This window comes from Thermosyntropha tengcongensis, assembly GCF_055381335.1.
In genome coordinates this window covers 462,672-578,014 of sequence record NZ_AP042437.1, presented here as the reverse complement: position 1 = coordinate 578,014, position 115,343 = coordinate 462,672, and the positions used below count along the sequence as shown (strand labels likewise).

The following is a 115,343-nucleotide window of genomic DNA, read 5'->3' as shown; positions in this document are numbered from 1 at the left end:
TGTATGAAAGTATGCCCCCGGGGAGCTTATACTAAAACCGAATGGGGAGCAACCATCCATGATCCGGATAAATGCATAGGCTGTCAATACTGCAGTTATGCCTGCCCCTTCCATATACCTAAATATCGCAAACGTGAAGACATAGTCGCTAAATGCACCTTATGCGCAGATCGGGTAGAAGCAGGTCTTACACCAGCCTGCGCAGCTACCTGCGCCCCCGGAGCTTTAATGTTTGGAGATCGTGACGAACTCCTGCAGTATGCAGAAGAAAGGGTTAAATATTTAAGAGCCAATGGCTATCCCAATGCCACTATCTATGGGAAAACAGAGCTGGGAGGGCTTAACAAAATATATATCTTAACAGATACTCCTGACAAGTTTGGTCTGCCTGTCAATCCGCAGGTGGCTGAAAGTGTTGGCTTCTGGCAGAATATTGTACAGCCTTATTTTGGCTGGCTAATACCATTGGCTCTGGCTGGTTCAGCTGTAAGTTTCGTAACTACCCGCATTTTAGCCAACAAGCATAAGGATGAAGGGGGGCATGAATAATGCAGCTTTTAACCGAATATCGTGAAGATGTGGAGAGAGTGGAAAGGTTTAACTTTGTATCTCGCTTAACCCACTGGGGACATACTGTAACCTTTTTACTCTGCCTTTTCACCGGGCTGGTACTGTTTTTAGACGGGGTAGACTGGCTGGCTGCCATATTCGGCGGCTACCGGGGAGCCGGTCTGGTGCATAGAATATCAGCAGTATTCATGACTTTATTCATAATAATATTTGTAGTATTTAACTTCAAAGTCATGGTTAACTGGATAAAAGACATCCTGCGTTTTGGCAAAAATGACATAATATTTGTCATGAAATTCCCGTTAGAGTTTTTGGGATTTGAGGTAAAAATGCCGCCCCAGACCAAATTCAACGGAGGAGAAAAAGGGAACTCCATTATCACCCCTACCTGTGTAATACTGCTGGTGCTCAGCGGATATATAATGTGGTTTCCATCAGCTTTTTCTCCCGGTCTGGTAAGGATAGCCTATCCTGTTCATGATATAGCTATGATCCTCTCAACCTGTATGGTATGCATGCACGGATATTTAGGTTCTTTCCATCCTGGCTCCGGTGAATCTTTCTGGGGTATGTGGAAAGGTACCGTAAGAGCAGATTGGGCTAAACATCACCATGCTATATGGTATGAAGAAACTTATGGTGAAAAAAAGGCTGAATGAAAACTACATGTTAAATCAAAAATTTTTATACTCCCAGTAAAAATAAACGGGACCACAAGAATCGATACCTGTGGTCCCGTTTTTCACTCAATAACTGCTATTACTAGAGGTTTTACCACACAGGGGCTTGCTTCTATTTTATAAGCCTTTAAAACTTCTTCCGCTGCCTCCCGTCCCTTGTCTTCACTGTTAGCATGTACCACCGCCAGCACCTCGCCTTTTTCCGCTCTATCCCCTGTCTTCTTATTCAGCTCAATACCTACGGCATGGTCTATCCTGTCCCCTATCTTTTCTCTCCCGGCTCCCAGATGCATGGCAGTATGGCCTATCATGTAAGCATCCAGCCCTGTAATATATCCAGCCCTGTCAGATAAAACCTCATATTTAAACCTGGCTTCAGCAAGGCCATAATCCTCACGGCTTAAATCAATTTTTCCTCCCTGGGCTTCTACCATTTCCAGAAACTTGTCAAGTCCCTTCCCTGAAGCCAGCACTTCCTTTACTTTATCCAGAGCCTTGTTTAAATCTCTTTCTTTTTCGCCCAGAATGAGCATATGGCTGGCCAGCAGTACACAGAGCTCTTCCAAATCAGAAGGCCCCTTCCCTTTAAGGGTATCTATCGCTTCCCTGACTTCCAGGGCATTTCCTATCATTCTTCCCAGAGGTTCATCCATGCTGCTTATAACTGCCCGCACCTGGCGGCCAGCACCTTTGCCTATCCTGACCATAAGCTCGGCAAGCTTTACTGCCTCATCGGCTTTTTGCATAAATGCACCTTTGCCGGCTTTTACATCAAGCAAAATCCCTTCTGCTCCAGAAGCCAGCTTTTTGCTCATTACACTGGAGGCTATAAGGGGAATGCTCTCCACCGTAGCCGTAACATCCCTTATCGCATAAAGCTTTTTGTCAGCCGGCACCAGATTGCCAGTCTGGGAAATAACTGCTGCCCCGATTTTATTTACCTGGGAGATAAAATCCCTGTAATCCATTTCTACCCGAAAGCCAGGGATAGATTCAAATTTATCAATAGTCCCCCCGGTATGCCCAAGCCCCCTTCCTGACATTTTGGCTACCGGCACCCCCAGGGCAGACACCAGAGGAAGAACAATCATGGTCGTTTTATCCCCCACCCCTCCGGTGCTGTGTTTATCCACAGTTTTGCCGGCAATGCCTGACAGGTCAACAACTTCTCCTGAATTGGCCATGGCAATCGTCAGGTCAGTTGTTTCTCTCTCATTCATGCCCTGAAAGTAAATAGCCATAGCCAGAGCCGCTATCTGGTAATCAGGCATACTCCCATCACTTATGCCTTTTACCAGAAAATCTATCTCTTCTTTTTTCAGTTCCCTGCCATCCCGCTTGGCGCGAATAATATCTACATAATTCATTTTAACACCTCACCAAAGCATAAAAACTTTCTCCAGCCAGGCTCCTGTCCACCTTTACTTCAAGGTGTTCAGCCACTGTTTGGCCTGCATCAGCAAAGCTTTTCCTTATCCCCAGGTTTACATTTTTCTTAAGCTTTCTGCCATATACCAGAAGCGGCACCTGTTCCCGGGTATGGTCAGTCCCTGGAGTAGTAGGGTCACAGCCGTGGTCAGCAGTTATAACCAGCATGTCATCATCTTTCATATTATCCTGTATTTCCGGCATCCTCCGGTCAAATTCCTCCAAAGCCCTGGCATAACCTTCCGCATCATTGCGATGGCCATAAAGCTGGTCAAAATCTACCAGATTGACAAAAATAAGGCCGCTAAAATCCTCAGTCAAGACTTCAAGCAGCCTGTCCACCCCTTCCCGGTTGCTGCCGGTGGGATAAGACCTGCTGACTCCGCGTCCAGCAAAAATATCTTTAATCTTTCCTATTCCTACCACTTCTCTCCCCTGTTCCAGCATAAAATCCAGGATATTTTTCTTCGGTTCTAACGCATAATCATGGCGGTTGGCAGTACGGTAAAAGCTCCCCGGCTCTCCCCTAAAAGGGCGGGCAATAACCCGTCCCACATTATGTTCGCCGGTAAGTATCTCGCGGGCAATCCTGCACATTTCATAAAGTTCTTCCAGGGGAATAACTTCTTCATGAGCTGCAATCTGAAAAACACTGTCAGCTGAAGTATAGACAATGGGATATCCGGTTTTCATGTGCTCTTCTCCCAGCATCTTTATAATCTCGGTCCCGGAAGCTGCTATATTGCCTAAAACCTTGCGGCCAATCCTTTTTTCAAATTCTTTTATAATTTCATCCGGGAAACCATCCGGATAGGTAGGAAAAGGCTTTTCAGTTACTATCCCCATCATCTCCCAGTGCCCGGTAGTCGTATCTTTTCCCTTTGACATCTCCTGCATTATGCCATAAGCTCCAAAAGCCTTCTCTACCGGCGCAACGCCTTCGATGCTGGCCAGATTTCCCAAACCCATAGCTCTCAAATGAGGAAGATTAAGCCCTCCCACCCGGCGCGAAATATTGACCAGCGTATTTACCCCTTTATCCCCATATATTTCGCTATCCGGCATTTCTCCGATACCTGCGCTGTCCAGTACGATAATAACCGCTCTTTTTCCCATATGTTTTCCTCCTCATTTCTCCGTTTAAGCCCGGGGATGACACCGGTTGTATATCTCACGCAGCCGGCTGGTAGTAAGATGGGTATATATCTGGGTAGTAGATATGTCAGCATGTCCCAGCAATTCCTGTACCACTCTCAAATCAGCCCCATTTTCCAGAAGATGGGTAGCAAAAGAATGCCTCAAGGTATGAGGGGTTACCTCTTTTCTTATCCCTGCCTTTTCGGCATAGCGGGACAAAATCTTGAAGAAACCCTGCCGGCTCATCCTCTTTCCATTAGCATTTACAAACAAACTCTTTTCTAAATGGTTTTTAATCAAAAAATTGCGCGCCTTTACAAGATACCTCTGCACCCAGTCCAATGCCGTTTTATTTACCGGCACTATCCTTTCCTTGCTTCCTTTGCCCAAACACCTCAAAAAGCCTGCTGTCATATTTATATCATCTAATTTAAGTGCAAGCAGCTCGGATACCCTTACGCCTGTTCCATACATAAGTTCAAGCATGGCCCTATCCCTTATGCCCAGCAGTGTTAGAACATCAGGCTGCTGCATAAGCTGGTTAATCTCGTCCACACTTAAAACCGACGGCAGTTTGCGCTTTATCCTGGGAGTTTCCAGATTGGTGGTAGGGTTTTTTTCTATATACCCTTCCATCTGCAAAAACTTGTAAAAAGACTTTAAACAGGAAAGGCTGCGGGCAACTGAAGTATGGGCCAGTCCATTATCCAGCTGCCAGCCCAGAAACTCCAGGATATCATCTCTGCCTACTGCTTCCATTTTATTCAATAGCCCTTTTTTATCCAAAAAAGCATAAAACTTTTCTAAATCCCGCCGGTAAGCAGCTACCGAATTAGAGGACAAGCCTTTCTCATAGGTAAGGTATTCAATAAAAAGGTCCTTATACTTTTCCATAATTCTCTCCTGAAGTTTTCTTTTTAATTTTGACATGAGGAGAGTATTATCCTGCTAATCTTCATAATAAAACTCCTGCAGGTTGAAAACCAGGCTGTCTATTATCTGGTCAAAACGGCTCCCTTTTTCGTTTTCTACCCGCATAGGATTGCCGGTAGGCCTTTCTTCATCAAAAAAGTTATTCCATACTGGAATCACATCCTTTAGACTGCCTGCCAGATAAGGCACTGCCAGGGCAAACGCTATTATAAGGATTATTACGGTAATGAATTTTAACAGTTTCTTTTTAAAATCCCTGATTATAATTATCACCAGTTTCACCCCCTTTAAAAGATCAGATTTACTATCCAGGGAACAAAATATGCTTCTATAAAAGCTCCCACGGCAATAAAAAGCAAAATGCCCAAAAACATCAAGGTATAGACAGTTATCCCTTTAAGCAGAGGTATAGACTTTAACCTATCCCCGGCCAGTATATAAAATGAAAAGTTGAGGGCTATAACCGACCATACAAGAAAAGCCGGTATATATACCAGATTCTGCGGCAAAACAGACAAGATGGCTATTATAATCCCATTTCCCCCTTTTTCATGAATAAGAAACCCGGTCGTAAAGCCTAAAGCAAATCCCCGCAGGAATACAGCAGCCAGAATCAGGGGAAAGCCAATCACGGTAAGCCCTGAAAACCATATGATTAGCGCCATTTCTGTTTGATTGGCAAAAGCTTTTAAAAACAGGTCATGTTGTTTTATATCCCCGCTGTAGTCTATGTATTTATCTACCAGTTCCAGAAGATACCCTCTCACCCCCCCTTCCAGGCTGGCTGATTTATAGCTGCCGGCTATTATGCCCAGCAGCAAAACTGCTAAAATAACCAGATATTTAAGGGTATTATCTTTTACATGGTTTTTAAACATCTCCTTTAAGCGCATATATATCTCCTTAAAAACTGATGATTGAAAATTCTATAACAAAAAAACCTTCTTACCTGTCTTAAAAAATAATATTTTTAAAACTATAACTTTATGCCCGCAAACCTGTTTGGCTTAAAAACCATAAAAAAAGCGGCTCTTTTTTATAAAAACCGAGAGCCGCTTATTTCCAATAAATTTTTCAGGGTTATTTCTTCTTGCTGTACATATTTTCAATCACATCGGCATAATGCTCAAGAATGACCCGTTTTTTGGCTTTTTGCGTAGGAGTAAGCTCTCCATTTTCTTCCGTAAAGCGCCGTTTAATAATGGTGTACTGTTTTATCAGTTCAAACTCTTCCAGCTGGCTGTTCACTTCTTTTACAGCTTCCTCTATCATTTCTTTCAGGAGAGGCTGGTTTATAAAATCTTCCCCGACTTCTACACAAATCTGAGCCCCGTTAATTTCAGAATATACCACTTTGCTCTTATCGTAACTTATGCCTTCCCGCTCGAAAAGCTCCATAAAATAGGCAAAATTGGGGACAATCAGTGCCGATATGTAGTTGCGTTCATCCCCGATTACAAAAACCTGTTCTACCGCTATGCTGGTGGCAAAAAGGCTCTCAATCTTGGCAGGAGCCACATTTTTACCAATAGCCAGGCATATAATCGCTTTCTTGCGGTCAACAATGCGGTAATAGCCGTTTTCATCAATTACCCCGATATCTCCCGTTTTAAACCAGCCATCTTCGGTAAATGCTTCTTTTGTCTCTTCCGGCTTATTCAAATAGCCTACAAATAAGCCAGCCCCACTAACTTCAATCTCTCCATCCGGTGCCAGCCTTACCCGGGAGCCGTTAGCCTCCGGACCTACTGTACCCGGCTTGGCAGCCAGCATAGGATTATAGGTCACTGCTGAAGTAGTTTCCGTAAGGCCATACCCTTCCAAAACCGGTATGCCAACGATGTAGAAAAACTTCAAAAGGTCCGGAGAAATCCCGGCACTGGCCGAAAAGGCAAAACGCATACGGTTGCCGAAAAGACCTCTAACTTTGGCAAAAAGCTTGTCGGCTATACTGTATTTTATCCTTAATCCCAGGGGAAGCTTTGACTTAAGGTCAAACTCCCAGGTCATGTTATACCTTCCATACTTATCCATACGGTACTTTACCGCTTCTTCCCCTACCTTCAAAGCCCAGTCAAAAAGCTTTTTCTTCAAGGGGCTTAATGCCAGCTGCTGCTGGAACTGCATGTATATCCTTTCATAAAGCCGGGGAACACAGCTGAACCAGGTAGGATTATACTTTTTCATATCCTCCAGCAGGGTAGCCGGGCTGTCAGCATAAGCAATAGTCGCCCCTACCCATATGGCTATCCATTGTGAACAGCCGCGGTCAAAAATGTGGGATAAAGGCAGGAAAGAAAGCACCCTGTCGTTTTCATCCAGAGGATGACCGCTTACATTAAAATATTCATAAGTGCCATCCATGCGGGAAGAAAAACTCCAGTGGCTTAATATAGCCCCTTTTCCCTGTCCGGTAGTCCCGGAAGTATAAAGTATGGTAGCCCAGTCTTCCATCTGGTTGCTCTGCCAGCGCCTGTCATATTCTTGCTTATTTTTAATAAAATTCTGCCGTCCCAGCTCTACAAGTTCCCCCAAACTCATAACCATAGGATGGCTGCTCTTATAATACATATTGAGCATGATTATTTTTTGCAGAGAAGGCATGGCAGAAATTCCCGGCAAAATGCGGTTCAGTATATTTTCATCCCCAACAAAAAGGTACCTGCTTTCTGAATCATTTATTATATAGGTTACTTCCTGCAAGGAAAGGGTAGGATAAATAGTTACCAAAACCCCTCCACAGTTTATGACCGCCACATCAGCGTGAGTCCAGTAAGGGCTGTTTCTGGCCATTATGGCAACCCGTTCGCCTTTGTTAAGCCCCAGGCTGAGCAGCCCGCTGGCAATAAGCTCTACCCTATCTGCCATCTCCCTCCAGGTGAAACTGCCCCCATTGTCCCCTCCATATAAATCGGGGTTAAATACCTGTGCCGTACGTTCCGGAAAGCTGTTCACCGTGTTATAAAAAGCCTGGCTCATAGTTAGGTTTTTCTTGTACATCACATTACCCTCCCCAAAAATACTTTTCCATATATCCCCAAATATGCCTAATATTACGATACAAAATATTCTACGACGAATATTTGTATTTATAAATATTTTACTATGCTATGTTTATTATTGCAATAAAAAATATAACAGCTGTTCGGTAGCCAGCTGTTATATATATTACATGGGCTATTAAATTATATTGGCCTTGCGCAATGCTTCATATAAAACAGGAACCACCTGTTTTTTGCGCGACATCACGCCTTTTAAAAATATGCTTCCCTCAAGGTTCCTGTTGCCAAATGCCTGTTCCACAATAAAGCTTTTTTCACCGCTTATTATAAGTTCAGTCGCCTCTTCCATAATATCCGTAACCATCAGGCACATAAACGCATAATTGCGTTTACTGCATATCTCTTCCATGGTTTTTACAAGGTTCTTTTTGCGCCTGGAAAACTTTTCAAAATCCAGGGTTTCCACCTGGGATATGGCAAAAACGGTATTCCCGCTTTTATACTCCTTTAAGTCTTCATTCAAAAGCTCTTCATCACTTAAACGTTCCAGGTGGTCGCTGTTGTTGAACATCCTTTTTCCCCATTCCAGAAGGTCAAGCCCGGAAAATTCACCAAGCTTTTCGGCAACACGCCGATCCTTCTCCGTAGTAGTAGGGGATTTAAAAATCATGGTGTCAGATAAAATTCCTGATAACATAAGGGCAGCCAGCCTATCAGTTATATACATCCTGTTTTCCAGAAACATGCTTCCTATAAGGGTACAGGTGGAGCCTACCGGTTCATTGCGGAAATAAATGGGGGAAATAGTCTCCACATCGCCAATCCGGTGATGGTCAACCACTTCCAGGACTTCCGCTTCCTCAATGCCGTTTACCGCCTGCTTTCGTTCATTATGGTCAACCAGTATAAGCTTTTTCCGTTTCATAGCCAGGAGGTTGTGCCGGGATATCATCCCCAGATAGCGGTTGTTTTCATCAACTACCGGGTAATTGCGGTAGCGGGTAGAAAGCATCATTTTCTTAACTTCACTTACGAGTTCATCTTTCTCAAAAAGTACCAGTTCCCTGGTTTTCATAATATCTGCCACTTTATAATTGAATATCTCCCTCAAAACGCGGGGGCTTTCCTCTATATCCCTTCCCCCTCCCAGGTGATCCATGAAAATCATGGCCAGGTCGCCAATAGTCAAAAGTCCCAGAAACTTGCGGTCTTCATCTAAAACTGGCATGGTTTTTATATCATATCTGCGCATGATGTTAGCCAGTTCCATTATGCTCATATCAGCAGTAGCATATATTATATCCCTGTCTTCCAGAAGGTCTTCCGCGGTAGTGTATACATTTTCCAGCACCAGGGGAGGTTCAAACTGGAGTTCATGCAAAAGGGAAATTATATCATCATTTAATTCTCCTGCTGCCGCTGCCACATATATCCCTTCATCGGTGGCCTGTTTATAAACCTTATAGCTTATAGCCGCAGCTACTGAATCTATATCAGGATTTTTATGCCCTACCACATATATCGGCTTCAATAAATACTACCCCCTTTTGAATTATTTATAAGTTCCGGTCAGCAGAAGGTTGGCAATAAACTGGGCAGCCAATACATCCTCCAGAGAGTTTCTGCTGGCCGCAACTACCGCAATGCCTGTATTGTCAGGACGCAGGTTGTCCAAAGCCCTCCTGACGGCCGCCACGGCAGGTTCCAGGCCTTTTTTGTAAAGGGTTCTGGCAACTGTTCCGGTTATTACCTGCCTGGTTTCCACAAAAGCGGCATCATAGGCAACCCCTCCCGTATCAGTAACGGCCACTACTACCTTATCCTTCATATCTGCCAGCTTGGGAGTTTCCGCTCCTATATTGGGGATTACTGCCTCAATAATACCCTTTTCACTTTCTATTCCTTTTATAACCTTGCTGCAGCGGGCAATACGTTCCTGTTCGGTACCAATGCGCGGTTCAGCCACTATTATTACCCCCCGGTTCCTTTCCCGGGCTAACCTTCCCGCTTCTTTGCCAATTTTTTCAGGCATTACAGGAACCGGTGCCCTGGTAAAATCCGGACTGGCTCCCAAAACAGCATAAGCCCCTGCCTCCATGGCGCTTTCCAGGGTAGTCGACATATCGATTACATCCACTATCATGACCAGCATGCCTTCCCTGGCAGCCTCTTTTGCCCCGCTGGCATCAGTAGTCGTTATTATCCGGGGCGATTTTACCATAATATCCTCCGCCTCCTGGTAAAATATTAAGCTTCCCTTCTCTCATCCTTTTAATCATTTCTGCTGTCTTTTCTCCCGCTATCTTTTTTATCTCTTCAATATCCGCCTTTTCCGTTATTTCTATTTCACTGGCATAAAAGCGCAGCAATTTTTCTACCGTTTTTTGGCCTATAAAAGGCAGTTCTTTCAAGGGTACCCGGTATCGGTAAGGAGGCCTTCCCACTGGATGATGAGGTATATCATAATCTTTTATCTCATGAATGCGGTCCCATACCCCTTTTACCAGATTTTTGTCTCCTCCACATAAAGGGCATCTTAAAACCGGAGGGGGTTCATCGGCAATCTTTTTGCAATCCGGGCAGAAGCTGCGGTGATATTTCCCCATCCTGGGATCCATCCCGTAATTGGCTTTTATCCTGCGCCCCTCCTTTTCTTCCAGGCACATACAGAGTTCATCAAAATTCAAGTCCTGCATGGAAAAAAGGTTGTATTCTCTTCCTATATTGGCTGAAGAATGGGCATCGGAATTAGATAAAAAAACAAAATTATGCGTTTCTTCCAGCATATCTGCCATGTCAGTATCAGCACTAAGCCCAAGTTCAAGGGCTTTTATCTTTTTTATATCCCTTCCCAGTATATTAAAAAGCCGGTCAGTAACTGTCCCGTATATTCCCTTATGAGGGGTAAAGGCATGGGCAGGGCACAGAAAACCGGAAAGCAAAAAGGCAAGGTTAAGCAGTTCAGCCAGGCCTGCGGTACACTTCTGGGTAGAAAGATTTAAGTTTTTAATCTTCTTTTCCATATATTTCTGATAACGGTAAAGGCTTTCCAGATAGGGAAGGTAAATTACTACATGGGCTCCTTCCCGGGTTTCTACCTCACAGCCAGCAACAAGCATAACCCCGTTTTTGGCTATAAACCCGCCCCGGGAATGTTCTCTTAAATCCCCATTTTTGAGCATATCCTCTATTTCCGATAAGACCAGGGGACTTCCCGCATCTACTATCCCTACTATATCAAGCCCCTTAATTTTGGCATCATTAAATATAATCTTTCGCAGGTCAAGTTCCCGGGAAGCAGTAATCTTAACCGGTTTTCCCTGTGCACGGCCTATATGTATGTGCAGATCTCCAAAATACAGCACTGCAAGTCCTCCCTAAAATTTACAGCCTGTTCGGGACTTAACCCACTGTATGCCTATAATGCTTTTGGCATCCATTATCTCACCTTTTGTCACCATTTCATAAGCTCTATCGAAAGGAATAACTTCTACCTCCACAAACTCATCCTCATCAAGCTGCAGAGCACCCTGCCTAAGTCCTGTTGCCAGAAAAAGATGGATCTTTTCATCAGTAAAACCGGGAGCAGTATAAAAAGCAGCAAGTTTTTCCCAGCATTCAGCCGTAAGCCCGGTTTCTTCCTTTAACTCCCTTTTGGCCGCTTTTAAGGGCTCTTCCCCTTCATCACCAAGTATCCCGGCCGGAATTTCTAACAGGGCTTTTTCTACCGGTTTTCTATACTGCCGCACCATATAAATATTATTTTGTTCATCCAAAGCCACTACCGCTACCGCTTCTTTATGCTTTACTATCTCCCGGGTGCTCTCTTTTCCATCAGGCAAAAGTACTGTATCCACATTTAGCTGGACAATCCTTCCCTTAAATATAACTTCCGTCTTTACCGTTTTTTCTTCCAGCATAAAAAACCTCCTGCATATTTTTTCCAATAACGCATAAACTGATTATGAGGTGATGCAGATGAATATGATAGTACAAAAAAAAGGCATAATCTATCTGGGAAAAATCAAGGACTTACCTTATCTCTTTTCCGGCTATCCACCCCATATAACTTTGTCTGAGTTCATAAGGCTCAATCTAAACTAGCCTTACCCTGTTCAAAGGCTGGTGGTTTAGCATCTTTATAGCTGCTGCGGCAGAGGCTCCCAGGGATAGGAAAAATTCTTTTTCCTCTGCAAGTCCTCTTCCCATGGTAGTTATATTTATTTCGGCCTGTTCAAGTATCTCAAATATATCACTGCCGTCTTCCAGGCAAATCTGGTAGCGGTCCCACAGGCCGTTTATTCTCAACTGCTCAAATATATAGGATATTTTTTCTTCATCCATAACCGGGAGAGGTAGAACAGCTTCAACCCTGCATACGCGCGAAAGAACAGTCAAGGTATGATGGCTTAGGCCCCTGTGCCGCTCCCGGGGATCGGCAAAACTTATGCGGGGGACACATACAGGCAGGCCTTTAAGGGTTTCTACGGCATTAAGTATTTCTCCCTGCTCAATTCCTGTAAATCCCCATTTGGTGCCGGTTCCCACTATACCCGGGCCCATGCTTACAATAATAACATCCGGGTTAAATACTTCCCCGGCTGCCAGAAGCCCGGAATATATGTTGACAGCTTCCAGGTCGCCTCCAAAAGCATGGCCCACCGTAACCGTACCTGATAAAAACCCTTTTTCTTTCAGATAGTTTACCGTGTGGCTGAAATATAAAGGAAGTGCTGCCCCATCTGTCATCACATAAGCAGTTTTAAAACCTGCTGAAGCAAGCTTCAGGCAGAGAGGTGCCAGCATGGAATGCAGGGTAGCAACCAGTACCGGGGTATTATCCAGGCTGTCCCGGTTTTTAATCCTTTCATGATAAGGGCTGGCTTCTTCTTCTACACTTAATACCTTGAGCTGCATAGGGGTATACCTCAGTTTCATAATATGCCCCCCCGGAGTTAAATCTTTTTCCGGGCAGCTCAAGTTGGCCATAATGTAGTGATATCCTCCGCTTCCCAGCTGCAAAGAAACTGCAGTGGTATTTAAAAGCACCTCATCACCAGGATTTACTTCTCCCACCAGATCAGGATAAGCTATGCACTTTTCCTCTCTGGCATCTATTATGACTTTAAATCCTTTAATCCCCCTGCGGGCAAACAGTTCTTCCTTTATAACCCCTTTTTTTATCTCTATCATATCAATTCCCTGCTTTCTTCAACTCTGCATAAGTTTCGATAATGGAAAGAATAAGTTTTACATCGGTTACCAAATCACCTATCCTGATATATTCTTCACTGGTATGCACCTTGCACATCCCTATACCCAGATTGGCACAGGGAATGCCAGCCCCATTTATGATACTGGCATCACTCCCCCCGCCAGTTCCTGTAAATTTTGGCTCTATTCCTATCTTTTCACAAGCCCTGGCTGCTATTCTAACTACTTCAGCATCCGGGGCAAGCTTTACCCCCGGATAAAGAGCCTGTATTCTAACTTCTCCCCTGGCCCCTTCTTTTTCTACTTCACTTAAAAATACCTGCTTAAGCTCTTCCGTAAGTCTGGTAAGTTTATCCTGATTGAGGCTCCTGGCTTCTCCTTTAATATGGCAAAAATCAGCCACAATATTTCTGGCTTTTCCTCCCTCAATCAAGCCAAAATTACAGGTAGTCTCCTCATCAAGCCTGCCGCACGGCATCTTTGCTAAAGCCCTGGCTGCTGCTTTTATGGCATTTATGCCGTTCTCCGGGTCCATACCGGCATGAGCAGCTTTTCCATATACCAGGTATTCTATTTCATGGTGCCAGGGAGAACCTGTCACAATTGTTCCCGGTTCCCCACCAGCATCAAGCACATAAGCCATCCTTGCCTGCACCCTGCTGAAGTCAAAATTTTTAGCCCCTTTAAGGCCTTCCTCTTCCGCTACCGTAAATAAAAACTCTAAGGGAGGATAAGGCAGACCTTCTTCTGTCAGGATATCTGCAACTTCCAGAAGTACCGCAACAGCCGCCTTATCATCAGAACCTAAAATAGTATCTCCACTGCTGCGGATAATATCGCCATCAATAACTGCCCTTATTCCTTCACCCGGGCTTACTGTATCCATATGGGCAGAAAAAAGGAGAGGCGGCATATCTAAATTCCCGGGAATCTTCACCAGCAAATTGCCGGCATTGCCTCCAATAATTTCGCCAGCATTATCTTCTTCCACAATAAATCCCCGTTTTGAAAACTCCGCCTGCAGGAATTCTTTAAACTCCTTTTCCCTGCGGGAAACCGAACTTATGCCTACCATTTTCACAAAGTTTGCAACCAGCCTTTTTTGGTCCAGCACCTCATTTTTCCTCCTTGCCTTTATCTTCCCAAATCGTCAAGCCATTTTAAAACCTGATTATTTTCTATAGTTTCGGTAAGCGAATATTTTTCGGTATATACATGTACCGCCAGCAGAAAAGCCAGAACCCCAATACGGTAAGGAAATTCCAAAGATAAAACACACCAGTATCCTAAGGCAAGCCCCAGCACATTAGAGCCAGCATCCCCCATCATAGCTTTAGCCTTGAGGTCAACCGGGAAATATACCACAACAGCTCCCAGAAGAGGCAAAAACAACCATGAATTCGTATTAAACCGGGCTAAAGCAAGGATAACAGCCCCAAATATTAAAAAACCTTTAATCGCCCGCCCCGGCCTCAAGTCTAAAAGATTTAACAGATTGGTGAAAAGGGCAATTATTAAAGTATTTACAATTATATCATACCAGCTTTTTGATAGAGATAAGGCTAAGAATAAGGATATTACGCCTCCTCCCAGGGCTTTTAAGCCACCTGTAGTAAGCCTTCCTTTAAAAAGAGCGCCAAAATGCCCCTTAAATCCCAAAGTGTCGCGCCTTCCCAGACGGTCATCAATAAAACCCAAAAAAGAAATAGCTACCAGGCCAAAAATAAATAAAAGGTACGCATCTTCGTACCATCCTAAAAGCTCATAAAATACAGCCACTATGATAAGTGACATGGGAAAAGATATCCCTGCACTTACCGGTATATCTATTCCCTGAAAGTTTTTGCCGGTAGCACCGGTTTCCTTTAACATATTGAGAAGCAAAAAGAGTACCGCTCCTTCCGCCAAAGCCCCTAAAAACAAAGGAATTACCTGGATAAGGTAAAAATCAAGCAAACTCACTTCCTCCTTATTTCATCTTTTATAACCTTCAGTACATCCAGGAACTGTTTTCCTCTGTGTATAAACCCTTTTAAATCTCTTCCCGTTTCATTGTGTTTCATTTCTGTAGGTACTTCCATCACCCGAAAACCCTTCTGCAAAGCTTTAAGGGTCATTCCCAGCTCCACTCCATACGCTTCTTTAAAGGGAGTGACTTCCCGCAAAACTTCTTTCGTCATAGCCCGCTGGCCGCTTAAAGGGGCAATCGAATCCAGGTTACCTGTCCTTCTTATAATCCAGGCCGCAGTCCCTTTTACCAGGCCAAAACCTCCCTTTCTGCTTGGAGGCCCAAAGGCTGCAATACACAAATCAGCTTTCCCTTCCAGAACCGGTTTGACAATCTTAGAAGCTTCTGCCGCCGTCTCCCCCAGATCCCCATCCAAAAAAACTACTATATCTGCATCTTCCAGATAAGGAAGGGCAGCATTCATAGCTCCCCCCTTTCCCCGGTTAACTTTGAGATCCAGAAGCTCTACCCCGGCAGTTCTTACTTTTTCCGCAGTATCATCGGTAGATCCATCATTTACCACCAAAATACGGTTTATCTCCCTAACCTTTTTTACCCCTTCTATAGTGGAAATAATACGTTCCCCTTCATTATATGCCGGAATAACTGCAGTTATTTTCAACTCCTTTCACCTCCCAGGGTGTCAACCGGGAGGGAAGGCATAAATTTTTCCGCCGTTTCTTTGATACCGTAATGGCCGGCTTCTCCTTCCAGTGCAAAAACCAGCGATATCTGCCCGGGACTCAAATCTATGTTATCGACTGTGCTTATATTATTCTTCTGATAATCAGGCATATAAGAGTACTCTACATTGGAAACTTCAACCCCTAAAACCTTTACCCCCTCTGTCATCAGGCTTTCTATAAGCCTCTGGTCAAAAACCGGGGCAAAATAGTTTTCCACATTGTTGCATCCGCCTACCAGAATCACTCCATTTATCTGTTCCGCATAATCGCCATTAAATTTTACCAGCTCGTTTTCCTGCAAAAATTTTATTTCTTCTCCCCCTGCTTTATTCATTACCGCCCTAGCCACACTTTCTGCTATATACTGCCTTAAAACATCGGGAGAAGTGTCAGCAGGAAGATGGTAAAAATCAATTACCTTTTTTATGATTTTGGTGCTGCTCAGTTTTATGTTGGCCAGCACCACAGTTTTGGAAGTCACTTCTGCACCCGCCTGGTTAAGGGTATTTATCATGCCGGCCGGTATGTCACTGGTACCTGTAACTACCACCGCCAGCTTATAATCTTTTAAATGGTCTTTAACCAGAAAAGGCATAACCGTCCGGCTGTAATTTTCATAATTTTCGATAATGCGGTTTTTCTGTTCATTCTGCATAATCAGCACATTTTCCCTTTCCCGCAGCACATCAAATTCGTTCTCCAGCCGGTCGATAATTTTTTGCTGCTGGTCAACCAAAATACCATCACCTTTGATGGTGCTGCCGATAAGTATCCCCAGGCCAAGTGCCAAAAAAACCGCGATAATAGTGGCAATATGATATCTCAGATCTACCATAATCCATTACTCCTTAAAAATCAGATATTGAAAAACAGTTTGAGCTGCAGCCACAGCAAACGGAAAAAAGGCCTGGTAGCAGGAGAAACCCATAATATTATACTTATGGGAACCATGGCCGCCATCAGAAGCTGCATCAAATACCGGGAAGAAAGGCTCTGCTTGTAAAGCTGGCTTACGCCTCTGGCATCAACCAGAATGGAGCCCACCTTCAACCTTACCAGGAAAGTGCTTCCCATCCCTTTACGACCTTTTTCCAGGAAATCTATCATGTTAGAATGGGTGCCCACTGCCACAATAAGGCTGGCTCCATATTCCCAGGCCAGTATCATGGCTACATCTTCGCTGGTTCCGGGCATAGCCATTATTTTAGCATCAAGCCCCATTCTTTTTACCCTTTCAAGCCCCGGAGCCCTTCCGTCAGCATAGGCATGTACCACTATTTCTGCCCCGCTTTTTAAAGCTTCATCCGAAACACTATCCATATCCCCAACAATTATATCCGGCTTAAGACCAAATTCCAGAAGAGCATCAGCTCCCCCGTCTACGCCGATCAAAACTGGCCTTTCCTCCTGAATGTAAGAACTTATAGTGCGCAGGTCCTCTTTGTAGCTGCTTCCCCTGACCACTATAAGGACATGTTTGCCCAGCATGTTAGTATTAAGAACAGGAACTTCCACATTGCCAAGGAGAATGTCTTTTTCCTTTTTGGCATATTCCAGGGTATTGTCTACAAAATTGTCCAGTTCCTGCTGGATATTTTGATTGGCTTCCCTTATTTTCGCTTCTACATCTTTTAATGTAAGCACTTTTCCCCTGGCAACCATCCTGTCTCCCAAAAAAATCCCGTCACCTTTTATAGTTATAACAGCCCCTTCTTTTATCTCCTCAAAAACCGCTTCCCCAGCTTCATCTATTATAGGTATTCCGGCTTTCAAAATCTTATAAGCTCCCCTGGCCGGATAGCGGCCTGTTATAGAAGGCAGGGCATTGATAACCGCCTGCGGCTTTATGTCAATCAGCGCATTGGCAGCAACCTCATCTATATCATCATGGTTTATAATAGCAATTTCATTTTTTTTAAGCCTTTTCACCAGATTTTTGGTACGCCTGTCCAATCTGGCCCTTCCTTTTATAAGCATAACCCACCTCATAACACAAGCCAAAATGTTATTATAACTTTTTACTTATATTGGCATTATTATCCTTCAAGTCAGTATTATAACATATCTATAAGGGCTAAACCAAAAAGTATTTTTTATAAAGAAGCGCAAAACCGGATTTTTCATATATTTCCCCAATTATTTTCCCCATTTTTGGATATAAAAATTAAAACCGCCCAAAAATGCAGGCGGTTTTGAGAACTTGTTTGAAAATCAGGATTTTAGGTATCTAGCTAACTTTATTTTCCAAACGCAGCCGGTCAGCAATTATGGCTATAAATTCGGAGTTGGTAGGTTTTCCTTTTTCTCCATTTATCGTATAGCCGAAAAACTTGTTTATCTTTTCCAGGTCTCCACGATCCCAGGCCAGTTCAATGGCATGCCTTATTGCTCTTTCTACCCGGCTGGGAGTTGTATCATATTTCTGGGCAATGGCAGGATACAATTCCTTGGTAACCGCTCCCAGATAATTAACCTCTTCCACTACCATCATAATCGCTTCCCGCAGATATTGATAACCTTTAACATGAGCCGGAACGCCGATTTCATGTATAACTTTGGTAACCTCTACTTCCAGATCTTTCTGGGCAGAAACCGGTTGTATATAAGCAGCCATGCTTCCCCTGCTTTCATGTTTGGGCATGGTATTGCGCGCTATTTCCCTCACCCTGTCCCCTAAAAGCTGCAGGTTGAAAGGCTTAAGGATATAATAATCTGCTCCCAGCTGTACCGCCTTCTGGGTTATATTTTCCTGTCCAAAGGCAGTCAGCACTATTATCTTGGGGGGATTCTGGAGTTTCAGGTTCCCTATCTGTTCCAAAACTCCAATACCATCGACATAAGGCATAATAAGATCCAGTATCAATACTTCAACTTCCTCTTTTTTCAGTATTTCCAGAACTTCCATCCCATTGTTGCATATGCCGACTAACTCAAAATCCGCCTCATTCGTAAAATATTCTCTTAAAATGCCGCAAAATTCCCGGTTATCATCTGCCAGCAAGACCTTTATGGGCTTATTTTCACTGAACATAAGACATAATTCCCCCTCATCCCGCTTTATAATTTTCCCTTTTTAGCTATTAAATTTTTTCGACTATACACCAACTATTTCCTGCTTTTTTTTTCTATCAAATTAATCAATAATCCTGCAGACAATAACATAAATATACAAACCTTTCCCCGGATACTATCTCAAAAACCCTTTATCCACCTTGCTTTTCCTTATAATTACATATTTCCTGCCAGAATAAACATTATAATTTGTCGAAACTTTCTAATCCTCTTTTCTGTATTCTTCTAGCTCAGCCAGCATATTATCCATAAAAACCCCATATCCGCGGGTAGGATCATTTAAAAAAACATGGGTTACTGCTCCGATTATTTTCCCATCCTGAACAATAGGGCTTCCGCTCATGCCCTGAATTATCCCCCCGGTTAAAATTAATAGCCTGGGATCGGTAACCCTGATTATCATCCCTTTACCGTTTTGCCTTTCCGGATAAACTTTTTCTATTTCAATAGAAAACTTTTCTATGTTATTGCCGTTCACTACTGTATACATCTCCGCTGGCCCCGTCTTTACCTGATGTGCATACCCCACCTCTACTGTATAGTCATAAAGAGGGTTTTTTATCTCCCCATCAGTTTGTCCATAAATGCCAAAAAAAGTATTTTTAACTATATTACCGGAAATTCCTCCTTCACTGTCAAAAACCCCAATCTTTTCCCCCGGCCTTCCTGGCCTTCCCGGTTTTATAGTCTGTACAGAAGCACTCATGATTTTCCCTTTCAACACATCTATTCCCTGCCTGGTATCAGCATCAACTATTATATGTCCCAAAGCTGCATAAAATTTTGACTCTGGATCCCAGAAGCTTAAAGTCCCTACCCCTATTACCCCATCCCTTACATAAAGCCCTATCCTGTATCTTCCAGTTTCCGAGCAAAAATGAGCCTTTACCGGTATACTTATGATCTTATTTTCCCTTTTTATCCTCAAACTAACGGTTTCATCCTTTTTCTCATCAATAATCCGTGCCAGATCATTTTCCGTTTTCACTTCATATCCATCTACAGCCATAATAAGATCGCCTATTTCAATTCCCTGTTCCCTGGCTGGGGATATTTTTTCTCCCTCAGGTGTAGTTATGGGAGCAAAGCCAACCACCATAATACCATTAGACTGCAGCAAAACCCCTATAGAATGTCCGCCCAAAACTACCCTTTTAACTGGAACCGATTCTACCTCAATAGTCTTTACCGGAATATAGCCCCAAACCTTAAGGGTAACTTCCGCTTTTCCCGGCTTTAAAGCCAAAATTTCATAACTGTTCCCGCTTTTTCTTACCGTTACCGGGAAATCTTCAGGCTGGGCAAATACACTTTCATAATGTTCATTTACCAGCATGTCCAGTTTATCACTGATTTCAGCGGGAAGCTCAAGTTTTATGCTGCTCTTTTCTCCTACCACCAGTTTTGTGTTATCAGGCAAAGTCAAAATACTCCGCATCTGCGGAGTAAAGCACAAAACCAGAAACAAAAAAGCTATTATAAAACCTAAAACAGGACGCATCCGTCTATACATGGACAAAGCTTTCACTCCCCTGAAAAATTGACACTACATATTTTCTCCCTCCCTCAAGCAAAGTATACAAATAAGGGATTTAAAGGAGCAAAAATAAAAAGGGGATCTAAAATCCCCTTCTTATAACTCCAATATCGCCTTATCCAGCATTTCACCGGCATGTTTCAAAGTAATCTCAGAATAGTTTTCTCCTCCCAGCATCCTTGCCAGTTCCTTAATCCTGCCTGCATAATCAAGTTTCTTAACCCGGGTAAAAGTTTTTCCTTCCCTCACTTCTTTCTCTATTAGATAATGCTTATTCGCATAACTTGCAATCTGCGGAGAATGGGTAACCAGAATTACCTGATGGCTTCTGGCAAGTTCCCCCAGCTTTCTGGCCATAGCCGTCAGCGCCGTCCCTCCCACCCCCACATCAATTTCATCAAATATAAGGGTAGGAACTTCATAAGCTTCCGCCAGAGCCTTTTTCAAAGCCAGTATAAAGCGGGATATTTCTCCCCCGGAAGCAACTTTAGACAAAGGCCTCATCTCTTCTCCCGGATTGGGTGAAAACATAAATTCCACTTTATCCAGCCCATTTTCCGAAAAATCATCTTCCCTTAAAAGTACCACTGCAAATTTGAGATAAGGCATGCTGAGCTCCCTTAATTCTTTATCTACTTTTTGTTCCAGCAAATAAGCCCCTTTCTGCCTTAGTTCAGTAAGCTCCCCTGCCAGGGCCAAATATTCTTTTTCAATGGCAGCAAGGCTTTTAAGGAGGTCTTCCTGCCTTTCTTCCGCGTTATTCAGTCTTTCCCATTCCTTTTCCGCTCTATCCAAAAAAGCAAGAATTTCTGGAATACTTCCTCCATATTTCTTTTTAAGTTTGCCAATTTCATAAAGCCTGGCTTCTACCTCATCTATAAGGCCTGGCTCAAAATCCAGATCATCCCGATAACGGGAAAGCTCTTCCGCCAGTTCCTGTATGTTATAGTAAATTTCTTCCAGACGGGCATAAATCCCTTCCAGAAAGCTGTCTTTCTTTGCTCCATTAAGCACCTCGACAGCTGCTGCTATCTGGTCATAAGCGCTTAAGCCATTTTCATCACTGTAGACCAGCTTTAAGACCTGGCTAGCCGCTTTAGCCAGTATATGGGCATTGCGCATCTTTTCCGCCAGCTGGTTTAATTCTTCCTCTTCTTCAGGCTTCAAACCGGCTTTTTTGATTTCATTTATCTGGAAAGCCAGAAAATCAAGTTTCTGGGCTCTATCCTTTTCCTCCCTTTTTATCTCTTCCAGTTCCTGTATCATTCTGCGGTATTCCTTATAGATTTCTTTTATCTTATCCCTTATTTTCCTGGCTTCGGGAACAAAGCTGTCCACATAGCTCAAGTACATCTCCGGACGCAGGACAGTCAGATGATCATGCTGCAGGTGCATGTCTATCAGGAAAGGGGCTATTTTTTTCAAAAAAGCTATATTAACTGTGTGTCCATTTATGCGCGCAATGCTTCTCCCCTGGGGATATATCTCCCGGGTTATTATCAAATGGTCGTCTTCCTCTTCCATAAAACCGCTTTCTTTAAGCAGAGACCTGAGGTCTTCGCTGTCTATACTGAAAACTCCTTCTACGGTCGCTTTACGGCTGTCGTCTTTTAAAAATTCATTTTTTACCCTTTCCCCCATGATGAGGCTCAAGGCATCTATAATAATGGACTTGCCAGCTCCGGTTTCACCGGTTAGCACATTAAGCCCTTTATCAAATTCCAGCCGCAGGTCATCAATAAGAATAAAATTATTAATATATATTTCATGCAGCATAAAAATCCCCTCTTATCCTAAACCGGCATAATAAAGCCCCTGAATTCTTCGGCAATCTTTTCCGCCGCCTTTTCCGGTTTTACCACCACAAATACCGTGTCATCCCCTCCTACCGTCCCCAAAATATTAGGATTATCATAGTTATCGATAATGGAAGCGATAGACTGGGCTGCACCGGGAAGGGTTTTGATAACTACTATATTGCCGCTATAATCTATATTGACTACTGAATCAGCAAACGCCCGCTTCATCCTTTCCTGGGAAGCAATAAGCGGTGTAGAGGCAGGCAGAGCATACCGGTAGCCCTCTTTATCCGGAATCTTTATAAGCTGCAGTTCTTTTATGTCCCGGGAAACGGTAGCCTGGGTAACATCAAAACCGCTTTTTTTAAGAGCTTCACAAAGCTCTTCCTGAGTAGCTATGCGCTGGTTAGATATTATATCTATGATGGCAAAATGCCTGCGCGCTTTCATGTTAAAGGAACCACCACCTATAATTTTTGTACCACCATTATACAGGGAGGGTTATTAACCTGGTTTATAAACCTGGTTTCCCAAACTTCAAACTTTTTTTGGGGAAGAAGAGCCAGATAATCGCGTATAAGCTCTATTTCCTCTTCTCCACCTTCATGTCCCGGATAACCTACAATCGTTATCACCCCACCAGGGCTTATAAGCTCAACAGCCGCCTCAACAGCCTGCACGCTTTTTTCCCCTTCCGTCTTTATAGCGTGATTTCCTCCCGGAAGATAGCCTAAATTAAACATGCAGGCTTTTACAGGTCCAGGCACATATTTTTTCATTTCCGCATGGTCTTCGCTTATAAGTACCACCCTGTTCTCCAGCTGGTGGGACTTTAGCAAAACATAAGCGGACTGTATGGCTTCTTCCTGTATATCAAAAGCAAAAACTTTTCCCGACTCCCCCACCAGCCTGGCCAGTAAAAGCGTATCGTGGCCTCTTCCACAGGTAGCATCAATTGCTCTATCTCCTTCTCTTACTACCTGACTTACTATGTAGTGGGAAATATTGACTGCATTTTTAAATGGCACCTGCAACATAACCTTTCTTTCTCCTAAAACCTTCCTAAACGTTTATCGAAATGCTGAAAAAAAGAAGGTTTCTTTATATTTAAAAGCTTGAGCTTATAATCAGCTTTTTTAAAATAAATCTCATCTTCAGGCAGCAGGTCAATATTGACCTGCCCATCAGCACACAGTATTTCTTCTCCACTTCCTGAATTTTTCAGATACAAAACCCGGTTGCCTTTTATAACCAGCGGCCTGCGGGCCAAAACATAAGAAGAGATCGGAGTTATGACCAAAGCCTCCATATCCGGTTCCAGAACCGGTCCTCCAGCAGAAAGGGAATAGGCTGTAGTTCCGGTAGGAGTAGCTATTATAACCCCATCTCCCTTATAATCAGCTATTTTTTCATTTTCTATGTACAGGGGAAAAGATAAAAGCCTGGGCACCCTGGTCCGCACCACTGCTTCATTCAGCGCTGAAATTTCTGCATGTAAAGTACCGTTTCTATAAACAAATACTTTGAGCATCATGCGTTCATCAATGATATAATCCCCTTTGGAAAATTTTTCTAAACAGGTTTCTATTTCATCCACTTTTATATGGCTTAAAAAGCCAACCGTCCCCATGTTCACTCCCAAAAGGGGCACATTAAAACAGGCATACTGCCTGGCAGCTCTTAAAAGCGTGCCATCGCCGCCCAAAACCATGATGATATCAATATCTTTAAATTCAGAAAGGGCTTCTCCATTGTCAATTTCTACCCTGCATCCTTTAAGCATAAGCTTTTTAGCCACTTCCTGGGCGGTAATCTCCGTATTCTCTTTAAAACGGTTATTGACTAAAAGAATTTTCACCTTAATGCCCTCCAAGCTCGCTGTGCGCTTCGGCCACCACTGATTTTATCCGCTTTTCTATATCAGGCAGCATCTCTTCTTTTATACCCAGTTTTATAAAATACTCAATATTCCCCTGCGGTCCGGTAATAGGGGAATAGGTTATTCCGCTGCAATATAAGCCTTCTTTCTCAGCCCCTTTAATACACTTTAAAAGGACTTCCTCATGTACCAAGGGATCTCTTACTACCCCTTTTTTGCCCACCTTTTCCCTTCCTGCCTCAAACTGAGGCTTAATGAGCGATATTATTAAGCCTTCCGGCTTAACCAGATTTTTTACCACCGGGAAAACCAGGAGGGTAGATATAAATGAGACATCAATAGTTGCTATATCCACCATCTCGCCCAGCGCCTCCCGGGTAAGATATCTCACGTTGGTTTTTTCCATATTTATAACCCGGGGATCATTGCGCAAAGACCAGTCCAGCTGTCCATAACCTACGTCCACAGCATATACCTTAACTGCGCCATGCTTCAAGGCACAATCAGTATATCCCCCAGTAGAAGCTCCTACATCCAGGACTACCTTTCCTTCAAAATCAACGGCAAATACTTTTATCGCTTTTTCCAGCTTTAATCCTCCACGGCTTACATAGGCTATGCCTGTTTTCTGCAAATCAATCCTGGCATCTTCTTCTACAGAAGTACCTGGTTTGTCTATTCTTACGCCATTTACCAGCACTTCTCCTGCCAAAATCAAAGCTTTGGCTTTTTCCCTGCTTTTTACCAGGCCTTTTTCCACCATAAGCACATCAAGTCTAATTTTGGCCAAAATCCAGCAACTCCCATTTATTATAGTCCAGCAAATCAGGCCAGCGGTTTATTATACTTTCCGCAACCGACAAAGCATCCATCCCTATATATTCCCACAAAATTTCTACCTTGCCGTGATCTATGAACTCATCGGGAATCCCTATACGCAAAACATCAGCCTCTATCCCGTTATCAGCCAGCATTTCCAAAACCGCACTTCCAAATCCTCCAGCCAGGCAGTTATCTTCTACAGTAACTAATCTCCTTAAACTGGCGGCCATTTGCATAAACTGCTGCCCATCCAGGGGCTTTATAAAGCGGGCATCTACCAGATAGACTGAAATGCCTTTTTCCTGAAGAATACCGGCTACATCCCTGGCAATGCTCATACCCCGCCCTATCCCAATTATACCCAAATCTCTGCCTTCATGTATTACCCTGCTTTTCCCTGTTTCTAGAATATTCCTCTTTTCTGAAATCTTTGCTCCTTCCCCTATGCCGCGCGGATACCTTACCGCTACCGGCACATCAAGAGCAAAAGCAGTTTCCAGCATATCCAGGAACTCATTTTCATCGGAAGGAGCCATCATGACTAGATTGGGAATACTGCGCAGATAAGAAATATCAAAAACTCCATGGTGGGTAGGGCCATCTTCCCCTACCAATCCAGCACGGTCCACGGCAAATATAACGGGAAGCTTTTGTAAAGCTACATCATGTACAATCTGGTCGTAAGCCCGCTGCAGAAAAGTAGAATAAATGGCTACCACCGGGCGCAAACCACCCCTTGCCATCCCTGCTGCCATAGTTACTGCATGTTGTTCACATATTCCTACATCAAAAAAGCGGTCTGGAAACTTTTTGGCAAAAAATTCAAGGCCGGTTCCTCCTGCCATAGCTGCAGTTATGGCTACAACGCTTTTGTCTTTTTCAGCTTTATTTACAATAAAATCACTGAATATTTCTGTATAGGTCTTCAGCTTTTTTTGCAAAGGGTTTCCTGTATTTACATCAAAAGGACCAATACCATGGAAAATGTCAGGATTACGGCGGGCAGGCTCATATCCGCGGCCTTTTTCAGTTATAGCATGAATAAGCACAGGACCTTTCATCTTTTTGGCATTTGCCAGCACCAGGGTAAGTTCATTAAGATCATGGCCGTTAACAGGGCCTATATAAGTAAAGCCAAGTTCTTCAAAAAACACCCCAGGAACCATTATATATTTTACCATATCTTTGACTCTACCTGCAGCCCGTGCAATATTAGGGCCTATTCCCGGTATTTTATTAAGTACGGTTTCAATCTCTTCTTTGGTCCGGGAATAAGAAGGTTCCGTGCGCAGCCGGTTTAAATAGCTTGATAAAGCCCCTACATTCCTGGAAATAGACATTTCATTATCATTAAGGATTACCAGTATGTCGGTTCCCGCATGTCCGGCATGATTCAAAGCTTCAAAAGCCATACCTCCAGTAAGGGCACCATCACCTATAACGGCAATCACCGAATACTTTTCTCCCCTGAGATCACGAGCCAGAGCAAGCCCCAGCGCAGCAGAAATGGAAGTACTGCTGTGCCCGGTATTAAAAACATCGTGCGGGGATTCTTCATACTTGGGGAAACCGCTTAATCCCCCATACTGTCTCAAAGTAGGCATCCTATCCTTCCGGCCGGTCAATATCTTGTGCACATAGCTTTGATGTCCTACATCCCAGATAATCTTGTCAATTGGGGAATTAAAAACATAATGGAGGGCTAAAGTAAGCTCTACCACCCCCAGGTTGGCAGCCAGATGTCCTCCACATCTGGATACCGTATCAACCAGGAGCTCTCTTATTTCCTCTGCCAGTTTATTCATCATGGAAATATTAAGTTTTTTCAAATCATGAGGTGAATTTATCCCGTCCAGTATTCTCGGCATTACTTATATCACCTTCTATTTTTAAACAGTTCGAGTCCAGTAATCCTTTCCCACCAGTCGATAAGGACAGCAACCCTAAAAATAATATTGTTCGCTTTGCTGAGCGCTATACTTTTGCCTACCGCTTTTCCTCCTACTGTTAAAGCAGCAATCAAACTGGTCATCAAAGCCCCCAGCAAAACAGTATTGGTTAAATCTAATATGTCCGCCATGCTTATAACTATTCCTGCCCCTATCGCACCGCTTAAAGTCCCAGCTACATCACCCACCACATCATTGCAAAAATTAGCTACTATATCGGCATTGCGGATAAGTTTTACCGCCTGTCTGGCACCAGGCACCTTTTTGGCTGCTTTCGCGTTAAATGGAGGCAAATCCGCAGCAGCTGCTGCAGTACCTACTATATCAAAACATATACCGGTAAAAATAACCAAAAATAATAAAATAATAGCCAGTATTACACTATTTACTGCTCTTACCAGAGCTTCCGAGCCCAGGCTGACAATAAGAGCAATAAAAAAGGTAAAAAAGGCTACTATCAAACCTGAAAACAGATTTTCCTTCTGTATGTAATGTTTCAATTCTTTTACTCCCCCAGATAAAAAAAAACGGTTCTGGCAAAAGGTTGTTTATCGAGTAAACGCTGCGACATAGGTCCAGTAGGTTTTCCCAGCAGGTCTCCCACCTGTTGCCAGATGGGCGGTTTCCCTTTATGCCCGCTTCACCGCGTCACCGCAAGTGAGACTGGATTACCACTAAGTACGCACTTTAATCCTCGATAAACCGCGCAAAAATGCGCACAGTCTAGGAGTTTTCCTCAACAACCCTACTTGGTGTCTAGCCTCTTTTGCAGCAGACGGTTTCAAAACAGGCAGCAGCATCCTGGCCAAGATACTGCCGCCTACCAGGTTTATCCGCCGCCACCACTCAAGGCAGGCTACACTGCACCCAGCTTTAACCGAATGCAGGTTTTCTCATCACCTTGCGGTGATGAGCCTCCGCGAACATAGGGGTCATGTCCGCATGCCATTGCGGATTGCCCCTATATTCTTAACTCCCAGCACTGACCCCTGACTGGGCGTCAAAAGCCAGTACCAGAAGCTTCATCGATGTGCCCTTAACGGATTTTTAGGCCCGTCTTCGACACCAAAAGGGTTGACTAGAATACTGCAACCTTTTGCCAGCTACTTTTCAATAATATATTATACCACAATTTATAAATCGCTGTTGAGGCATATATTCTATCATATTGTTTGTGCAAAAGCAAATTAATAATTGCGGTAAAGGACAAAATAGGCCAGCTGCCTTAAAAATTCCGCTTCCTGTCCAAACATCCGCAAACTGTTAATACATTCCTCTATTTTTTCCCTGGCCAGTTCAAAGGCTTTCTCCACCCCAAACAAAGTAACATAGGTAGTGCGCCTGTTCTTTTCATCACTTCCTACCGGTTTGCCGATAATATTCTGGTCCCCTTTTACATCCAGGATATCATCAGTTATCTGGAAAGCAAGGCCAAAGTTATAGGCATAATCCTCTAGGTATCTTAGCCTATCCTCCGGCATCCCATGCAGTATAGCCCCTGCTTTCAAAGAAGCCTTAAAAAGCTCTCCTGTTTTGAGCACATGCATCTTCTGCAGGGTATGATAGTCTATCCTAATTCCTTCCGTTCCTAAATCTATAACCTGCCCTCCAATCATCCCCCGGCTTCCTGCGGCACCTGCTACCTCGGCTATGGCTCTGGCTGCATTCTGCGGCATAATTCCCGGAACCTCCGCATTATGCGCCATAAGCTCAAAGGCAGCGGTAAGCAGAGCATCCCCGGTTAAAATAGCTACCGCATCGCCATAAACTTTATGGCAGGTAGGCTTTCCCCTCCGGAAATCATCATTGTCCATAGCCGGCAGGTCATCATGCACCAGTGAATAACAGTGGATCATTTCTACTGCACAGGCAGTCAAAATTACATCTTCCGGATTTCCTCCCGCAAGCCTTGCACCTTCCAGGACCAGGATAGGCCTTATCCTTTTCCCGCCATTAAAAAGCGCGTAATGCATGGCTTCATGGATAAGCGGGGGATAGCCTTTTATCCTTTCAAAACAATCATTCAGATATTTCTCTATATAGCTCTGCCTTTCTTTAAAGGCCTGCTTAAATAAAACCTCATCAAAAACTGAATGTTCCATCAGCAACCTTCCCCTATATCAAATCCTACAAGTTCAAATTCGCCATCATCCCTTTTTATAAGCTTCTTTATTCTGGCACTTGCCTTTTCCAGTTCCTCCTGGCAATAAAGAGAAAGCCTCATGCCCTCTTCAAAAATGTCTATAGATTCCTTGAGGCTCAAATCACCTGCCTCCAGTTTCCTAACTATCTCTTCCAACCTTTTTAAGGCTTCTTCAAAACTCATATTTTCCATGACTCCTCTTTTTCCCTGCCTTTTACCTCCAGCATAATATTGCCATCTATCAATCTGGCCGTTAACCGGTCCCCGGTTTCTATTTTATCAACACTGTTTACAATTTCCCCATCTTTCATAATAACCGCATAGCCACGCTTAAGAACCCGCAAAGGGCTCAAATTTTCCAGGCTAGATAAAGCCAGAGCAAAATGGTGAGCTTTCCTTTCATATATATTTTCTATGCTGAGTTCCAGCTCCCTTCCCAGCCTGTTCAGAGATTCTTTTTTTTCCCGCCATATATACTCCGGCTCCTGCCAAACTCTTCGCATCATAATCCTATCTAAAAATTCGCTGTAGTAGGAAATTTTCCTTTCCAGCAAACCTGTTATACGCTGCCGGTAAGAAGCCATTTCCTCTCTAAAGCTGCTCAAATCCGGCACTGCCAGCTGGGCTGCCTGGGTAGGTGTGGCCGCCCTTACATCAGCTGCCAAATCAGTAAGACAAAAATCCACTTCATGTCCTACAGCAGAAATAACCGGAATTCTGGAATGGTACACCGCCTCTACCACTTCTTCCGCGTTAAAAGCCATTAAATCCTCTACCGAACCGCCGCCGCGCCCAATTATAATAACATCAACATCTCCATATTCATTTAGTTTTTTTATCCCGGCCGCCAGTTCATAAGGAGCTTCCTCTCCCTGTACCGAACTATGTACCAAAACTACCTCCACTCCTGGATGACGGCTTTTTAAAATGCGCCACATATCCCGAAGAGCTGCCCCGTCCTGGGAAGTAACTATACCTACCCTCCGGGCAAAAGGAGGCAAAGGTTTTTTATGTTCAGGGTCAAAATATCCTTTCTTTGCAAGTTTTTCTTTTAACTGGCTTAAATAGCGAAAAAGCTCTCCCAGGCCATAAAGCCTCATTTCTTCTACATAGAGCTGATATTTACCCTGGGGAGGAAATACCGCAATATTCCCCCTGGCCAGGACTTCCTGCCCATCCTCCGGGGAAAAATTAAGGCTGCGGCAGCGGCTTTTAAACATGACACAGTTTAAAATCCCTTTTTCATCTTTTAAGGTAAAGTACATATGGCCGGAAGGGCTGTGCAGCTTAAAACCTGATATTTCACCTTTTACCCAGATGTCACATAAAACCCCATCTGTTCTTATAAGTTGATCTATATATTCATTTACTTGGCTTACCGTGATAAATTCAGGCATTATTCCCCTTTTTTCCTCCTGGCCGCAGTATGCAAATTGAACAAAAGCTTGCTTATAAGTATGGGACCAAGTCCTCCCGGTACTGGAAGCAAAAACCCCTCTTTATCCTTAAAGGTTTCTCCATCCAGATTGCCGCATATTTTATCATAGGAAAGCCAGTGAAAACCTGCATCTATAACAAGAGCCCCTTCATTTATTACATCAGATTTGATAGATAAAGGGTCCCCTTTTTCAAAAAGAAATATATCGCTTGCCCTTAACTTTCCCCTGTTTTGGTCAGGTATTATATCTACCTCTACCCCTTTTTTTAAAAGAACAATACTTAACGGCAGTACCAGGTCAAATGAATCCCCTACCAGAACAGCCTTTTTGCCTTCCAAAACCGGCATATATCTTTCTATCACTTCCATAGCTGCCAGGGCAGCACAGCTTACAAAATAAGGTTCTCCACTCATAAGCATTCCCCGGTTGTATGGTGTAAAGCCATCTACATCCTTTTCGGGAGCAATAGAGGCCAGTATCTCGTCAGTATAAACTTTTAAAGCTTCGGGCAGCGGAAGTTGAAGCAAAATGCCGTCGATTCCTGGATTTTGGTTTAGCTCTTCTATTTTGGCAATTATGTCTTCTTTTCTAGCAGCAGCCGGAAACAAAAAATATTCTACCCTGCCCCCGCTGTATTCAACTGCCTTTTCTTTCAGACCTACATAAACCAGGCTTTCCTTATCATCCCCCACCACTATTATGGCCAGGCAAGGATTGAGATTTATAGCAGCATTTTGTTCCTTAACCTTTTCCCGCAATTCCCGGGCTATAGCTATTCCATCAATAATCTGCATAATAATTCCTCCTAACCCTCCGCCAGCTGCCATTTTAAGGCCTCCAGGGTATTTTTCATCAGATAAGCAGCGGTTAAAATCCCTACCCCTCCCGGCACGGGAGTTATATAATCCGCTCTTTTGGCTGCCTCCTCAAACTGCACATCTCCCAAAATCTTGTCTTCTACTGCCGTTATACCTGCGTCTATGACAATAGCCCCTTCTCTAACCCATTCCCCTTTAACTAATCCTGGATGACCAGCAGCTACCACCAGTATTTCAGCTTCTCTTATATGTTTTTCCAAAAGGCCGCGTTCATAAGTAGCCAGCTGGCAAACCGTAACCGTAGCTTCTTCCTGCATGAGAAGGTGAGCTGTCGGCTTGCCAACTATGTCGCTGTTGCCTATTATCGTAACTTCTTTACCTTTCAAATCTACTCTGGTAGCCTTTATCAAAGCTACTATCGATTGAGCAGTACAGGGAATCAAGCCCGGCATACCCAAAAAAAGCTGTCCCAGATTTAGAGGCGTAACCCCTTCCACATCTTTTTTCTGCTCTATACTCCACTGCGCTATCTTGGTATTTATATGTTTAGGCAAAGGCAGGTGTAAAATCAAGCCGTTTACATAAGGGTCCCTGTTTATATCCCTTATCATATTTAAAAGCCGCTCCTGGCTCGTACCTGAAGACAGCTGGATTGTTTCATAGCTTATGCCTACTTCCTCGGCGGTTTTTTTCTGTGATGACAGATACACCCTGGAAGCAGGGTGGTCTCCTACTTCCAATGTCATAAGCAAAGGAGATTTTCCATACTCCTCTTTTATTTGTTTAACCTCTTTCGCTACTTCTTCTAAAAGTTTATCCCTGACCAACCTGCCATATAAAATATTCCCTCTTCCCATTCTCCTTCACCCCATATATAAACTAGCCAGCCTTTTTATGCACCGCACGGGCCAGGAGGGCAACTCCTACCGCATTATCGGTGCTCAAATGGGGATAGGCAAAATAAAGCCTCAAGCCCACCCCTTTATGCTCCAGCCTTTTAGTAAGCCTTTCTTTTATAAGCCGGTTTGACATCACCCCTCCTACCAGAAGCACGTCTTTTACTCCCCTCTCCTTACTAACCATCAGCAAAACCTTTTCCAGGGTATTGGCAATAACCCGCAAAACTGCAAAAGCCAATTCTTCTCTGGAGCATCCCTTTTCCCAGAGCCTTAAAGCCATAGTCTCGGCTCCGGAAAAAGAAAACCCTTCTTTGCTGACTGAGGAAGGAATAGCCAGCATGCCTTCTTTTTCCTCTACCTTCAAGGCAAGTTTTTCCATCTCTTTGCCAGCAGGAAAAGGAAGCCCCATAGCTACTCCTATCCTGTCAACCAGCTGTCCAGCATGAATATCTAATCCCCTTACACATTCCTCCATATCAAAGAAAGAAGCAGTTCCCCTTTTTACATGCAAAACCTCCGAAGTCCCTCCTGAAAAATGAACCACCAAAAATTCCTCTCTGGCAAGCAGGGAAGGATTGTTATAAATTCCTGCCATAACATGCCCTTCCTGGTGGCTTACTGTATAAAGCGGAATACCGGAAGACAAGCTTAAAACCCTGGCTGCGCTTTCTCCAGCCTTGAAAACCGGCATATAGCTCTCCTCTGCCGGCCTTGGTTTAGTGCTTGCTGCTACAGCGCTCAAACGAGAACTTATTCCCCTTACCTTTTCAAACAAAAGAGGCAGATTTTTTACATGCTGAAAAACTGCCTCCGACTGCCTGAGCCCCCGCTCCCCATCCGGAACCGAAAGCAAGATGCGTTCATCCTGCAATATATTGCCTTGGTCATCAACTACCGCCAGGGAAGTCGTGTAGGCACTGGTATCTATCCCCAGATAAACACTCATGAAATTTCACCTGCGATTTTATCCAGTATGGCATTCACAAAAGCGGAAGACTTTTCATCACCGTATACCTTGGCCAGCTCTATGGCCTCATCTATGGCAATAACCGGCAAATCCTCTTTAAGATAAAGCATTTCTGCCGCTGCTATCCGCATAATATTACGGTCTACGCTTGACATGCGTTTTATATCCCAGGCATTAGAATATTTAGCTATTTTTTGATCAATATCGCCAATATGCTTAAGGCACGATTCTACCAGCTGCCAGGCAAAGTGCCTGTCTTTCTCCGGCAGACTGTTTTCGCTCAATAAATAGTCAAAAGCTTCCCTGGGGTCTGCCTTGGACTGTTCCACCTGAAAAACTACTTTAAAAGCGGTTTCTCTTGCTCTGCGCCTGCTCAAAACTCTCTCCCTTTCTATTCAAAATGCTCATCTAATCTTTATTTCTAAAAACCTCTTTAAGCCAAACATCCAGATCCTGTTTTTCATCAATCTTTTTACCAATAAAATACCCTAAAGCTATGCAAATCATTATAAAAAGCGCTTTCAAAAATCCGTAGCTTACCACCAGGATAGCAGCTATAAGCCCTATCAAAATCCCCAGTACCTTTCCCCTGTGCTCCTGCAGTATTAAAAGTAAAAACTTTTCCCACATAGCCCGTGCCTCCTCAATATGAAAAATCAACCGCTTTTCAGGCATTAAGCTGTTTGCTTTGAGTACCCAGGTCATCAACCAGAATCCTTACACTATCTACTTTAAGCCCGCCCAAATCTTCCAGATATCTTTTTACCGTCTCCTTAACCTTTTCCGTCATGTCAGGCACGCTGTACTCAGGATTTATCATCATATGTAAATAAACTATTAACCCTTTATCACTGCTGTTTACTACCGGCCTTATCTCTTTTACCCCTTCTACCTGCCTTACCGCCTTCATAATTATAACCTTTATGGCATCAATAGTTATAGAAACCTGTCCATCAAGATTGCTGTCAATAACTACCGTTTTCGGCTTTTTATCAGGAATTAACACCTTTATCATCAGGTAAGCAAAAATAACTATCAGGACCAGAGCACAAATGCCAGCTATTATCCTGTTTTCCGGAGTAGCAAAAATAAGCGCCCAGTAGTGCAGAGGTTCCGGCCTGCCTGCTGCCCCTGCCAGAACGATACCGGCCAATCCCAGAAATATAAGGTTATATAAAAATAGCAGAAAACGCCAGCCCAGTGACATCACTTTCCCCTCTTTCTCAACTTAATAATAGCAAATAACCCCCTGGCCACACAGGGGGTTACATTAATTCCCTTCTTGCTCTTAGTTTTCTACATCAGCAGCCAGTTCACTATTATCTGGATTAGCTGACTTTTTCATAGAAACTCCTGCTACATAAACATTAACCTGGGTTACTGTCAATCCGGTCATAGTTTCTACTGCCAGTTTAACCTCTTTCTGTACATTGCCTGCCACCTGGGGGATAGGATAACCGAACTCCACAACTATAAAGATATCGATCTTGGTCTCCTCACCCATAACTTCCACTTTTATGCCTTTACCATAATTTTTCCGGCCCAGCTTTTCTACCAGTTCGGTTCCCCAGGTCCCGCTCATGGCAGCTACCCCTTCTACTTCCGAAGCTGCCAGACCGGCAATAGTAGAAACTACTTCATCCGCTATACGTATTACTCCAAATTCATTGGCGATTTCCGGCTTCTGGTTTTCCACGCCTTTCCACCTCCCAGCTTTCTATATGGTGTATTATAGCAAAGTTTTCCTTTCGGTTGCAAATATTATTTTTCCTGCATCCGCCTCTGAATAAAGTTGGTATAGACTTCTCCCCGCCGATAGAAAGCATTATCCAGTACCTTCAGGTGGAAAGGTATAGTAGTCTTTACCCCTTCAATGTCAAATTCCTGCAGAGCCCTCTTCATGCGCAAAATAGCTTCACTGCGGTCTTTGCCCCATACTATAAGCTTGGCTACCATAGAATCGTAGTAAGGTGGAATAACATAGCCTGGATACACAGAAGAATCTACTCTTACCCCCAGGCCTCCCGGCACAATGTATCTGGTAACCGCCCCCGGGGAAGGAGCAAATTCATTAAATGGATCTTCCGCATTGATACGGCATTCTATAGCCCAGCCGTTCATCTTTATATCTTCCTGGTTAAATGACAAAGCCTCACCGGCAGCAATCTTTATCTGTTCCTTTACCAGGTCTATACCGGTAACCATCTCGGTAACCGGATGTTCAACCTGAATGCGGGTATTCATTTCAATAAAATAGAAATTTTTATTTTTATCAACCAGAAATTCTATAGTGCCAGCACTAAAATATCCCACTTCCCTGGCTGCTTTAACAGCCGTCATACCCATCTTATGGCGCAGTTCCTCATCTACAAAAACCGAAGGAGCCTCTTCCAGAAGCTTCTGGTTCCTTCGCTGCAAAGAACAATCCCTTTCTCCCAGATGTACAATATTTCCATGTTCATCGCCCAAAACCTGAATTTCAATGTGCCTGGGCTCTTCAATATATTTTTCTATATATACCTCATCATTGCCAAAGGCAGCGCCTGCCTCCATCCTGGCCGTCTTAAGGGCTTCTTTCAGGTCTTCCGGGGAATGAGCAAGCCTCATGCCCCTGCCCCCTCCGCCAGCTGAAGCCTTAATCATCACTGGATAGCCTATCTCATCAGCGATTTTAACTGCTTCTTCATAACTTTTTACTGCCCCACCACTGCCTGGAACCAGGGGAACACCTGCCCTTTTTACCGTTTCCTTGGCTCTTATCTTGTCACCCATAATTTCGATGGCTTCAGCCCGGGGGCCGATAAATTTTATATCATTGGTAGCACAAAGTTCAGCAAAATATGCATTTTCTGCTAAAAACCCGTATCCCGGATGGATAGCTTCCGCTCCGGTAGTTTGGGCAGCGGCAATTATATTAGGTATATTAAGATAACTTTGCTTGGCTGGGGGTGGTCCAATACATACCGCCTCATCTGCCAGCCTGACATGCAGGCTTTCCCGGTCAGCTGTTGAATATACCGCTACTGTCTTTATCCCCAGCTCTTTACATGCCCGTATAACCCTTACTGCAATTTCACCGCGATTGGCAACTAAAACCTTGGAAAACAACATCTCACACCCCTTAATCCTGCTTGATCAGGAACAGCGGCTGTCCATATTCTACCGGTTCTGCATTATTTACCAGTATATCAACTATCACCCCGGCTACTTCAGCCTTTATCTCATTCATGAGCTTCATTGCCTCTACAATACACAAAGTTTGCCCAACTTCTACCCGGTCTCCTATTTTTACATAAGGAGGAGAATCAGGAGAAGGAGCAGCATAGAAAGTTCCCACCATGGGGGAAACAACTTCTACCAGATTTTCTTCTTCTTTAGGAGCCTCTTTTTTGGCCTGTACTTCAGGCCCTTTTGAAACCAGCTTTACCGGTTCAGAAGGTAAGGCCTCCCTTGCCCCCTGGATAAACTTGCGCAAAGTAAGCCGGTAGTCATCCTTCTGCAGTTCCAGTTCCGCAATGCCCGTTTGATCTAAAAGGAGCATTATTTCCCTGATTTCATCAATATTCATTTCATCATCACCCCTGCTAACTGTTGCCTTTCTCATCTTTTTAGGCGCTGGCCTTTCTTTTCTTTCCGCCTTTATTTCTTCCCCTACTTCATCCTGCGGCCTTATCTGAGGCACATCTTCCACAGTTCTGTTCTTGCGGTATTCAAAAAATTTCAAAGCTACCTGCGGGAATAACGCATAAGTAAGTACATCTTCTTCACTTTCTGCCAGATGGCTTACTTCCTGTTTAGCTTTTTCCCATCCCGGCTCCAGCAAATCTGCCGGCCTTACGCTTATTACCGGGTCATCCCCTATTATCTTGCGCCTTACCTCTTCTTTTACCGGTACCGGCGGCTTGCCGTAAAAACCGCGCACATAATCCTTAACTTCACCGGGACAAAGTTTGTACCTTTCACCGGTCAGGACATTAAGCACTGCCTGTATCCCTATTATCTGGCTGGTGGGGGTAACCAGGGGAGGATACCCCATATCTTCTCTTACTCTTGGTATTTCAGCCAGCACCTCATCAATCCGGTCAGCTGCTCTCTGTTCTTCCAGCTGGGAATATAAGTTAGAAATCATGCCTCCCGGAACCTGATGTTCAAATACCTTCATATCAGATATACGGGTTACTCCACGTTCAAACCCTTTATGTTTGCGAATCTTTTCAAAATGCGTAGCCACTTCAAAGAGCTGGTGCAGATCAAGCCCGGTATCCCATTCCGTATCCTGCAGAGCCCGGACAATAGTTTCTACCGGAGGCTGGGAAGAGCCAAAAGCCAGAGGCACACTGGCCGTATCAACAATATCCACCCCGGCTTCTACAGCTTTAAGAATCGCAGCGACTGCCAGCCCTCCTATATAGTGTGTATGCAGCTGTACAGGAAGCCCTACCTTTTCTTTAAGTTCTTTTACCAGTTCATAAGCTGCATAAGGTGCCAGAAGCCCTGCCATATCCTTTATACAGATAGAATCAGCCCCCATATCCTTAAGGGCCAGAGCTGTTTCCACAAAGTGTTCCATAGTATGAACCGGGCTTATGGTATATACTACACAGGCCTGCGCATGTTTTCCGGTCTTTTTTATCGCTTTCATGGCTGTTTCCAGATTGCGCACATCGTTTAAAGCGTCAAATACCCGGAAAATATCAATCCCATTTTCAGCCGCTTTCTCAACAAATTTATAGACTATATCATCAGGATAATGGGTGTATCCTACCAGCGACTGTCCCCTTAACAGCATCTGCAGTTTAGTCTTTTTTACATTTTTGCGGATTATGCGCAGCCTTTCCCAGGGGTCCTCATTCAAATAGCGGATACATACATCAAAGGTTGCCCCTCCCCATACTTCCAGGGAATGATAGCCTATCTCATCCAAATATTCCAAAACCGGAAGCATATCATCAGTAGTCATGCGGGTAGCCCAAAGGCTTTGGTGGCCGTCGCGCAGAGTAGTATCAGTTATCTTTATCCTGCTCATATTGCACCCCCTGAAGATAAAAAAAAATAATATATATTAATTATTTAGGATAATTTTCGTCATATACAAATAGACTCAGGCAATTGCCTGAGACATAAATTTATCTTGATATATTATAAAAATAATAGGGTGTTTTTGCAATCATCCGTATTTATGTATACATCATTTACTTTCCAGCACTTTCTTTTAATATTATTGATATCTTGCTGTCTTCCCCGGTTACACCTTTTACCAGTTTTCTTATCTCATTTTCTTCCTTTTCCGTAAGATGGTCTCCCTCTACTACTACACTAACCCCTCCTGACTGCAAAACCACCACACAGTCTGCAAAACCTTTAGATTTTACCAGATTCTCCAGCTTAACCTCTTTTTCCATTTCTCTGGTTATCTCGACTATCCGCAGGGAAGCAGCATCCCTGGCCTTTTTCTCCGTTTTTTCATTATTTATTACCTTTTCCAGCATCTCTATCTGCCTGCTGCGCAGATTTTCCCTTTCCAGCCTGTACTCGGCAAAAAAATCTTCCTTTTTCTCTATACCTGTTTCTCTTTTTATATCAGAAGCTAAATCCTTTCCGGCTGCATTAACGCTTTTTCCAGCCACCTGTATACTGTCATTATTTTGCTTATTATGTCCTAAAGTATACAGTTTACCTATTCCGAAAACCAGAATTAATATAAGCAAAAAACCTATTCCTAACTTTCTGGCATCTACTACCGTAATCATTTAAGCCCCTCCTCTCCAGGCATTACCTTTACTTTATGCACCGGGATATCAAGCAGAGTAGCAGCAGCATAAGTAAGATTTTCCCTGACCTTAGAATTCCCGGCTCCTTCAGCTACTACCAGAACCCCAACAACCTCCGGATTTTTGTGTTCCACCAGCAGTGCGCCGCCCGAATTAACAGCTATATCCTGAGAAACATTAGTTTCATTGGTAACCTTTTTACTGCCTCCACTTTCCTCTGCATAATCCTTTTTTTCCTCCCGCACATTGGCGGCATAAGTTTTAACCCCGTCTGAACTTAAAGTTAAGCTCACCTCAACTCTCCCTGCCCCCTCAATCTGAGAAAGTATAGAAGCCAGTTCTTCTTCCATCTGAGCCTTTACTCCTTCCACATCTTCTTTCTGATAAGCTGGAAGCGGGGTAGATACAGAACTTTTCTGACTGGTATTGGTTACAGGCCAGATGAGGGCCAAAATACCCAGACATCCCAGGATAACCAGAAGATACTTGCTTTTTTTGACCCATTCATTTTTTTGCCCTGCCCCTCCTTCTTGACTGCTTCTCATCCATTCAGCAAGCATTATTAACCCCCCTCAAATTGAATTTGTATGTAATCCCTATCAAGGCCGTACAGGTTTTGAATAATACTGATTATTTTGTTTTTTACCATTTCCTCATCGGTTTTTTCCCCTCGTCCATCACTGTTTAAAAAAACCCCTACCTTTTCTTCCTCCATCTCTTCCTCCTTTTTGGACCTGACTATTATATGTATTTTTTCCAACCTGCCGTCATCGTCTATATAAGCCTCGGTAGTCACATCTTCCACTTCCGGAAGCATTAAAGCAACTGCACTTATCTGCCCCTGAATCTTTTCCTTTACCAGAGCATCACTCTGTTTTCTTATTTCTCCCTGTAAATAGTTTCCTTTCTTTAGTATTTCCTTATTATCCATATATTTATCTGTATAATCCCACATACTAACCTTTACTTCCTGATCTCTAAAAATAAAAGATAATGCTGGATTTAATACTGATACCAGAATGAAAAGCCCTATGGCAAAACGGACAAAAGGCTTAAGACGCCCTTCCGGCAGCAAAATCTCAAAAAAACTGGCCAAAATTATAATCACCAGAATATTTTTCACTATTTCTGCCAATACCGACATGCTTTTTACCCTCACCCTTCCTAAGACCCTGATTTAAATATGCTCTATCTCAGTATGAACTGGTTAGATACAGAAGCTACGATGATTATCATGACCAAAAACATCAGGGAAACTGCCGCCACGGCTGACATCATCAAAAACAGGTGGGCACTCATAATTTCCAGAACGGTGGCAGTGCGTCCATCTCCCAGAGGCTCAGCCAGAGCAGAAGCAATTTTATATATAAGAGCTATAGCCGCTATTTTCAAAACCGGAAACACAACAATGCCTAATATAATAAGCACTCCATAGACAGTTACTGCCTGTTTCAAAAGAACTACATAGCCAGCTGCCACCTCGATGGTATCCGAAAACATCTTCCCTACCAATGGAATAGAATTGTCAGTTATAAATTTGGTGGTACGCAGGGTTACTTTATCCAGAACTGAAGCATAAACGGTCCTTAAGGTAAAAGCGCCGACAAAAATTGTTAAGAAAAGTCCCAGTGTCAGCTGGGCCATCTGGGTAAAAAACCTGGCCATCCTGGCCACCTTAAGGCTTTCGGTCATATTGTTGATCAGGTTTAAAACCGCGGACATTATAATAAAAGGAAAGACTATGTTCTTTATAGCATTGGCCATAACGCTGGCTGCCCCCATCACCAGCGGGAACGCCGTAATAGAAGTATTTACGCTCCCCAGTCCGGCTACCAGGATAGCCATCTGCGGAAGCAGGCTTGCCATAAAAGAAACCATATTATTTACAGTTTCCAGGCCTATATCCAGAACCAGTTTAAAAGAACCCAGGGCTATGGCACAAAGGGCTAGAAAACAAGCGGTATAAGCTATCTGGCTAATACTGGATGAAAAAGAACTCTGCAGATTTATAATTAAAGCGGACAATACTGCCAGAAGCAAAAGCTTGCCTAAAAGCCCGGTATTAGCTTTTATCTCTTTAAACAAATAGCTGGTTAAACTGTTCATTAATTCCTTATAGTCAAATGTCCATTCACCTTTGATAAAAGCTATAATCCAATCTTTAACCGGTTTATTTTCTAAATATGAATTTATTTCACCGTCAATCTTGTTTTTGTACTCTTCCATTACAGTAAAATCTAGGCTCTCCATAGCCTTGCCCACCGAAAAAGCTTCTACATCCTCTTCCGATGCAGAGGCTCTGGTACAGGGATTAAAAAATACTATAAACAAAAGCAATAAAACTAGACCTGCTTTGGTGATAAGCCCAATATATCTTCCAGACAAACAAATATCCTCCTTGACGCAAGCTTTTATCATGAAGTATAGTAACCAAGCCTTTATTTGGGTATAATTTCCATCAGGGATTCCAGAATAGCAATCATGATGGGAAGGGCCAGAACGGCAATTATAATTTTGGAAGCAAACTCTACTTTTTTGGCTACAGCCTGTTCGCCAGCGTCCTGGCATATGGCCGCTGCAAATTCCCCCAGATAGGCAACTCCCAGGATTTTCAAAATGGTTCCCAGGAAAAAATGGTTTATCTGGGCCTTACGGGTTATTTCCTGCATTACATTTATGACCGCAGACATTTTTCCCATCATTAGAGTAAATACAACTACACTGAAAACAATGCTCAAAACTACTGCCATAACCGGCTTTTCCTGACGCAGGATAAGAAGAAGCAGAGTAGTTATAAGGGCTAATCCTACAATTCTCGCAATTTCCACCTACATCGCCCCTTTTAGCTTTATAACATTAAAGATTAAAAACTGATCTTACTACTGTAAAAAGCTGGTTCATCAGTTGAACCACAATAATAAGCACCACTACTACCCCGGCCAAAGTCAGCATCTCTGCCTGTTCTTCCTTATTAGCCTGTTTTAAGACTATGGACAGAACAGATATAAGAATTCCTATGCCTGCAATACGGAAAATAATTTCAATATTCATATAAAACCTCCTTATGCTGTCTTCCTATATCAAAAGCAAAACCAGCAAAGCTCCCATAATAAAACCGCCGTAAGACCATAATTTTTCTCCACTTTCCGCTTCTTTAATCGCCTTTTGTTCCATTATCTTAAGCTCTTCCTGCAAGAGAGAAAAAACTTTGTGCTGTTCATAAGTATCAGACATACCTATCTGCAGGGCTGCCGTTTTCAAAAGTTCTATGTCTTCTGTTTTCAGGCTCGAGCTTTTTTTAAGCTCTCCGATCCCGCTCATCCAGGCTTCTGCTGCAGTAACCCCCGCTTTTTGGTCAAGTTTTTCCGCACAGGTTAGAAAAAAACAGGACAGGGGAGGTTCACAAAAATAAGCCGTCTTTTTTAGTGCAGAGCTCAAAGGGCTGTGCATATAGGTAATCTCTTTTTCCAGAAAATTAAGCGCCAGGCGCAGATTTTTAAGCTCCTTGACCCTTTTTCTAAGATTTCTCGCGCCCATAAGCCCCCATAAGCCTGAACTGGCTATAATCAGAACTGCCCCGGAAGACTTCAGCCACCACATCACTCATCCCACCTGTAAACTGTTTCTATCGTACCGGGGCCCTTGCGCCTGGAAAGCACTACCCCCCGTCCAAAACTCCCGGAACGCAAAAGTTCCTTAAATAATATCCTTCTTTCCAGTTCTTCCACATTGCGGGCATGGACTGTGGTAATCACTGCCACCCCGGCATTTATACATTCATATATAGAAGCTATATCTTCTTCCCTTCCTATCTCATCCGTAACTACTACCTGAGGCGCCAGGGAACGTACCGCCATCATAATCCCCAGAGCTTTTGGACAGCCATCCAGCACATCTGTTCTGATCCCTACATCCAGCTGGGGAACCCCTTGATAACATCCTGCTATTTCTGACCTTTCATCAACCACAACTACATTGTGGGGAAAAGAAAGGTTAATGCCATCTGATATCATGCGTGCCAGATCGCGTAAAACAGTAGTTTTCCCACAGCGGGGAGGCGAAATAATCAAGGTATTCAACACCCGCCCCGTCCTGTCCACCAGATGAGGCAAAAGCCCTTCTGCACACCCTTTAATCTCACGGGCTACCCTGAAACAAATACTCGAAAAATTCTTGAGCACACATATACTGCCCTCTTTGTAAACTACCTGCCCGGCCAGTCCTACCCTGTGTCCGCCGGGAATAGTAATAAAACCTCGTTTTATATCTTCTTCAAAAGCATACAGGGAATTGTCGCTTATAGAAGCTATGCTCCGGTATATATCTTCACCATCCACCAGGTAAGCATCGTCAAATCTGGCAGTAATCTCTCCCCTGCGGCTTATGGTATAATCTTTATCTCCTATCTTTAAACAGAGCGGACTTTTTATCCTTAGCCTTATCTCTTCCAATCCTTCAAAAAACTTGTCATCCTGTCCCATAAAAAGCCTGGCTATACCAGGAGATAAATAAGGCAGTATCTCTTTTTTAATCACCTGGGCATCTTTTTTCCTCTTCATCTTCTCATCACCCCTGCTTTAAATAGATATTGGAGAAAGACGCAAATTATTCCATAAAACATACCACTGCCCTTTTTAAGAAAAATAAAAAAAGCCCGGCCAAAAAGCCCGGCTTTTAAAAGGCAGCTTTTTATTTTATTTCAAAACTGCAGTTAACTACTGCTGTTATTTCTTTTTCCAGCGAACTGGTATCATTTATGCCGTAATCAGAAATCTCATTGGAATAAAGAGGCGTAATCTGAAAAACCCCCATGTGGGCAGAACGCAAAGCTCCTACCTTGCCACCTGCATTCCTGGCTATCTCTTCTGCTCTCTGCTTGGCATTCTGGGTTGCTAAAGAAAGCATCTGAATTTTTAATTCCGCCAATTTGGTGTAAAAATACTGGGGTGGAAAAGATTGAAACTCAAGCCCCTGATTCATCAAATCAGTAGCGTCCAGTGCCAGCTGTTTTATCTTTTGCACATTCCTGGCTTCCACCTTTACTTCCTCAGTTAAAACATAGCTCTCCACTTCGTTTGTATACATCCCATTCGGTCCAACCACATAGTTGGTGGTAGTATTTATGGAAGAAAACTCAATATCTTTTTCCGGTATGCCTTTTTCCAGCAAATATTTCTTTACTATCGCTTCATTAGCCTTTAGCTGCTGATATCCGCTTTTGAGATCCTTGCTGCGTACACTGAAAGATCCTGTCCATACCGCCAGGTCAGAAACAATTTTCTTCTTGGCTGAACCGGTAACGGTGATGGTATTGCCCGCATTCTTTATCTTTACCAAACCCAGAGTTACTATCGATGAGGAAATTATAAGGCCTAAAGCCAGGATAACCGCTGTCCATACATAAACCTTGCCTTTTTCTTCCATTTTTTGTCTCCTTTCCCCTAAAATGCTTTCCTTATAATAAAATCATTCTGCTTGAGGCCAAACTCTGCTTTCCCAGTTGTGCAACCAGCAGTAGAAAATAAAAATCATCCCTCCCCTGGCAATTATTTATCAATAATTATGTAATACAATCATAAATACTTACACTATTTAATAAATTTTATTCTACAAACCAAAAAGCCGGTAAAGCTGCTCCAGCAGCTTACCGGCTTTTAAACAAATCATTGTAAAAATCATGAAGGATTCGGATTGTAAACCTCATCCCCGTCATCATAAAATCCCTTTCGAGATTCAAAGGTATCTTCATTTACATATATCAACTCATTGCAATGCGGGCAGATAAGCTCAATTTCGTCTTCATCTTCCAGCATATCCGCCTCATAATACAAATCTTCTCCACAGTTAGGGCATCTGGTCCTTACCCACTCACGCTCGTTTTCGTCTTCATCTTCAAAAAAGCTTTCTTCCAGCTCATAAAGATCATCATCAATGCTTTCTACATATTCTTTGAAATCTTCCATATCATAGCGGATGTCATTTATCGTATCTGACATTTCCTGCAAAATATCAATTATTCCCGCCAAAATCTTGCCCTGGGGGCTGGCATCACTTATGTTAACCCCTTCACTTAGACCTTTAAGGTAGCTTATACGTTCTGACAATTCTCTCATCAAGTATTTCCTCCTTTCACGATATTTTTTTACCATCTTTATTATTTACCTAAAAAGGAGGAAATACACATAAACATCAAAATTATACCCTTTCTAAATATTCTCCTGTACGGGTGTCAATCCTCACCTTATCTCCTTTTTCTACAAAAAGCGGGACCTGTACCACAGCACCTGTTTCTAAAGTAGCGTTCTTGGTAGCTCCGGTAGCGGTGTCTCCTTTTATTCCCGGCTCGGTTTCAACCACTTCCAGCTCTACAAAGTTGGGAAGCTCAACCCCAATAATATTACCCTGGAAAAACAGCACCTGGATATTCATATTTTCCAGAAGCCATTTCACTCCATCTCCAATAGCCTCCGCAGGAATGCTTATCTGGTCATAAGTCTGGTTATCCATACAGATATACCCTTCACCGTCATTATAGAGATACTGCATTTCCCGGCGGTCCAGGTGAGCTTTGGGTACTTTTTCCCCGGCCCGGAAAGTCTTTTCTACCACGCTTCCTGTTTTGACATTTTTAAGTTTGGCTCTTACAAAAGCAGCCCCTTTACCCGGTTTTACATGCTGGAATTCCACTACCTGATAAGCCTGTCCCTCCAGCTCAATAGTAAGGCCTGTCCTGAAATCATTTACTGAAATCACTTCAATTATCCCTCCATTAAATTATTCTTAATTCTTTATCAGTGCGGGTAATTATTTCACACCCATCCTTTTTTACTATTACGGTATCCTCTATCCTTATTCCTCCCTGGCCTGGTATATAAATTCCCGGTTCCACAGTAACCACCATGTTCTCTTTGAGCTCTATATCCCCGGTGGGAGATAAAGCCGGTTTTTCGTGTATTTCCAAACCAAGCCCGTGGCCGGTAGAGTGAACAAAATAATCAGCCAGGCCGCAGCCTTTAAGATAATCCCTTACCGCTTTGTCTACTTCTGAACAGAGAACACCTGCTTTAACCATGGAAATCCCGATTTCCTGGGCTCTTAAAACCTCATTATAGGCATCCCTGAAGTATGATAAAGGGGTTCCCATAAAAACTGTCCTGGTCATATCACTGGCATATCCTTTAAAAAAACCGCCATAATCCAGAATAAGCATTTCCCCATCCTTTACCCGCTTTGCTCCCGGCCTGGCATGAGGAAGTGAGGCATTTTCGCCAGCAGCGGCTATAACATCAAAAGCTTCCTTTTCACAGCCTCTTTCCCGCAAAAGAAACGTTATGCGGTCAGCTACTTTCTTCTCCTCTATTCCCGGCCTTAAAAATGAACATATCTCATCAAACACCATATCCCCTATAAGGGCCGCCTTTCTTATATACTCCAGCTCTTCCTCTTCTTTTACCATGCGTATTTCTTCCACCATGTTTTCCAGCGGCACCAGGACTGTATCAACCGTATTTTCCAGCATTTTGTATTCATGATAGGTAAGGTGCAAACTTTCTATTCCCAGTCTGGCAAAACTCCTCTTTATCCTGTTTAAAGCTTCCAGATAGGGAAACTTATCCAGTATCAGTCTAAAATAGGGAGATTCTCGCTTAACCTGCTCACTGTACCTGCCATCGGTTATAATATACTGTTCATCTTCCAGGATTAAAAGTTTGCCATCTTCTCCTCCGGTAAAACCGGAAAGGTAGCGGATATTTTCCGGTTTGGTAACCAAAAAGGCATCAAGGCCTTCTTTTTCCATCTTCTTTCTTAATGCTTTTAAACGCCGGTTTATTCTATCACTTCCTTCACAATTTAATGTCCCTGTTTTAAAAAAGCCAGCGCGGCTTCCAGAGCCAGCCTGTAGCTCAAATCGCCAAAACCATAAATGCCTCCTGCGGCAATATCGGAAATAACTGATTTATGCCGGAATTCTTCTCTTTTATATATATTGGAAAGATGTACTTCAATCACGGGAATATTTACTGCCTTTAAGGCATCCCTTATGGCAATGCTATAATGTGAAAAAGCACCAGCATTTATTATAATAATATTTACCTTATTTAAGCAATCATGTATTTTATCTATTATATCCCCTTCATGGTTCGACTGGAAAAACTCAATCTCCACCCCTTTATTTTCTGCCTCTGCTTTAAGTTCAGCATTAATCTCCTCAAGGGTCCGCAAGCCGTAAATGCCGGGTTCCCTTACTCCCAGAAGGTTAAGATTGGGACCGTTTATAACCAGAATCCTGCCAGGCAAAGTTTTCGCCTCCCCTTTTCTAGTCTCCAGCTATGCTTATACTTTTTATCCTTACTGCCGGAGATGCCTTGCTGCCGTAAAAGCGAAGATTATTCCCTATACAGTCGATATCACGCAAAAGGTCAATAAGGTTGCCGGCAATAGTAGCCCCTTTTACCGGATAAGTAAGTTTCCCTTTTTCAATCATAATCCCGGCTGCCCCTACTGAGAACTCCCCGGTTACTGGATTGGCCGTATGCATGCCCATAACCTCAGTAATATAAAAACCTTTCTCTATGCCGTCCAGCAAGACGTCAAGGCTTTTTTCCCCCGGCACAATCATAAAATTGGTAGTTCCTACCCCCGGAAGGGTGCGGAAAGAGCCTCTCTGCCCGTTCCCCGTCGATTTAATGCCGGCTTTGGAAGCAGTGTAATTGTTATAAAGAAAAGCTTTCAAAATGCCATTCTCAATAACCGTATTACGCCTGGAAGCTACTCCTTCCCCGTCAAAAGGGAAAGCTCCTATCCCTTCCACATAAAGCCCATCATCAATAAGGTTCAAACCTTCATAGGCAATTTTTTCTCCCAGCCTATCAGCCAGCATCGATTTTCCTTTTTGTACTGCGTCAGCACTTACGGCTGCTGCTATCATACCCATAAATCTGGTAACTACATAAGGTTCCATAACGCAGGGCATCATACCGGTTCCTATGCGGCGAGGTTTAAGGCTGCGCAGAGCGTTAAAAGCCGCTTCCTCCCCTATATCTTCTGCTGAAATATTCTTAAGCTTTCTTCCCATCATAAAAGAAAAACCGTTTTGAGCATCTCCATCTTCTTCTGCTACCAGAAATATATAACCACCGCAAAAATTAGCCTTTCCCACTGCTTTAAGCCCTTCTGTATTCATTACTGTTACAAAAACCGAAGTATCCTCATAGCCTGCCCTTTCTACCACCGTTATCCTTTTATCCCGGCAGCGGGCTGCATTTTCTATTCTACATGCCAGGTCTATCTTTTTTTCCAGGCTTTCCTTCTCAATTTCCTCATCATAGACAGGCAAATCTGCATAACTGTATCTTTCAGAAGTTAAAACATTGTGAACATCAGGCTCGGTATAGCTGGCTATGCTGGCTGCCTTTTCCAGGGTTTCCTTTAAAGCCTTTTCCGACAGATCACTGGTATAGGCAAAGCCCAAACGCCCTTCTTTTACTACTCTTATCCCGGCCCCTATCTCCTCTGCCTGCTTTAAAGTCTCCACTTCCCCTCCTGCCACTTCCACAGACAATTCCCGGTTATACATGAGAAAAGCTTCTGCCTTTATCTTTAAATCCCAGGCCAGATTTAATACCTCTTCCCCTTTTTTAAGCAAATACTCATACACCTTGAAGGCACCTACCTTCTCATTATCTTTTTTATACCGGGGGCATCCCCTCCTGCTGTTCCTCCTACCACAAGTTCCCGAATCCTTATAGTAGGCTGGGCATCAGCTACGGGAACCCCCTGCCCGTCCTTGCCGCAAATTCCAATCGCAAAGCCCAGGTCGTTCCCTACCCGGTCCACATTCTTTAGCGCCTCCGGCCCGTTTCCGGAAATAGTAGCCCCTCTTACCAGTTCTTTTACTTCTCCATTTTCTACTATATAACCTTCTTTAACCTCAAAAACAAAGTCGCCATTGGTGGTATTTACCTGCCCTCCCCCCATTTTCTTTACCAGAAGCCCATGGGAAGTAGATCTGATAATCTCTTCTATCCGATCCTGCCCGGGAGCAATAAAAGTATTGCTCATGCGGGGTACAGGTTTATGCTGATAAGACTCTCTTCGCCCGTTGCCAGTAGAAAAAGCATTGTCCTTTTTGGCCGTCAGCCGGTCATACATATACCCTTTAAGTTCTCCCTTTTCTATCAAAACCGTCCTCTGTCCCGGTATCCCTTCGTCATCGAATACATAACTGCCGTATTTTTTATCCAGTGTCGCATCATCAATTACCGTTACCAGGCTTGCTGCCACCTGCTGCCCCTTTCTATCCCGGTAAACAGAGAGCCCCTTGGCTACCAGGTCAGCTTCCAAACCATGCCCGCATGCTTCATGCACCATAGTGCCCCCTGCCTCAGCAGCCATAATAACCGGCATTTTACCAGCCGGCGCTGGTTTGGCATCTAAAAGTTTTATTGCCAGATCCCCTGCTTTAAGGGCCAAATCCGGCAAACTATTTTCATCCAGTATTTCCCACCCCGTAGATCCTCCTGCTGTTTCATAACCTGTTTGCAGAACCCCATCTCTACAGGCTACTACATTTACCACCGCCCTGGTCCTTACTTCCTCTTTCTCTACCATTTCCCCCTCACTGTTGGCTATAACCACTTTTTTCTGCACATCAGCTATACCTACTGTAACCTGCCTGATTTCCTCCCCCAGGCCTCTTGCCTCTCTATCCGCCTCTTTTGCCCATTCTATACGGAGACCCAGCTCTACTTCATTCGGCATCTGCCGGGGGGAAAAAGTATAAAGTGGCTCTTTTATCCTTAACGAAAGTTCCTTATCAAGATTCCTTACCTCTGATGCGGCATGGTTGGCTGTTTCCACTGCTCTTAAAAGCCCTCCCTCACTCAGGTCATTTGTATAAACATAACCGGTGTTGCCTTTTTTTATTACCCTTACTCCAGCTCCTTTTTCTATGCCCTGATTAACCTGTTCCAGCCGGGAGTCTTCATACAGAAGGCTTCCAGTCTTTTTTTCCTCTATATAAATTTCTGCAAAGTCGGCGCCTTTGGCCAGGGCTCTGTCTAAAACATGTTCCAGTACCTTTTTGCTAAACATAAGCTCCCCCCACATTATCTTCTCTATTTTATTTTTCCTTGATGTTAAAAAATAAATCAGCCTTTTAAAAAAGGCTGTTCAGCTTTATTATATTACATTCTTTCACAGTAGGTGCGCAATTTTAAATCCAGGCTGAAATAATGCGGATCAAAAGGTAAAAGCAAAGCTTTCCCTGCCGGCTTTTCCTCATTTTCGCCTTCTCCGGTAGATGCTCCTGAACTTTCAAGCGGCCTGGCACTTAAGCTCATATTCTCTATCATATAAAAACGGGAGCTGTTTTCTATCCTTTTTATGAAAGCCAGCAGCGGAAGATAACGTCCTTCAGCAACTATTTTCATATTTATTGACGCTACCCCTTCCTTTTCCTCACCCGGCTCATATTCCAGCGAGGTAATGGAGACTTCACACTCTCTGGCGGCCTCTTTTATAAAACCTGCCGCTTCCAGCATCTCCGGTTCCACCGGTATTATGAGGTTAAGCCGTTCATACTCAGCCTGCAGGCTTTCCGCCTCTGCCACCAGATTTTTCTTTCTGGCCTGTTCTTTCTTTACATTTATAATCTCCCTGGCCAGAAGCTCGTTATTCCTTTTCAGCTCTTCAAGCTTTCCAGATAAAGGGGTATATATATACTGGTAAAAACCTCCTGCTATCATCAGAAATATTAAACAGGTTACCAGGATTTTTTCCCGCGGAGACATTTTCATCATCTTTCACTCTCCCATCTTACTGACATATGGAAATTAAGCCGACCGGTATCCTTTCCGGTATAGGTAGCCAGTTTTTCAATAATTACCACCTTGTCCTGGCCAAGCAGCCATTCCAGGTAAGACAAAGTTTCATCATAATCCCGTCCGGAGCCTTCTATATTCACATATCCCGGCTTAACCTCCATATAGCTTATATAAGGGCTGGAAGAATTAATATCCTGAAAAACCTCCAGAAAAGAACCGTAATATATCTTCTCTCTTTCCAGCTTTTCCACCACTGCCTTTTTCTTTTCCACTTCTGCCTTAAGCTGGGTATAATCCATGCCGTATCCTTTATCCGCATACATCTTTAACTCTTTTTGCAGCTGACGGCTGCGCATTTCTTCCTGTCCAATCATATAAAGCATATTTTTCGTCCATAAACCGGTAGCCGCCATAACCAGAAGCAAAGCCGCCGCAATAATAACAAGCTCCCTTTTTCTCTTTTCCCTTTCTTTATCCCGGGGCAGCAGATTTATGAGGATGCGTTCCCTTTCCTTGATCTTTTTTCTAAACATCACATCACCCCCCGCATAGCCAGCCCCAGTGCGATCATGAAGTCATGGGTCAATTCCTTTAATTTCTGGTTATCTTCCAGGCACTTTCCGCGCAGTTTACTGTTTATCCTGACTTGCCCGGCAGGGATGCCGGTATTCTGCGTTATAATCTCATCCAGCCCCTTAAGCCGTGAACCTCCCCCGGATAAGTACAATTTCTCAATCGGATTTTTGTTCTGCAGCCGGTAATACTCTACTGCCCGCACCAGCTCACTCATCATGTCATTTACAAGGAAATCGTATTCTCCAGTTCTTATATCTATATTTTCCAGAGCTTCAGGTACCGGGCAGGAAGGATGGCCAGCTATGAGAAAGGCAGAACAGCCAAAAGACAGCGAACGGTGCAGGGTAAGCATCCCTTTTTCAAAAACCGAAAAATACGCGCGGCTGGAACCTATATTGAGGAAGGCCTTTACCCCTTCTCCCGTTTCCGCTGCCCTTTCCAGAGCCAGGGGCTCAATATCCACCACCTGCAGGGCAAGTCCTGCCGTTTCGCAAACTGTCTGCAGCCTTTCAATCTGGCTTTTGCGTACCGCCACAAAAAAAACTTCAATCCTCTTGCCGTCTTCCGCCTCTACTTCCCGCAGTGGATAAACATCAACAGCTGCCTCATCCAGAGGGATAGGCAAAAATGTGCTGGCCTGGTAAACAGCAGCTTCCCTTATCTCATCCTCTTTCATTTCCGGCATGGTGAAAATACGGGTATAAACCTGCGGACCGGATACCGAAGCTATAGCGGCTCTGCCTTTTATTTTCAAACTGTCAACTATTTTCTTTATCTCTTCCCCCAGGAGAACCGGTTCCATTATACTGCCGCTGTCCACAAACCCCCGAGGGGTCAAAAAGCTCTCCACTGCTGTTATCTCCGCTTCCTTCCCTTTCCTTTGCAAAACGATGATTTTTGTCTTTTCTGTGCCGATATCAATGCCAACACTTATTTTCTTCCCAAACAATCTTCCGCCTCCCCGCCTTTATAATCATTCGCCATTTTCCGCCTTGTAGGATACAATCCTCCCTATGCCAATTAAGCTCCATCTTTCCCTGAAACTTTCCACAGGCCTGGTGTCTTTCCGCACTTTAAAAACACGATCCGCAGTGCTAACCTGATTGCCCCAGATAATATCTTTATCGTGTTTAAGGACTATATTTAGATTCCCTCCCGCATTAAGCGACCCATGATTGTAGCTCCAGAAGGAATTGAGAGGTTTTGCTTCACATAAAACATCAATATTTTTGCCTGCCAGGGCATAAATGTTCCAGTCTTCCACCGTTAGAGGCGCATCATACTGCAAGGTTATATTGCCGGGAGTTATAAAAAGATACTGGGCTTCCTTGACGCGGGTAAAAATAGTCCCCAAAATTTGTTCGACTTCATTTATAATATTAAACAGGTCATTGTTAAAACTTATCCTAACATCTGCCGGGGTTACCAGCATAACCCCCGGCACTCCTTCTGTAAAAAGGCTTATAACGGTAAAGAAGAAATTGGCTATCGCACTTACTATATTCTGTCCAGGAGGTACCCCAAAGCTTATATTTAAAGTGCTGCCCGGATTAAGCTCTACAAAGGTATAAGGACGTTTTAAGGCAAAAAGGTAGAGGGTAGTATTCCCGTTATTTATATAGGCCCATTTGCCCCCAGGTTCGTTAGCTTCCTTCCTGGCTACCTCCCTTATCTTTTCCAGATGTTTTTCCGTAAACTCCGGCGGCTTGCGGTAAATTCCCCTTTCAGAAAGGCTTGCTATACCGCTCCCTGTAAAATGCCGGGATTTAAACAGGTCTGGATTTCGGGGCGGCTCATGCCTTACACATCCCCATTTCAAGGGATCCAAACTATCAGCTATCTTTGACAGGTCGCTGCCGGGGTAAAAAAGGTTGCCCCGGTAATTCCCAGGCTGGTCATCCCAGCAGTTAAACCAGATTTCTTCCGGATTGTCAGCCAGGAGCCTGCCCTGTGCCCGGTAATAGGGGGCATAGTGAATCTTGTAAAGACCAGTCCTTACCCCCAATATAACAAGCTCCTCACTGGCATTGGTCCACCAGAAAGCCTCTTTACTTATATGGCTGTTGCCGTCATCCGGTTTTATAGTGTAGGCTGTTTCTTCTATATAAGGCCATTTCTGCGGGCTTTCATATACATTCCTTCCCGCATAATACCCATCTACATTTACAGGGACATTATCTGATTCCAGATAGTAAGTGCCGACCACCTTCAGCCTGTCGGCATGGAGCGCCTTTACCGGCAGGGTATTAAAGCTCAAAGTCGCCGTCACCCTGCGGGAGGCTTTGCCGTTTTTGCCTGCAGCAACCACCTTTACTTCTCCATAGTTCAAAAGCCTGCTGGTATCTACTTCCTTTATAAAAATCTGGCTTCCATCCGGCAGGGAAAAAGGGGAAGCTTTTACCAGCTTAGCCTGCGCCTCATTTTTTATGGCATTTACCCTGTCCTGATTCAGCTCAGAAGTATTTTTAAGTTCTTTTATAAAAAAGTCGCGCACTATTTCTAACCCGGAATCTGCTGCGCTCTGAGCCTTTTTAACCTTTGTGTCATAAAGGGCCAGCTTCTGCTCCATGCCCGCAACATTCAGCACCGCAGTCCCCAGAACAGCCAGAGCCAGCAGAGTCACCAGGATAAGGAGCATTATATTGCCCTCTTCGCCTTTACCCCCTCTTATTTTCGCCATTTTTTACTCCACCCTCCGGCCTAACCCTGTCACCACCATCTGAAGAATTCTATCTCCCCGGGAATTTACCCCTTCCAGCTTAATATAGTAATAGCTGGCAGGATTTCCTGCCTCTTTAAACACCGGCACCACTTTTATGTCAGTAAGCGGCATGGCGCTGACCAGGCTTCCATTATCCAGCCGGTTTATCTGCCTAACCAGCTGCCCTTCACTGTTCAGCATATAGGTTATTTTTACGCGCGTGCTGGTGCCGTTTATATCTTCCAGCTTTTCAATTACCATTCTCTTTTCATTCACCACGGTTACCGGCCTGTCTTTTAAAAACTGGCTTTCCCTCACATCCTGCACTATCCTTTCCTGCGCCGCTCTCAGCTCATACTGCACGCCTGCCTTTTCATCACTGTAGCTGAAGCAGGAAGTGCCAAGCTGCAGGAGGCTCAAAGCAGTACAGGCAAGCAGGGCAAAAAACCCCAAAGCTATAACGGCTTCCAGAAGGGTAAACCCTTTTTGCCAGAACTTTTCTCCTTTCATCTTCTCCCCCTCAGTATCTGGCTATTATACTCGCCATCTCCACCCGCTTGCCGGGAAAAAGGCTGCTTTTAACGGTAACCCTGGCCGTATAAAGGCTCTCCCCCCCATATCTTGCTACCTGGAGAGAGGCCTGCAAGCCATGCGGGACCTCCCTTACCTCCGCTTCATCTATGTCGGAAAGGCTCATGCCTTCTTCCAGCTCTCCCGGATAAGCTTTCAGGTATTCTATAACCATCACCGCATAGGAAGACATCCGGCTTTCTTCCCCCGACCAGCGGACAAAAACCGAAGCCATGGAAAAAAGAGGCAGAAAACAAACAGTCAAAAGAGAAATTATTACAAGGGAAACCAGAACCTCTACCAGGGTAAGCCCGTTTTCATTACCATCTGCCAGAAAGCTTGTCATACTCCCATCAACTCCCACTCCACCAAAGCCAGTAAAAGTAAGCTAACTCCCCTCCATAAAGCCAGACCAGGCAGGCACTTGCTGCCAGAAAGGGCCCAAAGCGGATTTCGGTTTTGCGGTTCGCGCGGCCGGCAAGTATCAAATAAAGCCCGAAAACACCTCCTGTAAGGGAAGATATCACGAAAACCGGCAGAATGCCTTCCAGTCCCACAAAAGCCCCGATAAGGGCCGCCAGTTTGATATCTCCTCCCCCTATCCCTCCCCGGGAAACTAGCGCGATAAGCAGGTAAAACAGGCTGAAGATAAGCCCTCCCAGGAAAGCCGACTTTATCCCGATAGTAAAAAGCGAAAGGATAATCCCCGCCGCCGTCCCGGTATAGGTAATCTCATCCGGGATAATGCCTTCCTTAAGGTCGATAAAGGCCGCCGGTATGAGAAAAGACAGCAGTACAAACCCGGATAAGGTATGGAGGGAAAATCCATACTCTATGTATGCCAGGAGAAAAAGGATTCCAGTCAAAAGCTCTACCGCTGGATAAGTGAGAGGAATCTTTTCCCTGCAGTAGCGGCATCTGCCTTTAAGCCACACATAGCTTAAAACCGGCACCAAATCCCAAACTTTTAGTTTTTCACCGCAGGCAGGGCAAAAACTTGCTGGCCATACTACCGACTTCCCGTAAGGAAGCCGGCAGATGACCACATTCAGGAAAGAACCGATGATAAGTCCCAGTATAAAAATTATAAGCTCCATCTTCATAACTGCTTAAACTGGCAGGATATCTTTAATTCTGCGGAGACACTATAATATCCCCGTTTGCCTTTATGGTTACCGTATAGTCGCCAGTTCCCTTAGGATTGTCAGGCCATTTCTTTACATATTTTTCAAAGCCATTTGTATTATAATTGCTTTTATTAAATGTGACATCTGATGAAACCTGGTTTTCCGCATAATAAAGCTCTCCAGCCCTTTCCAGCATTTCAATATTGGCCTTGTGGGCTTTATCTTTGGAAGAGCTCATCACATTCCCAAACCTGGGAATCGCAATAGCAAGCAGCAGAGCCAGAATGGCCATTACCACAATGAGCTCAATAAGGGTAAATCCGCGTCTGTTTTTCATCATTTCCCGCATTTTAATAAGCATAAATCTTCTCCTCCCTTTTTTGTTCTTAATCATTATCCGGAATACCAAACCAAAAAATCACAATCTTTCTCCTTTCTCACCTCCTTCGCCAGTATCCTGCACTCTATTATCTATCCCTATCCCTTCACCTCCCTAGGCTCCCTGGCCTACCACATTAACCATTTCAAATACCGGCAGGAGTGTGGATACAACTACCCCTCCCACCAGAAGGGCTACCAGGATTATGAGGGCTGGCTCAATCATGGCCATCATGGCATCAACCGTATGCATAACTTCCCTTTCAAAATAGTCGGACAGCTTTATCAGCATGGCATCCAGAGCCCCGGTTTCCTCCCCTACCGCAATCATCTGCACCACCATGGGCTCAAAAATAGCTGCCTCCGCTAAAGGCGCGCTTATGTAGTCCCCCTCGCTTATGCTCTCCCTGGCCTCTTTCAAAGCTCTTGCTATATACACATTTCCCACCACATCTTCCACCACTTCCAGAGCCTGCAGGACAGGAATGCCTGAGCGCAGGAGTATCCCCATCGTGCGGGCAAAGCGTGCCACGATTATTTTGGAACTGGCCTTCCCGATAACCGGAATTTTAAGATACAGGGTATCAAAAAACATCCTGCCTCTTTCCGTCTTTCCCAGCCCTTTCAATATAAAGGCCAGCAGGATAATCCCTGCAACCACCATATACCAGGAACCCTGCAAAAAAAGCCCGGTATGGTACAATATCTGCGTAGGTCTGGGAAGGGCTGCACCGGCTGATTCAAACATGCCGACAAAAGTAGGCATAATAAAGGTAATTATAAAAAATACAGCTATAAGTGCAAAAACAGCGATTATGGAAGGGTAAATAGAAGCAGTTTTTACCTTGGAGTTTATTTCATCTTCCCTTTCCAGATGTTCGCCAAGCCTTTCCAGGACCCCCTCCAGAACCCCTCCCAGCTCGCCGGCCCTTACCATACTTACATAGACTTTTGAAAATATGCGGGGATGTTTGGCCAGAGCCTGGTAGAGGGGAAGGCCGCTTTCAATATCATCGCGCACTTCTATCAGCGCTTTTTTCAACATCTTATTTCCCGTCTGCTCCACCAGGATATTAAAGGCCCTCAAAATGGAAAGCCCGGCAGAGAGCATGGTAGCAAGCTGCCTGGTCATCAACACCAGATCCCGGGTAGGAACCCATCCCAGGCTGAATCCTCCTCCTATCTGGCGGCTGCCTGCACTCACCTCTTCCAGTCTTGTTATATAATAGTTCTGGCTCAGGAGAGTGCGGACAACTGCTTCCCTGCTCTCTGCCTCCAGCACCCCGCTCAACAGATTGCCATTCATGTCGCGCACCCGGTAGCGGTACTGCAAAACACTCTTCCCCCTTTTTAACTAACTAAAATAGCTGATTATCTTTGCTGTCCATCCTTTTATTAAACTCATCGAGGCCAATAAGCCCTTTTTCATACAGGTTGCGCAGCGATTTTTCCATGGTTATCATCCCGTAGGCAGCCCCGGTCTGTAAAACTGAATAAATCTGGTGAATCTTATTCTCCCTTATGAGATTGCGAATCGCGGGGGTAGCCACCAGGATTTCACAGGCCACCACCCTCCCCCTACCATCAGCTCTCGGGATAAGCTGCTGGCTTATTATCCCCTGCAGGGAATTGGCAAGCTGTACCCTTATCTGGGTCTGCTGTTCAGGTGGGAAAACATCTATTATGCGCGCGATAGTCTGGGTAGCGCTGCCTGAATGCAGGGAAGCCAGCACCAGATGCCCGGTTTCGGCAGCGGTGATGGCGGTGGATATAGTTTCCAGATCCCTCATCTCCCCCACCATTATTACATCTGGATCCTGCCTTAAAGCTGCCCTCAAAGCCTGGGGGAAAGACCTGGTATCCATGCCTATTTCCCTCTGGTTTATCATGCACTGGCCGTGCCGGTGCAGGTATTCAATGGGGTCTTCCAGGGTAAGTATGTGCAGACTGCGCGTCCGGTTCATCAGGTCTATCATGGCTGCCAGGGTAGTAGACTTGCCGCTGCCGGTAACCCCGGTTACCAGAACCAGACCGGTATCTTTCATGGCAAATTCCCTAACTACAGAAGGCAGGCCCAAATTATCTATATTAGGAACATTCATGGGAATTATGCGGATGGCTGCCGCTATGGACCCCCTCTGTACATATAGGTTTACTCTGAACCGCCCTATTCCAGGAAAGGAGTTGGAAAAATCCACCTGTCCATTCTGCTTGAAATTTATGCGCACTTCTTCGTTGGGAATTATCTCTTCAGCCAGCCTTCTGGTATCTTCCGGTTTCAGCACCTCTTCTCCAGGGAGGGACACAAGCCGCCCATTTATCCGGTAAACCGGCGGTCTGAAAACCGTAAGGTGAACATCGGAGGCTCCCATTTCCACAGCTCTGGTTATAATCTCTAAAGCCGTAAGCATTGCTGTTATCCTCCCAGATAAACAACTTTCATCACTTCTTCCAGGGAAGTAATCCCTTTTTTGGCTTTCATGATGCCGTCCATCTTGATAGTTACCATCCCTTCTTCCCTGGCTTTTCTTTCTATCTCCTCCTCGCTTACCCTTCCCCGGCTTATAAGGTTTTTTATGCCTGGCGTGACCGGCATAATCTCATGGACAGCTGTTCTTCCCTGATAGCCTATCTGCCGGCACATATTGCAGCCAGCGGGGCGGTAAAACTGCTGTCCAGCTTCCTCCGGTATTTCCAGCCTCTCGGCAGTTTCTTTATCCAGAATATAGGACTGCCGGCAGTTGGTACAGAGCTTTCTTACCAGCCTCTGGGATACTATACCTATAAGGGAGGAAGATAAAAGAAACCCTTCAATCCCCATATCCAGAAGCCTGGCTACCGTCCCTGCCGCACTGTTGGTGTGCAGGGTAGAAAGCACCAGATGCCCGGTTAAGGCAGCTTTGACCGCCAGTTCTGCTGTTTCGTTATCCCTTATCTCCCCCACCATGATAATGTCCGGATCCTGCCTTAATACCGACCTTAACCCGCTGGCAAACGTAAGCCCTGCCTTAACATTAATCTGCACCTGGTTAATCCCGGCTAAAGTATACTCTACGGGGTCTTCAAGCGTAATTATATTTTTGTCTATCGAGTTTATTTCATTCAAAAGGGCATAAAGGGTCGAAGTTTTTCCCGAACCCGTAGGTCCGGTTACAATAAGCATGCCGTGGGGCCTCTTAGCCAGCCTTAAAAGCTTTTCCTGGTTCTGGGGGGTTAGCCCCAGCTGCTCAATCCTGGTTAAAGCATTGGCCCGGTCCAGTATGCGCAGGACTACTTTTTCCCCATAAGTGGTAGGCAGGGTAGAAACGCGAAAATCAATTTCCCTTCCTTCCATGTTCAAGGCAAACCTGCCGTCCTGGGGCACCCTTTTTTCCGCTATATCCATGCCAGCCATTATTTTCAGCCTGGACACTACAGCTGGTTCGGAAGCTTTTGGAATATGCAGCACTTCATAAAGCTCACCATCTACCCTGAACCTTATCCGCATATCCCCTTCCTGGGGTTCCATGTGGATATCGCTGCACCTTCCCTGTACGGCCTGGCTTAATATAGAGTTCACCATGCGGATGACCGGTGCCTCATCTTCTATCCTTATCAGGTTAATATTTTCGCGCCTTGTCTGCCGGGAAGTTTCTCTTAACTCATTAAGTATTTTTTCCATTCCCGGATCCATCTGGAAAGCCAGGTACTGCCTTATGGCATTGTCAAGTTCCCTTTCATTGGCCAGCACCGGTATTACATCCAGTCCGCTGGCCATGCGTGCATCATCTATCGCCTGCTGGTTCAAGGGATCAGCCATGGCCAGCATAATGCCGGCCCCCGTTCGGTTAAGGGGGAGTATCTTATGCTTTCTTACTATATGGGGAGGTATGAGCTTAATAATTTCCGGATCTATCTGCATCCTGCTCAGCTGAACATGAGGAATTCCCAGCATAAATTCCAGGGTTTCCAGAAGCTGGTTCTCCGTGATGAATCCTTTGTCTATCAGAATCTTGCCCAGCCGGTCCCCGGTCGTCTTTTGTTCCTCCAGGGCTTCATTCAGCTGTTCCGGTGTTATTATCCCCATCTCCAGCAGCATTTCTCCCATCCGCCTAGGCTTTACCGCCATCTAAAAATCACCAGCCTTATATGTTTATGTGAAATTTTTCTTCATTTTCCCCCTATAGTCCTCACAATTCAGGCAATTTCAAAAAAATGGAAACTGCTTAGCAGTATCTTATCATAATTACAAAAAATTTGTAAACATTATCGACAAGATTAGATTTAATTTTATATATTATTATCATTTCTCTACAAATTCTATATTTTATTAAAATTGCAAATGTTCAAAAATAACTATCCAAAATCCTATTTTTTTACGGCACCAGTATGCTAAAATTAAATAAAAATCAGCTTTCTAATGATTTAATTATGCACTTATGGCTTTTTCCCTTCTTTAAACTCTAATTATTGGGAGGAAAAATAAATGCCCTACATTGCCAGGCAAAAAGGTTTTACCCTGCTGGAAGTCCTGCTTTCTGTGCTCATACTTGGCATTATTATCGTATCCCTGGCTCCCATACTGGTCTTCAGCAGCCATTCTTCCGAATACAACCGGGCCAAAACTATAGCCACCAATCTGGCCAACAGGAAAATGGAAGAAATAAGAGCCCTGCCTTTTAATGAGATAGGTACTATAGGAGGAAACCCACCCGGCAACATACCCCAGGAAGAATCCGTGAAAATCGGGCGCTACACTTTCAAAGTTCAAACCTTCATCAACTGGATCGAAGAAGGAGGCTGTCTGTCCGGGAACAATGCAGACTGGGACTACAAGCAGGTTAGAATAAAGGTAACCTGCCCCGGATTTTTTTACCAGGGAAAACAAGCAGTAAATATCGAACTGAGCTCCCTTTTTTCCCGGGATGCGGAACAGCCAGCCCTTACCGGAGCCAATCTCAGGGTATGCGTATTTAAAGCCTGGGGGGCTGGACTTAATCCCAGCACAGGAGAATTTGATGTCAACCTCATAAAGCCAGTTTCTGGAATAAAGGTGGTTGCTAAGAAAGATGGCAGCCTAACCCAGGTTTACACCACCAGCAAAGGCTCTGCCCTGTTTCTGGCTATGCCGGAAGGCAAATACGAGGTAGATATCGATCCTTCCATGCGGAACATGATTATCTTTCCCGGCTCTTATCCGCAAAAAGATATACAGATCAGCAACAACAGCACCCGCCAGCTTTTTGCCTGGGTAGAAGAACCCTGCAGCTTAAAAATCTTTCTTAAAGACTTGCAGGATAACCCGGTGGTACTTGGCCTTGATTCAGGGCTAAAGGGATTGCTGAAGCTAAACTATCCTTACCCTGAAAAGGCAACTGAGCCGGACAAAGACTATCTGTTCTCCTCTTCTTCTTCAAATGGGGAAATATCCGGCCACCCTTTTTATAACCTATGGCCGGTAGGGGAAGGCTTTGCCGGCAGATACCAGTTTAAATGGGCAGATAGCAAAAACAGCCCGGATAAAGATCCAGGGATACCGGGTTATGTTCCCGCAGGTAAAAATGGAGATTATGGAGCCTGGGACGAGGTAAAAAACAGGCCCTGGGAAGGAGATTTTTCTGCTCCGGGAACCGTAAAAAAATTGATAATATATCTTGTTAAAATACCTCAAATAACCAATCCCTTGTCTGCCGCTGCCCTTTCCTGGATAAACGGGACAATTATAAATGCTAACCCTTCTTCCCTCAGCAATAAAGGCATAGCTTTTATTGAAGTGACTCTGGACCCGGAGGCTGAGCCTCCCCTTACTATGTATGTCTTAAAACCTTGTATTTTAGCTGCTTCCAATCAAGACAGTACCCTGGAACTTCTGTCAGGTTCGCCGCTTTATACAGCATCATCAATCGCTTTTGCCAATAAGATAGTGGTAAGAGCAAATGCACAGCTTGGGCTGCGCAGCAACACCGCTGTTTTTAATAATGCGGTGGAACTGGAAAAAGTGGGGAACAGCAGCGGCAGGCTGGTTTTTAAAATTATCGATTCCAATATCCCCTATAATGGCAAAGAAGTGTCCATCAAGGACGAAAATGGCCAGCTGGTAATAAAAAAAGCGTATGATGGGCAGGAAATAACTGATTATAAGGGCAACCACGGCCTGCCTGGCATAAAATACGGTGAAGCTTACTTCTATAAAGATGTAAGATACCACAACAGCGAAAATGTAATCCTCAAAAAAGGCGCCTATTATCTGCCCGACGGTTTCACCCTGCCTGACGATGCGGATAAACCCCCTTCCGAAGGCGGGCCTCTGCGTAGGTAATCTGGTTCAGGATAGAAGGTGGTTAATAAGTGAAAGAAAAACTTGGACAAAAAGGTTTTACCCTGCTTGAGCTAATCCTGGTTCTGGGCATCCTTACCCTGGCAGTAGGAGGTATATTCAACTTTTATTTTCTAACCGGAAAAACCTGGCATAAATCAGAAGAGGAAGCCTCCTATATGAATGAAGTGCGCAGCCTCCTACCCAGGATAGGCAATGAAATACGGGAAGCCAGCCTGCTGGATGTTTCTGACCGCCTGCTGCAGCTGGAAATGGCGGAAAACAGCCAGACCTATACCATAAAGTACCGAATAAACAACAACCAGCTGGAAAAAAGCAAGGTATTAAAAGGGAACCAGGACAGCTATAAAGTAATCCTTAAAAACATTTCCCCATTGACTGACAGCAATCAGCAGGCACTTCCTTATTTTAAAAGAGAAGGCAAAAAGATAGTAATCCGTTTTAAAATAAACGACCCATCCTGCAAAGAATCCCAGCCGGTATCTGTTGAAGAAGCTTTTGCCGTGCGCAATAAAGGGGTGTGAAAAAATGCTAAATCTGCTGGCTAAATATGTAAAAAACAAAAATGGCATCGCACTTCCCCTGGTGCTCATACTCTTTATCCCTATAGCTATCCTTGCCTATTCCGCACTTGCCATAAACAGCAGCCAGACCACCTTTAATGTCAAATACCAGTCAGGGATAGATGCCCTGCATTACGCCGAAGCCGGCCTTAACCACTACCTGTGGTCTTTGAATAAAAATACTTCTTTTCCCAGCCTTAACCGGGAAATAAATTTTGAAAACGGGAAATATATCATAAAAGTCCTGGAACAGGGAAACGGCTATATAAAAGTACAATCTACCGGCTGGTCCAACCGGGAACCTGATATAAAGAAAACCATAACCGCAGTCCTGGGTCAGCGCACTTTTACCCGCTATTCATATTTTTCGGTTGATGACCCTTCTGACATCCGCTGGACCAGCAATGACAAAGTCTACGGCCCCTATCATACCAACGGCAACCTGGTTATTGACGGCAATCCTATCTTTTACGGGCGGGTTACCTACAGCGGGCGCATTCACTTCTACAGCGGAGTATGGCGCGGCGGAGCTTCCGATCCTGACTTCAACGGTCCTTATCCGGTTAATGGAAGCTATCCAAAATTTAAAAAAGGCATCAGCTGGGCTACCCCTCTGGAGGTTCCTCCTTCCAATTCGGAACTTAAAATACGCGCCCAGAACGGAGGCTATTACTACAACGGCCGCACCAGCATAAGGCTTAACCCTGACGGTACAGTCACTATCCGCAATCCCAATGTCAACAGCGGCAACCCGGAAACCAGGCCCCTGCCCTCCAACCGGGTCATATATGTTGATGGGGCAAGCGGGAATACCAGCCAGAAATTCACCAGCAACCTGGGAAATGCCTTTGTATCAGGAACCCTGAAAGGAAAACTTACCATCGCCGCCGCCAATGAAATATACATTACCGGCTATGACCCGACAGATTACAATTTCAGCTCTGCCCGCAGCAAGCCTACTGGGGCAGGAAGCGGCGGCAACGGCGGGATAATCTATGCCAGTACCTCCTTTACCCCGGTCTATGAAAATGGAGAACTTGTCGGCTATAAAGCATCAGGCGATGACCTGCTGGGGCTGATAGCCAACAATAATGTGTGGATACTCTGCAAAGGCTGGTTTGACAAACCTAGTCCCAGCATTTCTGATCCCCAGGCCAATGTAGCTCCCAATAATGCAAATGTCTATGGGGCCATATTCGCTTTAAACGGCTCATTTGGGTTTGAAAAATATTATCCTGACTCCACCAGGTACTGGCATGATATTCATAAATACAGCACCATATACCAGCGGGGAGCCCTTATCCAAAAAGTCCGCGGTGCTGTAGGGCAAAACAGCGGCAGCAGCTGGCGGGGATACCAGAGCAAAAATTATGCCTATGATGAACGCATGACCTATGAAGCGCCTCCTCACTTTATAGAACCTTCCAACCGGGGCTGGGAAATAATATCCTGGGAAGAAAAATAATCTGTTGAATACCCACAACCAACACTTATTTGAAATTTTACAGGCTTTTAATGCCTGTTCTTTTTTGGCATCTTTTATAGTTCGATGGGTAAATTATTTTAAATAAAATTTTATTATTGAATATTTTACGTTGATTTGATATATTATAGTAAACCTACCGGTCGGTAAAGTTGTATTTGTTACGGGGGGAACTCAGGATGCAGGGAAAGAGAAAATATGTACTTGATAATCATTCTATCGAAGACCAGTTTGAAGCCCGCCTGGCTGAGGAAAGACACCTCGGCTGGATGATGCGAAAAAGGGTACAAAAATACGGAAAAGATAAAATAGCCGTGAGGCATAAGCTGTACGGCAACTGGGAAGCTTTCAGCTGGCATGAGTTCGGCAGGATGATAGATGACTGTGCAGGTGCCCTTATAGGACTGGGAGTAAAAGAAGGGGAACTGGTGGGCATATTTTCTCCCAACTGTGTTTACTGGGCGGTTGCTGACTTTGCCTGTTTTAACATTCGTGCGGCATCAGTCCCGGTATATGCCACCAACTCCGCAGCAGAGCTTAAATATATAGTAGACCATGCTGAAATCAGGGTTTTATTTGTATGTACAGAAGAGCAGTACCAAAAAGCAGTAAGCATAAAAGAAAGTTCACCTTCTCTTGAATATATTATCGTTTTTGACCGGCGGGTAAGAATTGATAAAAGCGATAATATAATGCATTTTGATGATTTTCTGCAGCTTGGGCAAAAACCTGCATGGAAAAAAGAGGTAGAAAAACGTTTAAGCCAGGCAAATGCCGATGATCTGGCTACCATCATCTATACCAGCGGCACTACCGGCACCCCCAAAGGGGTTATGCTTACCCACCGCAACTGGTTTGCCACTTTTCTGCAGAACCACATCGACTTTAATGGCCTTGAACCAGGCTACCGGATACCTATAACCGAAGATGCGGTTAACCTGGCTTTTCTCCCCCTTTCCCATATTTTTGAAAGGGCCTGGACCTATAATATATTCTGCGGCGGGGGACAGGTCGACTACTGTCATGATACTAAAGCCCTGGAAGAATTCCTGCGCGAATCGCGCCCCCATTATATGTGTTCAGTTCCCCGCCTGTGGGAAAAAATACATGCCAGGGTACTGCATGATATCAACAATGCTCCTCCAGTTAAGAGAAAACTCTTCATGTGGTCCATTAAAACCGGCAAAAAATATCACTATCAGTTAAAAACCGGGAAAATTCCCTTCAGCCTTAAAATAAAATATCGGCTGGCAGATCGGCTGGTTTTAAGCAAAATAAGGGAAGTTTTTGGAGGAAGGCCCCGGGTTTACAATGTGGGAGGAGCCCCCTTTTCTGCTGAAATAGGGGAATTTTTCTTTGCGGCAGGGGTATACCTTTTTCAGGGGTACGGGCTTACTGAAGGTTTTCCCATATGTGTTTCCACCCCGGAGCGCAACCAGTTTGGAACCTGCGGTCCCATAGTACCCCTTATGGATGTCCGCATATCTTCCGAAGGAGAAATCCAGGCTAAAGGTCCTGCTATGACCTCCGGCTACTATAAAGACCCGGATAAGACCAGAGAAATATTTACTGAAGACGGCTGGCTCAAAACGGGAGATATAGGCTACATAAACGAACAGGGCTTTATCGTGATAACTGACCGCATAAAAGACCTTTTCAAGACTTCGGGTGGGAAATATATAGCTCCCCAGCATATAGAAACCCTGCTAATAGCTGATTATTATATTGAACAGGCAGTGGCAATAGGAGATAACCGAAATTTCGTATCAGCACTCATCGTTCCGGCATTTGAAGCACTCAGGGAGTATGCCAGACAAAACAACATCCCCTTTGACAGTAATGAAGACCTGGTAAAAAATCCGCATATAATCCAGTTTTATCAAAAGCGCATAGATGAACTTACCAAAGACCTGGGACAGGTAGAAAAAATAAAACGTTTTACCCTTATGCCCCATGAATTTACCCAGGAAAGCGGTGAACTTACACCTACCCTTAAAGTTAAGCGGAAAGTCATAAATGAAAAGTACAGAGAAGTTATCGAGGCTATGTATAAAGATGTAAACAGCATATAGATCCCCCCAATTTAAAAACCCCCTTTACAGCAGGGGGTTTTCTTCTTTGGCTCTTAAATATTCAAGCATGGCCGGGATCCCGCATTTGAAAAAAGCTTCCCATAAAAGCAGCAGGTCTTCCACATTGACAAGTTCTTCGTTTAAGATAAGCTGCATAGCCTGACCATCTATCATGGCAATGGTCGAAGCAGCCAAAGCCATCTTGGTCTTTATATCCGGCTGGTCATACATCACATCTATAGCTGCCTCAGAAGTAGCGATCCATTTTCTAAATTTGTTTACCACCAGTTCATAAAGCTCTTCATTTTTAGCCAGTATCGCTTCATGTACCAGGTAAAACTGCAGCAGATTATGCTCCGGATTTTCCAATCTTTTTTTTATTCCATTCAGCAAGGTTTCAAGCAGTTTTTCCTTATCTTCACCTTTAAAAAGAGACTTTTTGACAGGAGCTGCCGTCTCGCGCAAAAATCTGTCTGCCAGATCAAAGAGGATATAATCTTTTCCCTGGTAGTGATAATAAAGCCCCCCTTTGGTCATCCCAGCTTCTTCTGCGATAGACTGCATACTGGCATCCCTTATCCCTGCCCTGGCAATAACCTTTCTGGCTGCCTCCAGTATATGTTCTTTGCCGCTGCGCATATTTCCCCATCCTGTACATTAATTTTTTATACTTTAATTATAGCAAGTTGTTTCTAAAAAATAAAAAACTATGCCATCTCTTCAAACTCATCTATAATTAAATCTATAATGGGGGGGGGGGGGGAACAAGCAAGATGTATAAATTTTACCGTTTCTATATTTATCCAGCACAGGATAATGAAATCCTGGAGCCCTTTGCCATCAAGCTTAAGGAAAAAGGCTTTGTTTACTATAATGACTTGATACCCTGGCCCAGCAATGGACAGGGGAAATATTTCTATTTCAAAAAAATTCCTAAAACAGGAATAATGGTATTGCGCATGGATGTTGAAGATCAGCTTGCAGACGCTATAAGTTGGGTTGATAGACTTGAAGAAACAGCTGATGTAGAATGGTTCAATCTACTCGGCAAAGTAGACATTATAGCTGGTTTAAACCATGAACACCAGGAAACATTAGAAAAGATAAAAGAAATCAAGCCTGTAGACAAAAAACAGATGGTGGAGCTTGAATTAAAATATGGAAAAGGGCTTAGGCTGGAATGGCTCTGGCCTGAAGATAAAGCAAGTTATCTTTTCAACTTCCCTCATTTTTCACAGGAAGCCCAGTACTTTATAGAATTCGAACTTCCATGCATAGAAGCGTCACTTTTAAAGCTGGATAAAATAAACAGCTATTACAGGGAACAAAAAAGAATTATACTGAAAGAAAAAGAAGCGCTCGATCAACGGCTATCCCGTATTTTACACAGCAGCACTGTTTTTTCAAAACAAAGCGCTGAGCAAATGGAAGAGCTGGAAAATCAATTACAAAGCTTATCTATGTCCTTTGGATTGATTGCCAGCAACTACAGCATCATCCTGGAAGGTATAGACCGCATTCAGCAGCTTATAAATTACAGCCGCTATTTAATCGACAAACAAAAAATAATACAAATAAATGATAAGCTTTATGAAAAAATATTTGATTACTACTTTACAAAGCTCAAAGATCTGGAAAATTTAGCCTCCAGTTTAAGAATAAGCCGCGAAAATTATCAATCAGCCATAAGTGTAATAAGAAGCAAACTCGACATAATAATAAGCCATGAGAGCATAAATACCCAAAATCAGATAAAAAACATAATGGAGCTCAATACTTCTATCCAGAAGCAGGGACTCATATTTCAATTTGCTGCTGGCCTGGTAGAATTTATCATCTTATCCTATTACAGCCACTCACTCTGGAAATCCCTTGCCTACAGCGCCTATCATATCGTACCCGGGTGGCTGCAGTTCGCAATAACATGCATATTCTCAGGCATTACTGTCTATCTTACCCATCTTATTGCCGAATACATGCAGGGGGAAAAACATCATCGCACACGTATAATAATATTTGCCTTTATTCTTTTGACATTGCTTATATTCATATTTGCCAGCAGCTTTATCCTTGACAACAGCCACCTGAAATCAATTAGTCCATAAGTTTTAAAACCTTCAGCCTTTCACTTAGTTTTTTAATGTGTCCTTTTTCCTCTTCTGCGATCTGTTCAAACAAAAGCCTGGTTTGGGGATCTTCTGCCTCCATGGCCAGACTTACATACCAGTCCTGAGAACGTCTTTCATTTTCTATAGCCATTTCCAGGGCTTTCTTTAAATCCATATTCAAACCTCCCAAAGGCAGGGCAAATACCCTGCCCTTTTAATACCAGCACTATGCCTGATTCTGATTGGCAGCAGTTATAGGGGTATAAACACGACTGCCCATTTCCCTATCTAACAGCAATATGCCTTTAGGATCGTCTTTCACAAAACGGAAAGCGGCCAAGTTCTTTTCAGCGTTTTCCTCTTCTTCCACCTGTTCATTCACGAACCACTGCAGAAACATTACCGTTTTGTGATCCCTCTCCTCACTGGCCAAATCCACCAAATCATAAATGGAACGGGTTACCATTCTCTCATGTTCTAAAGTTTTTAACAAAACATCTTCAATTGAATCAAATTCTACAGGAGGGGCATCAATAGCTTTTAGTTCTATACGTTCTCCAATACGGTTCAGATAATTAAAAATCAGCATGGCATGATCTCTTTCTTCCTGTGCCTGTACGTGAAACCAGTTGGCAAATCCATCTAAATTCTGGCTTAAAAAATAAGCCTCCATGGAAAGATAAAGATAGGCAGAATAAAATTCCTTTTGGATCTGCTCGTTTAATTTTTCTCTTAGTTTTGCGGCAATCACTGCAGTTCACTCCTCCTTAATTTTTTAATATTCTTTCTACTCCAAACTCAATTCTATACATTCTGCTTTAACATCAGAAATGGCATTCAACTCATCCTTTAATTCTTTTATTTCCTCCGGTGTTCCGCAGAGCTGAAGCATAATAAGCCCTTCATCAGTACAGGACCCGCTTTCTACTTTGGGAATACCTACCCTTACATTGATAATACACCCGTGCCTGGTCAATACTTCCTGAATTTCCCTGGCATGGATACTCCTGTTGCGCACCAAAACCCCCATAACATTAAGACACGACATTATTTTCCCCCCTTGTCATGTTAAAAATTCGAATAGCTTATCCAAATTATAGCTTAATCTGGCTAAAAAATACAAATTAAATTATGCAGAATGAAACAAAAAACAATACAAATAATATTAAAAAAATCAAGGATGGGCTTTTTATGAGTGAGGCAGCGGTAGTAATAGTAAGAAGTTTTATAGCTTTTTTTACCCTTCTCATATTTACCCGTATCCTGGGAAAACAGCAGGTAAGCCAGCTCACTTTTTTTGAATATGTTCTGGGAATAACTATAGGCTCCATTGCCGGCACCCTGTCCGTAGATTTGAGCAGCCGGGCCTGGCCGCACTGGATAGGACTGCTTACCTGGACCTTTACCGTTTTGATATTGCAAAAAATATCCCTGAACTGGCCTAAAGCAGCCAAATACCTGACGGGGAAACCGGCTATCGTAATAATGAACGGGAAAATACTGGAAGAGAATATGCAAAACATGCGCTACACTTTATTTGACCTTCTGGAACAGCTTAGAGAAAAAAATATCTTCGACCTTGACCAGGTAGCATTTGCAGTCCTGGAAAACAACGGCGAGCTGTCTGTTTTGCTCAAGCCTGAATATCAACCAGTAACTCGCAGCGACCTTAATCTTCCTCCTCAGGCAGAAGGGTTAAGTGCAGAAATTATAATAGGAGGCAAACTTATCCCCGAAAAATTAAGACAAATAGGTAAAGATGAAAACTGGCTTAAAAAAGAGCTTGACAAACGGGGAATAAAAAAATATGACGAGATATTCCTGGCTACCTATAATCCAGCCCATGCTACCCTTTACATTGATAAATACGAAGACAAAATCAAAAAGAAACAGGAAGATCCCTACTAAAACAGAAAAGGTGGTAAAAACGGTATGCGAAAAATCCTGTATTATTCAGCAATATCTTTGCTGCTTTTGACCTTTGTTTTTATACTCAACTCAGGGGATATAGCCAAAAAACCATGGGAAAAAGACGACAATTTTGTACTTTATGCTGCCCGTTTGCAAAAAGATGTGGCCATAAAAGATTTCCAAAGGGCAGAAGCTGACCTTAAACAGCTGAAAAAAGCGTGGAGTAAAATAGTGAAGCGCATTCAATACAGTGTGGAAAAAGATGAAATAAATTCCATATATGTTAACCTGGCCCGCCTTACTGCCCATATCGAAAATAGAGACCAGAAATCAGCCCGGGTAGAAATAGAAGAAATGTGGAATCACTGGCACCACCTCAATCAATAGCCAGGTTTTGTGCTTCCCTTACAGCCCTTATTATCTCTTCTTTCTTAACATCATCAGCAATTACAGCCTGTCCAATGCCACAGGGCAATATCAGGCGCATTTTCCCATACATAACCTTTTTGTCATTAAGCATAGCCTCATAAACCTCTTCTGGATTTAACGCAGGAAACGGCTTGTATATAGCAAGCTTCAGGTATAAATGCAAAATACGCTGCCAGAGGTGTTCATCAATATAACCACGCTCCCTGGCCAAGAGCGAAGCAGCTACAGTTCCCATCGCCACTGCTTCCCCGTGGCTGTAAGCCCGATATCCAGTAAGCTTTTCCAGGGCATGTCCGAAAGTATGCCCCAGGTTAAGCAGCGCCCTTATTCCCTGTTCCGTTTCATCCTGGGATACAATGATACTTTTTATTCTGCATGACCGGTATATAAGCTCACTTACTGTCTCAGGATTTCTACTTTTTATATTCTCAACATTTCTCTCTAAAAAAGCAAAAAAATCCGCATCATAGATAAGGCCATATTTTACAACTTCTCCTAGGCCGCTTTTATATTCCTTTTCTTCCAGGGTATTCAAGGTTAAGGGGTCAATTATGACTGCTTTCGGCTGGTGAAAAGCTCCTATGAGGTTTTTCCCCCGGGGGTGATTTACCGCTACTTTCCCCCCTACACTGCTGTCTACCTGGGATAGAAGCGTGGTAGGAATCTGAATAAAATCTACTCCCCGGTGATAAACCGCAGCAACAAAACCAGCCAGATCTCCAACTACTCCTCCTCCCAGAGCTATCACTATATCGGTTCTCTCCAGGTTAAAATCTACCGCCTTATCCAGAACCTTAACTGCTTCGTCCATATTTTTGTATTCTTCCCCATCAGGCATCAGGGCAATCCCTATATCAAAACCTGCTTTATGAAGAGAGTCCATAACCCTTTTTCCGTACAAAGGGAAAACCGTAGGATTGCTTACCAATAAAGCCCTGGAAGATAAAGTTATATTCCTTATGATAGACCCCGCCTCATCCAGGATATCAGGCCTGATACTTATGGTATAGCTGCGCTTTCCCAGTTCAACTCTGAGATCTGGCATAAAGTTCATCCTTCCATCAATTAACATCAAGGTTTTTTATATAGCTTATGATTTCTTCCACCACTTCATCCATTTCCCGTCCGCTGGTATTAACCCGAAAATCAGCTACCGCATAGAAAGGTTCCCGCTCTTTTAACATATTTTTTATATCTTCCACCTGCAGGTTTTTCTTAAGGAGAGGCCGGTTGGCACGCTTGCGCCTTACCCGCTCAAAAATATCCTCAGGATCAGCAGTAAGGCAGATAAGAATGCCGTTTTCCTTTAGAACCTTGATATTTTCTTCTTTCAGCACCACGCCTCCCCCGGTAGCTATAACCAGGTTTTTCTGCTGGCTCAGCTTCCTGGCCATAAGCCTCTCTTCTGAGCGGAATCTTATTTCGCCATGACGCCTGAACAATTCGGATACCGTCATCCCGGTAAGTTTTTCAATTTCCCGGTCCATATCCACAAATTTCATATTCAGTTTTTCCGCCAGTTTAATACCTATACTGCTTTTTCCTGTTCCCATAAAGCCAATCAATACTATATTCTTTTCCATCTCCACACTCTTCCCATATAATTTATATAATTTTTATATGCTTCATTTATATGTTCCATGTTATCATAACCAAACTTATCTAAAAAAGCTTCTGCCAAACCATAAGCCAGCATAGCCTCTGCCACTACCGCTGCGGCAGGTACTGCACATATATCAGAACGTTCTATTCCCGCCTTGCTTTCCTGCCAGCTTAATGTATCGACACTGTTAAGCGGCTTATATAAAGTTGGAATAGGCTTCATATAGGCCCGCAAAAAAACAGTTTCTCCATTGGTTATACCGCCTTCTATGCCGCCACTGCGGTTAGTATGCCTGAAAATACCTTTATCCTCAGTATAATATATTTCATCATGTACCATGGAGCCAGGAAGAAAGGCATTATTTATGCCTTCACCTATTTCTACCGCCTTAATAGCAGGAATACTCATGATAAGCTGGGCTAATCTTCCATCCAGCCTCCTATCCCAGCTCACATGGCTCCCCAGCCCCGGTACTACTCCTACTGCACCGGTTTCCAAACTTCCTCCCAGAGATTCTCCCATCTCCCTGGCCTTTTCAATCAGAGCTACCATTTCTTTTTCTTTATCCTTATCCGCACATCTTACTGGAGAAGCCTCTGTCTTTTCCCACAAAACAAAAATATTGTCTTTGTCTACCTTCAGCGGTTCTGCTTTTGCTTCACCAATAGATATAACCTGGCTGTATATATATATGTTAAAATTAGCCAATAATTGCTTAAAAAATGCCCCGGCTGCCACTCTGGCTGCTGTTTCCCGGGCACTTGCCCGTTCCAGGATATTGCGCATATCCTGATGGTTGTATTTGATAGCTCCTGGCAGATCAGCATGTCCAGGCCGGGGCCTTACTACCATCCTTTCCCCAGCTCGCGGGCACTCACCTGCTCCCATTATCCCTTCCCAGTTCTTATAGTCACTGTTCCAGATAATAAAGCTTATCGGCCCTCCCAGGGTTTTCCCATCCCTTACCCCACCTATTATTTCTACTTCATCTTTTTCAATATTCATGCGCCCGCCGCGTCCATATCCCTTCTGCCTTCTTTTAAGCTCATTATTTATGTAATCTATATCAAGCTTAAGACCGGACGGCATGCCTTCAATTATACATATCAAACCTTTGCCGTGGGATTCACCCGAAGTAATGAATCTTAACACTCTTTCTCCCCCTATTTTTTCTTTAGGTATCCCCCTTTAAACTTTTTAGGCTCCATAAAAACAATAAAAGCATCAGGATCTTTCTCATAAATCTTGTCGGTTAAAGCATTGGCCAAATTACGCTTTACAAAGATATTTAATACCATTTTACATCCTTCTCTTCCGGTAGCTTCCCAGCAGGTTACCGGATAGCCTTCATCCCGGAGTTCCTCAGCAATATTGGCATGTTCCCGGTCAATTACTACCTGGATTCCCCGGTATCCCAGAGCCAGCTTTTCCTCAATCATAGATCCTACCAGTATTCCCAGGGAAAATCCGCTGCAAAACACCAGAAGCTTAACCGGATTATGCAGGGAACCTACTACCATACCTAAAGCAAGAGTATATACCATAATTTCAAAAAAGCCAATTATAGCAGCGGGAATTTTATCTCCACGAATAACAAATATCATGCGTATAGTTCCTAAAGAAACATCAATTATGCGTGCAAAAAAAATAAACAAAAGCTCTAAAACCACATTAATCTCTCCATTCTTCACCAATTATCCGGCGGGGTATAAGACACTCTCACCCTCCCGGTAACCGGACTTACCACCACATAACATTTAAAACCGGAACTGCTTACAAAAGTTGCTGTACCTCCATTAGGTGCTCCATTGGGAGAAAAAACACAGGCTGGTTTGCCGGTTATAGTATTAAAATTAACTCCTATTTTTATGCCTGGTTTTAAATCATGCCATCCACCTTTGTGGTCTTTATACCTGTCAGCCAGGGGATAAAAAAATACACTTCTTGTCTCTCCAGACATTATAGCATCCTGCCTGGCTTCGCGCAAAATCCAGGCCAATTTTCTGGCTTCCGCTTCCAGAACATTTCTTTCCTGGAATTTTCCCAGTTTAGGAACAGATAACAAAAACAAAATTGATATAACTGCCAGCAAACAAAGAAGTTCCAGCAGGGTAAATCCCTGGTCAAAACTCTTTCCCTTCAAGCGCATCCCCTACCACTTTTTTCATCAAACCCAGGGGGGGATTTATCCCGGTAAGTATTTTAAGGGTTAACGCACCCTGATGTACAAACATGCCCAACCCATTAATTGTTTTATGCCCTTTTGCTTCTGCCTTTTTTAAAAATAAAGTCTTTAAAGGATTATAAACAATATCGCAAACTACGGCATGCGAAGGCAAACATTCCAGATTCTCCACCGGGGACGCTTTAATCTGGGGATACATCCCCACCGGGCTGCAGTTTATTACTATATCAGCATCACAGGCTTTCTCATCAAAAACCTTCTGGCTCATCATGCCGGCATCTGTTTTTATCCCGGTCTTTTCCCCTATAAAGCCTGCTAATTCCCCAGCTTTATCCGGATTCAAATCTAAAAAGCAGATTTCTTCAAAACCTGATCTGGCCATAGTATAAGAAATAGCCCGTGCTGCTCCTCCTGCCCCTATTAACAGAGCCTTGCCCGTCAGGTTAACCTTTTCCTCGTTCAGCGATTCCAAAAAACCCTGTCCATCTGTATTATAGCCTGTAAGCCTTCCTTCCTCATTTTTTACGAGGTTAACTGCCATACAGGCTCTCGCTTCCTCAGACAAATCATCCAGATAGCCTATTATTTCTTCCTTGAAAGGTATAGTAACATTAATCCCCAAAAGATTAAGGCTTTTTACCGCATTTACCGCTTCTTTCAAATTATGGGGAAAGATTTCAAAAGGCAGATATATATAGGGAAGATTTAAACTTCTAAAAACCGCATTGTGCATAAGGGGAGATAAAGTATGTTTTAAAGGATAGCCATAAAGGCCTATAACTCGGGTATGTGCTGTTACTGACATAAAATTGGCCCCCATATCGAGCATTATAAAGGCGAATGTCTTAGAACATCCGCCCTGTACTCAAATTATGGCATTTTATATGGTAAAATTCAACCTTATAACCATTGTTAAGCAAAAATATTAAAAATTATCCTAAATTTTTTAAAGCAGCTCTTTCTTCAGCCGGCGTATAATAAAATACTCAAAAAACCGGGAAACTTTGGTACCGATAAATTCACGCCTGGCTATAGGCACAACCAGCACGGTATCTAAACCGGCCCGGTTGCCTCCCCATATATCAGTAAAAATTTGATCTCCTACTACCACCGCTTCTTCCGGCGCCACCTGAAGCAGCGAAAGTGCCTTATAAAAGGCGCCTCGCCTCGGCTTTCCGGCCTTGCATACATAAGGTATTCCCAAACTTTTTGCCACTTTCAAAACCCTTTGTTCACTGTTGTTAGAAACCAGACAAACCTTGAATCCTTGCTCCTTCACATCTATAAACCAGCTGGCAACATCTTCGGCAACCTGGCTGCTGTTCCATTCGGTGATAGTATTATCAAGGTCCAAAATAAATGCCTTTTTTCCCATCTCCTTAAATTGTCTTAAGGGTATATCCCGCAAAGAAGGAACATAAAGCTTGGGATAAAGCTTTTTAAGCATACCTCTTCTTACCTCTTTAAAAAATTATTTTCTTCTCATACTTTTCCTCAAATATCCTGGCTGCAATTTCAGGAGCTACCGGATTCATATAAATGCCGGTAGTAATCTCTACCCCGGAGCTTATAAGCAAGCGGGGTATGATTTCCACATACCAGTGATATCCAGAAACATCTTCTCCATTAACAGGAGCTGAAATGATAATGATATTATATGAAGGATCATTGAGATATGCAACTATCACCTGCAAAAAGGCATGCAAAACTACAGCCAAGCTCTCCAATTCTTTATCACTTATTTCCCCAAAATGCGGGGTATGCCGCCGGGGAACAATCCACGTTTCATAAGGGAAACGCGAAGCATAAGGGCATACTATTATAAAATCATCATCTTCTTTTACAATTCTTTTGCCTTCTCTTCTTTCTCCTTCCAGAACATCACACAGAAGACATCTCCTGTTTCTTTCATAATAGTCTTTAATCCCTTTCTGGCTGTTCGGCACCATAGGCAGAGCTAAAATCTGGCTGTGGCTGTGCTCTAGAGAAGCTCCCGCAAAAATACCCCGATTTTTGTATATCTGTATATATTTTACCCTTTCATCCCTGGCCAATACATTATACCTTTCTTTAAGCATCTGCAGGACAGTTCTTATTTTTTCCACTGAAAAATGATGAAATTCCACCCCATGTTCCGGAGTTTCAATTATAACCTCATGTTGTCCCAATCCGTTACAGCTCTGGTATATCCCAGCTTCAATCATCTTAAGCTCACCCTCCAGCTTAAAACCGGAGTACTTGTTGGTAATCGTCCTTATAAGCCAGCCCGGTGTATCAGGCAGCGAACCATTTTCCCTTATAGCAGCCAGCTCAGAAGTAGTATAAGCTTCATTCCCTTCACAGAAAGGGCAAAAATGGCTATTCCCACCGATTTTAACCCCATTTTTATTTACAGGGAAATCCCGGGGCTTAAGCGCAGTATCAGTAGCAATAAGCACCCAGTTTCCCCTTACCAAATCCTGCCTTAATTCCGGCATTTAACTCCCCACCCCAAATTTTTTATACATACCATTTTCCCATTAATATCTTAGTATTATTATAGCTAAATAAAAATGTTATTTTTCTAATTTTATTGGGAAAACCGGATTTTATCCATAATCTATTTCCCTCTTCCCATCCGATCATTCCCCAAAATAATCTTTTTAATCTCCTCTCTTTCCAATTCTTTTACCTTATCAGAATTATAAACCAGCCTGCTTAGCACATATACCAATTTTTTGCCGCCTATTATGGCCATACATTTCCTCCTTCCATAAACATATAACAAAAAGCTGAGAATAAAATCCCAGCTTTCTATAGCAACTATTTTTAAAATTTTTAGCCTATTCCTATCCCTAAAAACCTTCCCCCCTGATACACTGCAAAACAAACCAGCCAGGCCAGCAAAACTGTATAAAATACAGTAAACAGCGGCCATTTCCAGCTGCCGGTTTCTTTCCTGATAACAGCCAGGGTTGCCATACACGGAACATAAAGCAGGGTAAAAAGCATAAGCACATAGGCAGTAAGCGGAGTAAATCCAGACTGTTCTCGCGCCCGCTCAGCAAAGCCTTTTATTGCTGCATCTTTTCCTTCTTCCAGAGCTTCTATATCACCCAGGCTGTAAATAGTGCCCAGGGTGCTTACCACCACTTCCTTGGCTGCAAAACCTGCCACCAGAGCAATACCTGTCCTCCAGTCAAAGCCAATTGGCTTTAAAACTGGCTCTATAACCTGTCCTATCTGGCCGGCATAACTGTGCATAAGCTGCTTTGAAGCATCACCCCATTCCCTGCCATATGGATCAGTGGCCGGAAAAGTCAGCAAAGCCCACATGATTATTGATATAGCAAGGATTACCGTTCCCGCTTTTTTCAGATACAGCCAGGCCCTCTCCCACATATGGACAAGGACACTTTTAAGGGTAGGCAGCCTGTAAATGGGAAGCTCCATGACAAAAGGCTCTGACTCGCCCTTAAAAAGGAAAGTTCTAAAAATCTTGGCCATAAGCAATGCCAGTATAATACCTATAAGATAAACAGAAAACAGGATATTTCCAGCCGCCCGGGCAGGGAAAAAAGCGGCAATAAGCAGGGTATAAACCGGAAGCCTGGCCCCACAGCTCATAAGGGGGGTTATTAAAATCGTAACCAGCCTGTCTTTCGGATTTTCCAAAGTACGGGTGGCCATGATAGCCGGTATATTACAGCCAAATCCGGTAAGCATAGGCACAAATGACTTGCCATGCAGCCCTACCCTGTGCATTATCTTATCCATAACAAAAGCAGCCCTTGCCATGTAGCCAGTTCCTTCCAGAAAGGCTATTCCCACAAATAAGAGCATTATATTGGGCAAAAATACAATAACCCCTCCTACCCCCGCTACAATTCCATCAACGACCAGCGATTTTAATATCCCATCCTGCATATGAAGGCTTATATATTCCCCCAGCCAGTTAAAACCAGCTTCTATCCACTCCATAGGAAGAGCTCCCAGGGTAAAGGTAAACTGGAACAAAAGCCACATAATCCCTAGAAATATAGGAATTCCCAAAATCCGGTTCAACAGAATTTTATCCACTGCTTCCGTAAAAGAAAATCTATCAATCCCTTTTTCCTTTACAGCTTCCCGGCAGGCTCCCCGGATAAACGCATAGCGGCCTTCTACAATAAGCATTTCCGGATCATCATTTAGCATTTTTTCAATCCGCTTTTTGCTTTCTTCTGTCTGCTTTAATATTTCCTGGCTGCTTATTTTTTCTTTAAGCCTTTTTAAAACTTCCTGGTCTCCTTCCAGAAGCTTAATAGCTGTCCAGCGGAGAGGATAAGACAAATTGGCTGCCTTTTCTGACAAAATTTTTACCAAAATCTCTATTTCTTTTTCTATTTCATCATTAAACCTGTGCATCCGTTCTGGAGGCACATCCTTATTTTCCAGCACTTCAACTGCTGCTTCAAGAAGATCGTTTATTCCTTCTCCCCGTGCCCCCACAGTACGAACAATACGCGCTCCCAGAAGGCTGCTTAAAAGGGGATAATCTATTTCTATCCCGGAAGCCTCCGCTACATCAGCCATATTCATAGCGATAAGCAGGGGTACTTCCAGCTCCTTTATCTGCAGGGTTAAATACAGATGGCGCTCCAGGTTGGAGGCATCAACTATATTCACTACCAGATCAGGTTTCTCTTCTATGATGACATCCCTGGCTACCACTTCATCAGGGGAATAGGCAGTAAGGCTGTAAGTACCAGGCAAATCTATAACCTTTATTTCATAACCTCTGTAATCTACATATCCTTCCTTTTTTTCCACTGTAACCCCGGGATAATTGCCTACATGCTGACGAGCCCCGGTTAAACTGTTAAAAATGGTAGTCTTGCCTGAATTGGGGTTTCCCGCCAAAGCCATGGTAAACTTCCTAGGCAAAGCTCTCATCCCCCTCCAGGATCACATTTTCTGCCTCTTCCAGGCGTAGAGAAAGATGGTAGCCCTTGATTTTAACTTCAACAGGATCTCCCAGCGGGGCATACCTTTCCATTTCCACCTCTACCCCTGGTACCAGCCCCATATCCATAATCCTTCGCCTCACAGCCCCTCTCCCTCCCACCTTCAGCACTTTTGCCTTTTCGCCCGGAAGCAAATCCTTCAAAGTTTTGGGCATAAAAATCCCTCCTCCTATCTATCCTCTTCCCTTTTTTTAATCTCCGCAAAATCACAACTGCTGCACTTATTTGAACATTCCGGGCACCCAGGATTTTTTACTATCCTGAAAACCCTTCTTAACAAAAACAGCAAAGCCAGCAAAATCAGCAGCGCCACCAGCACATTTTCCAAATCACTCACCTCCAGGCAAACTTTTTTTAACAAGGGATAAAAATAATTTTCATATGTATTCAGTTTGATTATGATAATCATTATCAATTTAATGATAACAATTATCATAAATTTATACAATATGTAAAAACCAAAAACATAAAAAAATGGCGAGGGTCTTCTCAAAAGGAAGCCTCCTCGCAATAACAGTGAAAAAGTGACGGATAAGAGATATTTATGAGTTAAGTGCTGTCACAGCACCTTAACTCCAGGCTATTTTTTAATATATTCATCCAGGTTTATGGTATCAATGCCCGGAATATAAATGCGGGCAAACTGCTCCCGGTATTTCAAGGGATAAGTAGCATCTATACCCATTTTGGCACTTACGCCCCTTATGTTGTTAGAAGGTTCCAGGGGACATCCTCTGGCTTCACTTATAATAACTACATCCTGGTCGGCCTGTACCCGGCTGGAAATAGCCCATTCCACATCAGCAGGATCAAATATGTCAACATCATCATTTACCACTACTACGTGTTTCATATCCTTATTGCTGGACAAAGCGGCGATAATCGCTGTTTTCCCTTCTCCTTCGAATTGTTTGTTTATAGATATTATACCATGGAAGCGTCCACTGCCGGCAACCGTAATATGAACATCTTTTACCCCCGGTACCACCTGTTTTACGGTATTATAGAGCACAACTTCCCGGTTAAGCGCACTGGGCAGCTTGTGTTCAGCAGTACCCGGGCCTATAACCTGGAACCAGGGATTTTTGCGGTGGGTAATCTTACTTATTTTCAATATCGGCTGTTCAGAAGCAGGGCCATAATAGCCAGCCAATTCTCCAAAAGGCCCTTCGGTTTTGCGAACATTGGCCAGCATTTTACCTTCAATTACTATTTCAGCATAGGCAGGAACCACAACATCAATAGTTTTGCATTTTACTACCGGTACTGCCTCACCAGCTAAAGCTCCCGCCACCGCCATCTTATCTCCCCTGTAAAGATAGCTGTTTATCTGGCTGGCCAGAATTAACAGGGGGTGTACGCCAATAACCACTGCCATTTCCAGATCTTTCCCCTGTTTCTCGGCTTCAGCATAACGGTTCCACAAACCAGGTGATTCAATAAGAACTGATAAAGTTCCGTCATCATTCACCTGCATGCGGCGCACCGACATGTGCATATTGCCGGTTTCTTCTTCTTTTACAAATACCAGAGCGGCAGTCAAGAAATGTCCGGAATCTTTTTCGCTAAATTTGGGAGCTGGTATAAAATCCAAAAGATCGGCAGGGGGATCTATTTCAACTTCCTGACAGGGAGCCCTGTCAACAACCTGCCAGGGAATAGGATTGTCCATAGCCTTTTGTATTTTTTCACGAATCAGGTTAATACTGGTTCCAAAGTAATCAGCCCAATCCTGCCGATTGCCTGTAAGCCCGCTTATAGCAGGCATATCATACCCTTTGATCTTTTCAAAAAAAACTCCCGTTTCGCCGTTTATCTTTTTCAGCACAGCTGCCATTTCATGGACAATGCTCACTTCTTTCCCTATAGTAATAAGCCTTCCCTTTTGCTCAAGAACCTTCTTATATTCGCGCAAATCAAATTTGCTCATCGGAAAACTCCTTCCTCATGCTAGCTTTATTATTATTCTTTAAAAATGCCCTGTACCTTATTCAGCACAGGGCATTTTTCTTTAGATTATTATTTCGTTAATTACTCAGCATCTGCAAATTTGCCATTCTGTCTGCCATATTTGGACATGTATTCATCAAGGGTAATTACTTCAGCAAACAGAGACATATCTCTCAAACCTGCTTCATGCATTTCCTGAGTTGCAGAAGCGTTGCAGTCGCTGATAACAATAACCTTATAGCATCTGTAAAGTGCATCAGAAGCAGTAGAACGGCAGCATACATTAGTCCATACACCAGTGATAACTACAGTGTCACAGCCTTCTTCTCTGAGATAAAGGTCTAAGTCAGTATAGGCGAAAGCACTGTGTCTGCGTTTCTGTACAATGTAGTCGCCTTTTTCTTCATCCGGATAAAGCTCAGGAATGAAGTCAGAACCCCAGGTTCCTTTAACAGCATGTACAGGACGTACCTTGAAGTCTGCATCATCCTTACGGTGAGCTTCCTGCACGAAAACAACATTAATGCCGTTTTCATGAGCAAATTTAACTAATTTCTGCAGATTGGGAACGATTTTTTCCCCGTCCGGACATCTTAAAGGTGCATTGGGCCCAATGAAGTCATTGAGCATGTCGATGATTACAATACAATGTCTGTCTTTAGCCATTAAAAATCCTCCTCCTTACCGATTAAAATGTTATTTTTCTATCTAATTTGCTTATGGTCTGGCGTTTTACAAATTCGCCATAACCAGGTTCGCCTACAATACCTTTAGCTTCATCATAAACAACTTTACCGCGTACAACTGTCTTTACAACTTTACCTTTCAGTTTCATGCCATGCAGCGGTGTATATTTAGCTTTGCTGTACTGTTTTTCCTGATCGATTACCCATTCTTTGTTGAGGTCAATAATGGTAAAGTCAGCATCAGAACCAATTTCCATAGCACCTTTCTTGGGATATAAGCCATAATGAATTGCTGCATTGCGGCTTAATATTTCAACCAGTCTGGAAAGACTGATACGGCCTTTATTATAGCCTTCACTTACAATTAAGGGCACCATAGTTTCAACTCCAGGTATTCCCGGGAAAGCAGTCCAGATGGTCATTCCTTCGGCTGCCTTTTCTGTGGGAATTTCATAAGGAGCATGGTCAGTAGCTATAAAATCAACACTGCCGTTTTTCAAGCCTTCCCAGAGCAGCTCATTATCTTCTCTGCTTCTTAAAGGCGGCGCAATCTTGGCAAAAGCACCGTATTTGCTCATGGCTTCTTTATAATCCAATACCAGGTAATGAGGACAGGTTTCAGAAGTTACATCAAGGCCTCTCTTTTTAGCTTCTCCTACCAGTATTGCCCCTTCTCCCAGAGCCATATGCACAATGTGCAGACGGGCTCCCGTTGCTTCAGCAAAACTTATGCCAAGCTGAATGGCAACTTTCTCAGCGAGCGGCATACGAGCTTCTGACCAGGCCGGTCCATCCATGCGCCCTTCTTTCTGGAATTTCTGCACATAGAAATCACACATAGCATAATTTTCAGCATGAATTCCAATTGGAAGACCGGTTTCTGCTACTGCTTTAAAACATTCAAGCATTTCCGGATCTGTTACCCTGGGATAGGAAGGAACAGAAGGAGTCATGTAAACCTTGAAGGCAACTACTCCTGCATCAGCCTGTTCTCTTACAATCTTGTAGTGCACTTCATTGCGGACATCTTCTCCGGTGACTCCACCCCAGAGACCAAAGTCAATTATGGCCTGTGGTTTGATAGCGTTGAGCTTGTTTTCCATTTCTGCCACACCGCGTACAGAAGGAACACTGCAGCAAGGCATATCGATTATAGTAGTCAAACCACCAGCAGCTGCAGCTTTACACCCATCCAGGAAAGTTTCGCGATGGGTAAAGCCAGGATCCATAAAATGGGTATGGGAATCAATACATCCCGGCAATACCATGTTACCTTCTGCGTCAATTACATTTACCCCTTCCAGCATATGGGGCTCAATGTCTCCGTTTACAATACCTGCAATCACTCCGTCCTTAACCAAAATAGCAGCAGGTACCAGACGGTCGCCCTGAGGTATCATGGCATTTTTGACCACCGTATCAAACTTCATTTGTTAAGCATCTCCTTCCTTTTATTTTTCCAGGTCGAAACTCTACATTTTTTGCTGATATGAGCTAATTCAAAGGGGCAGATTCCAGAATAATCAAAGGCATATTGTATTCACTATATTTTATTAGCAAAAAGCATGCCAACTCTAAAAGTCCTGTATATAGCATTTTTATCTATGACCACAAAAAAAGAAACTGAGTAATTTTTTCCGCGCGGGAAACAATTGCTCAGTTTCATCTGGGCCTTAGAAATTATGACCTCTCTACTGTTCAAAATACACCTTGAGCTTATTGCGCAAGGTACGGTCGGTTATACCCAGAACTTCCGCCGCTCTTGTTTTATTATCATTGTAGTAGCGCAAAGTAGACAGTATAATTCTCTTCTCGGCTTCTTCCAGGGTTTCTCCTACATAAACCGGCACCAGAGAAGATCCGTTATCACCCTTTACTGTTCTGCTATTGGCTTTTACCAGGTTTTTAGGCAAATCAGTAAGCTTTATCTGCCTTCCTTCACTTAATATAACCAGCCTTTGTATAATATTTTGCAGTTCGCGGATATTGCCAGGCCAATCATAGCTTTCGAGAACTTCCAATGCTTTGCCGTCTATCCCCTCAATAGGTATAGAAAATTTTTCCGAATATCTATTTAGAAAATATTTAACCAAAAGGGGTATATCTTCTTTCCTTTCACGCAAGGGGGGCAGGTGTATATTTATTACATTCAGCCGGAAAAGGAGGTCTTCTCTAAACAAGCCTTCTTCGGTCATTTTTTCCAGGTCACGATTCGTTGCTGCTATTATACGCACATCAACCTTTATAGAAGTCCCTGACCCGATCGGTTCCACTTTAAAATCTTCCAGCACTCTGAGGAGCTTGGCCTGCAGTGATAGTTCCAGCTCTCCTATCTCATCCAGGAACAAAGTCCCTCCATTGGCCAGCTCGAACTTCCCTTTTCTCGCCTGATAGGCTCCCGTAAAAGCACCTTTGGCATGTCCAAAAAGTTCAGATTCCATAAGATTAGCTGGTATAGCCCCGCAGTTTACCACTTCAAAAGGCCCATTACGTCTTTTTCCTCCAAAATGCAGGGCATGGGCAACCAGTTCTTTTCCGGTTCCGCTTTCCCCCGTAATTATGACATTAGTATCAGTATCTTTAACCTTATTAATAAGGGCCAGCACACGCCTTATCGCTGCTGATTTGCCTACTATACCAAAAGGGGCATTTTCTGAAGGTTCCATGCGGAAAGTATCTCTTCTTATCTCCATTTTTTCATCGACCAGTTTTAACCCCTGCTCTATATCTGGCGGATCCCCAACCCAGTAGTAAAAAGCACCTGTTTGGGCAATGCGTACCATCGCCTGAACATCGCGGTAAGCTACTGCAAATACTACAGAAATATTTTCATCAGCAGCTAAAATATCCTGCAGCAGATTTATCTGGTATTCATAGCCCTGTCTTTCATCATCCAGATAAAGCAAAACCAGATCAAAATGAGCATGTTTTAGTATGCTTACCACATCTTCCGGCTTGTCCACTGTAGTTACACTATATTTAGTTTTCAGCCCTTCCACAAAATCTCTGGTGCCTTTAGCATGAGGATTTCCGCAGAACAAAATTTTTTCATCCTTCATGGTATACTGCCCCCTATTTATAATTAGCTCATATTTAATTTGCCCCGAAAACAAAGCTATCTTTCATCACTTGATAATTTAAATTTATGACTTAACTTTTTATGATTAATATTTTAATTTCGCAATAAATCAACATTTCAAAAAATGTAATTATAAATTATTATTTACTAATAATTCCTTAACAAAAAATTAACTTAACAAATTCATCCTGATTCATTTATAATTTTATCTTAAATGTCTTAAATATCAGCCTATATGCTGAATAATAATATTTTCTGTCTACCATAATAAAAAATTATAAGAGCCCCAAAGCTCCTATATGCTTAAGGATCTCTTTTTTATCAAACCTTTATCTCCAATTCCTTTACCAATTTTTTTAAAGCTTTCTTTTCTATACGCGAAACATAGGAACGAGAAATTCCTAATTTTTTGGCAATCTCTCTCTGGGTTTCCTTGATTCCGCTTAAAAGCCCATAACGCATTTCTATTACCTGTCTCTCCCTTGGAGAAAGTACCCACAGTTTTCCTATTATCTTGTCTTCCTGCATCCTGGCATCTACTATATCAATTATTTCATTGTCATTGGTAAGCACATCCATAAGCGATATTTCATTGCCTTCTTTATCATAGCCTATAGGATCATAAATGTATACTTCCTGTTTATTCTTTTTTATATTGCGCAAATGCATCAAGACTTCGTTTTCAATGCACCTTGCTGCATAAGTTGCCAGACGAACCCCTTTATCTTCGTCAAAAGTATTTATCGCCTTTATAAGACCAATAGTCCCTATAGAAATAAGATCCTCCATATCTTCTCCGCTATTTTCATATTTTCTCACCACATGAGCTACCAGCCTTAAATTATGTTCAATCAACCTGTTGCGTGCTTCTTCATCACCTTTTTTGAAACACTGCAGGTAATTTTTTTCCTCCTCCTCACTCAATGGCTGGGGAAAAACCTGGTTGGTAAGGTAGCCAAAAAGCAAAATACCGCCTTTTATCAAAGCCAGTACTGCCAAAACAAAACCCAGAGCACTCATAATTCCACCTCCATAAATAGTACCGCTTTATACTATATGAAGGTGAATTACAAATTGTGACTTTTGTTGACAGGTAAATATTGGTCTTTTTTCTAATAACAAAATAATTCTTAACAACCAGGTAATCCGTAATATATAATAAACAAAAACTAAAAAGGGGTATAACCGTTGAAAAAGCAGAAGGATGTATTCTTTAATATAATAAAAGCATCGGTTAAAAATATAATCTTTTTTACCCTGGTTACCGCTGTTATAGCCTATTTAGCCTCTATCCCTGCACTTAAAAACATCGCCCTCCTTGTTGCGGGCCTTGTAACATTCATTATTTTTATAACTTTAAGCAGCTTTATTTATTTCATCTACTATACAATAACTACCTATTCTTCCATTCGCCAGAATAATCCGGAACAAAGCTTCTACCAGCTGTACGGCTACACCCTGGCCGGTTTTATCTTCCGGCTGTTAGAAGTATTTGTATATATTTACATACTTATTTTCCTTTACAACCTGTTTTTAGGTAATAAATAACAAAAACCCCCTAAATTTTTATTTAAGCAAAAATAAGGCAGCTTACATTTTTTACCTGCAAGCCGCCTTATTTTTTAATTTATCTTATTAGTCCTTGTCCATATATTCATCTCTTCAGCTGCTTTTACAAGTTCATCCCGGAAATCAGGATGAGCTATGCTGATAAGGGCTTCTGCCCTTTCCCAGGTCGACTTCCCTTTTAGCTGTACTATTCCGTATTCAGTCACCACATAATGTACTATAGAGCGGGGCACAGTAACAATAGAGCCAGGAGAAAGGGTAGGCCTTATCCGGGAATGAACCACCCCATTTTTGTCAGTATAGGTTGAGTTAAGGCATATAAACCCTTTCCCTCCCCGGGAAGCAAAAGCCCCGAAAATAAAATCAAGCTGCCCACCGGTACCTGAAATATGACGGGTACCCGAACTTTCCGAACACACCTGGCTGAAAAGATCGATTTCCACCGCGCTGTTTATAGCTACCACCTTGTCATTAAGGGCGATTATGCGCGGGTCATTAGTATAGTTAACCGGATAAATGGCACACATAGGATTGTTGTCTAAAAAGCTGTACAGTTTGGAAGTCCCCATAGCAAAAGTATAAACCATTTTATATTTATCGATATTTTTGCGCGCCCCGGTAAGCCTTCCGGCATTATACATGTCAACAAAAGAATCTACCAGCATCTCTGTATGTACGCCCAAATCCTTTAAATCGCTCTTGGCAATTTTTTCTCCTATAACATTTGGAAGGCCTCCAATTCCCAGCTGCAGGGTAGCGCCATCTTCAATTTCTTTCATTATATATTCAGCTATAATATAATCTTTTTCTGTAGGTTTGGCCGGCGGCAGCTCGAATAAAGGCGAGTTTTTTCCTTCTACTATGTAATCAACCTGTGATATGTGGATAGATTCACTGTTGCCCCCCAGACAAATAGGAACTGAATTGTTTACTTCTACAATAATTTTTTTGGCTTTAGTCAAATAGGCTGGAGTAACGGAATTAGAGGTCCCTAAATTAAAAAATCCCTTGGGATCAACAGGCGCCACCATCACAAAAGCATAGTCCACTTCGTCATATTTTTTTACTATACGAGGTCCTTGATGATAGCTTATAGGAATATAATTGCAGAGACCTTTATCATGCAAACTGCGGGAAACCCGGCTGAAATGCCAATCTTCCATAATAACATGGTTGCGTTCCGGATCCAGCTCAACTATTTTGGGGACTTTCGTATAGCTGACACTTCTTATCCTTAAGTTTTCCAGTTCATCTATCCTTTTGGCCAGTGCTTCATCCAAAGTCTCAGGAAACATGGCAAATTCACTGTACCATATCCTATCTCCCGATTTAACCATAGCCGCAGCTTGATCTGCCGTTATAAGCTTTTGCTTGTACTGCCACTTTACAATATCGCTCATGACAACAATCTCCTTTCATAATTGATTAAAAACAAAAACCTTTATTTATACGGATTGAATATTTGCCTTTTTATCTTTATAATTTAAAAATAAAAATTAATGACAAAAAATAATTGTTATATTTGCCCTTGCCATATATTTTGTTGTATTATTGAAAAGGTAATAAAATTTATGTGCGTATATCACCTCCATTCTAAATTACGATATGTATATTTATTTTTAAATTTATCCGATTCGTAATTTGTTGTTATAAATTATATCTTAGTTTGTTAACAAATGCTATACCTGAACTGATAATTTAACCTTAAATAGTGCAAAAAGCAGCAGCCAAATAACCGTAAAATTGAGGCATTCTCTGCCTTCACCCTGCTCAATCTTGACAAATAAATCTCATTTTGCGCATTATTAATAAGTGTTTAATTTAATAAATCTTTTAAGGAAGGGGTATATATGGAAGACTTCACAACTTTTGTCTGCTACCAGCTAAAAGCTACCATGAAAAAAGTAGAAAAATACATCACTCAGGAAATGAGCCAATTCGGTCTTAATATGGCCCAATCATTTATCCTGTTTACCCTGCTGGAAAAAGACGGATCAACCCTTACCGAAATCGGCAACCGCGCACAAATTGAAAATTCTTCTCTTACTACCATGGTAGATAAACTGGAAAAAGAAGGCCTGGTAGAAAGAAGGCTGTATGCCCAGGACAGACGGGTAGTAAAACTTTATATAACAGAGAAGGGCAGAGAACTGGGAGAAAAGATACTGGCAGAAGGAAGTAAATTTAACAAATATCTTAGGAATAACATGCCGGGAGATGTAGAAGAATTTTTTAAAAACCTTGCCTCCATTGCAGAAAGCATAGACCGCTTAAATGAAGAAAAAAAATAAACCAGGTAGAAGTTAGTTCTTCTGCCTGGTTTATTTTTTAAGCATTTTTTATTCCTCAGAAGATAAACCCAAAACATCCAGCAGTGCAAAACAAAGGCTTAATATAATAGCTATAACCGTGGCCAATCCCATACCCTTCAAGGCTACTGCCCCTAAATTAAGGCTTATTCCGCTTATACCTATAATAAGAACAATAGAAGTTAAAATAAGATTGCGCGGTTTTCCATAATCAACATTTGCTTCCACCAGCATCCTTATCCCGGAAGCCGCAATAATACCAAAAAGCAGCAGAGATACGCCTCCCATAACCGGGCTGGGTATCACTCTGATAGCCATGGCCAGCTTGCCTATAAAAGAAAGCAGGATAGCAATAACTGCTGCTCCACCAATTACCCAGGTGCTGTAAACCTTGGTTATAGCCAAAACTCCAATGTTTTCCCCATAAGTAGTATTGGGGGTTGAGCCAAAGAATCCGGAAATCATGGTTGAAAGTCCATTCCCTATTATGGATCTGTGCAATCCGGGATCTTCTATCATATTAGTTCCTACGATATTCTGGGTAACAAAGAGGTGTCCAATATGTTCGGCAATTACTACTAAAGCGGCAGGCAGGATGATAGCTATAGCTGCAGGATTAAATTCAGGCTTATAAAAAGTGGGTAAACTGAACCAGGGAGCTTCTAAAATAGGTTTTATATCCACCATACCCATAAAGAACGATAATATATAGCCAGCCAATATCCCCAAAAGGACAGGAATTATAGCCAAAAATCCCCGAAACAGAACGGAACTGAAAACTGTAACCGCCAAGGTAAAAACAGAAACGGTAATCATCCTGGGATCAGGAACCCAGGTTCCCTGAAATCCTGCCGGTGGAAGAAAACCTGCCATCTGAGCAGCTACTGGAGCCAGTTCCAGTCCGATTACAGCTACAATAGCTCCCATGGCAGCCGGCGGAAATACTATATCAATCCATCTGGTACCTGCCATTTTAATTATAAGACCTACTAAAACAAAAGCTAACCCTACAGCGATAAAGCCGCTTAAAGCGGCACCATAGCCATACTTGGGAAGTACCATCAATACCGGTGAAATAAAAGCAAAACTTGAACCAAGATAAGCAGGTATCTTTCCTTTGCATATGAAGATATAAAGCAGGGTGCCTATACCATTAAATAAAAGCACAGTTGCCGGATCTACTCCAAATATTATAGGAACCAGCACCGTGGCTCCAAACATGGCAAACAGATGCTGCAGGCTTAAAGGAAGAGTATGCAAAAATGGCAGCTTTTCCTGTACCCCTATTTCTCGTTTAGCCAATTTCAATCCCTCCAAATAAATAATAGCTCATAAGCCATAAGCTTAATATAGATATAACCTGTCTCCTGCATCCCCCAGGCCGGGAACAATATAACCCTTATCATTCAAAATGGGATCCACCACTGCTGTTATTATCTCTACCCCCGGAAACTTCCCTAAAATCTGTTCTATACCGGGTTTAGCCGAAAAAGCGCATACGTATATTATTTGCTCCGGTTTATAACCTTTCTCGACTATAAATTCCAGGGCTTTAGCACCGCTGTTGCCGGTTGCCAGCATAGGATCCAGGACAATAACCTGATCAATTCCTCCATTATTGACAGGAACATTATTAAGGTAAGGCTTGGCTTCCAGGGTTTCATGATCCCTGTACATGCCAACATGAGCCACCCTGGCAGAAGGAAGAAAAGTAAGAAAACTCTCCACCAATCCCAATCCTGCTCTCAAAACAGGAACCAAAAGTATCCGGCTGTCATCAACATAACTGCACCTGGCTTCTACTTCTAAAGGTGTAATTACAGTGTCTTCTTCTGTTTTAAGTTTCTTACATGCCTCTACCGCCAGGAGATAGCCTAAAATACGCAAAGCCCGGCGAAAATCGGAAGTTTTAGTTTCCTTGTCCCGTAAAGTTCGGATACAGTTGCCCCCTATAGGATTGTCCAAAATTGTTACATGTTCCATTTTTATCCTCCTTTCTCATCCTGAGCCCAAACTTTACTATAATTCGACAGTAAAATAGATTCCCCTCTATTTTTCTCTTTTTTTTTATAAACTTTTTACCTTCCGATTAAAAGTCAAAAAATCTTAACATCTTGTCTCCTATTTCTTTAAACACCGGAGCAGCAGAGACGCTTCCGGATTTCCCTTCTTCCACCAAAACCACCACCACAAAGCGGGGGTTATCGGCAGGGAAAAAACCCCCAAACCAGGCATTTAATATTTCCTTTCCCTTATCGTCAAACCTGCCGGTCTGACTGGTAGCTGTTTTTCCAGCCGCCCTGGCTGCCAGCAATTGTGCATTTTTTCCGGTACCTTCAGCTACTGCAGTTTGCATCATCTCCCTTAAGGTTTCTGCCGTTTCCCTGCTTATAACCATTTTTCCTGGTTCAGGATAAACCGGATTTTCCCTTCCTTCTTTGTCTATCCAGCACTTTACCAGCACAGGAGGGGCAAAATATCCGTCATCAGCAACCGTAGCTATAAGAGAAGCTATATTAAGGGGTGAAAGCATAACCCCCTGCTGTCCTAATGCAGCATTGGCCACCGCCATGTCAGCATTTTCTATTTTTATGTAGCAGCCTTTTACAGACTGATATCCTATTATCCTTCCATCTGCAACATGCATCTTCCCTGCCGTGCCGGTTATTTTATCTTTCCCCAGTTTTAAAGCTGTATTTATAAAATAGGGATTACAGGAATACGCAAAAGCCTTTTTTAAATTTACCCATCCGTGGCCTTCTTTTTTCCAGCAAGCAACAGCATGTCCATTATCAAACCTGTATTCTCCACTGCAATAATACTCTTCTTCCTTCGCAACAGCACCATATTCCAGCGCAACAGCCCCTATTAATATTTTAAAAAGAGATCCGGGATGATAAGGAAGCAAAGCCCGATTAATAAGAGGGCTATTTTCGTTATCATCTTTTATCTTTTCTATCTGATAAGGGTTATATTTGGGACGGCTAACCATAGCCAGTATCTCCTTGCTGTGTACATCCATTACTACTACTGCTCCCTTTTTTATATACTTATCTGCTGCTTCTTCAGCTATTTCCTGCACCCTTTTGTCAATGGTCAAAACTACACCTGCCCTATTTTCATCTTCCCTTTTGCGAACCTTGAACATAAGCCCGGTTATAGCCTGTCCCCTGGCATCCAGAACCGAAATAAGCTCTTTTGAAGAAGGATATCCGCTTAAAATATCATTGTAAAAATATTCAATACCGCTTATCCCCCTATTCTCGCTTCCATTTATACAGCCCAGGACATGGCAGCAAAAACCGTCACTTCTATACCTCTTAATAACAGGAGCTACTACAATGCCAGAAGGGGCAGAAGTATTTATTTTTTGCCTTTCTTCCTCAGTTAAATCAGCAAAGATGCGTATAAAAGCATTTTTATGCTTAACCCCTTCTTTAAGCTTACTGTATATGTCATCATAACTTCTTCCCTTTAGGCTATTTTCTAAAACTTCAGCTACTTCGCGCAATGCCTGCTCCTGATCAGAAAAAGGTGAATTCTTGATCACCTCTCCCGGCAGACAATACAAAGCCTTGCTGGTAGAAATACCAGTAAGGGGAAGCATGTTGCGGTCAAATATATCTCCCCGGGGATATTCTTTTAATTCAATACTCCTTTTGCGCATATTATTAGCTTGCACTGCCAGAGCATAACCTTTGATCAGTTGATAGTAGGCAATTCTCAGCAATAAACCAGAAAAAATAAACAGAAATAAAAACATCAATATAAAAATACGATAACTCCTTATATACACAAAAACCCTCCTTTAAAACTTTTCTAACTTTATAATTAGCTTTAAAGGAGGGGGTTATTCTATTTTTCCTCTATTATCTCCACCGGGAAAGGCATATTAAGCAGTATTTCCTTTAATTCTTCATAAGTATCTGCCGTTCCTCTTATAACCACCAAACCATTTGCCCGGTCAGCCGTCGAAACTATACCTATATTTTCATAAGCTTCAATAATCCTGGTTATACGGTCAATATTCTGAGGATGAATTTTAGCATATATATCTCCTTTTTTAATCACCTGTATTTTCCACCTTCCGCAAAATAGAATAAGGAGGTATCGGAAAATCAACCTTGAAAAACACCTTCTGTTTGGCATGTCTGGCCCGGTCAATCCTGTTTCCTTCTTCATCATAAAGCACATCCAGATTAAAACGGAATATATTACCATCCGGAAGCAGAATTTCCATTTCATCACCACAGCCAAAATTAGCTCTCTGTTCTGCTTTAACCATCTTTTTTTCGTGGTTATAATCTACTACCATACCACAAAAAGAAACCCGATTTCTTAAAACGGTCTTGTTTATATCCTGAATAAAAGGAGACTCCCCTTCAATAAACCCATTTGTAAAAGGCCTGGTAGCCGTTTTAGAAAGCTCATTTATCCATTCCGCAAGCTCTTCCGCTTTATAAGCTTCTCCTGTGTTAATATACCTTTCTATTGCCTTGCGATAAACAGATGTCACACTTGCTACATAAAGGGGGCTCTTCATCCTTCCCTCAATTTTAAACGCATCAACCCCTATATCTATAAGCTCAGGAATATACTCAACAAGGCATAAATCTTTAGAATTCAAAATATAGGTTCCTCTCGCGTCTTCCTCAATAGGGAAATACTGTCCCGGCCTTTTCTCTTCTTCCAAAACATATTGATAACGGCAGGGATGGGCACATTCTCCCCGGTTGGCACTGCGTCCTGTCATATAATGGGAAAGCAGGCACCTTCCTGAATAAGCCACACACATAGCTCCATGTACGAAAACTTCTATTTCTAATCCTGCTTCCCTCTTTATCTCCTCTATCTCATCTAAAGCAAGTTCCCTGGCCAGAACAATCCTTTTTGCCCCCAGTTCCTTATACAAAAAGGCTGCCTCCACATTAGTTACATTCGCCTGGGTGCTTATCGTCTTGGGGACAGAAGGGGCATATCTATTGGCTATTCTCAATACTCCCGGATCGGAAACTATTATTCCATCAACCCTCATTTCCTCCAGCTTTTCCAGGTAAGAGGGCATTTTTTTTATATCATGGTTATGAGCCAGTATATTTACTGTAACATATACCTTTCTATCATGAGCATGGGCAAAATCGAGAGCCTCCTTAATTTCTTCCAGAGAAAAATTGCCCGCATAGGCACGCAGACTAAACTCCTTTCCTCCTATATAAACCGCATCTGCACCAAAAATTACTGCTGTCTTCAGTTTCTCCAAATCTCCTGCTGGAACCACCAGTTCCGGCTTCTTCAATTTAACCACCAACCTTTTTTACCTGTTCTGGTATCTGGCAATTGCCTCCAGATGTTCCGCATAGGTTCTGGAAAAATAATGACTGCCATCTCCTCTAGCCACATAATAAAAATAATTATGCTTTTCCGGATGAATAGCTGCCCTTATAGCATCTTTTCCAGGACAGGAAATAGGGCCTAAGGGAAGGCCGCTTATCCTGTATGTATTATAGGGAGAAGCTATTTTAAGATCATCATAAGTCACCATTTCCTTATGCTTCCCCAAAGCATATAAAACCGTAGCATCTACCTGCAAAGGCATGCCTGCTTTAAGCCGGTTAGCAATTACCCCTGAAATCCTGGCTCTTTCGGAAGGTATTACCGCTTCCCTTTCAATCATGGAAGCTATGGTAATTATCTGGTAAATACTTTTACCTTTAGCTTCCTTAGCAAAGTTTTCCTGCCATACCTTATTAAAGTTATTGAGCATCATTTCAACCAGCTGAGAAGCTGTTACCTCTTCGCCCACCACATAAGTATCAGGAAAAAGAAAACCCTCCAAACGGTTTCTAACTCCTGAAGGAACCTCATCTAAAAAAGGATAAGGATATTCTTTTTGCAAAGCTGCTTCCCACTCTTCCCGGCTGCATAAACCTTTTTTCACCACTATATCGCCAATCTGTTCTACAGTATACCCTTCCGGAATGGTAAAGGTAATCATTACCACTTTGCCTTCTGCAATATCCTGGACTATCTCTTTTAAGGACTGGCTGCGGCTAAATCTAAAATGTCCCGGTTTCAACCTGCTGTCATATCCAGTCTTCTTACAGTAATAAAGAAAGGCACCTTCACTTCGAATGAGATGTCTATCGTATAAAATGCGGGCTACATCACGCGCGCTGCTTTTCTCCGGTATAAAAACATCTATATAAGTACTGTCAGCAGGATCTACCGGCATATACTGCATATTAAGCCAGTAAAAGCGGCCAAAAAAGAGTCCCATAACCAGGATAAAAGCTCCTAATATCAGCACTTCCCTTTTTATTTTTTTCATTCTTACAATTTCACTCATTTCCTCACCTTTTTACAATTTTGCTTCATGCTAAAGCTGATTTTCTATAATTATGCCTGTATTGCTGTCACTGCTGGGGCCATTATCTTCAGGTGCTGTTTCTCCCATACCTGCATTAGATTCTGAACCATCAGGTACTCCCTTGTTGTTTCCGGAAGAATCTGTATTAACTTTCGGCCCCACATAAACCAAACGGTTGAGCGGGTTATAAATATCACGGGCCAAAAGTTCCGTCTTTACCAGCTTGCCGCTGCTGTCATAAAAATACCGGAAGCTGCGCACAATATACCCTGGATTGCCTTTAGTTTCTATTTTTTCTTCCCCTGGTTTTAAATCACCCTTAAACTCCCTTATTTCCTTAAATTCCATCACCTTATCTATAACATGAGCGGTTTTTACATTACATTTATAATCCAGATTCCCGTAAATATAAACGGTCAATCTGCCGTTTCCGGCTTCTGCTCTTATGTAAAGAGGATTAGGAGTGCTGTTTTTAAAACGAAAATCCTGCAGCCCATAAGCTACGGTGGCATCAAATCCCAAAGGCGCATACGCTACTGCCAGGGTATGGTTATGTCTCTCCACTATAGGCAGGCCAGCCAGCAAAACTGCATTATAGAGGGTAGAAGAGACCTGGCATACTCCCCCTCCCACTCCGGGAGTAAATTTTCCCCCTACTATAACCAGGGCATCCCGGTAGCCATTTTCAAAAGTCCTTTCTCCTACCACCTTATTAAATGAAAATACTTCTCCTGGCAAAACTACCTTCCCATTTACCGCTCTGGCAGCAGTGGCCAGATTATGGGAACGGTCAACCAGAGCTGTATCATAAAAAGTAGTATAGGATGATAAAAGCCCAACATTCTTAAAATCTTCCGCCCTGACGGCAGGCAAAGCCTTTTTAACCACAATAGGCACATTATATGGTTCATCTTTAATTTCATCTATCCTTAAAGGCAGTCCAGATACAGTTCCTGCTACATCAATCTCCCGTCCTTCCCTGGCAGGTACTATAACCAAACCTTTTCCCGGCTTTATCTCCAGCCTGGCATCCAGGCAGGGAACTTCAATATTTTTCTTCCATTCTTCCGTTATTTTTTCCCATATGGCAGGATTATAAGCTACTTCCAGGGGATAATTTATTTTTCTTCTACCATCCAGATTTAATATTTTTGATTTAAGGCTCCGCCTTTTTTCCTTTTCCCACACCTTATCAACTATTTCCCTGCTGCTTAAAGGGTAAGCCAGGTCTCCCAGCCGGTAAACATACTTATAATCTGCGTAAGAAAAAATCACCTTTTCCATCATCGCTTTTTTCAGGTACCCGTCAACCTTTGCACTTGCCTTTTCCGGTGAAAGCCCCGCTACCGGTACACCGGCAATATGTACACCAGGCAAAAAAACCTCACTGTGATAAAAAAAATGATAAAAATATATGAGAACTGCTGCCAGTATACCCAGAAATATCGATAATGTAACTACCAGAACTCCTTTTGCCTTGCCTCTCACTCCTAAATCCCCCAACTACTTTATATAGCTTTAACTATTATATAATATAGAAACAGGCTTGTAGAATAACCAACAAAATAATGCAAAAACCCGGGAATCATCCCGGGTAAAAGGCAAAAGCTAAAAATCTTCGCTTTCCACTAATTCCTGCCAGGCATCGGCAACTTTTTCCCATTCTTCATCATCTTCTATGTCGCTCAGGAATTCATTGCCTTCCTCATCATAAACTACTTTAAGTATTACTACCTCTACCTCGTCAGACTCGTCATCCTCATCTTCAGCAAATAAAGGTACCAATACGCGGTAAGTGGCATCATCAATCTCCAGTTCTGCTAAAAGCTCAAACTCATGCTCTACTCCTTCTTCATCAACTAATACCAGAACAGGAATTTCTTCTTCAAAAAATTCTTCGTGGCTCATCAAGTCACCTCTTTTTCATAAAACTAAAGTCATTGTATTATTTTCTCCTTACTTTGTCAAACTTAACCATCAAAAATCTTTTTCATGCACGGTTAAGGTAATCAAGATAGTTCTGTAAAATATTTACTGCTGCCAGCTTATCTATCACCTCTTTTCGGCGGCGCCGCGAAACATCAGCCTCCAGTAAAACCTTTTCCGCGCTTACCGTAGACAGTCGTTCATCCCAGTAGCAGACCTTAATACCGGTATAACGGGCTATCCTTTCCCCAAATCTCTGGATCTCCTCCGCTTTAGGGCCTAAAGTCCCATTCATGTTGCGGGGAAGCCCTATAACAATCTCATCTACCTCTTTTTCTTCACATATTTTTTTAATTTCCTTCAAGTCATAGTCCAGGTTTTTCCTGGCAATAACCGAGTGCCCCTGTGCTGTCCAGCCCATAGGGTCACTTAAGGCCACCCCAATCCTTTTTTCCCCTACATCCAATCCCATAATACGCATCGATTTATCAAAACCCCTTCCTTACAAAAAAACCTCATGCCTTTCGCATGAGGCTTTTTAAGCATTATTTTTCCTTGAGGTAATGGCGCAAAAGCACTTCCAGTATCTCATCCCGCTCAATCTTGCATATCAGGCTGCGGGCATTATTATGGCTCGTTATATATGCAGGATCGCCTGATATCATATAGCCTATAAGCTGATTTATAGGGTTATACCCTTTTTCTTCCAGGGCTTCATAGACAGTTTTCAAAACTATCCTTACCTTATCTTCACCATCTTTTTGCAAACTAAAACTTACTGTTTCATCAAATCTCCCCATGCTGTTCGCCTCCCCCTTTAAAAACAACCTTAAATTTTTCAGCTCAAGGCAGCCTCTATTATATTCTTAGCGGTATGAAGAGCTTCATCAAGCTTACTTATATCCTTGCCTCCGGCCTGTGCCATATCGGGACGTCCACCACCGCCTCCTCCAGCTACCCTGGCTGCTTCTCCCACAATCTTGCCAGCATGGACCCCTTTTGCCACCAGATCTTTACTTACAAAACAGACAAAAGCTGCCTTATCTCCTATTGCTGCCCCCAGAAGCACCACGCTGCTTCCCAGTTTATCCCGGAGGGTTTCCGCATTTTGCCTTAAAAGGTTTATATCTTCACTTTCACTGCGCGCTACCAGTATATTTACCCCATTTACCTGATAAGCATGATTTATCAAATCTTCCGCTGAAGATTTTGAGATCCTGGCTTTAAGCTGTTCTATCTCCCGGTCTTTTTCCTTTAAGGTACGGGTTAAAGCTTCCACCTTTTCTGCTATATTATGCGGACTCGTCTTAAGTATAGAAGCAGTTTCATTAATCTCTTTTTCCAGTTTATTTATATAACCTAATACGGCATATCCGGTAATCGCTTCAATACGCCGCAGCCCTGACCCGATGCTTCCTTCGCTTAATATCTTGAACAGCCCAATTTCACCTGTATTTTTCACATGCGTACCACCGCAAAGTTCCATGCTGAAATCGCCAGCTTTTACTACCCTTACCGTTTCACCGTATTTTTCTCCGAAAAGGGCAATAGCCCCCATTTCCCTTGCCTTCTCCAGGCTGGTTTCTTCAACCTGAACAGGATACATACGCCATATGGCCTCATTTACTATCTTTTCCACCTTTTCTATCTCTTCTTCACTCAAAGGAGCGAGATGAGAAAAGTCAAAACGAAGCCTTTCCGGTTCTACCAGAGAACCTTTTTGCTGGGCATGGTCACCTAAAACCTGCCGCAAAGCCTGGTGCAGAAGATGAGTAGCCGTATGGTTGCGAGCAGTAGCTGCTCTTTTCTCTTTATCTACCTTGAGAGCCACTTTTTCTCCCTGGCACAAAAGGCCTTTAACTGTTCCGGCATGAATTATAAAAGAGCCTATCTTGCGCACATCTTTTACTTCCATACATCCATTCTGGCCTTCTATAATCCCGGTATCAGCTACCTGTCCACCACTTTCTGCATAAAAAGGAGTATTTTTGGTAACTATTACTGCCTCATCATCTTCTACTCTCTCTTTAAGTATATCATCTTTTATAATGGCTATTATCTCCGACTCGTCATCCAGCCTTTCATATCCGGTAAAAACAGTTTTCGGCAGGTTCCCTAAAAGCTCAGTTATCAGGAGTTCCCTGGCAAAAGCCCCTTCTCCTTTATTAGCCTGTCTGGCCCTTCTCTTTTGTTCTTCCATCATCCTGTTAAATCCGTCCCGGTCCACATCAAATCCATTCTCTTCCGCCATATCTTCCGTAAGGTCCATGGGGAAGCCATAGGTATCATACAGCATAAAAGCTTCTTCCCCGCTAATAATATTTCTCCCTTCCCTCCGGGCTTTTTCAATAATTTCTTCCACTTTTCTTATCCCCTCATTAAGGGTGACAAAAAATCTTTCTTCTTCCCTTTTGATAACTTCTTCCACGAACTCTTTTCTTTCCAGAAGTTCAGGATAAGCATCTTTCATTATGTCAACTACATTCGCTACCAGTTTATGTAGAAAAGGCTCTTCAATGCCCAAAAAGCGCCCAAAGCGGACAGCCCGCCGCAGTATGCGCCTTAAAACATAACCCCTTCCCTCATTGCTCGGAAGGACGCCATCAGCAATCAAAAAGGTACACGCACGGCTGTGATCAGCAATAACCCGGAAAGGGAACCCCTGTTCATCCCGTATATATTTTTTACCGGTTAACTCTTCTACCTGTTTTATCAGAGGTGTAAAAAGGTCGGTATCGTAATTGCTTTCCACTCCCTGCATTACCGCAGTAATCCGTTCTAATCCCATGCCGGTATCAATACTGGGCCTGGGCAGGGGAGTCATATGCCCTTCTTCATCCCGGTTATACTGCATAAAAACCAGATTCCATATCTCAAGCCAGCGGTCGCAGTCACATCCACCTATACGGCAGTCATCCCCGCAGGCATACTTTTCTCCCCGGTCATATATAATTTCACTGCAGGGGCCGCAGGGTCCGGTATCCCCCATGCTCCAGAAGTTATCTTTTTCTCCCAGCCTTATTATGCGCTCCGGCTTTACACCTGCCACTTCCTGCCACAATTTAAAAGCTTCTTCATCATCCTTATATATAGTAATCCAAAGTTTTTCCTCAGCCAGCCCTAATCTCCTGGTTAAAAACTCCCAGGCATATCCTATAGCTTCTCTCTTAAAATAATCGCCAAAAGAGAAATTTCCCAGCATCTCAAAAAAAGTATGGTGTCTGGGCGTTCTCCCCACCGTATCTAAATCATTATGTTTTCCTCCTGCCCGCACACATTTCTGAGCAGTAGTCGCTCTTGTATAAGGCCTCTTGTCCAAACCCAGAAAAACATCCTTGAACTGGTTCATTCCCGCATTAGAAAAGAGCAGGGTAGGGTCATCAGCTGGCACCAGAGAAGAACTGGCTACTACTGTATGTCCATTTTCTTTGAAATAATTAAGGAACATTCTGCGTATTTCACTGCTTTTCAACACACCTTAATCCTCCCTTTTTCGTACAAAAACTTTACTAATCTATTTTCTTTTATATCGAGAATTATGTCAACAAATCACCTTCATCCTTAATCATGCTATAATTTTAACATAAAACCAGGAGAAAATTACGCGTAAAACTGCAGTAAGCGGTACCGCTACGAGCATTCCCCATATGCCCCAAAGATTGCCTCCCGCTAGGAGCGCAAAAACTATCACCAAGGGGTGTAATCCCAATCGGTTGCCTATTATGTTAGGAGTTATAAGGTTGCTCTCCACCTGCTGTATTATAACTATACCTAAAGCCATATATAAAGCTAAGCGGAAAGAGTCAGTCAAAGCCAGCAAAACAGCCGGCACCCCACCTAAAAAAGCGCCAAAAAAAGGTATCAGATTGGTTATTCCCGCCAAAATTCCTAACAATAGAGGGAACTTAACCCCTATAAAATAAGCGGTTATTCCGGTTAATATGCCTACCATACAGGCTACCAGAAAATAGCCCTTTATAAAGCTTATCAACACCTGGTCCATTTCCTTAAAAAGCCTATTAAGCTCCATACGAACAGGAGGAGAAAACAATTTAAGGAAATTATCTCCTATTCTTTCCCAATCCATCATAATATAAAAAGCCAAAACTGGAGCAAATATTAAAAAAAGAGCCGTTTCCAGCAAACTATAAATCCCTTTTACCAGGCTGTTTAAACCTTTATAAACAAACTCCTCTATCTCTCTTACATTTTTCCAAAACACTTCTTTTAACCTGTAAGGCATATCCATATGGTCGATTTTGTTCATAATCTCCTCGGTTTGTCCTGCATACTGAGGTATGAGATGGGCTAAAGCAGTCATTTCTTTTATTATCCCGGGAACAGCAAAATAGATAAATAAAGCAAGCAAGGACAAAACCAGCATATAAACCAGCAAAATCGCCCATACCCTTTTTACTCCCCATTTTTCTATATACCTGACCGGCCTGAAAAGAAGATAAGCCAGAAGAGCTCCCAAAGCAAAACTTACAAGGACGCTCCTCACCAGGTATAAAAAATAAATAGTGGCTAAAGCCACCACTATAAAAAGCAAATAACGTTGCCATGCCTTAAGGGTTAGTTCCACCTGCATCCCTGCCTTCAATCCTGTTAAATTATGTTCAAAACCCGCCGCATATTGCGTTTAGGCTTGTCAGCAGCAGTAATATCCTCTATCTTCCTGTCCTGCCAGTATATAGCTGCTGCTGCTCCCAGCATAGCTCCTATCAATACTGCATTAAGATAGCTTCGCAAACCATATCCCTCCTTACAAAAGCTCGCTGCTGTCTATAGAAACAAGGCTCCCGTCTTCTTCTACCTGATAAAGGTTGACTCTTCCCTTATTGTAATTAAACTCCAGAAAGCAGTTCCAGCAGTAATATTGATCACTTCCTACTTTTCCCACCTGTAAGCCTTTACAAACCGGACACTTGACTACCACTAATCTTTACTCCCTTCCTTAACTACCAGACTAGATTTATTCTGCCACTTTATCCTGGCAAGCGGCATTTTAAAACGGCCTTTTAGAATATCCGGCAAAACCCCAGCCGAGACTTCTACACCCCATACCTTGCCATCACCCAAAGAAATCAAAAAATCACTTACTATACCCAGCTCCTCTCCTTTTTCATCAAAAACCCTATCTCCTACCTTTTTCTCATATATAGATAATTCTTCCCCACTAACATAAGATTTAATACTTTTTAAATCCTCAATAAGGACTGCTTTTTCCGTCAGAGTAAAATCTCCTTTTCTTACCATATAACATTTTCCTTTTTCACTCTGCCAGACAATATAAGCTATTTCATAATCATCCCCAATAGCTACTTTTTCTACATAGCCCAGTACTTTAACATTTTTACTGTACAAAACAGGCATTCCGCATATATGTTTAACCTTCATCCTCTTTCCCTTCCTTCTTTATATATTTTGCTTTTTAATAAAAAAATGTATACCAAAAATAAAAAGGCGGTTTTTTTAACAAAAAACCGCCTCACCAGCAAATCCTTAACTATTTTATAAAACTTCAGCTATTATCCCGCCTCCTACCACATATTCCCCCTGATAGAAAACTACTGACTGTCCTTTAGTAATCGCCCGCTGTGGTTCGTCAAACTCTACCCTGACTTTCTCTCCCTCCCGGGAAACCGTGGCCCACGACAAAGAAGAACGATAGCGCACCTTGGCCAAAACCCTTATCTCATCTTGCAATTCATCAAACATGATAAAATTAGGCTCTGCTGCATACAAAACCCTGCGGAAAAGATATTTTTCCTCATCTACTACAATACGGTTATTCTCCAGATCTAAATCTAATACATATACCGGTTTTCCCATGCTAAGCCCCAGCCCTTTTCGCTGTCCTATCGTATAAAAAGGTATGCCCTTATGCCTTCCAATTACCTTTCCTCCTAAATCTACAAACTCACCTGGCGTGCAGGTCACCCTGCCCTTAAGAAAATCACGGTAATCTCCCTCAATAAAACATACCTCCTGGCTTTCCTTACTTTCTGCCACCTCTAATCCATAACCCCGTGCTATTTCTCGAACCTCAGATTTGGTAAAATCACCCAAAGGGAAAAGGATGCGGGAAAGCTGCTTCTGGGTCAGTCCATAAAGAAAATAACTCTGATCCTTGTTTATATCTTTTCCCCTGCGCAAAAGATGCCTTTTCCTCTCTTCATCATATTCTACCCGCGCATAATGACCGGTAGCCACCTTTTCACACCCCAGGCCAAGCGCAATATCCAAAAGCCGCCCAAACTTTATATATTTGTTGCATTCAACACATGGATTGGGGGTTTCCCCTTTTTCATAAGCCTGGCAGAAATAATCTATCACCTTTTCCTTAAAAATATCTTTCATGTCTACAACCTGGTGTTCTATACCTACAGCTCTGGCCGCCTTTTGCGCCTTTTCCCCCACTGAAGCATCCAGGCTAACCATGGTAAGACCTTTAACTTCATAGCCTCTTTCCTTCAGCAAACAGGCAGCAACTGTGCTGTCAACACCACCGCTCATCAAAACTGCTACTTTCATCTTCACTTCTCCTTGCTATAAACTTGAACTGGCTATTTAAAGCGAAGTATTTTATAATTACTTCCAGTTTAGAATATAACCATATTAAAGGGTGGGAAAAATATGGACCTTTTTTCTTGCAGCCAGCCCGAGTACAACCCTTCTTCTCCCCTGGCCTACCGCATGCGTCCGGAAAAACTGGATGAAATAATAGGCCAGGAGCATCTGCTCGGCACCAACTCCATATTGAGAAACGCTATCGAAAAAGATGAGCTGCATTCATTTGTGCTCTACGGTCCTCCCGGTACTGGCAAAACAACTATTGCCAGCATCATTGCCCGCATGACCAGGGCACATTTTGAAAAAGTGCAGGCAGTAACTGCCGGAGTGAATGACATAAGAAAAATTGCCCTGGATGCCAGGGACCGCTATAAATATTATGGCCAAAAAACTATCCTTTTTGTCGATGAGATTCACCGGTTCAACAAAAGCCAGCAGGATGTACTCCTGCCCTTCGTGGAAGACGGCACCCTTATCCTCATAGGGGCTACTACCGAAAACCCGCTTTATGAACTTAACAATGCCCTTATCTCCCGGCTTAAGCTGTATGTCCTGGAACCCCTGAAGGAAGAAGACATACACAAACTTATTATAAGAGCCCTGGAAGATAAAAAAAAGGGATTAGGAGAGCTCAATCTTAAAATCGAGGATAAAGCCCTTAATCTTATCGCCCAGATTGCCAAGGGAGACGGTCGCATGGCATTAAATATCCTGGAAACAGCCGTTAACTCCTATTTAAAACCAGGGGAAACCATAACGGCAGAAATAATAGAAAAAATAACCGGCATCCCCCTTATAAAATATGACAAGGCAGGAGACTGCCATTACGATACTATTTCTGCCTTTATAAAAAGCATCCGCGGTTCTGATCCGGATGCTGCCCTGTTTTACCTGGCAGTAATGCTGGAAGGTGGAGAAGACCCCAAATTTATTGCCCGCCGGCTTATAGTCCATGCTGCGGAAGACATAGGTCTTGCTGACCCCAAAGCCCTTTTAATCGCCGTGGCTGCTTTTCAGGCAGTAGAGTTTGTAGGCATGCCGGAAGCCAGAATCCCTTTAGCCGAAGCCACCATTTATCTGGCTGCAGCTCCCAAAAGCAACCGCAGCTATCTAGCTATAAATGAAGCAATTAGAGCCGTAAGGGAAAGTAAAAAAATAAAAATTCCCTCCCATCTTGCTTCTGCTGAACACAGCAAATCCGCAGAACTTCTGGGGAAAGGAAAAGGCTACAAATACCCGCACGACTACGGCGGCTATGTAAAACAGCAATATCTGCCTGATGAATTAAAAGGATACCGTTTCTACCAGCCATCCTTAAGCGGCCAGGAAGCAAAAATCGCCAAACTTATGGAAGAAAGAGCGCGTTCCTGATAGACGCGCTCTTCTTAACCTGCTTTATAATATTTAACTTCCTGCTACCTCATCTATAAGCTTTTGCAGCTGGGCTTTATTCTGGACCCCTACCACCCTTTTCACTTCCCTGCCATCCTTGAAGAATATAAGGGTAGGTACTCCCCTTATGCCATATCTTATAGCCAAATCCCGGTTTTCATCTACATTTACCTTGCCAACCACTATTTTGCCAGCATTTTCTTCAGCAACTGCATCCACAATAGGTCCCAGCATCTTGCAGGGTCCGCACCAGACCGCAAAGAAATCTACCAAAACCGGTCTGTCCGCCTTAAGCACCTCATTTTCAAAATTACCAGCATCAAGGGTCAAAACAGCAGACATCATATCTCCTCCTTTATAACATATATTTCATTACGCATAAGCTTTTCCAGAACTTTTATTACATCCTTCAAGCCTTCTTCTTTATTTTCCTCCTCTATAGCCCGATAAATACATTCATAGGCATGGTTTTCAAAAATAAGCAAACCTACACTGCTTAAGGCCGATTTTATAGCAGCAATCTGATTCAATATCTCGCTGCAGTCACTGCCTTCTTCTACCATCCTCTGCACTCCCCTTACCTGCCCTTCAATCTTTCTCAGGCGGGTAAGCAGCTTTTGTCTCACTTCATCCATATCTCCAATCACCTCTCATATACCCCTATACCGTATCTAAGGTTAAGTATATACTTATTTAATGACTATGTCAAATATATTATTAGCAGAATTTTTCATTTTTTATTGACATATGCTCTTTATGCATATAGTATAATATAAATAACATATGTTCATAATAAATGGTACAAGTTCAAGGGAGGTCAGATAATGAAAGTAGTTATACCAGCAGAAGACAACAAACAGGATGCCAAAGTTGACAGCCGGTTCGGCCGCTGCAAATATTTCGCCCTGGTAGATATCAAAACAGGCCAAATTCAATTCACTCCTAACACTGCTCAGGAATCAGGAAGCGGAATCAATGCTGCCAATACCATAGTTAAGATATCCCCAGATGCCCTGATTGTTGAAACAGTCGGCCCCAAGGCATTTAAAGTCCTGGAAAATGCAGGAATAAAAATTTATCACACTACCGGGGAAAAAAATATCTCTGAAGTTTTAGCTCTCTTTAAAAACAATTCTTTACCGGTATTAGAAATGCCAAACAAATAAAAAGGAGGAAAACGCTATGCGCATTGCTGTTGCCAGAACTGGTGGCAAGGTAGCTCAACATTTCGGACACTGTGAAGACTTCGTTCTTTATGATATCGAGAACGGAGAAATAGTAAACCAGAATACGATATCGAACCCCGAACATCAACCTGGTTTTCTACCTTCTTTCCTTAAAAAGCAAGGAGTAAATGTAGTAATTGCTGGAGGTATGGGACAAAGAGCTATTGACCTTTTTGCCGCAGAAGACATACAGGTATTGATAGGGGTATCTGGAAATGCCGATGAGGTTATAAAAGCCTATCTGGAGGGAAGCCTGGCATCCTCTGGAGAATCCTGCAAACATGAACATGGTGAAGGTCACAGCTGTAATCATTAAATATAATCAATCCAGCCAAAGGAAGTGAACTACAATTGCAGTTAGTAATAGCCAGCGGTAAAGGCGGTACCGGCAAAACTACTGTCGCTACCAATCTTGCCTGGACAGAAGCTTACAATCAGAAAATAGTATTTATGGATCTTGATGTAGAGGAACCTAATGCAGCCATTTTCCTGAAACCTGATTTTTATGAACAAATTTCGGTAGTAAAAAAAGTCCCTTCTATAGATAAAGAAAAGTGTACCTTTTGCGGCAAATGTGCTGAGGCTTGTGTTTTCAACGCTTTATCTGTCCTCCCCCAGAATGTTCTCGTATTTGAAGATCTGTGCCATGCCTGCGGCTTATGCAAGCTGGTGTGCCCTTTTAAAGCTATAAAAGAAGTAGATTATGAAATAGGAGTCATAAAAGCAGGCACATCTCTGAAAAATCAGATATTGTTCTATGAAGGAACCTTGAATATTGGTGAAACATCCACTCCGGAAGTAATAGCTGCTGTTAAAAAACAAATCCGAAAGGATATGCTGCACATATTAGATGCTCCTCCAGGAACTTCCTGTTCTGTAATAGAAGCCTTAAAGGAAGCTGATTTTTGCCTGCTGGTAGCTGAACCTACCCCTTTTGGAGCCAGTGATTTATCTCTTATGATTAAACTGGTTAAAAACATGGGCATCCCATCCGGTATAATAATAAACCAGTGGGAAAAGGGAAATAATCTTATTGATAATCTGGCTGAACAATTTGATATACCAGTGATAGCCCATATCCCTTTTGACACTTCTATAGCTGCTGCCTATGCCCGGGGAATGCTGTTTGCTGAACAGCATCCAGAATATCGAAGGCTTTTTCAAGCCATAATACCTAAAATCAAGGAGCTGATAAAAAAATGAAACAGATAGCTATTATAAGCGGCAAAGGAGGCAGCGGCAAAACTACAGTCAGTTCCTCACTGGCCAGTATTATTCCACAACCAGTGATATGCGATTGCGACGTAGAGGCTCCGAACCTGCATCTGCTCTTAAAGCCTGAAAAGCTGGAGGAAGGAAACTTCTACGGCCTTCCCAAAGCTTTTATAAATCAGGATAAATGTATTCAATGTAACAAATGTATAAAATTCTGTCGTTTTGAAGCAATAAACAGCGATTACCAGGTAGTAAAAGCAGACTGCGAAGGCTGTACTGTATGTGCCCATGTTTGCCCGGTAACTGCTGTTGAAATGGTTCCCAATCAGGCAGGTACTTACTTTAAATCGGCAACTAAATATGGTACTCTGTTTCACGCTGAATTAAATATAGGAGAAAAAAATTCAGGTAAACTAGTAGCGCTGCTCAGAGAAAAAGCCCTGGAAGAAGCTTATAATCAAAAAGCTCAATTTATAGTTATTGATGGCCCACCAGGAATAGGATGTCCTACCATAGCAACCTTAAGCGGCGTGGATCTGGCCGTTATCGTTGTAGAACCGACTGTGTCGGCAGTGCACGATATGATGAGAACGGTAGAGCTGTGCCAGCATTTTAAGACTAAATACGGCTTTATCATAAACAAAAGAGACCTTAATCCGTCTAAAGTTGAAAAAATAAGAGCCTACGCGCTTCAAAACAATATTCCCCTTCTGGGTGAACTACCTTTTGATCCTGTTTTCAGAAAAGCAGTCAAATCATTTACTGTTCCCGCACAATTTTCACCTGCAATCAGAGAAGACTTTCGTTTAATATGGAGTAATATCGAAAACATGCTAAGTCAGTCCAAACAAAAAGGGGATAGGCTGTAAAGCCTATCCCCTTATCCTTTTTACTTAATCAGGAAAGTGTAATAAACTAAAGCCCCTGCTCCACAGGCAACAACCAGCCATATTAAAGTGCGCAGCATTTCGATTTTAACCTGTTTTACAAGATCTTCCATGAAAAGTTCCTCCTTTAAAAAATTCTATCCTTATGCTTTAAAAATCTGCCAGTGCCTTCTCCTTATTTATAAAAATCCCCTTGCCCCGAGCTAATTTTTCCATCCTTTCTATATCAGAAGCCAAACCTTCTTTTTCCTCCATCCCGGCCAATTCCAGAAGCTTGCCATAAAGCCCTGCTGTTCCGAAATACTGCAGAATTAATTCCTCTAAAACTTTATTATCAGCATTATGCTGGGTCATATAAAGATACACTGCTTCATTATAAATCTTCAAAAGCTTATAAAGCGATCTGGCAAGATAGCTCTCCCCAGCAGGCTTTGTTTCCAGTTTTTCTCCCTGGTGTACCTGACGTAATCCCTGCTCAACCAGATTTAACTTTTCCTCCAGATGCTCGAGCAAATAATATTCCAGCTTCTGCTGCCTTCCTTCCTTCTTATAAAAAGAGAAAAGCTTTTTGATAAGGTCAATATCGCCCTGCAAAATCCCCCATCTTTCTGAAGGTTTAAAGCGGGTTTTTTGTTCGCGCAGAATGCTTTTATAAAAATCTTCTACTATACTTATCAATCTTCCCGGTATAAATCCTGCCGGCAAAACCTTAAGTTCGCTTCCCTCATTGAAATCGATGAGCATCCTGTGCATTTCTGACATTATTTTGCCGGCCATGCCGTTTATTATTATATAAGCCTGATTGTCAAGCATGGTAGGCGAATTATTTATAATAGCAAATTCCTCGAAAGAGAGAGGAAAGCTGTTAATAGGGGAAACTGCCAGGCTGGAACCTATTACTATAGCTATCTGGGGAAAATCATTAAAAAGATCCGCCATTTTAACCGCATACATATAGTCCGCCGGCATGGCATCCCCAAAAAGTATTACATCTGGCTTTAATACCCCTCCGCATTCCGAGCAGCGGGGAACCATAACCCCTTTTTCCTGCTGGCTTATTATTTTCTCCATATCCTGCACCGTCTTTTGACACCGGCTGCAGGTAGCAGTTCTTATATGTCCGTGCACCTCATATACCCAGAAGGCTCCCCCCTTCTGGTGCAGGTTATCTATATTCTGGGTAACAATAGGCCCTATAATCCGCTTCTGCTGCCATTCGCCCAGGACCTGGTGCGCATCATTAGGCAGAGCTTCCAAAATGGTGCCAAAAACTTCCTTGCTGTGCTTGTAAAGCTTCTCGGGATGGTGTTTAAAAGCCCAGGCTGAAAAAACCTCCATAGGATCAATTCTTTCCCATAAGCCTCCGCTCCCCCTGAAATCAGGGATGCCGCTTTCCGTAGATACTCCAGCACCTGTTAATATAAAAGGCCGCGGATAAAGGAAAATCTGATTAATCAAAAGCTCCATGCTCACCTTATCTCCCCCAGCCAGCAAGCTTATTTATTTATTGCTGTTCCTCTCCCATAATATACAACCGTGGCCCTGGCTTTTTTGGTTTCCTGCCAGAGCAAAACCTTTTCTGTCATTATCCCTTCGTTAAAAACGACTTTATAATTATATGTAACTTCTCCACTTATGCCGTTCTTTACTCTTTTTTCTCCGGGAGCAAGCTTTTCATCAAGTTTTACTGTCACAGGAGGTTTAACTACTTTCTTTTCCTGCTGTAAAATTACTTTTTTTTTACCCAAATTATCTGTTCCCCACACCCTTACCACAATAATATTGTCATCTTCTGTGCTTAATGTTATACCAGCTGGTCCCCTGCTATTATTGACCAGATTATATCCATCACCTGCAAGGCCTGCCCCCTGCCAGGCCTTAAGCAGTCCTTTAAGAAGAATCTCTTTATCACTTTTCAACACATATTTCGATACTTTAAGGTCATCGATTTCTTTTAAAAGCTGCCAGCTGTCTCCTGGCATAACTACCCTGCCATTTACAGCATCCAGCATTTCATACCAGGAAGGATAAGCAGCTTCCCCCCTGAAAGCTTCAATATTTAACAGAGTATCTATCGCTTTTATCTGCTCCTTTTTTATCCGGGGCTCAAGTTTGACCGTTTTTATTTCTATATCATCTATAATTCCTGCTTTCAGCTGAGAAGCCAGATTTTTATAAGTTTCTACCGGATCAGCCTTATAGCCATATTTTTCAGCTTTGCACTTCAAACCCTGTTTTTCATCCCAGTACAGTGCCGCATTTTCCGGTTCTTTAGGCTTAATCTCTTTTAAGGTCAAGGCCACTACCTTAAGCTGCAGTTCTTTTTCATTCCATTTAAAAACCGGTGTAAGCTCCTGTTTTTCCCCGCGCATAATTACATGGTATAAAGCTTTTTTTTCTCTCTCCCTACCTATAAGCCTATCTGCTTTTTGCAAACTCGCTTCTGTATCATATTTTATATCCCATTGAGCAAGAGGAATAGTAAAAGCCTTTTCCGGCCCCTTTAAGACAAGGCTGTCTCCCCAGGTTCCCCTCGCCCTAGCCGGCCACGCCTCTAGAGCTTCTTCTCTCGACATGCCTGCCAGTGAAACCCCAGCCAGTACCAGGTTAGATGGATAAAACCTCTGATCATGCCAGGATAAAAGCATGTCCACTATATATAAATTAAGCATCACTGCTACTACTGGCAGGCAAAATATAACCGCCATTTTCTTTATATCAGGCTTCATTGCTGCAGATTCTCCCCAGCACAAGAGTTAAACTATTTTACACACTGCGATAATTCTACAAACTTGTGGTTAGCCTCCGCTAAAGCTATTATTTCTTCTGTTACTATGGTTCCCTCCGGTATTAATATTTCACCCCTGGCATCTTTTATATCCTGGATCACCTTTTTGCCCAGGAGGAAAGCCTTCTGCCGCTCTTTAAAAAATAAAGCCCCTTCACTTAATCCTGCATCCTTTTCCAGGATATCTTTTCCCGTCCCCGGTACACTCTGGGGTATATAACTGGAACCCTTTTCCCTTACTACGACTACCTCGCTTCCGTATGTCAAAACATCTTCCGCTTCAATAATCTCGGTCTTCATTTCATCCTGGGCTGTTTTATATTCCAAACGGGACAAAATACCTGTTTCGGTGTCGATTTCAAACTCATTTATAACTCCAATAAGGTTTCCCTTATTTGTCAAAACCCGGGTACCCTTAATCTGAATATTGCGTTCCAGGAGTTTTTTGGCCTCTTCTGATTCATCAATATTAAGCAGCATAGCCTGGCTTTCGGTAGTAACTGCATGTTCGCCAATTCCCACCACACTTCTAAATGGTAAAACCTTGGCTCCCGCATACCAGCTGCTGTTGGCAACCAGAATAAAATCTACCTTTCCTTCTTCAGGATTAACTACCAGATCTTTAACCTGCCCAATCTTAGCACCATCGATAATAGAAAAAACAGGCAGACCAATAATTTCCTGGCTTCTCTTCATCTCACTTGCTCCCTTCCTTTATAGATAAAGCCTTCGTAATTCATCTTCCACTTTCATCTTTAAAAGCCTCGGCAACCTGGCAAAAGGTACTTCCTCCAGTTTTAAATGTCTTATTTCCCGCCTTATCAGCTGTATAAAGGCAAGCTTTCTGGCCAGCTCTCTTTGCATCATTTCATTAAGCATATATTCATTCATACATTTTACAATAATTTCTTCTCCCTGGCTATACCAGCCTAAAACTATACTTATCTCTGCCAGCTCCAGTGCCAGCATGTATTTTAAATCAATATCCCGGGTAAGCTCCCAAGCTTTCTTAAAATAAGCAAAAGCCCCTTCTAAATCATCTTTCATCCTGGCAGCAAAAGCCAAATCCAAAAGCCTTACTACTTTTCTTTCCTCCGCCTCTTCTTCAACTTTATCCCTATTATCGCAAGCAGCCTCTTTCGCCTCATCTTCTATTACTGCTGAATTTTCCTCCCTGCTTTCCGCCTTTTCTTCTATGGATTCCATACAGGCTGCTGCTTCTTCACACCCCTCATCAGCTTTCTCACCATTATATTCCATTTCTAATTCCTGGATGGTTTTTTCCTCTCCTGCTGCCTCCTCATCCTCTCCGCCAGCCTCATAAGGCAAAACATCTTTGTTCTCATCAACAGCTTCTTTTTCAGATACCAGGAGGATTTCCGCTTTCCTCTCTCCCTTATCTTCCAGCTCCGGCAGGCTTTCTTCCGCAATCGCTTCTTTAACATGCAGCATATTTTCCGCATCAGGTTCCCTGTTCGCATTCATACTGTCTCCATCATCCATACCGGGCCAGGTTTTTTGCACCCACAATTCCTGCCCTTTTTCCCCTCGTACTGGAGAAAATTCTTCTGATCTTTCTAACATATCTGTGCCTGTTTCCAGAGAATAATCATCATACTGCAGCAGGTATAAAGCTAAGCCTCCCAGAACAATAAGATAAACCACAAGCGAAAATATAGTCCCTATTTTAGCGACACTGACCGGAAAAGTTATTATTATTATAAAAGTCAAAACAAGAATTGACCAAATAGCAGAAAAGGAAAGGCGGTAACTTCTTAAAATATAAAACATGACCCCTGCAATAGGCAAAAAAACAAGTGAAGTATAAAATATATATTCTTTCATCTTTTATATTCCCCTTTATCCAAGCAGGATACCATATTATCTTTCGACAGCATTTTTTTATTTCCTGCCAAAATCATCTGAAAATAAAGGATTTTGAAGAAAACAGGAACAAAAAAACCAGGGAACAGGCTGTCCCTGGTTTTTAATATATTTAAGCTATAACTATCCTAAAAATCCTTTAATCAATATAAGAGGAGTTCCAGCATCAGCTGAACCGCTTACCAGGTCAGCGAGGCTGGCCATCAGATCCTCTACCTTACGGGGGGTAGTGCCTTCGGTTTCGAAACAATCTTTTTCATAGCTGTCCCGCTTCATAGCATTAAGCTCTTCTTCAATTTTCTCCATGGCTACCCCTTCTTCCAGCATTTTATCCACCAGATACTTGTATTTAAGCCCTTCTCTGTATCTTCCCCTGAGTCCCCTGGTCATGCCAAAAGCCGGCTGCGGATCTGCCAGTTCATATATGCCGGTGGAAGGATCTTTATAAGCACCATCACCATAAACTATGACTTCAATATGTTTGCCCAGTTCTTTCTTTACCCAATCCTGTACCGCATCAGCCACTTTATCCGCTTCCCGGGGAGCAAGCTTAAGCTTATCTCCGGAAGAAAGGTTGCTGCCTAAAAGGCCCCATTCTGACCAGGCTTTACCTTCATTGCATATATCCTGCAGGGTTATGCAGCTGTAGCCATTTTCCTTAAATTTCTGGGCTGTACGATAACGGGCATGGATATTGGCTACAATAACTCCATCCGGATTATATTCCATTATTCTTAAAGGATCATTGCACAAAAACACCCTGGCTTTAGCACCGGTCTGTTCTATTACCCCTTCATAAAGAGCAATATAGTCTACATTGGTTATGGGATGCAAAAATCTGTCTTCCCCTATCTCGTCCAGGGTTATTATATCTCCATTAGCCTTTCCCAGCTTTTCCGCAAAATCATACGGCAGTATCTGATTTCCTACCTCATCTGCGGGATAAGAAAGCTGTACAATTACTTCCCCTTCAGGAACCGCTGAAGCTATACCCTTTAAAATAAGGGAAAAGCGGTTGCGGCTCAATATTGGGAATACCACTCCAATACGGCTGTCTTCCTTTAAATTAAGCTTTTTCCTCACATCTTCGGCAATGTCCTGTATAGTTACATAATTGTTTTGCGCTCTAGCCACTACCGATTCAGTAATGCAGGCAGTATCCCCATCATCCAGAAGCCCGTCTGCATTACATCTGGCCAGAGCTTCACAAACCATGCCTACAATATCAGTTCCGGGTACAATAACCCCCATTTTAATTCCAAAAGCAGAAACTCCAACATAATCCGGTATCCTTGACATCCCAGCATCCCTCTTTTACTTTTTTGTAAAGGTCAACTAACCTTCCTGCTAAAATATACTTTAAAAAAATTTTTTTCGCAATATATCTTCAGGCCTTCCCTCCAAAGTATACAAAACACTGTATAATAACCAGTCAAAATTCCTCTAAATTCTATTGACATATTCAGTTACTATTTTTATAAAAATCTCTATATCCGCCAGATTTTCCTGCAGGATCCAGTAAACTATCTCATCATCAATTTCCCAGTACCCATGCACCAGTTTATTGCGAAATTGGGCCATTTTTTTTAATCTGGTCGCTAAATCTGCTGGCAAAAGGCCAATAGACTGCATCCTTTCAAAAACTTCAGCATAAGTTTCCGGAGGGGCAAAATTATACCTTAATTGTTCACGGGCTGCTATACGGTTCCCAATATTTATACAGGTTTCAATGGCCAGCTGTAAATAGCGTTCAGCAGCCGCCTTGTATATATCATCAGCCATATATTCCTCCTTGCTTTTGGCAGCCATCTCCTTTAAACGGCTGATGTACTTCAGCAGATACCTGAGCTGGCTTATCAGCTTTTCATCCAATAAAATCACCTGCCCTTTTTAAAAACTCCTGG

The 115,343-nt window shown here is 42.9% G+C and carries 127 protein-coding genes (2 of these 127 cut by a window edge); 17 read left to right on the top strand and 110 right to left on the bottom strand.

Annotated features, from left to right (window positions below; genetic code table 11):
* A protein-coding gene (locus ACZ42E_RS02810) for a 4Fe-4S dicluster domain-containing protein (protein WP_464892941.1) crosses the window boundary here: on the top strand, window positions 1-549 show its 3' portion. The gene continues 246 nt to the left of window position 1, outside the view; the window shows 549 of its 795 coding nt (coding positions 247-795); its start codon lies off the left edge, out of view; the stop codon is at window positions 547-549.
* The gene (locus ACZ42E_RS02805; RefSeq protein ID WP_464892940.1) at window positions 549-1,229 is read left to right on the top strand and encodes a formate dehydrogenase subunit gamma; all 681 of its coding nucleotides are present in this window, start codon (window positions 549-551) and stop codon (window positions 1,227-1,229) included. The genes ACZ42E_RS02810 and ACZ42E_RS02805 overlap by 1 nt, the downstream gene beginning before the upstream one ends.
* Before the next feature lie 83 nt (window positions 1,230-1,312).
* Here ACZ42E_RS02805 and ACZ42E_RS02800 read toward each other — a convergent pair whose 3' ends face one another.
* From ACZ42E_RS02800 to ACZ42E_RS02755, 10 genes are all read right to left on the bottom strand, one after another.
* On the bottom strand, window positions 1,313-2,617 hold the full coding sequence (locus ACZ42E_RS02800) for a pyrimidine-nucleoside phosphorylase (RefSeq protein WP_464892939.1): 1,305 nt from the start codon (window positions 2,615-2,617) through the stop codon (window positions 1,313-1,315).
* Between the two features lies 1 nt (window position 2,618).
* Entirely contained in the window at window positions 2,619-3,794 is a 1,176-nt protein-coding gene (locus ACZ42E_RS02795; RefSeq protein WP_464892938.1) for a phosphopentomutase, read from the bottom strand.
* 24 nt (window positions 3,795-3,818) lie between these two features.
* Window positions 3,819-4,709 (bottom strand): site-specific tyrosine recombinase XerD, encoded by an 891-nt coding sequence (gene xerD / locus ACZ42E_RS02790; protein ID WP_464892937.1) that lies wholly within the window; start codon window positions 4,707-4,709, stop codon window positions 3,819-3,821.
* A gap of 54 nt (window positions 4,710-4,763) precedes the next feature.
* On the bottom strand, window positions 4,764-5,021 hold the full coding sequence (locus ACZ42E_RS02785) for a hypothetical protein (RefSeq protein ID WP_464892936.1): 258 nt from the start codon (window positions 5,019-5,021) through the stop codon (window positions 4,764-4,766).
* A 14-nt stretch (window positions 5,022-5,035) separates the two neighbouring features.
* Entirely contained in the window at window positions 5,036-5,641 is a 606-nt protein-coding gene (spoIIM, locus tag ACZ42E_RS02780; protein WP_464892935.1) for a stage II sporulation protein M, read from the bottom strand.
* A 187-nt stretch (window positions 5,642-5,828) separates the two neighbouring features.
* Window positions 5,829-7,748, bottom strand: coding sequence for an AMP-dependent synthetase/ligase (locus tag ACZ42E_RS02775; protein WP_464892934.1), 1,920 nt, complete (start codon window positions 7,746-7,748; stop codon window positions 5,829-5,831).
* A 180-nt stretch (window positions 7,749-7,928) separates the two neighbouring features.
* Window positions 7,929-9,281 carry a putative manganese-dependent inorganic diphosphatase gene (locus tag ACZ42E_RS02770; RefSeq protein WP_464892933.1) on the bottom strand — a complete coding sequence of 451 codons (1,353 nt, stop codon included), beginning with the start codon at window positions 9,279-9,281 and terminating at the stop codon, window positions 7,929-7,931.
* 21 nt (window positions 9,282-9,302) lie between these two features.
* On the bottom strand, window positions 9,303-9,971 hold the full coding sequence (locus tag ACZ42E_RS02765; RefSeq protein WP_464892932.1) for a hypothetical protein: 669 nt from the start codon (window positions 9,969-9,971) through the stop codon (window positions 9,303-9,305).
* Window positions 9,937-11,115 carry an endonuclease Q family protein gene (locus tag ACZ42E_RS02760; protein ID WP_464892931.1) on the bottom strand — a complete coding sequence of 393 codons (1,179 nt, stop codon included), beginning with the start codon at window positions 11,113-11,115 and terminating at the stop codon, window positions 9,937-9,939. The genes ACZ42E_RS02765 and ACZ42E_RS02760 overlap by 35 nt, the downstream gene beginning before the upstream one ends.
* A gap of 12 nt (window positions 11,116-11,127) precedes the next feature.
* Window positions 11,128-11,670, bottom strand: coding sequence for an NUDIX domain-containing protein (locus ACZ42E_RS02755; protein WP_464892930.1), 543 nt, complete (start codon window positions 11,668-11,670; stop codon window positions 11,128-11,130).
* Window positions 11,671-11,728: 58 nt separating this feature from the next.
* On the opposite strand from ACZ42E_RS02755, the gene ACZ42E_RS02750 reads away from it, so the two are divergent.
* Window positions 11,729-11,854 (top strand): hypothetical protein, encoded by a 126-nt coding sequence (locus tag ACZ42E_RS02750; RefSeq protein ID WP_464892929.1) that lies wholly within the window; start codon window positions 11,729-11,731, stop codon window positions 11,852-11,854.
* Here the strand turns inward: ACZ42E_RS02750 and ACZ42E_RS02745 are convergent.
* The 53 genes from ACZ42E_RS02745 to ACZ42E_RS02485 all read right to left on the bottom strand — a co-directional run bounded on the left by ACZ42E_RS02745 (window position 11,846) and on the right by ACZ42E_RS02485 (window position 60,038).
* Entirely contained in the window at window positions 11,846-12,943 is a 1,098-nt protein-coding gene (locus ACZ42E_RS02745; protein WP_464892928.1) for a DUF3866 family protein, read from the bottom strand. The two genes, ACZ42E_RS02750 and ACZ42E_RS02745, sit on opposite strands and share 9 nt — an antisense overlap.
* Window position 12,944: 1 nt before the next feature.
* Window positions 12,945-14,078 (bottom strand): M20/M25/M40 family metallo-hydrolase, encoded by a 1,134-nt coding sequence (locus ACZ42E_RS02740; protein ID WP_464892927.1) that lies wholly within the window; start codon window positions 14,076-14,078, stop codon window positions 12,945-12,947.
* A gap of 20 nt (window positions 14,079-14,098) precedes the next feature.
* Window positions 14,099-14,920, bottom strand: coding sequence for a hypothetical protein (locus tag ACZ42E_RS02735; protein WP_464892926.1), 822 nt, complete (start codon window positions 14,918-14,920; stop codon window positions 14,099-14,101).
* A gap of 2 nt (window positions 14,921-14,922) precedes the next feature.
* Entirely contained in the window at window positions 14,923-15,594 is a 672-nt protein-coding gene (locus ACZ42E_RS02730) for a glycosyltransferase family 2 protein (RefSeq protein WP_464892925.1), read from the bottom strand.
* A complete protein-coding gene (locus tag ACZ42E_RS02725) occupies window positions 15,591-16,493 on the bottom strand; it encodes a copper transporter (RefSeq protein WP_464892924.1) in 903 nt (300 codons plus the stop codon). The genes ACZ42E_RS02730 and ACZ42E_RS02725 overlap by 4 nt, the downstream gene beginning before the upstream one ends.
* 20 nt (window positions 16,494-16,513) lie before the next feature.
* Window positions 16,514-17,635 carry a putative cytokinetic ring protein SteA gene (gene steA, locus ACZ42E_RS02720; RefSeq protein ID WP_464892923.1) on the bottom strand — a complete coding sequence of 374 codons (1,122 nt, stop codon included), beginning with the start codon at window positions 17,633-17,635 and terminating at the stop codon, window positions 16,514-16,516.
* A 250-nt stretch (window positions 17,636-17,885) separates the two neighbouring features.
* The gene (gene spo0A, locus ACZ42E_RS02715; RefSeq protein WP_464892922.1) at window positions 17,886-18,689 is read right to left on the bottom strand and encodes a sporulation transcription factor Spo0A; all 804 of its coding nucleotides are present in this window, start codon (window positions 18,687-18,689) and stop codon (window positions 17,886-17,888) included.
* Window positions 18,690-18,932: 243 nt separating this feature from the next.
* Window positions 18,933-20,243 (bottom strand): SpoIVB peptidase, encoded by a 1,311-nt coding sequence (spoIVB, locus tag ACZ42E_RS02710; RefSeq protein ID WP_464893465.1) that lies wholly within the window; start codon window positions 20,241-20,243, stop codon window positions 18,933-18,935.
* Between the two features lie 120 nt (window positions 20,244-20,363).
* Complete coding sequence (gene recN, locus ACZ42E_RS02705; RefSeq protein WP_464892921.1) at window positions 20,364-22,043, bottom strand: DNA repair protein RecN; 1,680 nt, start codon at window positions 22,041-22,043, stop codon at window positions 20,364-20,366.
* A 17-nt stretch (window positions 22,044-22,060) separates the two neighbouring features.
* Entirely contained in the window at window positions 22,061-22,516 is a 456-nt protein-coding gene (argR, locus tag ACZ42E_RS02700; protein WP_464892920.1) for an arginine repressor, read from the bottom strand.
* Window positions 22,517-22,533: 17 nt separating this feature from the next.
* Window positions 22,534-23,094 (bottom strand): tRNA 5-(aminomethyl)-2-thiouridylate-methyltransferase MnmM, encoded by a 561-nt coding sequence (gene mnmM / locus ACZ42E_RS02695; protein ID WP_464892919.1) that lies wholly within the window; start codon window positions 23,092-23,094, stop codon window positions 22,534-22,536.
* A gap of 23 nt (window positions 23,095-23,117) precedes the next feature.
* Complete coding sequence (locus ACZ42E_RS02690; RefSeq protein WP_464892918.1) at window positions 23,118-23,924, bottom strand: NAD(+)/NADH kinase; 807 nt, start codon at window positions 23,922-23,924, stop codon at window positions 23,118-23,120.
* Between the two features lies 1 nt (window position 23,925).
* A complete protein-coding gene (locus ACZ42E_RS02685; RefSeq protein ID WP_464892917.1) occupies window positions 23,926-24,735 on the bottom strand; it encodes a TlyA family RNA methyltransferase in 810 nt (269 codons plus the stop codon).
* Window positions 24,722-26,635, bottom strand: a complete 1,914-nt coding sequence (gene dxs / locus ACZ42E_RS02680; protein WP_464892916.1) for a 1-deoxy-D-xylulose-5-phosphate synthase — start codon at window positions 26,633-26,635, stop codon at window positions 24,722-24,724. The genes ACZ42E_RS02685 and dxs overlap by 14 nt, the downstream gene beginning before the upstream one ends.
* An 8-nt stretch (window positions 26,636-26,643) precedes the next feature.
* Window positions 26,644-27,216 (bottom strand): hypothetical protein, encoded by a 573-nt coding sequence (locus ACZ42E_RS02675; RefSeq protein ID WP_464892915.1) that lies wholly within the window; start codon window positions 27,214-27,216, stop codon window positions 26,644-26,646.
* A gap of 687 nt (window positions 27,217-27,903) precedes the next feature.
* On the bottom strand, window positions 27,904-28,818 hold the full coding sequence (locus ACZ42E_RS02670; protein WP_464892914.1) for a polyprenyl synthetase family protein: 915 nt from the start codon (window positions 28,816-28,818) through the stop codon (window positions 27,904-27,906).
* Window positions 28,818-29,042, bottom strand: a complete 225-nt coding sequence (gene xseB / locus ACZ42E_RS02665; RefSeq protein ID WP_464892913.1) for an exodeoxyribonuclease VII small subunit — start codon at window positions 29,040-29,042, stop codon at window positions 28,818-28,820. Before xseB ends, ACZ42E_RS02670 begins: the two co-directional genes overlap by 1 nt.
* A complete protein-coding gene (xseA, locus tag ACZ42E_RS02660; protein WP_464892912.1) occupies window positions 29,039-30,256 on the bottom strand; it encodes an exodeoxyribonuclease VII large subunit in 1,218 nt (405 codons plus the stop codon). Before xseA ends, xseB begins: the two co-directional genes overlap by 4 nt.
* Window positions 30,256-31,092, bottom strand: a complete 837-nt coding sequence (locus ACZ42E_RS02655) for a bifunctional 5,10-methylenetetrahydrofolate dehydrogenase/5,10-methenyltetrahydrofolate cyclohydrolase (protein WP_464892911.1) — start codon at window positions 31,090-31,092, stop codon at window positions 30,256-30,258. The genes xseA and ACZ42E_RS02655 overlap by 1 nt, the downstream gene beginning before the upstream one ends.
* A gap of 11 nt (window positions 31,093-31,103) precedes the next feature.
* On the bottom strand, window positions 31,104-31,973 hold the full coding sequence (locus ACZ42E_RS02650) for a bifunctional 5,10-methylenetetrahydrofolate dehydrogenase/5,10-methenyltetrahydrofolate cyclohydrolase (protein ID WP_464892910.1): 870 nt from the start codon (window positions 31,971-31,973) through the stop codon (window positions 31,104-31,106).
* A gap of 22 nt (window positions 31,974-31,995) precedes the next feature.
* A complete protein-coding gene (locus ACZ42E_RS02645; protein ID WP_464892909.1) occupies window positions 31,996-32,961 on the bottom strand; it encodes a Kae1-like domain-containing protein in 966 nt (321 codons plus the stop codon).
* Window positions 32,958-33,359, bottom strand: coding sequence for a transcription antitermination factor NusB (gene nusB, locus ACZ42E_RS02640; RefSeq protein WP_464892908.1), 402 nt, complete (start codon window positions 33,357-33,359; stop codon window positions 32,958-32,960). The genes ACZ42E_RS02645 and nusB overlap by 4 nt, the downstream gene beginning before the upstream one ends.
* A 31-nt stretch (window positions 33,360-33,390) precedes the next feature.
* Window positions 33,391-33,612 (bottom strand): DUF2273 domain-containing protein, encoded by a 222-nt coding sequence (locus tag ACZ42E_RS02635; RefSeq protein ID WP_464892907.1) that lies wholly within the window; start codon window positions 33,610-33,612, stop codon window positions 33,391-33,393.
* Window positions 33,613-33,649: 37 nt separating this feature from the next.
* A complete protein-coding gene (gene amaP / locus ACZ42E_RS02630) occupies window positions 33,650-34,189 on the bottom strand; it encodes an alkaline shock response membrane anchor protein AmaP (protein ID WP_464892906.1) in 540 nt (179 codons plus the stop codon).
* Window positions 34,190-34,270: 81 nt separating this feature from the next.
* Window positions 34,271-34,678 carry an Asp23/Gls24 family envelope stress response protein gene (locus ACZ42E_RS02625; RefSeq protein ID WP_464892905.1) on the bottom strand — a complete coding sequence of 136 codons (408 nt, stop codon included), beginning with the start codon at window positions 34,676-34,678 and terminating at the stop codon, window positions 34,271-34,273.
* Window positions 34,679-34,743: 65 nt separating this feature from the next.
* Complete coding sequence (gene accC, locus ACZ42E_RS02620; protein ID WP_464893464.1) at window positions 34,744-36,090, bottom strand: acetyl-CoA carboxylase biotin carboxylase subunit; 1,347 nt, start codon at window positions 36,088-36,090, stop codon at window positions 34,744-34,746.
* 13 nt (window positions 36,091-36,103) lie between these two features.
* Window positions 36,104-38,008 (bottom strand): oxaloacetate decarboxylase subunit alpha, encoded by a 1,905-nt coding sequence (locus ACZ42E_RS02615; RefSeq protein ID WP_464892904.1) that lies wholly within the window; start codon window positions 38,006-38,008, stop codon window positions 36,104-36,106.
* A gap of 166 nt (window positions 38,009-38,174) precedes the next feature.
* Window positions 38,175-38,732 (bottom strand): SpoIIIAH-like family protein, encoded by a 558-nt coding sequence (locus ACZ42E_RS02610; protein WP_464892903.1) that lies wholly within the window; start codon window positions 38,730-38,732, stop codon window positions 38,175-38,177.
* The gene (locus tag ACZ42E_RS02605) at window positions 38,729-39,313 is read right to left on the bottom strand and encodes a hypothetical protein (RefSeq protein WP_464892902.1); all 585 of its coding nucleotides are present in this window, start codon (window positions 39,311-39,313) and stop codon (window positions 38,729-38,731) included. Before ACZ42E_RS02605 ends, ACZ42E_RS02610 begins: the two co-directional genes overlap by 4 nt.
* A 2-nt stretch (window positions 39,314-39,315) precedes the next feature.
* Window positions 39,316-39,897 (bottom strand): stage III sporulation protein AF, encoded by a 582-nt coding sequence (gene spoIIIAF, locus ACZ42E_RS02600; protein ID WP_464892901.1) that lies wholly within the window; start codon window positions 39,895-39,897, stop codon window positions 39,316-39,318.
* Window positions 39,898-39,941: 44 nt separating this feature from the next.
* Window positions 39,942-41,138 (bottom strand): stage III sporulation protein AE, encoded by a 1,197-nt coding sequence (gene spoIIIAE / locus ACZ42E_RS02595; protein WP_464892900.1) that lies wholly within the window; start codon window positions 41,136-41,138, stop codon window positions 39,942-39,944.
* Window positions 41,139-41,191: 53 nt separating this feature from the next.
* The gene (spoIIIAD, locus tag ACZ42E_RS02590) at window positions 41,192-41,581 is read right to left on the bottom strand and encodes a stage III sporulation protein AD (RefSeq protein ID WP_464892899.1); all 390 of its coding nucleotides are present in this window, start codon (window positions 41,579-41,581) and stop codon (window positions 41,192-41,194) included.
* Window positions 41,582-41,609: 28 nt separating this feature from the next.
* On the bottom strand, window positions 41,610-41,804 hold the full coding sequence (gene spoIIIAC / locus ACZ42E_RS02585) for a stage III sporulation protein AC (protein WP_464892898.1): 195 nt from the start codon (window positions 41,802-41,804) through the stop codon (window positions 41,610-41,612).
* A 24-nt stretch (window positions 41,805-41,828) separates the two neighbouring features.
* Window positions 41,829-42,353, bottom strand: coding sequence for a hypothetical protein (locus ACZ42E_RS02580; RefSeq protein WP_464892897.1), 525 nt, complete (start codon window positions 42,351-42,353; stop codon window positions 41,829-41,831).
* The gene (gene spoIIIAA / locus ACZ42E_RS02575) at window positions 42,353-43,312 is read right to left on the bottom strand and encodes a stage III sporulation protein AA (protein ID WP_464892896.1); all 960 of its coding nucleotides are present in this window, start codon (window positions 43,310-43,312) and stop codon (window positions 42,353-42,355) included. The genes ACZ42E_RS02580 and spoIIIAA overlap by 1 nt, the downstream gene beginning before the upstream one ends.
* A 130-nt stretch (window positions 43,313-43,442) precedes the next feature.
* Window positions 43,443-44,177, bottom strand: a complete 735-nt coding sequence (locus tag ACZ42E_RS02570; RefSeq protein WP_464892895.1) for an SIMPL domain-containing protein — start codon at window positions 44,175-44,177, stop codon at window positions 43,443-43,445.
* A 251-nt stretch (window positions 44,178-44,428) separates the two neighbouring features.
* Window positions 44,429-44,866: a CD1247 N-terminal domain-containing protein gene (locus ACZ42E_RS02565; RefSeq protein ID WP_464892894.1), complete on the bottom strand. Its 438-nt coding sequence runs from the start codon at window positions 44,864-44,866 to the stop codon at window positions 44,429-44,431.
* An 82-nt stretch (window positions 44,867-44,948) separates the two neighbouring features.
* Window positions 44,949-45,506, bottom strand: a complete 558-nt coding sequence (gene efp / locus ACZ42E_RS02560) for an elongation factor P (protein WP_464892893.1) — start codon at window positions 45,504-45,506, stop codon at window positions 44,949-44,951.
* Between the two features lie 16 nt (window positions 45,507-45,522).
* Complete coding sequence (locus tag ACZ42E_RS02555; RefSeq protein ID WP_464893463.1) at window positions 45,523-46,584, bottom strand: M24 family metallopeptidase; 1,062 nt, start codon at window positions 46,582-46,584, stop codon at window positions 45,523-45,525.
* A gap of 20 nt (window positions 46,585-46,604) precedes the next feature.
* Complete coding sequence (gene aroQ, locus ACZ42E_RS02550; RefSeq protein WP_464892892.1) at window positions 46,605-47,051, bottom strand: type II 3-dehydroquinate dehydratase; 447 nt, start codon at window positions 47,049-47,051, stop codon at window positions 46,605-46,607.
* Window positions 47,052-47,070: 19 nt separating this feature from the next.
* The gene (locus ACZ42E_RS02545) at window positions 47,071-48,411 is read right to left on the bottom strand and encodes a TldD/PmbA family protein (protein ID WP_464892891.1); all 1,341 of its coding nucleotides are present in this window, start codon (window positions 48,409-48,411) and stop codon (window positions 47,071-47,073) included.
* A gap of 11 nt (window positions 48,412-48,422) precedes the next feature.
* Complete coding sequence (locus ACZ42E_RS02540; RefSeq protein ID WP_464892890.1) at window positions 48,423-49,847, bottom strand: TldD/PmbA family protein; 1,425 nt, start codon at window positions 49,845-49,847, stop codon at window positions 48,423-48,425.
* 92 nt (window positions 49,848-49,939) lie between these two features.
* On the bottom strand, window positions 49,940-50,554 hold the full coding sequence (locus ACZ42E_RS02535; RefSeq protein WP_464892889.1) for a type IV pilus inner membrane component PilO: 615 nt from the start codon (window positions 50,552-50,554) through the stop codon (window positions 49,940-49,942).
* Window positions 50,551-51,111 (bottom strand): hypothetical protein, encoded by a 561-nt coding sequence (locus ACZ42E_RS02530; protein WP_464892888.1) that lies wholly within the window; start codon window positions 51,109-51,111, stop codon window positions 50,551-50,553. The genes ACZ42E_RS02535 and ACZ42E_RS02530 overlap by 4 nt, the downstream gene beginning before the upstream one ends.
* Window positions 51,111-52,103, bottom strand: coding sequence for a type IV pilus biogenesis protein PilM (gene pilM, locus ACZ42E_RS02525; protein ID WP_464892887.1), 993 nt, complete (start codon window positions 52,101-52,103; stop codon window positions 51,111-51,113). The genes ACZ42E_RS02530 and pilM overlap by 1 nt, the downstream gene beginning before the upstream one ends.
* A 24-nt stretch (window positions 52,104-52,127) precedes the next feature.
* Window positions 52,128-53,834 (bottom strand): hypothetical protein, encoded by a 1,707-nt coding sequence (locus tag ACZ42E_RS02520; RefSeq protein ID WP_464892886.1) that lies wholly within the window; start codon window positions 53,832-53,834, stop codon window positions 52,128-52,130.
* A gap of 3 nt (window positions 53,835-53,837) precedes the next feature.
* Complete coding sequence (locus ACZ42E_RS02515) at window positions 53,838-54,365, bottom strand: PulJ/GspJ family protein (protein ID WP_464892885.1); 528 nt, start codon at window positions 54,363-54,365, stop codon at window positions 53,838-53,840.
* Window positions 54,366-54,375: 10 nt separating this feature from the next.
* Window positions 54,376-54,771: a type II secretion system protein gene (locus ACZ42E_RS02510; RefSeq protein WP_464892884.1), complete on the bottom strand. Its 396-nt coding sequence runs from the start codon at window positions 54,769-54,771 to the stop codon at window positions 54,376-54,378.
* A gap of 7 nt (window positions 54,772-54,778) precedes the next feature.
* Window positions 54,779-55,528 (bottom strand): prepilin peptidase, encoded by a 750-nt coding sequence (locus ACZ42E_RS02505; protein ID WP_464892883.1) that lies wholly within the window; start codon window positions 55,526-55,528, stop codon window positions 54,779-54,781.
* Between the two features lie 25 nt (window positions 55,529-55,553).
* Window positions 55,554-55,913: a prepilin-type N-terminal cleavage/methylation domain-containing protein gene (locus ACZ42E_RS02500; RefSeq protein ID WP_464892882.1), complete on the bottom strand. Its 360-nt coding sequence runs from the start codon at window positions 55,911-55,913 to the stop codon at window positions 55,554-55,556.
* A 132-nt stretch (window positions 55,914-56,045) separates the two neighbouring features.
* The gene (locus ACZ42E_RS02495; RefSeq protein WP_464892881.1) at window positions 56,046-57,263 is read right to left on the bottom strand and encodes a type II secretion system F family protein; all 1,218 of its coding nucleotides are present in this window, start codon (window positions 57,261-57,263) and stop codon (window positions 56,046-56,048) included.
* A 25-nt stretch (window positions 57,264-57,288) separates the two neighbouring features.
* Window positions 57,289-58,341 (bottom strand): type IV pilus twitching motility protein PilT, encoded by a 1,053-nt coding sequence (locus ACZ42E_RS02490; protein WP_464892880.1) that lies wholly within the window; start codon window positions 58,339-58,341, stop codon window positions 57,289-57,291.
* 5 nt (window positions 58,342-58,346) lie between these two features.
* The gene (locus ACZ42E_RS02485; protein ID WP_464892879.1) at window positions 58,347-60,038 is read right to left on the bottom strand and encodes a GspE/PulE family protein; all 1,692 of its coding nucleotides are present in this window, start codon (window positions 60,036-60,038) and stop codon (window positions 58,347-58,349) included.
* 357 nt (window positions 60,039-60,395) lie between these two features.
* Between ACZ42E_RS02485 and ACZ42E_RS02480 the strand changes: the two genes are divergently transcribed.
* The 4 genes from ACZ42E_RS02480 to ACZ42E_RS02465 all read left to right on the top strand — a co-directional run bounded on the left by ACZ42E_RS02480 (window position 60,396) and on the right by ACZ42E_RS02465 (window position 66,364).
* Window positions 60,396-62,228, top strand: a complete 1,833-nt coding sequence (locus tag ACZ42E_RS02480) for a type IV pilus modification PilV family protein (RefSeq protein WP_464892878.1) — start codon at window positions 60,396-60,398, stop codon at window positions 62,226-62,228.
* A 29-nt stretch (window positions 62,229-62,257) separates the two neighbouring features.
* The gene (locus ACZ42E_RS02475) at window positions 62,258-62,770 is read left to right on the top strand and encodes a PulJ/GspJ family protein (RefSeq protein WP_464892877.1); all 513 of its coding nucleotides are present in this window, start codon (window positions 62,258-62,260) and stop codon (window positions 62,768-62,770) included.
* A gap of 4 nt (window positions 62,771-62,774) precedes the next feature.
* Window positions 62,775-64,274: a hypothetical protein gene (locus tag ACZ42E_RS02470; RefSeq protein WP_464892876.1), complete on the top strand. Its 1,500-nt coding sequence runs from the start codon at window positions 62,775-62,777 to the stop codon at window positions 64,272-64,274.
* 197 nt (window positions 64,275-64,471) lie between these two features.
* The gene (locus ACZ42E_RS02465; RefSeq protein WP_464892875.1) at window positions 64,472-66,364 is read left to right on the top strand and encodes an AMP-dependent synthetase/ligase; all 1,893 of its coding nucleotides are present in this window, start codon (window positions 64,472-64,474) and stop codon (window positions 66,362-66,364) included.
* 24 nt (window positions 66,365-66,388) lie between these two features.
* Here the strand turns inward: ACZ42E_RS02465 and ACZ42E_RS02460 are convergent, their stop codons facing one another.
* Window positions 66,389-67,003 (bottom strand): TetR/AcrR family transcriptional regulator, encoded by a 615-nt coding sequence (locus tag ACZ42E_RS02460; RefSeq protein WP_464892874.1) that lies wholly within the window; start codon window positions 67,001-67,003, stop codon window positions 66,389-66,391.
* A 134-nt stretch (window positions 67,004-67,137) separates the two neighbouring features.
* On the opposite strand from ACZ42E_RS02460, the gene ACZ42E_RS02455 reads away from it, so the two are divergent.
* Window positions 67,138-68,469 (top strand): hypothetical protein, encoded by a 1,332-nt coding sequence (locus ACZ42E_RS02455; RefSeq protein ID WP_464892873.1) that lies wholly within the window; start codon window positions 67,138-67,140, stop codon window positions 68,467-68,469.
* Here ACZ42E_RS02455 and ACZ42E_RS02450 read toward each other — a convergent pair.
* The 3 genes from ACZ42E_RS02450 to ACZ42E_RS02440 are packed head-to-tail and all read right to left on the bottom strand — an operon-like array spanning window position 68,459 to window position 69,520.
* Window positions 68,459-68,647 (bottom strand): ferritin family protein, encoded by a 189-nt coding sequence (locus ACZ42E_RS02450; RefSeq protein WP_464892872.1) that lies wholly within the window; start codon window positions 68,645-68,647, stop codon window positions 68,459-68,461. The genes ACZ42E_RS02455 and ACZ42E_RS02450 overlap by 11 nt on opposite strands.
* Window positions 68,648-68,698: 51 nt before the next feature.
* Complete coding sequence (locus tag ACZ42E_RS02445) at window positions 68,699-69,223, bottom strand: ferritin (RefSeq protein WP_464892871.1); 525 nt, start codon at window positions 69,221-69,223, stop codon at window positions 68,699-68,701.
* A 36-nt stretch (window positions 69,224-69,259) separates the two neighbouring features.
* Window positions 69,260-69,520 (bottom strand): CPF_0552 family protein, encoded by a 261-nt coding sequence (locus ACZ42E_RS02440; RefSeq protein ID WP_464892870.1) that lies wholly within the window; start codon window positions 69,518-69,520, stop codon window positions 69,260-69,262.
* Window positions 69,521-69,663: 143 nt separating this feature from the next.
* Here ACZ42E_RS02440 and ACZ42E_RS02435 point away from each other — a divergent pair, with 143 nt between their 5' ends.
* Entirely contained in the window at window positions 69,664-70,380 is a 717-nt protein-coding gene (locus ACZ42E_RS02435; RefSeq protein WP_464893462.1) for a DUF421 domain-containing protein, read from the top strand.
* Between the two features lie 24 nt (window positions 70,381-70,404).
* Window positions 70,405-70,770, top strand: coding sequence for a DUF4363 family protein (locus ACZ42E_RS02430; RefSeq protein WP_464892869.1), 366 nt, complete (start codon window positions 70,405-70,407; stop codon window positions 70,768-70,770).
* Here the strand turns inward: ACZ42E_RS02430 and aroB are convergent.
* The 17 genes from aroB to sigK all read right to left on the bottom strand — a co-directional run bounded on the left by aroB (window position 70,760) and on the right by sigK (window position 86,320).
* Window positions 70,760-71,857: a 3-dehydroquinate synthase gene (gene aroB, locus ACZ42E_RS02425; RefSeq protein ID WP_464892868.1), complete on the bottom strand. Its 1,098-nt coding sequence runs from the start codon at window positions 71,855-71,857 to the stop codon at window positions 70,760-70,762. The genes ACZ42E_RS02430 and aroB overlap by 11 nt on opposite strands.
* Window positions 71,858-71,873: 16 nt before the next feature.
* On the bottom strand, window positions 71,874-72,395 hold the full coding sequence (locus tag ACZ42E_RS02420) for a shikimate kinase (protein WP_464892867.1): 522 nt from the start codon (window positions 72,393-72,395) through the stop codon (window positions 71,874-71,876).
* Window positions 72,380-73,567 (bottom strand): chorismate synthase, encoded by a 1,188-nt coding sequence (gene aroC / locus ACZ42E_RS02415; RefSeq protein WP_464892866.1) that lies wholly within the window; start codon window positions 73,565-73,567, stop codon window positions 72,380-72,382. Before aroC ends, ACZ42E_RS02420 begins: the two co-directional genes overlap by 16 nt.
* Before the next feature lie 11 nt (window positions 73,568-73,578).
* Window positions 73,579-74,106, bottom strand: coding sequence for a DUF2179 domain-containing protein (locus tag ACZ42E_RS02410; protein ID WP_464892865.1), 528 nt, complete (start codon window positions 74,104-74,106; stop codon window positions 73,579-73,581).
* Entirely contained in the window at window positions 74,103-74,558 is a 456-nt protein-coding gene (locus ACZ42E_RS02405; protein ID WP_464892864.1) for a pilus assembly FimT family protein, read from the bottom strand. The genes ACZ42E_RS02410 and ACZ42E_RS02405 overlap by 4 nt, the downstream gene beginning before the upstream one ends.
* Window positions 74,539-75,405 (bottom strand): shikimate dehydrogenase, encoded by an 867-nt coding sequence (locus ACZ42E_RS02400; RefSeq protein ID WP_464892863.1) that lies wholly within the window; start codon window positions 75,403-75,405, stop codon window positions 74,539-74,541. Before ACZ42E_RS02400 ends, ACZ42E_RS02405 begins: the two co-directional genes overlap by 20 nt.
* Before the next feature lie 141 nt (window positions 75,406-75,546).
* Window positions 75,547-76,047 carry a YqeG family HAD IIIA-type phosphatase gene (locus ACZ42E_RS02395; RefSeq protein WP_464892862.1) on the bottom strand — a complete coding sequence of 167 codons (501 nt, stop codon included), beginning with the start codon at window positions 76,045-76,047 and terminating at the stop codon, window positions 75,547-75,549.
* A gap of 16 nt (window positions 76,048-76,063) precedes the next feature.
* Window positions 76,064-77,077 carry a galactose-1-phosphate uridylyltransferase gene (locus ACZ42E_RS02390; protein WP_464892861.1) on the bottom strand — a complete coding sequence of 338 codons (1,014 nt, stop codon included), beginning with the start codon at window positions 77,075-77,077 and terminating at the stop codon, window positions 76,064-76,066.
* Between the two features lie 122 nt (window positions 77,078-77,199).
* Window positions 77,200-77,337 (bottom strand): hypothetical protein, encoded by a 138-nt coding sequence (locus ACZ42E_RS02385; protein WP_464892860.1) that lies wholly within the window; start codon window positions 77,335-77,337, stop codon window positions 77,200-77,202.
* 80 nt (window positions 77,338-77,417) lie between these two features.
* Window positions 77,418-79,505 (bottom strand): ferrous iron transport protein B, encoded by a 2,088-nt coding sequence (gene feoB, locus ACZ42E_RS02380; protein ID WP_464892859.1) that lies wholly within the window; start codon window positions 79,503-79,505, stop codon window positions 77,418-77,420.
* On the bottom strand, window positions 79,498-79,740 hold the full coding sequence (locus ACZ42E_RS02375; RefSeq protein ID WP_464892858.1) for a FeoA family protein: 243 nt from the start codon (window positions 79,738-79,740) through the stop codon (window positions 79,498-79,500). Before ACZ42E_RS02375 ends, feoB begins: the two co-directional genes overlap by 8 nt.
* Before the next feature lie 14 nt (window positions 79,741-79,754).
* On the bottom strand, window positions 79,755-79,904 hold the full coding sequence (locus ACZ42E_RS02370; protein ID WP_464893461.1) for a FeoB-associated Cys-rich membrane protein: 150 nt from the start codon (window positions 79,902-79,904) through the stop codon (window positions 79,755-79,757).
* Window positions 79,905-80,165: 261 nt separating this feature from the next.
* A complete protein-coding gene (locus tag ACZ42E_RS02365) occupies window positions 80,166-81,515 on the bottom strand; it encodes a UbiD family decarboxylase (RefSeq protein ID WP_464892857.1) in 1,350 nt (449 codons plus the stop codon).
* Window positions 81,516-81,616: 101 nt separating this feature from the next.
* Window positions 81,617-82,201, bottom strand: coding sequence for a cysteine hydrolase family protein (locus tag ACZ42E_RS02360; protein ID WP_464892856.1), 585 nt, complete (start codon window positions 82,199-82,201; stop codon window positions 81,617-81,619).
* Window positions 82,202-82,223: 22 nt separating this feature from the next.
* The gene (gene allB / locus ACZ42E_RS02355) at window positions 82,224-83,651 is read right to left on the bottom strand and encodes an allantoinase AllB (RefSeq protein WP_464892855.1); all 1,428 of its coding nucleotides are present in this window, start codon (window positions 83,649-83,651) and stop codon (window positions 82,224-82,226) included.
* Between the two features lie 261 nt (window positions 83,652-83,912).
* Window positions 83,913-85,280: a sigma-54 dependent transcriptional regulator gene (locus ACZ42E_RS02350; protein WP_464892854.1), complete on the bottom strand. Its 1,368-nt coding sequence runs from the start codon at window positions 85,278-85,280 to the stop codon at window positions 83,913-83,915.
* 341 nt (window positions 85,281-85,621) lie between these two features.
* Complete coding sequence (gene sigK, locus ACZ42E_RS02345; RefSeq protein WP_464892853.1) at window positions 85,622-86,320, bottom strand: RNA polymerase sporulation sigma factor SigK; 699 nt, start codon at window positions 86,318-86,320, stop codon at window positions 85,622-85,624.
* 168 nt (window positions 86,321-86,488) lie between these two features.
* On the opposite strand from sigK, the gene ACZ42E_RS02340 reads away from it, so the two are divergent.
* Window positions 86,489-86,848, top strand: a complete 360-nt coding sequence (locus ACZ42E_RS02340; protein WP_464892852.1) for a hypothetical protein — start codon at window positions 86,489-86,491, stop codon at window positions 86,846-86,848.
* Window positions 86,849-86,922: 74 nt separating this feature from the next.
* On the opposite strand, the gene ACZ42E_RS02335 is transcribed toward ACZ42E_RS02340, so the two are convergent.
* Entirely contained in the window at window positions 86,923-88,269 is a 1,347-nt protein-coding gene (locus ACZ42E_RS02335; RefSeq protein ID WP_464892851.1) for an acetyl-CoA hydrolase/transferase family protein, read from the bottom strand.
* A 450-nt stretch (window positions 88,270-88,719) separates the two neighbouring features.
* Here ACZ42E_RS02335 and ACZ42E_RS02330 point away from each other — a divergent pair, with 450 nt between their 5' ends.
* Window positions 88,720-89,160, top strand: coding sequence for a MarR family winged helix-turn-helix transcriptional regulator (locus ACZ42E_RS02330; RefSeq protein WP_464892850.1), 441 nt, complete (start codon window positions 88,720-88,722; stop codon window positions 89,158-89,160).
* Between the two features lie 48 nt (window positions 89,161-89,208).
* On the opposite strand, the gene uraA is transcribed toward ACZ42E_RS02330, so the two are convergent.
* From uraA to mnmA, 16 genes are all read right to left on the bottom strand, one after another.
* Complete coding sequence (gene uraA, locus ACZ42E_RS02325) at window positions 89,209-90,480, bottom strand: uracil permease (RefSeq protein WP_464892849.1); 1,272 nt, start codon at window positions 90,478-90,480, stop codon at window positions 89,209-89,211.
* A 42-nt stretch (window positions 90,481-90,522) separates the two neighbouring features.
* A complete protein-coding gene (upp, locus tag ACZ42E_RS02320; RefSeq protein ID WP_464892848.1) occupies window positions 90,523-91,161 on the bottom strand; it encodes a uracil phosphoribosyltransferase in 639 nt (212 codons plus the stop codon).
* A 106-nt stretch (window positions 91,162-91,267) separates the two neighbouring features.
* Complete coding sequence (locus ACZ42E_RS02315) at window positions 91,268-92,974, bottom strand: peptidoglycan D,D-transpeptidase FtsI family protein (RefSeq protein ID WP_464892847.1); 1,707 nt, start codon at window positions 92,972-92,974, stop codon at window positions 91,268-91,270.
* A 59-nt stretch (window positions 92,975-93,033) separates the two neighbouring features.
* Window positions 93,034-93,249 carry a DUF4911 domain-containing protein gene (locus tag ACZ42E_RS02310; RefSeq protein ID WP_464892846.1) on the bottom strand — a complete coding sequence of 72 codons (216 nt, stop codon included), beginning with the start codon at window positions 93,247-93,249 and terminating at the stop codon, window positions 93,034-93,036.
* Entirely contained in the window at window positions 93,242-94,483 is a 1,242-nt protein-coding gene (locus ACZ42E_RS02305) for a peptidase U32 family protein (protein ID WP_464892845.1), read from the bottom strand. Before ACZ42E_RS02305 ends, ACZ42E_RS02310 begins: the two co-directional genes overlap by 8 nt.
* Before the next feature lie 9 nt (window positions 94,484-94,492).
* A complete protein-coding gene (gene mltG / locus ACZ42E_RS02300) occupies window positions 94,493-95,524 on the bottom strand; it encodes an endolytic transglycosylase MltG (protein ID WP_464892844.1) in 1,032 nt (343 codons plus the stop codon).
* Between the two features lie 30 nt (window positions 95,525-95,554).
* Complete coding sequence (locus ACZ42E_RS02295; RefSeq protein ID WP_464892843.1) at window positions 95,555-97,033, bottom strand: VanW family protein; 1,479 nt, start codon at window positions 97,031-97,033, stop codon at window positions 95,555-95,557.
* 120 nt (window positions 97,034-97,153) lie between these two features.
* On the bottom strand, window positions 97,154-97,453 hold the full coding sequence (locus tag ACZ42E_RS02290) for a DUF1292 domain-containing protein (protein WP_464892842.1): 300 nt from the start codon (window positions 97,451-97,453) through the stop codon (window positions 97,154-97,156).
* A gap of 82 nt (window positions 97,454-97,535) precedes the next feature.
* On the bottom strand, window positions 97,536-97,952 hold the full coding sequence (gene ruvX / locus ACZ42E_RS02285) for a Holliday junction resolvase RuvX (protein ID WP_464892841.1): 417 nt from the start codon (window positions 97,950-97,952) through the stop codon (window positions 97,536-97,538).
* Window positions 97,953-98,016: 64 nt separating this feature from the next.
* Complete coding sequence (locus ACZ42E_RS02280) at window positions 98,017-98,271, bottom strand: IreB family regulatory phosphoprotein (RefSeq protein WP_464892840.1); 255 nt, start codon at window positions 98,269-98,271, stop codon at window positions 98,017-98,019.
* Between the two features lie 38 nt (window positions 98,272-98,309).
* Window positions 98,310-100,946 carry an alanine--tRNA ligase gene (gene alaS, locus ACZ42E_RS02275; RefSeq protein WP_464892839.1) on the bottom strand — a complete coding sequence of 879 codons (2,637 nt, stop codon included), beginning with the start codon at window positions 100,944-100,946 and terminating at the stop codon, window positions 98,310-98,312.
* Window positions 100,947-101,036: 90 nt separating this feature from the next.
* On the bottom strand, window positions 101,037-102,074 hold the full coding sequence (locus ACZ42E_RS02270) for an AI-2E family transporter (protein ID WP_464892838.1): 1,038 nt from the start codon (window positions 102,072-102,074) through the stop codon (window positions 101,037-101,039).
* A gap of 5 nt (window positions 102,075-102,079) precedes the next feature.
* Window positions 102,080-102,223 (bottom strand): hypothetical protein, encoded by a 144-nt coding sequence (locus tag ACZ42E_RS02265; protein ID WP_464892837.1) that lies wholly within the window; start codon window positions 102,221-102,223, stop codon window positions 102,080-102,082.
* A 13-nt stretch (window positions 102,224-102,236) separates the two neighbouring features.
* Window positions 102,237-102,410, bottom strand: coding sequence for a hypothetical protein (locus ACZ42E_RS02260; protein ID WP_464892836.1), 174 nt, complete (start codon window positions 102,408-102,410; stop codon window positions 102,237-102,239).
* Window positions 102,410-102,871 (bottom strand): PRC-barrel domain-containing protein, encoded by a 462-nt coding sequence (locus tag ACZ42E_RS02255; protein ID WP_464892835.1) that lies wholly within the window; start codon window positions 102,869-102,871, stop codon window positions 102,410-102,412. The genes ACZ42E_RS02260 and ACZ42E_RS02255 overlap by 1 nt, the downstream gene beginning before the upstream one ends.
* 114 nt (window positions 102,872-102,985) lie before the next feature.
* The gene (mnmA, locus tag ACZ42E_RS02250; RefSeq protein ID WP_464892834.1) at window positions 102,986-104,008 is read right to left on the bottom strand and encodes a tRNA 2-thiouridine(34) synthase MnmA; all 1,023 of its coding nucleotides are present in this window, start codon (window positions 104,006-104,008) and stop codon (window positions 102,986-102,988) included.
* 102 nt (window positions 104,009-104,110) lie between these two features.
* Here mnmA and ACZ42E_RS02245 point away from each other — a divergent pair, with 102 nt between their 5' ends.
* The gene (locus tag ACZ42E_RS02245; RefSeq protein ID WP_464892833.1) at window positions 104,111-105,418 is read left to right on the top strand and encodes a replication-associated recombination protein A; all 1,308 of its coding nucleotides are present in this window, start codon (window positions 104,111-104,113) and stop codon (window positions 105,416-105,418) included.
* Window positions 105,419-105,451: 33 nt separating this feature from the next.
* On the opposite strand, the gene trxA is transcribed toward ACZ42E_RS02245, so the two are convergent.
* Window positions 105,452-105,784, bottom strand: a complete 333-nt coding sequence (trxA, locus tag ACZ42E_RS02240) for a thioredoxin (RefSeq protein ID WP_464892832.1) — start codon at window positions 105,782-105,784, stop codon at window positions 105,452-105,454.
* Complete coding sequence (locus ACZ42E_RS02235) at window positions 105,781-106,086, bottom strand: metal-sensitive transcriptional regulator (RefSeq protein ID WP_464892831.1); 306 nt, start codon at window positions 106,084-106,086, stop codon at window positions 105,781-105,783. Before ACZ42E_RS02235 ends, trxA begins: the two co-directional genes overlap by 4 nt.
* Before the next feature lie 177 nt (window positions 106,087-106,263).
* On the opposite strand from ACZ42E_RS02235, the gene ACZ42E_RS02230 reads away from it, so the two are divergent.
* Genes ACZ42E_RS02230 through ACZ42E_RS02215 form a run of 4 tightly spaced genes read left to right on the top strand, consistent with a single transcriptional unit; the run spans window position 106,264 to window position 108,749 of the window.
* Window positions 106,264-106,605: a NifB/NifX family molybdenum-iron cluster-binding protein gene (locus ACZ42E_RS02230; protein ID WP_464892830.1), complete on the top strand. Its 342-nt coding sequence runs from the start codon at window positions 106,264-106,266 to the stop codon at window positions 106,603-106,605.
* A gap of 16 nt (window positions 106,606-106,621) precedes the next feature.
* On the top strand, window positions 106,622-106,981 hold the full coding sequence (locus tag ACZ42E_RS02225; RefSeq protein WP_464892829.1) for a NifB/NifX family molybdenum-iron cluster-binding protein: 360 nt from the start codon (window positions 106,622-106,624) through the stop codon (window positions 106,979-106,981).
* 35 nt (window positions 106,982-107,016) lie between these two features.
* Window positions 107,017-107,868, top strand: coding sequence for a nucleotide-binding protein (locus tag ACZ42E_RS02220; protein WP_464892828.1), 852 nt, complete (start codon window positions 107,017-107,019; stop codon window positions 107,866-107,868).
* Entirely contained in the window at window positions 107,865-108,749 is an 885-nt protein-coding gene (locus ACZ42E_RS02215) for an ATP-binding protein (RefSeq protein ID WP_464892827.1), read from the top strand. The genes ACZ42E_RS02220 and ACZ42E_RS02215 overlap by 4 nt, the downstream gene beginning before the upstream one ends.
* 168 nt (window positions 108,750-108,917) lie before the next feature.
* Here ACZ42E_RS02215 and ACZ42E_RS02210 read toward each other — a convergent pair whose 3' ends face one another.
* The 7 genes from ACZ42E_RS02210 to mntA form a co-directional block, all read right to left on the bottom strand.
* Entirely contained in the window at window positions 108,918-110,234 is a 1,317-nt protein-coding gene (locus tag ACZ42E_RS02210; protein ID WP_464893460.1) for an SIR2 family NAD-dependent protein deacylase, read from the bottom strand.
* Window positions 110,235-110,263: 29 nt separating this feature from the next.
* Window positions 110,264-111,496 (bottom strand): peptidoglycan binding domain-containing protein, encoded by a 1,233-nt coding sequence (locus tag ACZ42E_RS02205; RefSeq protein WP_464892826.1) that lies wholly within the window; start codon window positions 111,494-111,496, stop codon window positions 110,264-110,266.
* 32 nt (window positions 111,497-111,528) lie between these two features.
* On the bottom strand, window positions 111,529-112,251 hold the full coding sequence (locus ACZ42E_RS02200; protein WP_464892825.1) for a PRC-barrel domain-containing protein: 723 nt from the start codon (window positions 112,249-112,251) through the stop codon (window positions 111,529-111,531).
* Window positions 112,252-112,269: 18 nt separating this feature from the next.
* On the bottom strand, window positions 112,270-113,400 hold the full coding sequence (locus ACZ42E_RS02195; RefSeq protein ID WP_464892824.1) for a hypothetical protein: 1,131 nt from the start codon (window positions 113,398-113,400) through the stop codon (window positions 112,270-112,272).
* Window positions 113,401-113,562: 162 nt separating this feature from the next.
* Window positions 113,563-114,738: a coenzyme F420-0:L-glutamate ligase gene (locus tag ACZ42E_RS02190; RefSeq protein WP_464892823.1), complete on the bottom strand. Its 1,176-nt coding sequence runs from the start codon at window positions 114,736-114,738 to the stop codon at window positions 113,563-113,565.
* Window positions 114,739-114,882: 144 nt separating this feature from the next.
* Complete coding sequence (hepT, locus tag ACZ42E_RS02185; protein WP_464892822.1) at window positions 114,883-115,311, bottom strand: type VII toxin-antitoxin system HepT family RNase toxin; 429 nt, start codon at window positions 115,309-115,311, stop codon at window positions 114,883-114,885.
* Window positions 115,304-115,343, bottom strand: the end of a protein-coding gene (mntA, locus tag ACZ42E_RS02180; protein WP_464892821.1) for a type VII toxin-antitoxin system MntA family adenylyltransferase antitoxin. 413 nt of this gene lie beyond the right edge of the window; the window shows 40 of its 453 coding nt (coding positions 414-453); its start codon lies beyond the right edge, outside the window; the stop codon is at window positions 115,304-115,306. The genes hepT and mntA overlap by 8 nt, the downstream gene beginning before the upstream one ends.

What these genes read in the sequence shown, in the direction of transcription:
- ACZ42E_RS02805 (WP_464892940.1), top strand. Translation starts at nt 549, where the DNA reads ATGCAGCTTTTAACCGAATATCGTGAAGATGTGGAGAGAGTGGAAAGG.
- ACZ42E_RS02800 (WP_464892939.1), bottom strand. Translation starts at nt 2,617, where the DNA reads ATGAATTATGTAGATATTATTCGCGCCAAGCGGGATGGCAGGGAACTG.
- ACZ42E_RS02795 (WP_464892938.1), bottom strand. Translation starts at nt 3,794, where the DNA reads ATGGGAAAAAGAGCGGTTATTATCGTACTGGACAGCGCAGGTATCGGA.
- xerD (WP_464892937.1), bottom strand. Translation starts at nt 4,709, where the DNA reads ATGGAAAAGTATAAGGACCTTTTTATTGAATACCTTACCTATGAGAAA.
- spoIIM (WP_464892935.1), bottom strand. Translation starts at nt 5,641, where the DNA reads ATGCGCTTAAAGGAGATGTTTAAAAACCATGTAAAAGATAATACCCTT.
- ACZ42E_RS02775 (WP_464892934.1), bottom strand. Translation starts at nt 7,748, where the DNA reads ATGTACAAGAAAAACCTAACTATGAGCCAGGCTTTTTATAACACGGTG.
- ACZ42E_RS02765 (WP_464892932.1), bottom strand. Translation starts at nt 9,971, where the DNA reads ATGGTAAAATCGCCCCGGATAATAACGACTACTGATGCCAGCGGGGCA.
- ACZ42E_RS02755 (WP_464892930.1), bottom strand. Translation starts at nt 11,670, where the DNA reads ATGCTGGAAGAAAAAACGGTAAAGACGGAAGTTATATTTAAGGGAAGG.
- ACZ42E_RS02750 (WP_464892929.1), top strand. Translation starts at nt 11,729, where the DNA reads ATGAATATGATAGTACAAAAAAAAGGCATAATCTATCTGGGAAAAATC.
- ACZ42E_RS02745 (WP_464892928.1), bottom strand. Translation starts at nt 12,943, where the DNA reads ATGATAGAGATAAAAAAAGGGGTTATAAAGGAAGAACTGTTTGCCCGC.
- ACZ42E_RS02725 (WP_464892924.1), bottom strand. Translation starts at nt 16,493, where the DNA reads ATGGTAGATCTGAGATATCATATTGCCACTATTATCGCGGTTTTTTTG.
- steA (WP_464892923.1), bottom strand. Translation starts at nt 17,635, where the DNA reads ATGCTTATAAAAGGAAGGGCCAGATTGGACAGGCGTACCAAAAATCTG.
- spo0A (WP_464892922.1), bottom strand. Translation starts at nt 18,689, where the DNA reads ATGTTCAGTGAAAATAAGCCCATAAAGGTCTTGCTGGCAGATGATAAC.
- spoIVB (WP_464893465.1), bottom strand. Translation starts at nt 20,243, where the DNA reads ATGTATAGACGGATGCGTCCTGTTTTAGGTTTTATAATAGCTTTTTTG.
- recN (WP_464892921.1), bottom strand. Translation starts at nt 22,043, where the DNA reads ATGCTGCATGAAATATATATTAATAATTTTATTCTTATTGATGACCTG.
- argR (WP_464892920.1), bottom strand. Translation starts at nt 22,516, where the DNA reads ATGAAAGCGCGCAGGCATTTTGCCATCATAGATATAATATCTAACCAG.
- dxs (WP_464892916.1), bottom strand. Translation starts at nt 26,635, where the DNA reads ATGCCGAGAATACTGGACGGGATAAATTCACCTCATGATTTGAAAAAA.
- ACZ42E_RS02670 (WP_464892914.1), bottom strand. Translation starts at nt 28,818, where the DNA reads ATGGAACATTCAGTTTTTGATGAGGTTTTATTTAAGCAGGCCTTTAAA.
- xseB (WP_464892913.1), bottom strand. Translation starts at nt 29,042, where the DNA reads ATGAGTTTTGAAGAAGCCTTAAAAAGGTTGGAAGAGATAGTTAGGAAA.
- xseA (WP_464892912.1), bottom strand. Translation starts at nt 30,256, where the DNA reads ATGCCTGAATTTATCACGGTAAGCCAAGTAAATGAATATATAGATCAA.
- ACZ42E_RS02655 (WP_464892911.1), bottom strand. Translation starts at nt 31,092, where the DNA reads ATGCAGATTATTGATGGAATAGCTATAGCCCGGGAATTGCGGGAAAAG.
- ACZ42E_RS02650 (WP_464892910.1), bottom strand. Translation starts at nt 31,973, where the DNA reads ATGGGAAGAGGGAATATTTTATATGGCAGGTTGGTCAGGGATAAACTT.
- ACZ42E_RS02645 (WP_464892909.1), bottom strand. Translation starts at nt 32,961, where the DNA reads ATGAGTGTTTATCTGGGGATAGATACCAGTGCCTACACGACTTCCCTG.
- ACZ42E_RS02635 (WP_464892907.1), bottom strand. Translation starts at nt 33,612, where the DNA reads ATGTGGGAAAAGTTTTTACTTTTAATACTGCAGGAGCACAGGGGAAAG.
- amaP (WP_464892906.1), bottom strand. Translation starts at nt 34,189, where the DNA reads ATGTCACTGGGCTGGCGTTTTCTGCTATTTTTATATAACCTTATATTT.
- ACZ42E_RS02615 (WP_464892904.1), bottom strand. Translation starts at nt 38,008, where the DNA reads ATGAGCAGGATAAAGATAACTGATACTACTCTGCGCGACGGCCACCAA.
- ACZ42E_RS02610 (WP_464892903.1), bottom strand. Translation starts at nt 38,732, where the DNA reads ATGATTACGGTAGTAGATGCCAGAAAGTTAGGAATAGGTTTTTTGCTT.
- ACZ42E_RS02605 (WP_464892902.1), bottom strand. Translation starts at nt 39,313, where the DNA reads ATGCTTGCTGAATGGATGAGAAGCAGTCAAGAAGGAGGGGCAGGGCAA.
- spoIIIAF (WP_464892901.1), bottom strand. Translation starts at nt 39,897, where the DNA reads ATGTCGGTATTGGCAGAAATAGTGAAAAATATTCTGGTGATTATAATT.
- spoIIIAC (WP_464892898.1), bottom strand. Translation starts at nt 41,804, where the DNA reads ATGAATATTGAAATTATTTTCCGTATTGCAGGCATAGGAATTCTTATA.
- ACZ42E_RS02580 (WP_464892897.1), bottom strand. Translation starts at nt 42,353, where the DNA reads ATGTGGTGGCTGAAGTCTTCCGGGGCAGTTCTGATTATAGCCAGTTCA.
- spoIIIAA (WP_464892896.1), bottom strand. Translation starts at nt 43,312, where the DNA reads ATGAAGAGGAAAAAAGATGCCCAGGTGATTAAAAAAGAGATACTGCCT.
- ACZ42E_RS02570 (WP_464892895.1), bottom strand. Translation starts at nt 44,177, where the DNA reads ATGGAAGAAAAAGGCAAGGTTTATGTATGGACAGCGGTTATCCTGGCT.
- ACZ42E_RS02565 (WP_464892894.1), bottom strand. Translation starts at nt 44,866, where the DNA reads ATGAGAGAATTGTCAGAACGTATAAGCTACCTTAAAGGTCTAAGTGAA.
- ACZ42E_RS02540 (WP_464892890.1), bottom strand. Translation starts at nt 49,847, where the DNA reads ATGTTTAGCAAAAAGGTACTGGAACATGTTTTAGACAGAGCCCTGGCC.
- ACZ42E_RS02535 (WP_464892889.1), bottom strand. Translation starts at nt 50,554, where the DNA reads ATGATGAAAATGTCTCCGCGGGAAAAAATCCTGGTAACCTGTTTAATA.
- ACZ42E_RS02530 (WP_464892888.1), bottom strand. Translation starts at nt 51,111, where the DNA reads ATGTTTAGAAAAAAGATCAAGGAAAGGGAACGCATCCTCATAAATCTG.
- ACZ42E_RS02520 (WP_464892886.1), bottom strand. Translation starts at nt 53,834, where the DNA reads ATGGCGAAAATAAGAGGGGGTAAAGGCGAAGAGGGCAATATAATGCTC.
- ACZ42E_RS02515 (WP_464892885.1), bottom strand. Translation starts at nt 54,365, where the DNA reads ATGAAAGGAGAAAAGTTCTGGCAAAAAGGGTTTACCCTTCTGGAAGCC.
- ACZ42E_RS02510 (WP_464892884.1), bottom strand. Translation starts at nt 54,771, where the DNA reads ATGACAAGCTTTCTGGCAGATGGTAATGAAAACGGGCTTACCCTGGTA.
- ACZ42E_RS02505 (WP_464892883.1), bottom strand. Translation starts at nt 55,528, where the DNA reads ATGAAGATGGAGCTTATAATTTTTATACTGGGACTTATCATCGGTTCT.
- ACZ42E_RS02500 (WP_464892882.1), bottom strand. Translation starts at nt 55,913, where the DNA reads ATGCTTATTAAAATGCGGGAAATGATGAAAAACAGACGCGGATTTACC.
- ACZ42E_RS02490 (WP_464892880.1), bottom strand. Translation starts at nt 58,341, where the DNA reads ATGCTTACGGCTTTAGAGATTATAACCAGAGCTGTGGAAATGGGAGCC.
- ACZ42E_RS02485 (WP_464892879.1), bottom strand. Translation starts at nt 60,038, where the DNA reads ATGGCGGTAAAGCCTAGGCGGATGGGAGAAATGCTGCTGGAGATGGGG.
- ACZ42E_RS02480 (WP_464892878.1), top strand. Translation starts at nt 60,396, where the DNA reads ATGCCCTACATTGCCAGGCAAAAAGGTTTTACCCTGCTGGAAGTCCTG.
- ACZ42E_RS02470 (WP_464892876.1), top strand. Translation starts at nt 62,775, where the DNA reads ATGCTAAATCTGCTGGCTAAATATGTAAAAAACAAAAATGGCATCGCA.
- ACZ42E_RS02465 (WP_464892875.1), top strand. Translation starts at nt 64,472, where the DNA reads ATGCAGGGAAAGAGAAAATATGTACTTGATAATCATTCTATCGAAGAC.
- ACZ42E_RS02460 (WP_464892874.1), bottom strand. Translation starts at nt 67,003, where the DNA reads ATGCGCAGCGGCAAAGAACATATACTGGAGGCAGCCAGAAAGGTTATT.
- ACZ42E_RS02455 (WP_464892873.1), top strand. Translation starts at nt 67,138, where the DNA reads ATGTATAAATTTTACCGTTTCTATATTTATCCAGCACAGGATAATGAA.
- ACZ42E_RS02450 (WP_464892872.1), bottom strand. Translation starts at nt 68,647, where the DNA reads ATGGATTTAAAGAAAGCCCTGGAAATGGCTATAGAAAATGAAAGACGT.
- ACZ42E_RS02440 (WP_464892870.1), bottom strand. Translation starts at nt 69,520, where the DNA reads ATGTCGTGTCTTAATGTTATGGGGGTTTTGGTGCGCAACAGGAGTATC.
- ACZ42E_RS02435 (WP_464893462.1), top strand. Translation starts at nt 69,664, where the DNA reads ATGAGTGAGGCAGCGGTAGTAATAGTAAGAAGTTTTATAGCTTTTTTT.
- ACZ42E_RS02430 (WP_464892869.1), top strand. Translation starts at nt 70,405, where the DNA reads ATGCGAAAAATCCTGTATTATTCAGCAATATCTTTGCTGCTTTTGACC.
- aroB (WP_464892868.1), bottom strand. Translation starts at nt 71,857, where the DNA reads ATGCCAGATCTCAGAGTTGAACTGGGAAAGCGCAGCTATACCATAAGT.
- ACZ42E_RS02420 (WP_464892867.1), bottom strand. Translation starts at nt 72,395, where the DNA reads ATGGAAAAGAATATAGTATTGATTGGCTTTATGGGAACAGGAAAAAGC.
- ACZ42E_RS02400 (WP_464892863.1), bottom strand. Translation starts at nt 75,405, where the DNA reads ATGTCAGTAACAGCACATACCCGAGTTATAGGCCTTTATGGCTATCCT.
- ACZ42E_RS02395 (WP_464892862.1), bottom strand. Translation starts at nt 76,047, where the DNA reads ATGCTTAAAAAGCTTTATCCCAAGCTTTATGTTCCTTCTTTGCGGGAT.
- ACZ42E_RS02390 (WP_464892861.1), bottom strand. Translation starts at nt 77,077, where the DNA reads ATGCCGGAATTAAGGCAGGATTTGGTAAGGGGAAACTGGGTGCTTATT.
- ACZ42E_RS02385 (WP_464892860.1), bottom strand. Translation starts at nt 77,337, where the DNA reads ATGGCCATAATAGGCGGCAAAAAATTGGTATATGTGCTAAGCAGGCTG.
- ACZ42E_RS02375 (WP_464892858.1), bottom strand. Translation starts at nt 79,740, where the DNA reads ATGCCCAAAACTTTGAAGGATTTGCTTCCGGGCGAAAAGGCAAAAGTG.
- ACZ42E_RS02365 (WP_464892857.1), bottom strand. Translation starts at nt 81,515, where the DNA reads ATGAGCAAATTTGATTTGCGCGAATATAAGAAGGTTCTTGAGCAAAAG.
- ACZ42E_RS02360 (WP_464892856.1), bottom strand. Translation starts at nt 82,201, where the DNA reads ATGGCTAAAGACAGACATTGTATTGTAATCATCGACATGCTCAATGAC.
- allB (WP_464892855.1), bottom strand. Translation starts at nt 83,651, where the DNA reads ATGAAGTTTGATACGGTGGTCAAAAATGCCATGATACCTCAGGGCGAC.
- ACZ42E_RS02350 (WP_464892854.1), bottom strand. Translation starts at nt 85,280, where the DNA reads ATGAAGGATGAAAAAATTTTGTTCTGCGGAAATCCTCATGCTAAAGGC.
- sigK (WP_464892853.1), bottom strand. Translation starts at nt 86,320, where the DNA reads ATGAGTGCTCTGGGTTTTGTTTTGGCAGTACTGGCTTTGATAAAAGGC.
- ACZ42E_RS02335 (WP_464892851.1), bottom strand. Translation starts at nt 88,269, where the DNA reads ATGAGCGATATTGTAAAGTGGCAGTACAAGCAAAAGCTTATAACGGCA.
- ACZ42E_RS02330 (WP_464892850.1), top strand. Translation starts at nt 88,720, where the DNA reads ATGGAAGACTTCACAACTTTTGTCTGCTACCAGCTAAAAGCTACCATG.
- upp (WP_464892848.1), bottom strand. Translation starts at nt 91,161, where the DNA reads ATGGAACATGTAACAATTTTGGACAATCCTATAGGGGGCAACTGTATC.
- mltG (WP_464892844.1), bottom strand. Translation starts at nt 95,524, where the DNA reads ATGAGTGAAATTGTAAGAATGAAAAAAATAAAAAGGGAAGTGCTGATA.
- ACZ42E_RS02290 (WP_464892842.1), bottom strand. Translation starts at nt 97,453, where the DNA reads ATGAGCCACGAAGAATTTTTTGAAGAAGAAATTCCTGTTCTGGTATTA.
- ruvX (WP_464892841.1), bottom strand. Translation starts at nt 97,952, where the DNA reads ATGCGTATTATGGGATTGGATGTAGGGGAAAAAAGGATTGGGGTGGCC.
- ACZ42E_RS02280 (WP_464892840.1), bottom strand. Translation starts at nt 98,271, where the DNA reads ATGGGGAGATTTGATGAAACAGTAAGTTTTAGTTTGCAAAAAGATGGT.
- ACZ42E_RS02255 (WP_464892835.1), bottom strand. Translation starts at nt 102,871, where the DNA reads ATGAAGGTTAAACATATATGCGGAATGCCTGTTTTGTACAGTAAAAAT.
- mnmA (WP_464892834.1), bottom strand. Translation starts at nt 104,008, where the DNA reads ATGAAAGTAGCAGTTTTGATGAGCGGTGGTGTTGACAGCACAGTTGCT.
- ACZ42E_RS02245 (WP_464892833.1), top strand. Translation starts at nt 104,111, where the DNA reads ATGGACCTTTTTTCTTGCAGCCAGCCCGAGTACAACCCTTCTTCTCCC.
- trxA (WP_464892832.1), bottom strand. Translation starts at nt 105,784, where the DNA reads ATGATGTCTGCTGTTTTGACCCTTGATGCTGGTAATTTTGAAAATGAG.
- ACZ42E_RS02230 (WP_464892830.1), top strand. Translation starts at nt 106,264, where the DNA reads ATGAAAGTAGTTATACCAGCAGAAGACAACAAACAGGATGCCAAAGTT.
- ACZ42E_RS02225 (WP_464892829.1), top strand. Translation starts at nt 106,622, where the DNA reads ATGCGCATTGCTGTTGCCAGAACTGGTGGCAAGGTAGCTCAACATTTC.
- ACZ42E_RS02215 (WP_464892827.1), top strand. Translation starts at nt 107,865, where the DNA reads ATGAAACAGATAGCTATTATAAGCGGCAAAGGAGGCAGCGGCAAAACT.
- ACZ42E_RS02210 (WP_464893460.1), bottom strand. Translation starts at nt 110,234, where the DNA reads ATGGAGCTTTTGATTAATCAGATTTTCCTTTATCCGCGGCCTTTTATA.
- ACZ42E_RS02205 (WP_464892826.1), bottom strand. Translation starts at nt 111,496, where the DNA reads ATGAAGCCTGATATAAAGAAAATGGCGGTTATATTTTGCCTGCCAGTA.
- ACZ42E_RS02200 (WP_464892825.1), bottom strand. Translation starts at nt 112,251, where the DNA reads ATGAAGAGAAGCCAGGAAATTATTGGTCTGCCTGTTTTTTCTATTATC.
- ACZ42E_RS02195 (WP_464892824.1), bottom strand. Translation starts at nt 113,400, where the DNA reads ATGAAAGAATATATATTTTATACTTCACTTGTTTTTTTGCCTATTGCA.
- ACZ42E_RS02190 (WP_464892823.1), bottom strand. Translation starts at nt 114,738, where the DNA reads ATGTCAAGGATACCGGATTATGTTGGAGTTTCTGCTTTTGGAATTAAA.